Origin of the sequence: Mesorhizobium amorphae CCNWGS0123 (assembly GCF_001686985.1) — a bacterium.
Taxonomy (GTDB): domain Bacteria; phylum Pseudomonadota; class Alphaproteobacteria; order Rhizobiales; family Rhizobiaceae; genus Mesorhizobium; species Mesorhizobium amorphae.
Window position 1 is genome coordinate 787,616 of record NZ_CP015318.1, and the last position, 111,121, is coordinate 898,736.

General features: G+C 64.2%; 111 protein-coding genes, 1 tRNA gene and 2 pseudogenes (2 of these 114 cut by a window edge). 42 read left to right on the forward strand and 72 right to left on the reverse strand.

Features of this window, described 5'->3' with window-relative positions; genetic code table 11:
* Both A6B35_RS03755 and A6B35_RS03760 read right to left on the reverse strand, forming a co-directional pair.
* A protein-coding gene (locus A6B35_RS03755) for a phytanoyl-CoA dioxygenase family protein (RefSeq protein WP_006203512.1) crosses the window boundary here: on the reverse strand, positions 1–155 show its 5' end (the start). The gene continues 760 nt to the left of window position 1, outside the view; only the first 155 of its 915 coding nucleotides appear in the window; the start codon lies at positions 153–155; the stop codon falls past the left edge of the window.
* Positions 155–1,039, reverse strand: coding sequence for a helix-turn-helix domain-containing protein (locus tag A6B35_RS03760; protein ID WP_006203513.1), 885 nt, complete (start codon positions 1,037–1,039; stop codon positions 155–157). The genes A6B35_RS03755 and A6B35_RS03760 overlap by 1 nt, the downstream gene beginning before the upstream one ends.
* A gap of 106 nt (positions 1,040–1,145) precedes the next feature.
* On the opposite strand from A6B35_RS03760, the gene A6B35_RS03765 reads away from it, so the two are divergent.
* The 6 genes from A6B35_RS03765 to A6B35_RS03790 all read left to right on the forward strand — a co-directional run bounded on the left by A6B35_RS03765 (position 1,146) and on the right by A6B35_RS03790 (position 8,595).
* Positions 1,146–2,417 (forward strand): ABC transporter substrate-binding protein, encoded by a 1,272-nt coding sequence (locus A6B35_RS03765; RefSeq protein WP_006203514.1) that lies wholly within the window; start codon positions 1,146–1,148, stop codon positions 2,415–2,417.
* A 331-nt stretch (positions 2,418–2,748) separates the two neighbouring features.
* Positions 2,749–3,609: a carbohydrate ABC transporter permease gene (locus A6B35_RS03770; RefSeq protein ID WP_006203515.1), complete on the forward strand. Its 861-nt coding sequence runs from the start codon at positions 2,749–2,751 to the stop codon at positions 3,607–3,609.
* Positions 3,606–4,442, forward strand: coding sequence for a carbohydrate ABC transporter permease (locus tag A6B35_RS03775; RefSeq protein WP_006203516.1), 837 nt, complete (start codon positions 3,606–3,608; stop codon positions 4,440–4,442). Before A6B35_RS03770 ends, A6B35_RS03775 begins: the two co-directional genes overlap by 4 nt.
* 11 nt (positions 4,443–4,453) lie before the next feature.
* Positions 4,454–5,539 carry an ABC transporter ATP-binding protein gene (locus tag A6B35_RS03780; protein ID WP_006203517.1) on the forward strand — a complete coding sequence of 362 codons (1,086 nt, stop codon included), beginning with the start codon at positions 4,454–4,456 and terminating at the stop codon, positions 5,537–5,539.
* Positions 5,540–5,597: 58 nt separating this feature from the next.
* A complete protein-coding gene (locus tag A6B35_RS03785; RefSeq protein ID WP_006203518.1) occupies positions 5,598–7,643 on the forward strand; it encodes an aldo/keto reductase in 2,046 nt (681 codons plus the stop codon).
* 142 nt (positions 7,644–7,785) lie between these two features.
* Positions 7,786–8,595, forward strand: a complete 810-nt coding sequence (locus A6B35_RS03790; RefSeq protein ID WP_006203519.1) for a class I SAM-dependent methyltransferase — start codon at positions 7,786–7,788, stop codon at positions 8,593–8,595.
* 9 nt (positions 8,596–8,604) lie between these two features.
* On the opposite strand, the gene A6B35_RS03795 is transcribed toward A6B35_RS03790, so the two are convergent.
* Complete coding sequence (locus A6B35_RS03795) at positions 8,605–9,033, reverse strand: Lrp/AsnC family transcriptional regulator (protein WP_065518305.1); 429 nt, start codon at positions 9,031–9,033, stop codon at positions 8,605–8,607.
* Positions 9,034–9,158: 125 nt separating this feature from the next.
* Here A6B35_RS03795 and A6B35_RS03800 point away from each other — a divergent pair, with 125 nt between their 5' ends.
* A complete protein-coding gene (locus A6B35_RS03800) occupies positions 9,159–10,262 on the forward strand; it encodes a saccharopine dehydrogenase family protein (RefSeq protein WP_006205297.1) in 1,104 nt (367 codons plus the stop codon).
* Between the two features lie 374 nt (positions 10,263–10,636).
* Here A6B35_RS03800 and A6B35_RS03805 read toward each other — a convergent pair whose 3' ends face one another.
* The 5 genes from A6B35_RS03805 to A6B35_RS03825 all read right to left on the reverse strand — a co-directional run bounded on the left by A6B35_RS03805 (position 10,637) and on the right by A6B35_RS03825 (position 16,530).
* Positions 10,637–11,503 carry a glycosyltransferase gene (locus tag A6B35_RS03805; RefSeq protein WP_006205298.1) on the reverse strand — a complete coding sequence of 289 codons (867 nt, stop codon included), beginning with the start codon at positions 11,501–11,503 and terminating at the stop codon, positions 10,637–10,639.
* Positions 11,504–11,567: 64 nt separating this feature from the next.
* Complete coding sequence (lpdA, locus tag A6B35_RS03810) at positions 11,568–12,965, reverse strand: dihydrolipoyl dehydrogenase (protein WP_006205300.1); 1,398 nt, start codon at positions 12,963–12,965, stop codon at positions 11,568–11,570.
* Positions 12,966–12,969: 4 nt separating this feature from the next.
* Positions 12,970–14,280 (reverse strand): dihydrolipoamide acetyltransferase family protein, encoded by a 1,311-nt coding sequence (locus tag A6B35_RS03815; protein ID WP_006205301.1) that lies wholly within the window; start codon positions 14,278–14,280, stop codon positions 12,970–12,972.
* A gap of 1 nt (position 14,281) precedes the next feature.
* On the reverse strand, positions 14,282–15,295 hold the full coding sequence (locus tag A6B35_RS03820; RefSeq protein WP_006205302.1) for an alpha-ketoacid dehydrogenase subunit beta: 1,014 nt from the start codon (positions 15,293–15,295) through the stop codon (positions 14,282–14,284).
* 2 nt (positions 15,296–15,297) lie between these two features.
* Entirely contained in the window at positions 15,298–16,530 is a 1,233-nt protein-coding gene (locus tag A6B35_RS03825; protein ID WP_006205303.1) for a 3-methyl-2-oxobutanoate dehydrogenase (2-methylpropanoyl-transferring) subunit alpha, read from the reverse strand.
* 647 nt (positions 16,531–17,177) lie between these two features.
* On the opposite strand from A6B35_RS03825, the gene holA reads away from it, so the two are divergent.
* Positions 17,178–18,221, forward strand: a complete 1,044-nt coding sequence (gene holA / locus A6B35_RS03830; RefSeq protein WP_006205304.1) for a DNA polymerase III subunit delta — start codon at positions 17,178–17,180, stop codon at positions 18,219–18,221.
* Positions 18,222–18,520: 299 nt separating this feature from the next.
* Here the strand turns inward: holA and A6B35_RS03835 are convergent, their stop codons facing one another.
* The 5 genes from A6B35_RS03835 to mnmE form a co-directional block, all read right to left on the reverse strand.
* A complete protein-coding gene (locus A6B35_RS03835) occupies positions 18,521–19,408 on the reverse strand; it encodes a ParB/RepB/Spo0J family partition protein (protein WP_006205306.1) in 888 nt (295 codons plus the stop codon).
* 51 nt (positions 19,409–19,459) lie between these two features.
* Positions 19,460–20,257, reverse strand: a complete 798-nt coding sequence (locus A6B35_RS03840; RefSeq protein WP_006205308.1) for a ParA family protein — start codon at positions 20,255–20,257, stop codon at positions 19,460–19,462.
* A 4-nt stretch (positions 20,258–20,261) separates the two neighbouring features.
* A complete protein-coding gene (gene rsmG / locus A6B35_RS03845) occupies positions 20,262–20,915 on the reverse strand; it encodes a 16S rRNA (guanine(527)-N(7))-methyltransferase RsmG (protein WP_006205309.1) in 654 nt (217 codons plus the stop codon).
* Entirely contained in the window at positions 20,912–22,786 is a 1,875-nt protein-coding gene (gene mnmG / locus A6B35_RS03850; RefSeq protein ID WP_006205310.1) for a tRNA uridine-5-carboxymethylaminomethyl(34) synthesis enzyme MnmG, read from the reverse strand. Before mnmG ends, rsmG begins: the two co-directional genes overlap by 4 nt.
* Positions 22,787–23,065: 279 nt before the next feature.
* Positions 23,066–24,388, reverse strand: coding sequence for a tRNA uridine-5-carboxymethylaminomethyl(34) synthesis GTPase MnmE (mnmE, locus tag A6B35_RS03855; RefSeq protein ID WP_006205311.1), 1,323 nt, complete (start codon positions 24,386–24,388; stop codon positions 23,066–23,068).
* A 70-nt stretch (positions 24,389–24,458) separates the two neighbouring features.
* On the opposite strand from mnmE, the gene A6B35_RS03860 reads away from it, so the two are divergent.
* Complete coding sequence (locus tag A6B35_RS03860; RefSeq protein WP_006205312.1) at positions 24,459–26,477, forward strand: thioredoxin domain-containing protein; 2,019 nt, start codon at positions 24,459–24,461, stop codon at positions 26,475–26,477.
* A 97-nt stretch (positions 26,478–26,574) separates the two neighbouring features.
* On the opposite strand, the gene rho is transcribed toward A6B35_RS03860, so the two are convergent.
* The 3 genes from rho to hemE form a co-directional block, all read right to left on the reverse strand.
* Positions 26,575–27,840 (reverse strand): transcription termination factor Rho, encoded by a 1,266-nt coding sequence (rho, locus tag A6B35_RS03865; RefSeq protein ID WP_081482260.1) that lies wholly within the window; start codon positions 27,838–27,840, stop codon positions 26,575–26,577.
* A gap of 165 nt (positions 27,841–28,005) precedes the next feature.
* Positions 28,006–28,536: a protoporphyrinogen oxidase HemJ gene (hemJ, locus tag A6B35_RS03870; RefSeq protein WP_006205314.1), complete on the reverse strand. Its 531-nt coding sequence runs from the start codon at positions 28,534–28,536 to the stop codon at positions 28,006–28,008.
* Complete coding sequence (gene hemE, locus A6B35_RS03875; RefSeq protein ID WP_006205315.1) at positions 28,536–29,561, reverse strand: uroporphyrinogen decarboxylase; 1,026 nt, start codon at positions 29,559–29,561, stop codon at positions 28,536–28,538. The genes hemJ and hemE overlap by 1 nt, the downstream gene beginning before the upstream one ends.
* Positions 29,562–29,966: 405 nt before the next feature.
* Here hemE and A6B35_RS03880 point away from each other — a divergent pair, with 405 nt between their 5' ends.
* From A6B35_RS03880 to dnaQ, 5 genes are all read left to right on the forward strand, one after another.
* Positions 29,967–30,788, forward strand: a complete 822-nt coding sequence (locus tag A6B35_RS03880; RefSeq protein WP_006205316.1) for a pyruvate, water dikinase regulatory protein — start codon at positions 29,967–29,969, stop codon at positions 30,786–30,788.
* A gap of 42 nt (positions 30,789–30,830) precedes the next feature.
* Positions 30,831–31,424 carry a Maf-like protein gene (locus A6B35_RS03885; RefSeq protein WP_006205317.1) on the forward strand — a complete coding sequence of 198 codons (594 nt, stop codon included), beginning with the start codon at positions 30,831–30,833 and terminating at the stop codon, positions 31,422–31,424.
* Positions 31,417–32,253: a shikimate dehydrogenase gene (locus A6B35_RS03890; RefSeq protein WP_006205318.1), complete on the forward strand. Its 837-nt coding sequence runs from the start codon at positions 31,417–31,419 to the stop codon at positions 32,251–32,253. The genes A6B35_RS03885 and A6B35_RS03890 overlap by 8 nt, the downstream gene beginning before the upstream one ends.
* Positions 32,250–32,855, forward strand: a complete 606-nt coding sequence (coaE, locus tag A6B35_RS03895) for a dephospho-CoA kinase (protein ID WP_006205319.1) — start codon at positions 32,250–32,252, stop codon at positions 32,853–32,855. The genes A6B35_RS03890 and coaE overlap by 4 nt, the downstream gene beginning before the upstream one ends.
* Positions 32,856–32,930: 75 nt before the next feature.
* Entirely contained in the window at positions 32,931–33,632 is a 702-nt protein-coding gene (gene dnaQ, locus A6B35_RS03900; RefSeq protein ID WP_006205320.1) for a DNA polymerase III subunit epsilon, read from the forward strand.
* Between the two features lie 156 nt (positions 33,633–33,788).
* Here the strand turns inward: dnaQ and A6B35_RS03905 are convergent.
* The 3 genes and pseudogenes from A6B35_RS03905 to A6B35_RS03915 all read right to left on the reverse strand — a co-directional run bounded on the left by A6B35_RS03905 (position 33,789) and on the right by A6B35_RS03915 (position 35,447).
* Positions 33,789–34,076 (reverse strand): annotated as a pseudogene (locus tag A6B35_RS03905) (GIY-YIG nuclease family protein).
* 243 nt (positions 34,077–34,319) lie between these two features.
* Positions 34,320–34,820, reverse strand: a complete 501-nt coding sequence (gene secB / locus A6B35_RS03910) for a protein-export chaperone SecB (protein WP_006205322.1) — start codon at positions 34,818–34,820, stop codon at positions 34,320–34,322.
* Positions 34,821–34,946: 126 nt separating this feature from the next.
* Positions 34,947–35,447 (reverse strand): FxsA family protein, encoded by a 501-nt coding sequence (locus A6B35_RS03915; RefSeq protein ID WP_081482262.1) that lies wholly within the window; start codon positions 35,445–35,447, stop codon positions 34,947–34,949.
* Positions 35,448–35,646: 199 nt separating this feature from the next.
* Here A6B35_RS03915 and A6B35_RS03920 point away from each other — a divergent pair, with 199 nt between their 5' ends.
* From A6B35_RS03920 to A6B35_RS03935, 4 genes are all read left to right on the forward strand, one after another.
* On the forward strand, positions 35,647–36,351 hold the full coding sequence (locus A6B35_RS03920) for a Tim44/TimA family putative adaptor protein (protein ID WP_006205324.1): 705 nt from the start codon (positions 35,647–35,649) through the stop codon (positions 36,349–36,351).
* Positions 36,352–36,476: 125 nt separating this feature from the next.
* A complete protein-coding gene (gene mltA, locus A6B35_RS03925) occupies positions 36,477–37,583 on the forward strand; it encodes a murein transglycosylase A (RefSeq protein WP_006205325.1) in 1,107 nt (368 codons plus the stop codon).
* Complete coding sequence (locus tag A6B35_RS03930; protein WP_006205326.1) at positions 37,580–38,101, forward strand: Smr/MutS family protein; 522 nt, start codon at positions 37,580–37,582, stop codon at positions 38,099–38,101. Before mltA ends, A6B35_RS03930 begins: the two co-directional genes overlap by 4 nt.
* A gap of 24 nt (positions 38,102–38,125) precedes the next feature.
* Entirely contained in the window at positions 38,126–38,494 is a 369-nt protein-coding gene (locus tag A6B35_RS03935; protein ID WP_006205327.1) for a helix-turn-helix domain-containing protein, read from the forward strand.
* A 108-nt stretch (positions 38,495–38,602) separates the two neighbouring features.
* Here A6B35_RS03935 and A6B35_RS03940 read toward each other — a convergent pair whose 3' ends face one another.
* The 4 genes from A6B35_RS03940 to A6B35_RS03955 all read right to left on the reverse strand — a co-directional run bounded on the left by A6B35_RS03940 (position 38,603) and on the right by A6B35_RS03955 (position 41,856).
* Complete coding sequence (locus A6B35_RS03940) at positions 38,603–38,842, reverse strand: hypothetical protein (RefSeq protein ID WP_006205328.1); 240 nt, start codon at positions 38,840–38,842, stop codon at positions 38,603–38,605.
* 342 nt (positions 38,843–39,184) lie between these two features.
* On the reverse strand, positions 39,185–39,802 hold the full coding sequence (locus A6B35_RS03945) for a transglutaminase-like cysteine peptidase (RefSeq protein WP_006205329.1): 618 nt from the start codon (positions 39,800–39,802) through the stop codon (positions 39,185–39,187).
* Positions 39,803–39,982: 180 nt separating this feature from the next.
* Positions 39,983–41,260 carry a polyhydroxyalkanoate depolymerase gene (locus A6B35_RS03950; protein ID WP_006205330.1) on the reverse strand — a complete coding sequence of 426 codons (1,278 nt, stop codon included), beginning with the start codon at positions 41,258–41,260 and terminating at the stop codon, positions 39,983–39,985.
* A gap of 236 nt (positions 41,261–41,496) precedes the next feature.
* Complete coding sequence (locus A6B35_RS03955; protein ID WP_006205331.1) at positions 41,497–41,856, reverse strand: septal ring lytic transglycosylase RlpA family protein; 360 nt, start codon at positions 41,854–41,856, stop codon at positions 41,497–41,499.
* 307 nt (positions 41,857–42,163) lie between these two features.
* Between A6B35_RS03955 and A6B35_RS36120 the strand changes: the two genes are divergently transcribed.
* Positions 42,164–42,349 (forward strand): hypothetical protein, encoded by a 186-nt coding sequence (locus tag A6B35_RS36120; RefSeq protein ID WP_006205332.1) that lies wholly within the window; start codon positions 42,164–42,166, stop codon positions 42,347–42,349.
* Positions 42,350–42,472: 123 nt separating this feature from the next.
* Here A6B35_RS36120 and A6B35_RS03965 read toward each other — a convergent pair whose 3' ends face one another.
* The 5 genes from A6B35_RS03965 to tauA form a co-directional block, all read right to left on the reverse strand.
* Positions 42,473–43,402, reverse strand: coding sequence for a TauD/TfdA dioxygenase family protein (locus A6B35_RS03965; RefSeq protein WP_006205333.1), 930 nt, complete (start codon positions 43,400–43,402; stop codon positions 42,473–42,475).
* 51 nt (positions 43,403–43,453) lie between these two features.
* Positions 43,454–43,630 carry a hypothetical protein gene (locus A6B35_RS03970; RefSeq protein ID WP_081482263.1) on the reverse strand — a complete coding sequence of 59 codons (177 nt, stop codon included), beginning with the start codon at positions 43,628–43,630 and terminating at the stop codon, positions 43,454–43,456.
* Between the two features lie 15 nt (positions 43,631–43,645).
* Positions 43,646–44,506 (reverse strand): ABC transporter permease subunit, encoded by an 861-nt coding sequence (locus A6B35_RS03975; RefSeq protein WP_006205335.1) that lies wholly within the window; start codon positions 44,504–44,506, stop codon positions 43,646–43,648.
* Complete coding sequence (locus A6B35_RS03980; RefSeq protein WP_006205336.1) at positions 44,503–45,270, reverse strand: taurine ABC transporter ATP-binding protein; 768 nt, start codon at positions 45,268–45,270, stop codon at positions 44,503–44,505. The genes A6B35_RS03975 and A6B35_RS03980 overlap by 4 nt, the downstream gene beginning before the upstream one ends.
* Before the next feature lie 83 nt (positions 45,271–45,353).
* Positions 45,354–46,367: a taurine ABC transporter substrate-binding protein gene (gene tauA, locus A6B35_RS03985; protein ID WP_040583747.1), complete on the reverse strand. Its 1,014-nt coding sequence runs from the start codon at positions 46,365–46,367 to the stop codon at positions 45,354–45,356.
* Positions 46,368–46,720: 353 nt separating this feature from the next.
* Here tauA and A6B35_RS03990 point away from each other — a divergent pair.
* From A6B35_RS03990 to A6B35_RS04020, 7 genes and pseudogenes are all read left to right on the forward strand, one after another.
* Positions 46,721–46,993 (forward strand): annotated as a pseudogene (locus A6B35_RS03990) (Rrf2 family transcriptional regulator); the annotation flags it as partial.
* A gap of 25 nt (positions 46,994–47,018) precedes the next feature.
* Complete coding sequence (locus tag A6B35_RS03995) at positions 47,019–48,362, forward strand: FAD/NAD(P)-binding protein (protein WP_006205339.1); 1,344 nt, start codon at positions 47,019–47,021, stop codon at positions 48,360–48,362.
* A 264-nt stretch (positions 48,363–48,626) separates the two neighbouring features.
* Positions 48,627–50,066 (forward strand): pyridoxal-phosphate dependent enzyme, encoded by a 1,440-nt coding sequence (locus A6B35_RS04000; protein WP_081482261.1) that lies wholly within the window; start codon positions 48,627–48,629, stop codon positions 50,064–50,066.
* Positions 50,063–51,244, forward strand: coding sequence for a cystathionine gamma-synthase (locus tag A6B35_RS04005; protein WP_006205341.1), 1,182 nt, complete (start codon positions 50,063–50,065; stop codon positions 51,242–51,244). The genes A6B35_RS04000 and A6B35_RS04005 overlap by 4 nt, the downstream gene beginning before the upstream one ends.
* Positions 51,245–51,346: 102 nt before the next feature.
* On the forward strand, positions 51,347–52,588 hold the full coding sequence (locus A6B35_RS04010) for a D-amino acid dehydrogenase (protein ID WP_006205342.1): 1,242 nt from the start codon (positions 51,347–51,349) through the stop codon (positions 52,586–52,588).
* Between the two features lie 36 nt (positions 52,589–52,624).
* On the forward strand, positions 52,625–53,443 hold the full coding sequence (locus A6B35_RS04015; protein WP_006205343.1) for a maleate cis-trans isomerase family protein: 819 nt from the start codon (positions 52,625–52,627) through the stop codon (positions 53,441–53,443).
* 99 nt (positions 53,444–53,542) lie between these two features.
* The gene (locus A6B35_RS04020) at positions 53,543–53,722 is read left to right on the forward strand and encodes a hypothetical protein (protein WP_006205344.1); all 180 of its coding nucleotides are present in this window, start codon (positions 53,543–53,545) and stop codon (positions 53,720–53,722) included.
* A 50-nt stretch (positions 53,723–53,772) separates the two neighbouring features.
* Here A6B35_RS04020 and A6B35_RS04025 read toward each other — a convergent pair whose 3' ends face one another.
* From A6B35_RS04025 to A6B35_RS04075, 11 genes are all read right to left on the reverse strand, one after another.
* Positions 53,773–54,078 carry a UBP-type zinc finger domain-containing protein gene (locus A6B35_RS04025; RefSeq protein WP_006205345.1) on the reverse strand — a complete coding sequence of 102 codons (306 nt, stop codon included), beginning with the start codon at positions 54,076–54,078 and terminating at the stop codon, positions 53,773–53,775.
* Positions 54,078–55,772 carry an FAD-dependent oxidoreductase gene (locus A6B35_RS04030; protein WP_006205346.1) on the reverse strand — a complete coding sequence of 565 codons (1,695 nt, stop codon included), beginning with the start codon at positions 55,770–55,772 and terminating at the stop codon, positions 54,078–54,080. The genes A6B35_RS04025 and A6B35_RS04030 overlap by 1 nt, the downstream gene beginning before the upstream one ends.
* A gap of 151 nt (positions 55,773–55,923) precedes the next feature.
* Positions 55,924–56,008: transfer RNA gene (locus A6B35_RS04035), tRNA-Leu, on the reverse strand.
* 75 nt (positions 56,009–56,083) lie between these two features.
* On the reverse strand, positions 56,084–56,704 hold the full coding sequence (locus A6B35_RS04040) for a 2,3-bisphosphoglycerate-dependent phosphoglycerate mutase (protein ID WP_006205347.1): 621 nt from the start codon (positions 56,702–56,704) through the stop codon (positions 56,084–56,086).
* Between the two features lie 32 nt (positions 56,705–56,736).
* Positions 56,737–57,549, reverse strand: coding sequence for a 4-hydroxy-tetrahydrodipicolinate reductase (dapB, locus tag A6B35_RS04045; RefSeq protein ID WP_006205348.1), 813 nt, complete (start codon positions 57,547–57,549; stop codon positions 56,737–56,739).
* Positions 57,546–59,357, reverse strand: coding sequence for an ABC transporter ATP-binding protein (locus tag A6B35_RS04050; protein WP_006205349.1), 1,812 nt, complete (start codon positions 59,355–59,357; stop codon positions 57,546–57,548). The genes dapB and A6B35_RS04050 overlap by 4 nt, the downstream gene beginning before the upstream one ends.
* 170 nt (positions 59,358–59,527) lie before the next feature.
* Complete coding sequence (locus tag A6B35_RS04055) at positions 59,528–60,547, reverse strand: glucokinase (RefSeq protein ID WP_006205350.1); 1,020 nt, start codon at positions 60,545–60,547, stop codon at positions 59,528–59,530.
* An 85-nt stretch (positions 60,548–60,632) separates the two neighbouring features.
* Complete coding sequence (gene mepA, locus A6B35_RS04060; protein WP_006205351.1) at positions 60,633–61,724, reverse strand: penicillin-insensitive murein endopeptidase; 1,092 nt, start codon at positions 61,722–61,724, stop codon at positions 60,633–60,635.
* Positions 61,725–61,791: 67 nt separating this feature from the next.
* A complete protein-coding gene (locus A6B35_RS04065) occupies positions 61,792–62,694 on the reverse strand; it encodes an SDR family oxidoreductase (RefSeq protein WP_006205352.1) in 903 nt (300 codons plus the stop codon).
* Positions 62,691–63,851 carry a tRNA epoxyqueuosine(34) reductase QueG gene (gene queG / locus A6B35_RS04070; protein ID WP_006205353.1) on the reverse strand — a complete coding sequence of 387 codons (1,161 nt, stop codon included), beginning with the start codon at positions 63,849–63,851 and terminating at the stop codon, positions 62,691–62,693. The genes A6B35_RS04065 and queG overlap by 4 nt, the downstream gene beginning before the upstream one ends.
* Positions 63,832–64,524 carry a glutathione S-transferase family protein gene (locus A6B35_RS04075; RefSeq protein ID WP_006205354.1) on the reverse strand — a complete coding sequence of 231 codons (693 nt, stop codon included), beginning with the start codon at positions 64,522–64,524 and terminating at the stop codon, positions 63,832–63,834. Before A6B35_RS04075 ends, queG begins: the two co-directional genes overlap by 20 nt.
* A 161-nt stretch (positions 64,525–64,685) precedes the next feature.
* Between A6B35_RS04075 and A6B35_RS04080 the strand changes: the two genes are divergently transcribed.
* Positions 64,686–65,492: an undecaprenyl-diphosphate phosphatase gene (locus A6B35_RS04080; protein WP_006205355.1), complete on the forward strand. Its 807-nt coding sequence runs from the start codon at positions 64,686–64,688 to the stop codon at positions 65,490–65,492.
* A 52-nt stretch (positions 65,493–65,544) separates the two neighbouring features.
* On the opposite strand, the gene A6B35_RS04085 is transcribed toward A6B35_RS04080, so the two are convergent.
* The 3 genes from A6B35_RS04085 to rsmI all read right to left on the reverse strand — a co-directional run bounded on the left by A6B35_RS04085 (position 65,545) and on the right by rsmI (position 67,265).
* Positions 65,545–65,919 carry a hypothetical protein gene (locus A6B35_RS04085; RefSeq protein WP_006205356.1) on the reverse strand — a complete coding sequence of 125 codons (375 nt, stop codon included), beginning with the start codon at positions 65,917–65,919 and terminating at the stop codon, positions 65,545–65,547.
* 67 nt (positions 65,920–65,986) lie between these two features.
* Positions 65,987–66,385: a YraN family protein gene (locus A6B35_RS04090; protein WP_040583743.1), complete on the reverse strand. Its 399-nt coding sequence runs from the start codon at positions 66,383–66,385 to the stop codon at positions 65,987–65,989.
* Entirely contained in the window at positions 66,357–67,265 is a 909-nt protein-coding gene (rsmI, locus tag A6B35_RS04095) for a 16S rRNA (cytidine(1402)-2'-O)-methyltransferase (RefSeq protein ID WP_006205358.1), read from the reverse strand. Before rsmI ends, A6B35_RS04090 begins: the two co-directional genes overlap by 29 nt.
* A 152-nt stretch (positions 67,266–67,417) precedes the next feature.
* On the opposite strand from rsmI, the gene A6B35_RS04100 reads away from it, so the two are divergent.
* Positions 67,418–67,633 (forward strand): hypothetical protein, encoded by a 216-nt coding sequence (locus tag A6B35_RS04100; protein WP_006205359.1) that lies wholly within the window; start codon positions 67,418–67,420, stop codon positions 67,631–67,633.
* 73 nt (positions 67,634–67,706) lie between these two features.
* Here the strand turns inward: A6B35_RS04100 and A6B35_RS04105 are convergent, their stop codons facing one another.
* The 6 genes from A6B35_RS04105 to rph form a co-directional block, all read right to left on the reverse strand.
* Positions 67,707–68,123 carry an EamA family transporter gene (locus A6B35_RS04105; RefSeq protein WP_006205360.1) on the reverse strand — a complete coding sequence of 139 codons (417 nt, stop codon included), beginning with the start codon at positions 68,121–68,123 and terminating at the stop codon, positions 67,707–67,709.
* Entirely contained in the window at positions 68,120–68,443 is a 324-nt protein-coding gene (locus A6B35_RS04110; RefSeq protein ID WP_040583755.1) for a low molecular weight protein tyrosine phosphatase family protein, read from the reverse strand. The genes A6B35_RS04105 and A6B35_RS04110 overlap by 4 nt, the downstream gene beginning before the upstream one ends.
* Before the next feature lie 77 nt (positions 68,444–68,520).
* Positions 68,521–69,699, reverse strand: coding sequence for a radical SAM family heme chaperone HemW (hemW, locus tag A6B35_RS04115; protein WP_006205362.1), 1,179 nt, complete (start codon positions 69,697–69,699; stop codon positions 68,521–68,523).
* Between the two features lie 10 nt (positions 69,700–69,709).
* Entirely contained in the window at positions 69,710–70,372 is a 663-nt protein-coding gene (rdgB, locus tag A6B35_RS04120; protein ID WP_006205363.1) for an RdgB/HAM1 family non-canonical purine NTP pyrophosphatase, read from the reverse strand.
* Positions 70,372–70,782 (reverse strand): VOC family protein, encoded by a 411-nt coding sequence (locus A6B35_RS04125; RefSeq protein ID WP_006205364.1) that lies wholly within the window; start codon positions 70,780–70,782, stop codon positions 70,372–70,374. The genes rdgB and A6B35_RS04125 overlap by 1 nt, the downstream gene beginning before the upstream one ends.
* A gap of 7 nt (positions 70,783–70,789) precedes the next feature.
* Complete coding sequence (gene rph / locus A6B35_RS04130; protein WP_006205365.1) at positions 70,790–71,506, reverse strand: ribonuclease PH; 717 nt, start codon at positions 71,504–71,506, stop codon at positions 70,790–70,792.
* A gap of 134 nt (positions 71,507–71,640) precedes the next feature.
* Here rph and hrcA point away from each other — a divergent pair, with 134 nt between their 5' ends.
* The 6 genes from hrcA to A6B35_RS04160 all read left to right on the forward strand — a co-directional run bounded on the left by hrcA (position 71,641) and on the right by A6B35_RS04160 (position 77,145).
* Complete coding sequence (gene hrcA / locus A6B35_RS04135; RefSeq protein ID WP_006205366.1) at positions 71,641–72,723, forward strand: heat-inducible transcriptional repressor HrcA; 1,083 nt, start codon at positions 71,641–71,643, stop codon at positions 72,721–72,723.
* A gap of 141 nt (positions 72,724–72,864) precedes the next feature.
* Entirely contained in the window at positions 72,865–73,062 is a 198-nt protein-coding gene (locus A6B35_RS04140) for a hypothetical protein (protein WP_006205367.1), read from the forward strand.
* Between the two features lie 95 nt (positions 73,063–73,157).
* The gene (locus A6B35_RS04145) at positions 73,158–74,513 is read left to right on the forward strand and encodes a PQQ-dependent sugar dehydrogenase (protein WP_006205368.1); all 1,356 of its coding nucleotides are present in this window, start codon (positions 73,158–73,160) and stop codon (positions 74,511–74,513) included.
* Between the two features lie 85 nt (positions 74,514–74,598).
* Complete coding sequence (locus tag A6B35_RS04150; protein WP_006205369.1) at positions 74,599–75,216, forward strand: LysE family translocator; 618 nt, start codon at positions 74,599–74,601, stop codon at positions 75,214–75,216.
* Between the two features lie 191 nt (positions 75,217–75,407).
* On the forward strand, positions 75,408–76,388 hold the full coding sequence (cysK, locus tag A6B35_RS04155) for a cysteine synthase A (protein WP_006205370.1): 981 nt from the start codon (positions 75,408–75,410) through the stop codon (positions 76,386–76,388).
* A gap of 130 nt (positions 76,389–76,518) precedes the next feature.
* Positions 76,519–77,145, forward strand: coding sequence for a glutathione S-transferase family protein (locus tag A6B35_RS04160; RefSeq protein ID WP_006205371.1), 627 nt, complete (start codon positions 76,519–76,521; stop codon positions 77,143–77,145).
* A gap of 16 nt (positions 77,146–77,161) precedes the next feature.
* On the opposite strand, the gene A6B35_RS04165 is transcribed toward A6B35_RS04160, so the two are convergent.
* The 11 genes from A6B35_RS04165 to A6B35_RS04215 form a co-directional block, all read right to left on the reverse strand.
* A complete protein-coding gene (locus tag A6B35_RS04165) occupies positions 77,162–78,421 on the reverse strand; it encodes an RNA polymerase sigma factor (protein ID WP_006205372.1) in 1,260 nt (419 codons plus the stop codon).
* The gene (locus A6B35_RS04170) at positions 78,421–78,774 is read right to left on the reverse strand and encodes a YciI family protein (RefSeq protein ID WP_040583745.1); all 354 of its coding nucleotides are present in this window, start codon (positions 78,772–78,774) and stop codon (positions 78,421–78,423) included. The genes A6B35_RS04165 and A6B35_RS04170 overlap by 1 nt, the downstream gene beginning before the upstream one ends.
* Positions 78,775–78,891: 117 nt before the next feature.
* On the reverse strand, positions 78,892–79,260 hold the full coding sequence (locus A6B35_RS04175; RefSeq protein WP_040583746.1) for a YciI family protein: 369 nt from the start codon (positions 79,258–79,260) through the stop codon (positions 78,892–78,894).
* A gap of 275 nt (positions 79,261–79,535) precedes the next feature.
* Positions 79,536–80,792 (reverse strand): low temperature requirement protein A, encoded by a 1,257-nt coding sequence (locus A6B35_RS04180; RefSeq protein ID WP_006205375.1) that lies wholly within the window; start codon positions 80,790–80,792, stop codon positions 79,536–79,538.
* Positions 80,793–80,905: 113 nt separating this feature from the next.
* Positions 80,906–81,973, reverse strand: coding sequence for a D-alanine--D-alanine ligase family protein (locus tag A6B35_RS04185; protein ID WP_006205376.1), 1,068 nt, complete (start codon positions 81,971–81,973; stop codon positions 80,906–80,908).
* A 108-nt stretch (positions 81,974–82,081) separates the two neighbouring features.
* On the reverse strand, positions 82,082–82,960 hold the full coding sequence (locus tag A6B35_RS04190) for an SMP-30/gluconolactonase/LRE family protein (RefSeq protein WP_006205377.1): 879 nt from the start codon (positions 82,958–82,960) through the stop codon (positions 82,082–82,084).
* The gene (locus tag A6B35_RS04195) at positions 82,960–83,601 is read right to left on the reverse strand and encodes a 2-dehydro-3-deoxy-6-phosphogalactonate aldolase (protein ID WP_006205378.1); all 642 of its coding nucleotides are present in this window, start codon (positions 83,599–83,601) and stop codon (positions 82,960–82,962) included. Before A6B35_RS04195 ends, A6B35_RS04190 begins: the two co-directional genes overlap by 1 nt.
* Positions 83,598–84,494: a 2-dehydro-3-deoxygalactonokinase gene (locus tag A6B35_RS04200; protein ID WP_244426055.1), complete on the reverse strand. Its 897-nt coding sequence runs from the start codon at positions 84,492–84,494 to the stop codon at positions 83,598–83,600. The genes A6B35_RS04195 and A6B35_RS04200 overlap by 4 nt, the downstream gene beginning before the upstream one ends.
* Positions 84,495–84,538: 44 nt before the next feature.
* Positions 84,539–85,306, reverse strand: a complete 768-nt coding sequence (locus A6B35_RS04205) for an SDR family NAD(P)-dependent oxidoreductase (protein ID WP_006205380.1) — start codon at positions 85,304–85,306, stop codon at positions 84,539–84,541.
* Between the two features lie 154 nt (positions 85,307–85,460).
* Positions 85,461–86,810, reverse strand: coding sequence for a putative bifunctional diguanylate cyclase/phosphodiesterase (locus A6B35_RS04210; protein WP_006205381.1), 1,350 nt, complete (start codon positions 86,808–86,810; stop codon positions 85,461–85,463).
* A 138-nt stretch (positions 86,811–86,948) separates the two neighbouring features.
* Positions 86,949–88,748 carry a hypothetical protein gene (locus tag A6B35_RS04215; protein ID WP_006205382.1) on the reverse strand — a complete coding sequence of 600 codons (1,800 nt, stop codon included), beginning with the start codon at positions 88,746–88,748 and terminating at the stop codon, positions 86,949–86,951.
* 130 nt (positions 88,749–88,878) lie between these two features.
* Between A6B35_RS04215 and A6B35_RS04220 the strand changes: the two genes are divergently transcribed.
* From A6B35_RS04220 to gshB, 3 genes are all read left to right on the forward strand, one after another.
* Positions 88,879–89,889 carry a glycosyltransferase gene (locus A6B35_RS04220; protein WP_006205383.1) on the forward strand — a complete coding sequence of 337 codons (1,011 nt, stop codon included), beginning with the start codon at positions 88,879–88,881 and terminating at the stop codon, positions 89,887–89,889.
* A 4-nt stretch (positions 89,890–89,893) separates the two neighbouring features.
* Positions 89,894–90,268 carry a GtrA family protein gene (locus A6B35_RS04225; RefSeq protein ID WP_006205384.1) on the forward strand — a complete coding sequence of 125 codons (375 nt, stop codon included), beginning with the start codon at positions 89,894–89,896 and terminating at the stop codon, positions 90,266–90,268.
* A 69-nt stretch (positions 90,269–90,337) separates the two neighbouring features.
* A complete protein-coding gene (gene gshB / locus A6B35_RS04230; protein WP_006205385.1) occupies positions 90,338–91,279 on the forward strand; it encodes a glutathione synthase in 942 nt (313 codons plus the stop codon).
* Between the two features lie 72 nt (positions 91,280–91,351).
* Here the strand turns inward: gshB and A6B35_RS04235 are convergent, their stop codons facing one another.
* Positions 91,352–92,857, reverse strand: coding sequence for an Ig-like domain-containing protein (locus A6B35_RS04235; protein ID WP_006205386.1), 1,506 nt, complete (start codon positions 92,855–92,857; stop codon positions 91,352–91,354).
* A 305-nt stretch (positions 92,858–93,162) separates the two neighbouring features.
* On the opposite strand from A6B35_RS04235, the gene A6B35_RS04240 reads away from it, so the two are divergent.
* Positions 93,163–94,695 carry a YifB family Mg chelatase-like AAA ATPase gene (locus tag A6B35_RS04240; protein WP_006205387.1) on the forward strand — a complete coding sequence of 511 codons (1,533 nt, stop codon included), beginning with the start codon at positions 93,163–93,165 and terminating at the stop codon, positions 94,693–94,695.
* Positions 94,696–94,867: 172 nt separating this feature from the next.
* Here the strand turns inward: A6B35_RS04240 and A6B35_RS35410 are convergent, their stop codons facing one another.
* From A6B35_RS35410 to lepA, 12 genes are all read right to left on the reverse strand, one after another.
* Positions 94,868–95,296, reverse strand: coding sequence for a hypothetical protein (locus A6B35_RS35410; RefSeq protein WP_139032254.1), 429 nt, complete (start codon positions 95,294–95,296; stop codon positions 94,868–94,870).
* 205 nt (positions 95,297–95,501) lie between these two features.
* The gene (locus A6B35_RS04245; protein ID WP_065518150.1) at positions 95,502–97,676 is read right to left on the reverse strand and encodes a malate synthase G; all 2,175 of its coding nucleotides are present in this window, start codon (positions 97,674–97,676) and stop codon (positions 95,502–95,504) included.
* 295 nt (positions 97,677–97,971) lie between these two features.
* Positions 97,972–99,999, reverse strand: a complete 2,028-nt coding sequence (locus A6B35_RS04250; protein WP_006204297.1) for a hydantoinase/oxoprolinase family protein — start codon at positions 99,997–99,999, stop codon at positions 97,972–97,974.
* 176 nt (positions 100,000–100,175) lie between these two features.
* Positions 100,176–100,547: an endonuclease domain-containing protein gene (locus tag A6B35_RS34240; protein ID WP_006204296.1), complete on the reverse strand. Its 372-nt coding sequence runs from the start codon at positions 100,545–100,547 to the stop codon at positions 100,176–100,178.
* Between the two features lie 92 nt (positions 100,548–100,639).
* Positions 100,640–101,011 (reverse strand): hypothetical protein, encoded by a 372-nt coding sequence (locus A6B35_RS04260; RefSeq protein WP_006204295.1) that lies wholly within the window; start codon positions 101,009–101,011, stop codon positions 100,640–100,642.
* 324 nt (positions 101,012–101,335) lie between these two features.
* Positions 101,336–101,683 carry a hypothetical protein gene (locus A6B35_RS04265; RefSeq protein WP_006201105.1) on the reverse strand — a complete coding sequence of 116 codons (348 nt, stop codon included), beginning with the start codon at positions 101,681–101,683 and terminating at the stop codon, positions 101,336–101,338.
* 62 nt (positions 101,684–101,745) lie between these two features.
* Positions 101,746–102,255, reverse strand: coding sequence for a hypothetical protein (locus A6B35_RS04270; protein ID WP_006201104.1), 510 nt, complete (start codon positions 102,253–102,255; stop codon positions 101,746–101,748).
* Positions 102,256–102,265: 10 nt separating this feature from the next.
* Positions 102,266–102,778 carry a hypothetical protein gene (locus tag A6B35_RS36125; RefSeq protein WP_006201103.1) on the reverse strand — a complete coding sequence of 171 codons (513 nt, stop codon included), beginning with the start codon at positions 102,776–102,778 and terminating at the stop codon, positions 102,266–102,268.
* A 173-nt stretch (positions 102,779–102,951) separates the two neighbouring features.
* On the reverse strand, positions 102,952–103,584 hold the full coding sequence (gene dcd, locus A6B35_RS37480) for a dCTP deaminase (protein ID WP_006201102.1): 633 nt from the start codon (positions 103,582–103,584) through the stop codon (positions 102,952–102,954).
* The gene (locus A6B35_RS35415) at positions 103,559–104,806 is read right to left on the reverse strand and encodes a hypothetical protein (RefSeq protein ID WP_139032191.1); all 1,248 of its coding nucleotides are present in this window, start codon (positions 104,804–104,806) and stop codon (positions 103,559–103,561) included. Before A6B35_RS35415 ends, dcd begins: the two co-directional genes overlap by 26 nt.
* Positions 104,806–105,243: a hypothetical protein gene (locus tag A6B35_RS35420; protein ID WP_006201100.1), complete on the reverse strand. Its 438-nt coding sequence runs from the start codon at positions 105,241–105,243 to the stop codon at positions 104,806–104,808. Before A6B35_RS35420 ends, A6B35_RS35415 begins: the two co-directional genes overlap by 1 nt.
* 270 nt (positions 105,244–105,513) lie before the next feature.
* On the reverse strand, positions 105,514–107,319 hold the full coding sequence (lepA, locus tag A6B35_RS04290) for a translation elongation factor 4 (RefSeq protein WP_006201099.1): 1,806 nt from the start codon (positions 107,317–107,319) through the stop codon (positions 105,514–105,516).
* A gap of 495 nt (positions 107,320–107,814) precedes the next feature.
* On the opposite strand from lepA, the gene A6B35_RS04295 reads away from it, so the two are divergent.
* The 4 genes from A6B35_RS04295 to msrA form a co-directional block, all read left to right on the forward strand.
* Entirely contained in the window at positions 107,815–108,891 is a 1,077-nt protein-coding gene (locus A6B35_RS04295; RefSeq protein ID WP_006201098.1) for a TadE/TadG family type IV pilus assembly protein, read from the forward strand.
* Between the two features lie 390 nt (positions 108,892–109,281).
* Complete coding sequence (locus A6B35_RS04300; protein ID WP_006206186.1) at positions 109,282–109,986, forward strand: DUF1223 domain-containing protein; 705 nt, start codon at positions 109,282–109,284, stop codon at positions 109,984–109,986.
* Between the two features lie 74 nt (positions 109,987–110,060).
* Positions 110,061–110,405, forward strand: a complete 345-nt coding sequence (locus A6B35_RS04305) for a hypothetical protein (protein ID WP_006206185.1) — start codon at positions 110,061–110,063, stop codon at positions 110,403–110,405.
* 156 nt (positions 110,406–110,561) lie between these two features.
* On the forward strand, positions 110,562–111,121 hold the 5' portion of the coding sequence (gene msrA / locus A6B35_RS04310) for a peptide-methionine (S)-S-oxide reductase MsrA (RefSeq protein ID WP_006206184.1). 181 nt of this gene lie beyond the right edge of the window; the window shows 560 of its 741 coding nt (coding positions 1–560); the start codon lies at positions 110,562–110,564; its stop codon lies off the right edge, out of view.

Below are 111,121 nucleotides of genomic sequence, written 5' to 3' on the forward strand. Positions count from 1 at the left end.
CAGACATAGCCGTTTGCCTCGAAGAGCGCGCGGATTGCCGCGACGCCGACAGCCGGATCGGTTGGCACGAGATGGCCGAGCCGATCGGGCGTGTTCGACAGCGTCTTGCCATTGGCGACGAGATTGGCCGGCGCGACGGCCCGAGATCCGAACATCAGAGGACGGAATAGCCGGCGCTCGCACGCTCGCGCCGAAAATCCGACGGCGACATGCCGGCGAGCTTGCGGAACGACTTGTTGAAGGCGCTCAGCGAACCGAAGCCCGAGTCCATGGCAACGCGCAGCACATTGGCGTCTTCATGCATCAGCAGCGCCTGGGCGTAGCTCAGCCGCAGCAGGTTGACATACTCGTTGAGCGTCATGCCGGTCGACTTCTTGAAGATGTTCATGGCGTATTTCGGGTGGATGTCCGCCGCCCCGGCGATGTTGACGCAGTCGATCTCGTAGAGGAAGTTTTCGGCGATGAAGTCGCACATGCGCCCGACATTGCGCGAGGATTGCTGGTCGAAGGGGCTGCCGGCGGCCTGCCCGACCGGGTTTTCCGGCACCAGCCGGTAAGGCTCGAACCGCATCCGCTCCAGCCTGAGCAGCAGCTCGTTGACGGCATGCTCGGCCTTTGCCGAATCGCCCGAGCGGACATAGCGGTTCCAGCGCTCGAAATTGTCGTCATCCGACCGGTCGGTCGCATCGCTCACCAGGGTAGCACCCGTCATCAGCCGGTGCCGGACGTCGGTCGGCAGATGCAGCCGGAAGAAATGCACCAGCGGCAGATGCGCGCCGGCATAGATGGCGTCGTCCGAGAGATCGTCCATCTGGTGCGGCAGGCCGCCCCAGAACAGGCACATCTCGCCGGCCGACAGCGAAATCTCATGGTCGTTCATGCGGTAGTGCACGCTGCCGCGGACGATGAAATTCACCTCGACCTGGGCATGCCAATGCGGTTTGAGCATCACCAGGGGCTGCGTGTGGAACATCTGCAGCATCAGCGGCAGGCCCTCCACGCTGCTGGCGCCAGGCTGATAAAATGGCCTTTCCGGCATCTTACTTTCCGCCAATTTCTTATTCCCTTTGTCGGGGACAAGCCTTCCGCGCTGCCTAATGTAGCCACGCTCACCAAAAGAGAGCAAATGAAATGGGAGGATTTCAATGCGCACCATACTGACATGCGCCGCGCTCGCGCTTGCCCTGGGCTCCGGCCCGGCCATGGCGCAATCCGGCGAAATCACGATCTGGAGCTGGAACATCGCGGCTTCGTCGCTGAAAGCCACCGTCGCCGGCTTCAACAAGCAATTCCCCGATATCAAGGTGACCGTCGAGGATCTCGGCAACCAGCCGACCTATGACAAGTCGATCGCCGGCTGCGCGGCCGGCGGTGTCGGCCTGCCGGATATCGTCTCGGTCGAGAATGGCGAGGCCGAGAACTACTGGAGCCAGTTCCCCGACTGCTTCGTCGACCTGCACACGCTCGGCTACACCGCCGAGGACCAGAAGAAATTCCCCGATTTCAAGCGCACCGAACTGGAAGTGGGCGACAAGGCCTATGCGATGCCCTGGGATTCCGGCCCGGTTGCCGCCTTCTACCGCCGCGACTTCTATGAGAAGGCCGGCGTCGACCCCGCCTCGATCAAGACCTGGGACGATTTCATCGCCGCCGGCAAGAAAATCCAGGCCGCCAATCCGGGCGTGACCATGACCAACGCCGATTTCAACGGCGACACCGAATTCTTCCGCATGATCGCCAACGAACAGGGCTGCGCCTATTTCGCCGCCGACGGGCAGTCGATCACGGTCAACCAGCCCAAATGCGTCGATACGCTGGCCAAGATCAAGGAAATGAAGGACGCCGGCATCATGGCGTCGGCCGACTGGGGCACCAAGATCACCAACAACACCGCCGGCACTGTCGCCACCCAGGTCTATGGCGGCTGGTATGAGGGCACCATCCGCACCGAATCGGCCGGCGAGAACGGCAAATGGGGCGTCTATCTGATGCCGAGCCTGACCGCCGACGGCCCGCGCGCCGCCAATCTCGGCGGCTCTTCGCTGGCCATCACGTCAGCCAGCAAGAACAAGGAAGCCGCCTACGCCTACCTGAAATACACGCTGGCGACCAATGAGGGCCAGATCACCATGCTCAAGGATTTCGGCCTGGTGCCGTCGCTGATCTCGGCGCTCGACGACCCCTACGTCTCGCAAGGCCTGCCTTACTGGGGCGGCCAGGCGGTGTGGAAGGACATCCTCTCCACTCTGCCCAAGGTCGTGCCGAGCCGCGGCACGCCGTTCCAGAGCGACGCCGAGATCATCATGCGCGCCGTGCAGACCAAATATCTGGGCGGCGGCTATCCCGACGCCAAGGCGGCGCTGGACGATGCCGCGAACCAGATCGCCTCGGCGACCGGCCTGCCGATCAAGGAGTAGGCGCTGCTTTACCTTCTCCCCTTGTGAGGTGAGCGGCTGGTTCGCCGAAGGCGAATTCATCGTGCCAGTGGCACGATGAAAGGCCGGCGAACGCCGGGACGCTGCGAAGCAGCGGGGACCCGGCAGGGTGGATCGGCTACCACGCCCGGCCCTTCGCAAGGCTCAGGGCGTTCGAACCTCGAAAAGCCAAGCAATTGGCTTTTCGTTCGCTGCGCGAACCGCTTCTCACCCCACAAGGGGAGAACGCAAGACAGGGCGGCGTCGATCTAATTGACGCCGGCTAACAGCAGGCCGGATATCAACCTGGGAAAGCACGAAGGGAGGAGGAACCATGCGCCATCAGAACGCCACCGCCTATCGTTTCCTGGCCCCCTATCTGCTGATCTTCTCGGTCTTCTGGGTGTGGCCGATCATCAGCTCGTTCCTGATCTCCTTCCAGGCGACCCGCACCGTGCCGTGGCGCTGGGCGCCGACCTTCAACTGGGGCCGGCTCATCGGCGACCCGGCCTTCTTCAATGCGCTGAAGAACACGCTGCTCATCCTCGTCATCCAGGTGCCGGTAATGATCTCGCTGGCGATCGTGATGGCGGTGCTGCTGAATTCGCCGCTGCTCAAGGCGCGCGGCCTCTACCGCTTTGCCTTCTTCGCCCCGGTCGTGGTCGGCGAGGTCGCGTATTCGGCGGTGTTCCGGCTGATGTTCAACCTCAATTTCGGCATCATCAACAAGCTGCTGAACAGCGTCGGCCTGCCCAGCATCGACTGGTTCTCCAACGTGACGCCGGCGATGGCGCTGATCATGATCGCCGTGACCTGGCGCTGGGCCGGCTACAACGCCATCATCCTGCTCGCCGGCCTGCAATCGATCCCGGATGACGTCTATGAGGCGGCGACGCTGGATCGCGTCAGCAAGGTCAAGCAGTTCTTCTACATCACCCTGCCGCTCTTGAAGCCGATCATTGTCTTTTGCGCCGTGCTGTCGATCATCGGCACCATGCAGCTGTTCACCGAGCCCTTCCTGATCACCGAACGCGGCGGCCCGGGCGGCGGCACCGAGACGCTCGGCCTGCTGCTCTACCGCCAGGGTTTTCGTTCGCTCAATTTCGGCTATGCCTCGGCCGTCGCCTACACCATGGCCGGGTTGGCGATCGCCATCACGCTGGTACAGCTCTGGCTGACGAAGGAGCCGAAATGAGCTCGCGTTCGCAAGCAAGGCTCGGCCGCAGCATCGCGCTGCATCTCTTCCTGACGCCGCTGGCCCTGATCTGGCTGTTTCCGCTGTGGATGATGGTGGTGTTCTCGACCATGCCCGACAACGGCATCTTCAGCCCCGGCATCGAGCTTCTGCCGCACGACAATTTCATCGACAATGTCAACAATCTGCAGCGCGACACCAACTTCGTCGGCGCCATCGGCATCTCAGTCTCGGTGGCGGTGACCTACACCTTCCTGTCGGTGCTGCTTACCTCGATGGCCGGCTGGGCACTCGCCCGCTACAATTTCGTCGGCAAGGGCGTGGTCGTCGCCATCATCCTCGGCACCATCACGCTGCCTTATGCGGTGGTGCTGATCCCGCAATTCATCATGGTGGCGCGCGACTTCCAGCTCGCCAACACCTGGGTGGCGCTGATCGTGCCGCCGCTGTTCAACTCGCTCGGCGTGTTGTTCATGCGGCAAGCCTTCTCGATGATGCCGGGCGATCTGTTCGACGCCGCCAGAGTCGAGGGCGTCAAGGAATGGCGCATCTTCCTGTTCGTCGCGCTGCCTTTGGCGCGGCCGATGCTTGCGGCGCTCGCCATCATTCTCTTCCTTGCCTCGTGGAATAACTATCTCTGGCCGCTTTTGATCAACAGCCAGCCCGGCGCGATGACCGCGCCGGTGGCGCTCGGCACGCTGATCGGCCTCACCAAAGTGTCATGGGGCGGCATCATGGCTGGCGCCGTCATGCTGACCGTGCCGATGCTCGTCGTCTTCGTTCTGCTGCAGCGTCATTTCATCGCCGGCATCGCCGCCGGCGCCATCAAATAGGATAGGACGAGATGGCCGCCGTCACCCTCAGCAATGTCGTCAAGCGCTTCGGCGTCTATGAGATCATTCATGGCGCCAACATCGACATCGCCGACGGCGAGTTCGTCGTCTTCGTCGGCCCTTCCGGCTGCGGCAAGTCCACGCTGCTTCGGATGGTCGCCGGGCTGGAGGACATCAGCGGCGGCGAGATCGCCATCGGCGGCAAGGTGATGAACGACGTCGAAGCGGCCGAGCGCGGCATCGCCATGGTTTTCCAGTCCTACGCGCTCTATCCGCACATGACCGTCGAGCAGAATCTGAGCTTCGGGCTGAGAATGAACGGCAACCCCAAGGCCGACACCGAACGGCGGGTGAAGCGGGCCGCCGAGATCCTGTGCATCGACGAACTGATGCAGCGGCGGCCGAAGCAATTGTCGGGCGGCCAGCGCCAGCGTGTCGCCATCGGCCGCGCCATCGTGCGCGAGCCGCAGGTGTTCCTGTTCGACGAACCGCTGAGCAATCTCGACGCCGAACTCAGGGTGCAGATGCGGGTCGAGATCTCCAGGCTGCACAAGGAGCTCGGCGTCACCATGATCTATGTGACGCACGACCAGACCGAAGCGATGACGCTGGCCGACCGGATCGTCGTGCTGAAGGCCGGCAATGTCGAGCAGATCGGCGCGCCGCTCGACCTCTATGACGACCCGGCCAACCGCTTTGTCGCCGGCTTCATCGGCTCGCCAAAGATGAATTTCCTGGCCGCCAAGGTGGTTGAGGCGGACAATGGTTCGGCGACCGTCGAGCTCGTCAACCATGCCGGTGCGCGGCTCAAGAAGCCGCTCCAGACCACACCGCCCGCCGTCGGCGCCGATGTCGTGCTCGGCGTCCGGCCGGAGCATTTCTTCGATGCCGGGCAAGGCGATTGCGACATCGCCGTCAAGGCCGATGTCGCCGAGCACCTGGGATCGGTGAGCTACGTCTACGCCGATGCCGGGGGCACGGAACTGATCATCGAGCGCGAGGCATCGCGGCATCGGGCGAGCGGCGACGACTTGGTCGTGTCGATCAAGGCCGGCAAGGCGCTGCTCTTCGACACCAAGGGCGCACGCATTCGCTAGGCGCCAGAACCCTTCTTTGCCTGACCCGACGCGTCGAGGCGACCCCAAGGAGATTGAAATGAGTTCCGAAGCCAGAAAAATTCGTTGGGGCATTCTTGGGCCCGGCAGCATCGCAAAATCCTTTGCCGGCGGCGTGGCGCAGTCGCGCACCGGTACGGTTGTTGCGCTCGGCGCCCGCAACCCCGGCAAAGCAGGCCTTGCCGAGACCTTCCCCGGCGCCCGCATCCTCGACGGCTATGATGCGCTGCTCAATGACGCGGAGGTCGACGCCGTCTACATTTCGATACCGCACCCCGGTCATGCCGAATGGGCGATCAAGGCCGCCGAAGCCGGCAAACATGTGCTGTGCGAAAAGCCGCTGGCGCTGACCGCCTTCGAGGCCGACGCGATGATCCATGCGGCGCGCAAGGCCGGCACGTTCCTCGGCGAAGCCTTCATGTACCGGCTGCATCCGCAGACGCTGCAGCTGGTGGACCTGATCAAGTCGGGTGCCATCGGCGAAGTCCGCATGATCAAGTCTAGCTTCGGCTTCGCCATGCCGGGCTTCATGCCGGAGCACCGGCTCTACAGCAACGACCTTGCCGGCGGCGGCATACTGGATGTTGGCGGCTATCCGGCATCCATGGCAAGGCTGATTGCCGGCGCGGCATCCGGAAAACCCTTCGCCGAACCCGACAAGGTGACGGGTGCCGCGCATCTCGGCCAGTCCGGCGTCGACGAATGGGCCTCGGCGCTGCTGCATTTCCCCGGCGGCATCGTCGCCGAGATTTCTTGCAGCATCTCGCTGGCGCAGGACAATGTGCTGCGTATCTTCGGCACCAAAGGCCATATCGAGGTGCCGGATTTCTGGTTCGCCGGTGGCAACCGCGACGTCGGGCCGGGCAGGATCGACCTGATCCGGCCCGACGGCACCCGCGAAACCATCAGCGTCAACGAAACCCGCCATGTCTACTCCTTCGAGGTCGATGGCGCCGGCGACGCGATCCTGGCCGGCAACCAGGAATTCGCCTGGCCGGGCATGGGCTGGGCCGACAGCCTCGGCACGCTGCGCGTGCTCGACAGATGGCGGGCGGCGGTCGGCCTCGAATACGACATCGAAAAGCCGGCAAGCCGCATCAACACGATTTCGGGCCGGCAGCTCCGCACCGATGGCACCAGCATCCCGAAGCGCCGGATCCCCGGTCTGCCGCGACCGGCGTCGTGCCTGGCGCTCGGCTTCGAGGATTTCCGTACGTTTTCTTCGGGCTCGATCCTGCTCGATGCCTTCTTCGAGGCCGGCGGCAATCTGTTCGACACCGGCTATGTCTATGGCGGCGGCTACACCGAGGCGCTGCTCGGCCAGTGGCTGAGGAACCGCGGCGTGCGCGAACAGTCGGTCGTCATCGGCAAGGGCGCGCATTCGCCGCTCTGCTATCCCGATGTCATCGGCAAGCAGCTTGCCCAGACGCTCGACCGGCTGCAGACCGATCATGTCGACATCTATTTCATGCACCGCGACAATCCGGACGTGCCGGTCGGCGAGTTCGTCGACGCCATGGACGCCGAGGTCAAGGCCGGCCGTATACGCGGCCCGTTCGGCGGTTCGAACTGGACGATGGCGCGCATGGACGAGGCGATTGCCTATGCCGAAAGGACCGGCAAGCAGAAGCCCGGCGCGCTCTCCAACAATTTCTCGCTGGCCGAGATGCTGGAGCCGATCTGGGCCGGCTGCGTCACCTCCTCGACAGACCAGTGGAAGGCCTGGCTGACCGCCCGCCAGATGCCGAATTTCGCCTGGTCGAGCCAGGGCCGCGGCTTCTTCACCGACCGTGCCGGCCGCGACAAGCGCGACAATGAGGAACTGGTGCGCGTCTGGTACTCGGACCGGAATTTTGGCCGCCGCGACCGCGCCATCGAGCTGGCGAACCGGTTGGGCAAGAGCCCGATCCATGTCGCGCTCGCCTATGTCCTGGCGCAGCCCTTCCCCTCCGTGCCGCTGATCGGGCCGCGCACACTGGACGAGCTGGAGGACAGTCTGCAGGCGCTTGATATTGCGCTTTCGCCGGACGATGTGGCGTGGCTGGACAGCGGGTTGCAGGAGCGCCGGGCGCGAAGCGGGGGCTGAAGCAATTCCAGGAACGTGTGTAGCGGTTTTCCGTCCAGAATTGTGGAGAAGAATACCAGAGCGGTTCCGCTTGCCCGCACAGACAACGTGAACTGCTCGGGTGAGGACTTCGTGATATCCTGCCGCCTAAAGGGAGGATATCATGAGCAGCGATTCCGCGCGTTTCACCGGCTCCATCCCCGAGCACTATGATCGGATTCTGGGGCCAATCATCTTCGCCGACTATGCCGCCGACATCGCCCGGCGAGCGGCCGCTTTCGTGCCGCCGCGGGTGCTGGAGACAGCGGCGGGAACCGGCATCGTCACCCGCCGGCTGCGCGATGCCTTGCCGGCCGGCACGCGCCTGACCGCGACCGACCTCAACCCGCCGATGCTCGACTTCGCGCGGCAAAAATTCAAGCCGGGCGAGCAGGTCGAATTCCAGCCCGCCGATGCTACCGAATTGCCTTTCGCAGACGCCAGCTTCGATGCCGTTGTCTGCCAGTTCGGCGTGATGTTTTATCCCGACAAGGCCAAGTCCTACAGGGAGGTCCATCGCGTTCTGGCGCCCGGCGGTCGCTATTTTTTCAACGTCTGGGATTCGCATCGCTACAATCCGTTCGCCCATATCGCGGACGGGGTTGTGCAGCGCCTTTTCCCCGTCGATCCGCCGCAGTTCTACAAGGTACCGTTCTCCTGCCATCAGATCGATCCGATCAAGGAAGCCGTCATCGAAGCCGGCTTTGCCGATATCGACGTTTCAATTATCAGGCTGGAAAGGGAGATCCCGGACATGGACCAGTTCGCCCACGGCATTGTCTACGGCAACCCGCTGGCGGATCAGGTTCGGGCGCGGGGCGGCGAACCTGAGTTGGTGGTGCAAACTGTCGTCGAGGAGCTTCGCCGCGCATTCGGCAGCAATCCCGGACGGATGCCGCTGCAGGCGATCGTCTATTCGGCCGGCAAGCCATAGCGACCTCGCTCAGCGGTCGATGCGGGTCGACAGGATGATCGACGACGATGTCCGCTCCACCCCGTCCATGGCGCCGATCTGGTCGAGTAGCGAATCCAGATCCCGGATCGACGGGGCGTCGACGATCACGATCATGTCGAAATTGCCGCTCACCGAATGCAGCGTCCTGACCGGCGGCAAAGCCTGCAGGCTGCGCACCACCTTGTCGGCAAGCTTGGGGGTGACGGTGAGCAGCACATGCGCCCGCACCAGCCCTTGCTCATAATCCGGTGACAGCCGCACACCATAGCCGGCGATGATGCCGCGCTGCTCCAGCCGCTCGATCCGGCTCTGCACGGTGGTGCGCGATACGCCAAGCTGCCGCGCCAGTTCGGCGGTCGAGGCGCGCGCATTGGCACGCAGCAGGGAAAGCAGGGCCTGTTCGGCATCGCTGATCATTTCGACGATTTCCTTCGGCATATCGTTCAAAAAGCAGTTTCGTTCCGAACAATTCCACGCTTCCTTTCGACAGGCAAGCTGCGATTCTACGCCTCGTAATTGACATTCGGGCGAGGGAACCGGTCATGAAGAAAATTGTTGTCGTCGGCGCCGGAAAGATCGGCTCGACCATTGCCGAAATGCTCGCCGCCACCGGCGACTACCACGTCACGCTCGTCGACCGCGCGGCAGCACAGCTCGCCGGGGCCGAACTGCCGGCCACGGTTGCGACGCTGGAGCTCGACATCGCCGCCCCGGGCGCACTCGAAGCGGCCCTGGCCGGCTCCTTCGCGGTGCTGAGCGCTGCCCCCTTCCACCTGACGACGCGCATCGCCGAGGCGGCGGCCAGCGCCGGCGTGCACTATCTCGACCTCACCGAGGATGTCGTCAGCACCAGGCGGGTCAAGGAACTGGCGCGCTCCGGCAAGAGCGCCTTCATCCCGCAATGCGGCCTGGCACCGGGCTTCATCTCGATCGTCGCCAACGACCTCGCCAGCCGGTTCGACACGCTGGAAAGCGTGCGCATGCGGGTCGGCGCGCTGCCGCAATATCCGTCGAACGCGCTGAACTACAATCTGACCTGGAGCACCGACGGCGTCATCAATGAATATTGCGAGCCCTGCGAGGCCATCGTCGAGGGCGAGCTGATCGAAGTGCCGCCGCTGGAAGAGCGCGAGGAATTCTCGCTCGACGGCGTCACCTATGAGGCATTCAACACCTCGGGCGGGCTGGGCACCTTGGCCGAGACCCTGAAGGGCAAGGTGCGCACGCTGAACTATCGCACCATCCGCTATCCCGGCCACGCCGCCATCATGAAGGCGCTGCTCAACGATCTTGGCCTGCGCCACCGCCGCGACGTGTTGAAGGACATCTTTGAAAGCGCCCTGCCGGCGACGCTGCAGGACGTGGTCATCGTCTTCGTCACTGTCAGCGGGCTCAAGAATGGCCGCCTGCTGCAGGAGACCTACGCCAACAAGATCTACAGCCAACGCGTCGGCCAGACGGTGCGCAGCGCCATCCAGATCACCACGGCGTCCGGCATCTGCGCCGTGCTCGACATGCTGGCCGACGGCAGCCTGCCGGCGACAGGTTTCGTCAAGCAGGAGGACATCGCCCTCGACGCTTTCCTCGCCAACCGTTTTGGCCGCGCCTATGCGCAGCATGAAATGGTTAGCCGACTGGCGAGCTGAGCTTTTTTGGGTGGTCGCGCCCTTCCTCTCCCCCGTCGACCGGGGGAGAGGTGTCGAGCGCAGCTCGACGGAGTGGGGGGCGACCTGCCTCGGGCGTTGTTATCTCAAGCCGGGGCGATGTCTCGCCTTGACTGAGGCCCTGTGGTGCGTTGTCAGCGCCGCCGCATTTGAGGACCGGCTTCCCCCGCTCCGTCGCTGCTTCGCAGCGCCACCTCTCCCCCCTCCGGAGGGAGAGGAAAGGAGAGCTTGGTGGAATAGGTTCGCACCGTTCCTTTCCCCTTGCGTCCAACAAGGGGGAGCCGCCGCTCTAAACATGCAGCGCCTGCCCGGCGCCTTCAACGGAGGTGGCCGACGCCCGCGGCACCTCCACCTGCCTATTTGCGCAGGATCATCGGCCGCCCGAGCAGAAACCGGACAAAATTGCCCACTGTTCGCGAGGCCTTGGCTGAAGTGTGAGACAGTTGCGGCGTCCTCTCCTTTCGCACCGGCTCCCGCCTTTCGATCTCGACCCCAGGTCGGCCGACGGTGAAGGACGGCTCCGCGACCGGCTTGCCCCTGAGCACATTGGCGGCATTGTTGTCGTGAATGACGATGCACCATTGCGCGCCCTTCGATGCCGCCACGACGGTGTTGAAGCGCGTCGCCATCTTGGCGTGATGATCGCTATAGACACCTTTCATTTCGGCTGACCGCTTCTCGACCAGGGTGCCGAACGCCGACGTGACATATTCGTGGTGCGTATAGCGGCCGGTTGCCGTGTCGAAATTCTGGCCGTCCGGAAAGGCGATGTAGAGCGGCTGCTGGCTGACCGCGCCTTTGTCGATCTCGCGGCGCGCGTAATGGTCGATCCGCTCCATGAAGCCCGGCGCCAGTGCGTCATCGCTGTCGAGCCGCGTCAGTGAAACGAACTCGGCATCCGTATCGCCCTGGACGAACGCGTTGAAGCGAAGACTGTAGGTCTCATGCGCTTCGACGAGGACTGGCCTGACGTCGATGCCGGCCACGCAATTGCAGACTGTCCTGACGTAGTTCTCGTGCGTTTCGGCATCGAAGGCGATCAGGACGGTAAAGTCCTTCAGCGACTGTGCCTCGAGAGAAGGCGCGCAATATCCGTCAAACAACGCCAGCCGCTCGACCAACCAAACAGGATCGAGATTGGCGCGTCCCTCTCCGTTCCACTGGCTCGGTTTGAAACCGGTGGGGGCGTTGTAACGAATCGCGATGTATTTCTTCAGTTCCATGGCCGCGGAAAGACACCAGTCTGTCCCGTTACGCAATCCGTGAGCGCGGCACGACCGCCACGGCCTAGATATGCAGCGCGTGGCCGAGTGCCTTCAGCGCCGCTTCCTGGAATCCTTCGCCCTGCGTCGGATGGGCGTGGATGGTGCCGGCAATGTCTTCCAGCCGCGCGCCCATTTCGAGCGCCAGGCCGAATGCGGCCGACAGTTCCGACACGCCTTGCCCGACCGCCTGGATGCCGAGCACCAGATGGTTGTCCGCGCGCGCCACGACGCGAACGAAGCCATCCTCGCCGAGCTTGGTCATGGCGCGGCCATTGGCGGCGAAGGGAAACAGGCCGATCTTGATTTCACCGCCGACGGCCTTCGCCTCCTCCGGCGACAGACCGGCTGTCAGCAGCTCCGGATCGGTGAAACAGATCGCCGGGATCGCCCGCTTGTCCCAGCTGCGTTTGTGGCCGGCGACGATCTCGGCGACCATTTCGCCCTGCGCCATCGCCCGGTGCGCCAGCATCGGCTCGCCGGTGACGTCGCCGATGGCGAAGATGCCGCGCATCGAGCTGCGGCACTGGTCGTCGATGCGGATGAACTTGCCTGACATATCGAGATCGATCTGCTCGAGGCCCCAGCCTTCGGTCACCGGCTTGCGGCCGACCGTGACCAGGATCTTGTCGGCGCCTATCTTGGCATTCTTGCCGTCTGATGTCTCGACCAGCAACGCATCGCCCTTGGTCGACAGCCCCTTGGCCTTGGCGCCCGTCATCACCTCGATGCCGAGTTCGGCCAGCCGCTTCACCACCGGCCGGGTCAGCTCGGCATCATACTGCGCCAGCACGCGCGGCAAGGCCTCGACCACGGTCACCTCGGCACCCATCTTGGCGAAGGCGATGCCGAGCTCCAGCCCGATATAGCCGCCGCCGACCACGGCGAGCTTTTTCGGCACCTCGCCCAGTGCCAGCGCTTCCGTGGAAGAAATCACCGGCCCGCCGAACGGCAGAAACGGCAGCTCGACCGGCGCCGAACCGGTGGCGATCACCACCGCCTCGGCCCGGATCACCTGTGTCCCCGTCTCGGTTTCGACCTCGACGGTCTTGCCATCGCGGAACGTCGCCCAGCCATGCACGGTCTTGACCTTGGCCTTCTTGAGCAGGCCGGCGACGCCGCTGTTCAGCCGGCTAACGATACCGTCCTTCCAGGCGACCGTCCTTGTCAGATCGAGCTTCGGCGCGCCAACCGAAATGCCGAGCGGGCTCTTGCCGCCGGCCATATGCGCGACCTTCTCGAACGCTTCGGCCGCATGGATCAGCGCCTTGGACGGGATGCAGCCGACATTGAGGCAGGTACCGCCCGGCTTGCCGGCTTCGACGATCACCGTATCGACGCCGAGCTGGCCGGCACGGATGGCGCACACATAGCCGCCCGGACCGGCGCCGATGACGAGCAGCTTGCAGGAGATTTCTTTCATCTCATTAATCCACGAAAATCAGCGCCGGCGTCTCCAGCAGCGTCTTGATGCGCTGGACGAACACGGCGGCGTCCCAGCCGTCGATGACGCGGTGGTCGAAGCTGGACGACAGGTTCATCATCTTGCGCGGCATGAACTGCGTGCCATCCCACACCGGCCGCACCATCATCTTGTTGACGCCGATGATCGCCACTTCCGGATGGTTGATGACCGGCGTCGTCGCCACGCCGCCCATGGCGCCGAGCGAGGTGATGGTGATGGTCGAGCCGGACAGCTCGTCGCGTGTCGCCGTGCCCGACTTCGCCGCTTCGGCAAGCCGGTTGACCTCGGCGGCGCACTCCCAGAGGTCGCGCGCCTCGGCATGCTTGACCACCGGCACCACCAGCCCCGACGGCGTCTGCGCGGCGATGCCGATATGGACGCCGCCATGCTGGTGGATGATGCCCGCCTCGTCGTCGAACAGCGCGTTGAGGTTGGGCTGGTCGGCGATCGCCTTGACCATCGCCCGCATCAGGAACGGCAGCAGCGTGAGTTTCGGCCGATCAGCACGCTTTTCCTTGTTGAGCGCGGCGCGCAGGTCCTCGAGCGCGGTGACGTCGATCTCCTCGACATAGGTGATATGCGGGATGCGTGATTTGGCGATCGTCATCTTCTCGGCGATCTTGCGCCGAAGCCCGATGACCTTGATGTCTTCGATGCTGTCGTTGCGGGCAAGGCCGGATATCTTCGCGACCTGCGGTCCGCGCGCCAGGAAGGCATCGATGTCCTCGTGGCTTATGCGGCCGGCCGGACCACTGCCGGCGACTTGGCGCAGATCGATGCCGGCCTCTCTTGCCCTGAGCCGTATGGCGGGCGAGGCCAGCGGCTTTTCGCCTTCAGCGCGCGGCGCTCCGGAGACCGACAACCGTCCCGTTGCTTTCGGACTGGCCGGCGACGGCGCCGGTTTCGCTTTCGCCTCGTCAGCCTTCGGGCTGGGCGGCGCAGCCTCGGGTTTCGGTGTTGCGAGCTTGGCCGGAGGTTCGGCGTTGATGGTTTCTGCTGGCGGGCTGCTCTCCGGCTTCACATTGCCCTCGCCGGCCACTTTCAGCCGCACGATCGGCGAGCCGATCGCCACCGTGTCGCCGATCTCGGCGCCGAGCCACAGGATCTCGCCATCGACCGGCGACGGGATTTCGACCGTCGCCTTGTCGGTCATGACGGCGGCGAGCACCGTGTCCTCGCGCACCAGATCGCCGACCTTCACATGCCACTCGACCAGTTCGGCCTCGGCGACGCCTTCGCCGACATCGGGCAGCTTGATGATATGTTCGCCCATCTCAAGCTCCCATGGTTTCAATCAGGGCGCGGCCGACCCGTGCAGGACCGGGGAAATAGTCCCACTCCTGCGCATGCGGATAAGGCGTGTCCCAGCCGGCGACGCGCGCCACCGGCGCTTCGAGGTGATAGAAGCAATTCTCCTGCACCAGCGCCGAGAGTTCGGCGCCAAAGCCGGAGGTCAGCGTCGCTTCGTGCACGACCACGCAGCGCCCTGTCTTCTTCACCGAGGCGACGATTGTGTCGAGATCGAGCGGCAACAGTGTCCTCAGATCGATGATCTCCGCGTCGATGCCGGTTTCCTCGGCGGCGGCCTGCGCGACATAGACCATGGTGCCGTAAGCCAGCACGGTAACGGCGGAGCCCGGCCGGCGGATGACCGCCTTGCCGAGCGGGACGGTATAGTGGCCGTCGGCGACCTCGCCGAGTTCATGCTTTGACCACGGCGTCACCGGACGGTCGTGATGACCATCGAACGGGCCGTTGTAGAGCCGCTTCGGCTCGAGGAAGATCACCGGATCGGGATCCTCGATCGCCGCGATCAAAAGCCCCTTGGCGTCATGCGGATTGGACGGCACCACCGTCTTCAGCCCGGACACATGCGTGAACAGCGCTTCCGGGCTCTGGCTGTGGGTTTGGCCGCCAAAAATACCGCCGCCGGTCGGCATGCGCACCACGATCGGACAGGTGAAATCGCCGTTCGAGCGGTAGCGCAGCCGCGCCGCTTCCTGCGTCAGCTGGTCGTAGGCCGGGTACATGTAGTCGGCAAACTGGATCTCGACGCATGGCTTCAGCCCGTAGGCCGCCATGCCGATGGCCGAGCCGACAATGCCGGACTCGTTGATCGGCGCGTCGAAGCAGCGGCTTTTGCCGTATTTGGCCTGCAGGCCTTGCGTGCAGCGGAAGACGCCGCCGAAGAAGCCGACATCCTCGCCGAACACGATGACGCGTTCGTCGCGCGCCATCGACACGTCCATGGCATCGCGAATTGCCTCGATCATCGTCCGTCTGGGCATGGTCAGACCCCCGCCTGCTGGCGCTGGCGCCTGAGATGCGGCGGCATCTCGGCATAGAGCCCTTCGAACATGTCGCGCGTCGACGGCTTGCCGCCGGCATGCAGCGTGCCGTGGCTCTCGGCTTCCTTCTGTGCCGCAATCACCGTTTCGAGGATTTCGGCTTCGGCCTGGGCATGGCGCTCGTTCGACCAGACGCCCTTTTGGATCAGATGGTTCTTCAGCCGGATGACCGGGTCGCCGAGCGGCCAGGCGTCGGATTCGGCCTTCGGCCGGTAGGCCGAGGGATCATCGGAACTCGAATGCGCGCCGGCCCGGTAGGTGACATATTCGATCAGCGTCGGCCCGAGATTGGCGCGCGCCCGCTCGGCCGCCCACTTGGCGACAGCGTGCACCGCGAGATAGTCATTGCCGTCGACGCGCAGCGCCGGGATGCCGAAACCAAGGCCGCGGGCGGCGAACGTGCCCGAACCGCCGCGCGCGATGCCCTGGAAGGTCGAGATCGCCCACTGGTTGTTGACGACGTTGAGAATGACCGGCGCCTTGTAGGTCGAGGCGAACACCAGCGCCGAGTGGAAATCGGATTCTGCGGTCGAGCCATCGCCGATCCAGGCGGCGGCGATCTTTGAATCATTGGAGATTGCCGAGGCCATCGCCCAGCCGACCGCCTGGATATACTGCGTCGCCAGATTGCCGGAGATCGAGAAAAAGCCGTGCTCCTTCGACGAGTACATGATCGGCAGCTGCCGCCCCTTCAGCGGATCGGCTTCGTTGGAATAGATCTGGTTCATCATCGTGACCATCGAGTAGCCGTCGGCGATGAGCAGGCCGGCTTGCCGGTAGGTCGGGAAATTCATGTCGCCGGCGGCGAGCGCCTTGCGGAAGGCGCAGCTCACCGCCTCTTCGCCGAGATGCTGCATGTAGAACGAGGTCTTGCCCTGGCGCTGCGCCATCTGCATGCGCGCATCGAAGCTGCGCAATGTCATCATGTGGCGCAGGCCCTCGAGCAACTCCTCATCGGAAAGCAGGCCGGCCCACGGACCGACCGCCTCGCCATCGCGGTTCAGCACGCGGATGATCGAAAACGCCATGTCGCGGATCGTGCGCGGATCGACATCGATCTCAGGGCGCGGCGCCGAACCCGCCTTGGGGATGGGCACATTGGAGAAGTCGGGCGTTCCGCCCGGCCGCACCTCCGGTTCGGGAACATGGAAGCGCAACATTCCAGCATCGGCCATGACCTTCGTCCTCCAATGTTGCCGGTGCAATACTTGCATATCTGCGCCGCCAGACCAGTGCCAATTCGTCGGGCGGGTTTGAACAGGATGCCGCTAAACTGCGTCGGCCTGGCGAGCCCGCTTCGCCGCCCGCACAAAATGACGACAAGCGGCAGAAATTTCCTGTCTAACTTCGGCTGCAGCGCGCAACTTGGGACAAGGACGCGCCGGCTTTGCCGCCAGATAAGGTGTTTGGGCGGCAATAGTTGGATCCCTCTCCCTCACTTTAACGCCTGCGGAGGAAGGGCGCCAAGGTCGGCTAGTTCGCGCCTTTCCTCTCCCCGGTCGATCGGGGGAGAGGTGTCGAGCGAAGCTCGACGGAGTGGGGGTCGACCTGGCTCGGCCGTTGTTACTTCAAGCCGGGGCGATGCCTCGCCTTGATTAAGGCCTGTGGTGAGTTGTTAGCGGCGACGCATTTGAGGACCGCCTTCCCCCACTCCGTCGCTGCTTCGCAGCGCCACCTCTCCCCCCTCCGGAGGGAGAGGAAGGGCGCCAGGGGTGGCGAACCCCCGCGCCTCTCCTCTCGCGTCGATCGGACACCCTCGTGGGGCGAGGAACCCAAGCTGGAGGCCGTTCACGCCGACCCCACACCATGCTAACCAAACCCCATGGCACAGAAGAAAGCATACGAGGTCGATTCCTGGCTGGCGCGCCCCGACGCCCGTATCTCGATCGTCCTGCTCTACGGTCCCGACCGCGGTCTGGTCTCCGAGCGCGCGAAAGCCTTTGCCGTCAAGACCGGCCTGCCGCTCGACGATCCGTTCTCGGTGGTCCGGCTTGACGGTTCCGAGGTCGACCGCGACGAAGGCCGGCTGCTCGATGAGGCCCGCACCGTGCCGATGTTTTCCGACCGGCGCCTGCTCTGGGTGCGCAACGCCAGCGGCCAGAAGGCACTGGCCGACGACGTCAAGGCGCTGACATCGGAGCCGGCGCCGGATGCCATCATTCTCATCGAGGCAGGCGACCTCAAGAAGGGCGTCGGCCTGCGCGCCGTGGTCGAGGCGGCGGACAATGCCATGGCCCTGCCCTGCTACGCCGACGAGGCCAGGGACATCGATACCGTCATCGACGACGAATTGCGCAAGGCCGGCATGTCGATGACGATGGAGGCCAGACAGGCGCTGCGCCGCAACCTCGGCGGCGACCGGCTGGCCTCGCGCGGCGAGATCGAGAAGCTCTTGCTCTACGCCCACGGCCAGAAGGAGATCGGCCTCGACGACGTCCGGGCGACGTCCGGCGATGTCTCCGGCGCCTCCTTCGACGATGCCGTCGATGCTTTACTTGAGGGCAAGGTCGGCGACTTCGACACCGCCTTCACCCGCCACTGCCAGGCCGGCGGCCAGCCCTTTCTGGTGTTGTCCTCGGCGATGCGGCAATTGCAGGCAATGCAGTCCATGCGCGGTCAGATGGAGGCAGGCGGCCGCAACGCCGCCGCCGTGGTTGCCGCCGCCCGCCCGCCGGTTTTTTTCTCACGGCGCAAGCTGGTGGAAAAAGCGCTCGAGCGTTGGAACGTTGAAGCGCTGGGTCGTGCGTTGAATCGACTGCAGGCCGCCGTGCTGCAGACGCGGCGTCGGCCGGACCTGTCGGTAGCGCTGGCAAGGCAGGCGCTGCTTGGCATTGCGGTGGAGAGCGCGAGGCTGGGACAACGGTAGGTACATCTTTCCTTCTCCCCTTGTGGGAGAAGGTGGATCGGCGCGCAGCGCCGAGACGGATGAGGGGTGTTGGACGGAATGAGGCGTGGGCAGTCAGGCGCCCTGCACCCGTCCGGAATTGCGTAAAAACAAATACTTAGAGCGAGGCGTTCCTGTCACGAGCTGAACCGATTGGGACGAAGGTTTATGCCAAGCTGGAACACCCCTCATCCGTCGCCTTCGGCGACACCTTCTCCCACAAGGGGAGAAGGAAGGCCCGCGCCGGGCTTACAGCGAAATATAATTCGCCGGCTAACCGACTACCGCTCCTGCTTCAGCCGCCGGCACAACTCATCGAGCTGATCCAGCGTCCGATAATTCACCCGGAGCACACCGCCGCGCTCCTTGTGCTCGATCGACACGATCATGCCGATCGTATCGGTCATCAGCTTTTCCAGCGCCAGCGTGTCGGGATCCTTTTCCGGCGCGCTCGGTGCCGACTTGGCCTTGGGCGGCGTAGGCCCGGCCGGCATCTGCGCCAATGCCTCCGCCTGGCGCACCGACAGCCCTCCGTCAACGATGCGCTTGGCGAGCCCGGCCGGATCCTCCGCGGTCACCAGCGTGCGGGCGTGGCCCGCCGACAGTTCGCCATCGACCAGCATGTCGCGGATGACGTCGGGCAGCTTCAACAGCCTCAGCGTGTTGGCGACATGGCTGCGGCTCTTGCCGATCACCTGGCCGAGATCGGCCTGGGTATAGCCGTGCTCGTCGATCAATTGCTGATAGCCCTGCGCCTCTTCGACCGGGTTCAAGTCGGCACGCTGGACGTTTTCGATGATCGCCAGCTCCAGCGCCGTACGGTCGTTGACGTCGCGGACGATGATCGGGATCTCGGTCAGGCCGGCGCGCTGCGCCGCCCGCCAGCGCCGCTCGCCGGCGATGATCTCATAGCGGCCGGCTTGCGTCGGCGACGGTCGCGCCACCACCGGCTGCACCACGCCGTGCTCGCGGATCGACTGGGCGAGATCGGTGAGTTCCGCCTCGCCGAAATGGCGGCGCGGATTCTTCGGGTTGGGGCTGACGAATTCGATCGGCACCTTGCCGTCGGCCGCCGCGCTCTGCTTTTCCGGCATCGCCGGACGATCGATTTCGCCGATCAGCGCCGCCAGTCCGCGGCCCAGTCTTTTTCTCGAAAGGTCTTCAGTCATAAGCTGTCCAGATCGTTACGGTATCGAATCGGCGTCAAAATGGGATCGGTGTCAGGCGGCGCGCAGTTTGCGCTCGCGGCGGATCACTTCGGAAGCAAGCTGCAGATAGGCTTGGCTGCCCGAGCATTTGAGGTCGTAGAGGATCGCCGGCTTGCCGTAGGACGGCGCCTCGGAAACGCGGACATTGCGCGGAATGATCGTCTCGTAGACCTTGTCGCCCATATGCTGCCGCACATCCTGCACCACCTGGTTGGCGAGGTTGTTGCGGCCGTCATACATGGTCAGCACGATGCCCTGGATGGTAAGATCCGGATTGATCGAGCGGCGCACCTGCTCGACCGTTTCGAGCAGCTGGCTCAAGCCTTCGAGCGCGAAGAATTCGCATTGCAGCGGCACCAGCACCGAATCGGCTGCAGCCATCGAGTTCAGCGTCAAAAGGTTGAGCGACGGCGGGCAATCGATCAGCACATAGCCGAAAGGCGCCGCGCGCTCGGCAGCGGCGCGCAGCGCGTTGCGCAGCCTGAGCACCCGGTCCGGCGCCGAGGCGATCTCCATCTCGATGCCGAGCAGGTCGAGCGTCGACGGCACGATCGACAGGCCTGGCACCGCAGTCGGTATCGCCGCCGCTTCCAGCTCGAGCTCGCCGGTCAGCACATCATAGGACGAGACGGTGCGGTCCTTGCGATCTATGCCGAGGCCGGTGCTGGCATTGCCTTGCGGGTCGAGGTCGACGATCAGCACCTGTTCGCCGATAGCTGCCAGTGCCGTGGCCAGATTGATGGCGGTGGTGGTCTTGCCGACGCCGCCCTTCTGGTTGGCGACGGTGATGATACGCGGTCCAGTTTTCATGGGTCTATGCCAGTAATTCATTGCGGATCGCCGGGCGCAGATTTGACAGTTCGAGGACGACCCCTTGCGGGTCGGTCATGCTCGGATGTTCTACCAGATCGAATGCCCATCGGTGAGTGCTTTCTTCCACCTCGGCCCGGTAATCCCGGCCTTTGTGGAACAATGCGCAAGCCCCCTTGGTCAGCCAGTGTGCCGACAGATCAAGCAGGTCCGGCAACGAGGCCAGCGCCCGTGCCGTCACGATTTCCGGAGTGGAAACAAGCGGATAGCTGTCATCGATGCGCCGCGCGATGACCCGCGCGGGCAAACCGAACTGGCCGATGACCGCTTGCAGGAACGACGCTTTCTTGCGATTGCTTTCGACCAGGTCGATCGAAGCCCCTTCGCGCTCGACAAGCAGAAACGCCAGCACCAGGCCGGGAAACCCCCCTCCTGAACCGAGGTCGACCCAGCGCTTCGCCTGGGGTGCGATTCGGCCTAGCTGCGCGCTGTCGAGGATGTGGCGACCCCAGACGTCGTCCAGCGTCGAGGGTGCGGCGAGGTTGATGCTGCGGTTCCATTTCAGGAAGAGCTGTTCGAACGCCACCAGGCGTTCGAATGTTTCACGTGAAACCGGACCAGCGGCTTCTTGCAGGCTCGTCCATGAGGCAGCGCTCACGCGACATCTCTCTGCGCGGCGGCCTCGGCATTGCGGACATGCGCAACGATGATCGCCAGCGCCGCCGGCGTCATGCCCTCCATCCGCTGGGCATCCGCAATCGAGCGTGGCTGACGCACCAGCATCTTCTGCTTCAACTCATTGGAGAGACCGGGCACATTGGCGAAATCGACAGAAGCCGGGATCAGCCGGCTCTCTTCGTGTCGTATCTGGGCGACATCCGCTTGCTGGCGATCGAGATAGACCGAATATTTCGCCTCGGTTTCAAGACGCTCCGCAGTCTTGGCGTCGATGTCACCAAAGCTGGGCTCGATCCGCGCCAGCCAGGCGACGTCGACGCCGGGATAGGCGAGCAACTCATAGGCGGTGCGGCGGACGCCGTCCCTGTTGATCTCAAGTCCGTGGCGCGCCGCTTCGTTGGGCGTGAAGCTAACGCCTAGCGCCAGCTCGCGGGCCTTCTTAAGGTCCAGCATGATGTCGTTAAAGCGATGCATCCGCTCTGGCGACGCAATCCCCAGCCTCTCGGCGAGCGGCGTCAGCCGCTCATCGGCATTGTCTGCCCGCAGCGACAAGCGGAACTCGGCCCGCGAAGTGAACATGCGATAGGGCTCGGCGATGCCGCGGCTGGTCAAATCGTCGACCATCACGCCGATATAGGCCTCGGTGCGGCTCAGCACGACCGGGTCGCCGGCGGACGCATTGCGCGCCGCGTTGAGGCCGGCGAGCAGCCCCTGCGCGCCGGCTTCCTCATAGCCAGTGGTGCCGTTGATCTGCCCGGCAAGGAACAGGCGGCCGATGCGCTTGGTTTCCAGCGTCGGCTGCAATTCGCGTGGATCGACATGGTCGTATTCGATGGCATAGCCGGGCTGCAGCATGGTCGCCCGTTCCAGCCCGGGAATCGTTTTGAGAATATCGAGTTGCACGTCTTCCGGCAGCGAGGTCGAGATGCCGTTCGGATAGACGGTGTCGTCGTCGAGGCCCTCGGGCTCGAGGAATATCTGGTGTCCCTCGCGATCGCCGAACTTGACGATTTTGTCCTCGATCGAAGGGCAGTAGCGCGGTCCAACACCTTCAATCGAGCCTGAATACATCGCGGAGCGGCCTAGATTGAGGCGAATCAACTCATGTGTCGCAGGTGTCGTGCGCGTGATACCGCAATGGATCTGCGGATTCTGGATGGCGTCGGTCATCAGCGAGAACGGCACCGGATCCTCATCCGCGGCCTGGCTTTCTAGCGACGCCCAGTCGATGGTCCGACCATCCAGGCGCGGCGGCGTCCCGGTCTTCAGCCGCCCCAACTGGAAGCCCGCCCGGCTCATTGTCGCCGACAGGCCGATGCTTGCCTGCTCGTTCATGCGCCCGGCAACGATCTTCTTCTCGCCGATATGGATCAGCCCACGCAAGAAGGTTCCCGTGGTCAGCACCCCCGCGCCGCAACCCAGCCTGCTTCCATCGGCCAACAGGACGGCCGATACAGCTTCATTGGCAATCTCGAAATCCAGGACCTCGCCTTCGATCACCTCGAGATTGGCTTGCTCGCGGATCGCCGCCTGCATGGCCAGCCGATAGAGCTTGCGGTCGGCCTGCGTGCGCGGGCCGCGTACAGCGGGGCCTTTGCGACGGTTGAGCAAGCGGAACTGGATGCCGGCAGCATCGGCGATGCGGCCCATCAACCCGTCCATGGCATCGATCTCGCGCACCAGATGCCCCTTGCCGAGACCGCCGATGGCCGGGTTGCAGGACATGACGCCGATCGTGTCGAAGCGCAGCGTCACCAGCGCCGTCCGGGCGCCGGCGCGCGCGGCCGCACTGGCCGCCTCGCAACCAGCATGGCCGCCGCCCACCACAACCACATCATAGTGATCGTTCATTTTATGGTTCCAGATTCTGAAGTTGCCGGAGACATGTCCCCGAGAGCCTCCGGTGTCAAGGTTGCCAGGCGACTTCGTTTCACGTGAAACAATGGAAGCTGGATGGTAGCCCTCCGCAACTTCGTCATTCTGGGGCGGAGCAGGGAGCTAAGCGACGCAGCGCAGACACAACCGTGACATCCGAGCCGCCCAAACCGGTGAACAGGTGGATGCCACCCACGCGCGCCGTGTTTCACGTGAATCACCCGCCGTCGCCGGCGGCCCAATGTTTCACGTGAGTCATTTACCGATACAGAACTGCGAGAAGATGACATCGAGCAAATCCTCGACATCCACAGCGCCGACGATCCGGCCGAGCCGATCCGCAGCCAGGCGCAGCTCTTCGGCTCGCAACTCCTGTCCGTGCCCTGACAGGGCTGAGGTCAAGAACCCCCTTGTCTCAATGAGCAGTTCCACGTGCCTCAATCGCGACGGCAGGATATCGCCGGCGTTGCCGATTTCCGCAGCCGCGCGACGGCCGATCTCGTCCAGCAGATCCGCCAACCCGGTCCCGTCCGTGGTCGAAATGGCCGCATCGTAGTCCTTCGAGCGACTCGCCCGATGCTGGCCAACCAAATCGGCCTTCGTTCCGATCCGCAGCATCGGAGCGTCGGATGGCACCGTCCCCGCATCGACTGGATCGACCATATCCTCGAGCAACAGCAACAAATCCGCACCGCGCGCCTTCGCACGGGCCTTCTCGATGCCGATCGCCTCTACCTTGCCGGGCGCCGCGCGCAATCCTGCCGTGTCCGTGATCCTGACCCGCATTCCCTTCAGGTCCAGAACGACCTCGAGCAGATCACGCGTCGTACCGGGTTCGTCCGTCACGATCGCCGCTTCGCGACGCGCCAGCGCGTTGAACAGGCTGGATTTGCCGGCATTCGGTGCGCCAAGGATGACGACCTCGAACCCGTCGCGGATGATTTCGGCGGCGCGAAAACCGTCGATGTGGTGACCGATCTCGCCGATCATCGCGCGGACATCCGACCAAACCGCATCCGAAACAGAGCCGGGCACATCGTCCTCGTCGGCAAAGTCGATCTCGGCCTCGATCATGGCGCGCGCATGGATCAGCCGCCGGCGCCAGCCTGAGTAGAGCGCGCTCTGCGTGCCCTCGGCGTTCTGCACGGCAAAGCGCCGCTGCGCTTCGGTCTCGGCATTGACAAGATCGGCGAGCGCCTCCGTCTCGACCAGATCGAGCTTGCCGTTGAGAAAGGCGCGGCGTGTGAACTCGCCGGGTTCGGCATGCCGGACGCCGTTGAAGCCGGCAATCGTCTCCAGCATTTTCATGGCTACGGCGCGACCGCCATGAACATGGAATTCGGCGACATCTTCACCGGTGAAGCTTCCAGGGCCCGGGAAAAGCAGAACCAAGCCGTTGTCGATCACCGTTCCGTCCGTCGCCCGGAATTTGCGCAAGGTCGCAACGCGGTCCTTAACCATACCGCCGGCAATTGTTTCGACAACGAATCGAGTCTGTGGACCGGAAATGCGGATAACGGCGATGCCGGCGGGCAGGCGTCCGCTGGAAAGCGCGACAATGGACTGAGCTGAAATCATTTGCCCGCTCTGCTGAACCGCCCTAGCTTTCGATGAACCGCCCCGGCTTCCCAGCAACCGAGCTTGCCCGTTGACCTTACCTGCCAAAAACCTGCTGGCCGAAGAGGCCAGCCCCTATCTGCAGCAGCATAGCGGCAATCCGGTGCATTGGCGGGCCTGGTCGCCTGCAGCACTCGCCGAAGCAAAGGCCCTCGAGCGGCCGATCCTGCTGTCGATCGGCTACGCCGCCTGCCACTGGTGCCATGTCATGGCGCATGAAAGCTTCGAGAACGACACTGTGGCCGCCGTCATGAACCGCCTGTTCGTCAATATCAAGGTCGATCGCGAAGAGCGGCCCGACATCGACCAGATCTATATGGCGGCACTGCATGCGATGGGCGAGCAGGGCGGCTGGCCGCTGACCATGTTCCTGACGCCCGACGGCAAGCCGTTCTGGGGCGGCACCTATTTTCCGCGCGATGCCCGTTACGGCCGCCCGGGCTTCATCCAGGTGATGGAGGCAGTCGACAAGGCCTGGCGGGAAAAGCGAGAGAGCCTCGCGCAAAGCGCCGACGGCCTGACCAGTCATGTCGAGACCCGGCTGGCAGGCGCCCACACCAAGGCAGTGCTCGACCGCGACACGCTCGGTGACCTCGCCGGCCGCATCGACGGCATGATCGACAGGGAATTGGGCGGGCTGCGCGGTGCGCCGAAATTCCCCAACGCTCCGTTCATGCATACGCTCTGGCTGTCCTGGCTTCGCGACGGCACCGCGTCGCACCGCGATGCCGTGCTGCTTAGCCTCGAAATGATGCTGGCCGGCGGCATTTACGACCATGTCGGCGGCGGCTTGAGCCGCTATTCGACCGATGCCGAGTGGCTGGTGCCGCATTTCGAAAAGATGCTCTACGACAATGCCCAGCTGATCCGCATGTGCAACTGGGCCTATGCCGCAACCGGAAGCGATTTGTTCCGGCTACGAATCGAAGACACGGTCGAATGGCTTCTGCGCGAAATGCGCGTCGATGGCGGCGCCTTTGCCGCCAGCCTCGATGCCGACAGCGATGGCGAGGAGGGGCTTTTCTACACCTGGAGCAGGGACGACATCAATTCCGTGCTCGGTGACGATTCTGCTTTGTTTTTCAACTACTTCATACTTTCCACCCCGCATGGCTGGGAAGGCAAACCGATCATCCACCAGACACAGGCCCAGCAAAGCCTAGGCATCGCCGATCGCGACCAGCTCGCCCCGCTGAAAGCAAAGCTGTTAGCCGCCAGGGAGCAGCGCATCAGGCCCGGTCGCGACGGCAAGGCGCTGACCGACTGGAACGGCCTGATGATCGCGGCATTGGCCGAGGCAGGCCGCACCCTGACCCGCAGCGACTGGATCGATGCGGCGGCGCAGGCCTTCTCCCATATAGCCGGAGCGAGCCACGAAGGCCGTCTGCCGCATTCCATGCTTGGCGCCAAGAAACTATTCCCTGCGCTGTCCAGCGACTATGCCGCGATGACCAATGCGGCGATTTCGCTGTTCGAGGCCACGGGCGATCCGAACTATGTCGAGCAAGCCAGGCATTTCGTCGCCCAGCTCGACCTTTGGCACCGGGACAGCGAAAGCACCGGCTATTATCTGACCGCTTCGGACAGCGGCGACGTGCCGATCCGCATCCGCGGCGATGTCGACGAGGCGATCCCGTCAGCCTCCAGCCAGATCATCGAAGCCCTGGTGCGGCTGTCGTCGGCCACTGGCGACCTCGACCTTGGCGAAAAAGCCTGGACGACTGCCGAGCATGCCATGGGGAGAACCGCGCAACAGGCCTATGGCCAGGCCGGCATCGTCAACGCCTGCGCCCTGGCGCTCGAACCGCTGAAGCTGGTGGTGGTGGACAGTCCGGAGAACCCGAGCCTCGTTCCGGTCGCGAATCGAAACCCCGATCCGAGGCGGGTCGACATAGTTGTCCAGGTCGGCACGGAAGCGAATCGACCTACATTGCCGGGTGGGGTTCTGCCGCCAACCGACAAGCCTGGCGCCTGGCTTTGCACTGGCCAGGTTTGTTTGCCGGTGGTTACGGATCCGGAGGAGTTGGAGGAGCTGTTGCGGCGGCCATAGGGAACTTCGTCACTATGGCGGAGCTGAGGCTTTGGCATGGATCCTCGGGTCAAGCCCGAGGATGACGAAAGGCGAGGGCAGGGTGCCCGCCCACCAATCACGTATTCATCGAATCGAAGAAATCCGCATTGGTCTTGGTCTGCTTGAGCTTGTCGATGAGGAATTCGATCGCGTCGGTGGTTCCCATCGGTGCCAGGATGCGGCGCAGCACGAAGATCTTCTGCAGGTCGGCGCGCGGGATCAGCAGGTCTTCCTTGCGGGTGCCGGACTTCAGGATGTCCATGGCCGGATAGATGCGCTTGTCGGCCACCTTACGGTCGAGCTGGATTTCGCAGTTGCCGGTGCCCTTGAATTCTTCGAAGATGACCTCGTCCATGCGGCTGCCGGTATCGATCAGCGCGGTCGCGATGATGGTCAGCGAGCCGCCTTCCTCGATGTTGCGGGCCGCGCCAAAGAAGCGCTTCGGCCGCTGCAGCGCATTGGCGTCGACACCGCCGGTCAGCACCTTGCCGGAGGACGGCACCACAGTGTTGTAGGCGCGGCCGAGACGGGTGATGGAATCGAGCAGGATCACGACGTCGCGACCGTGCTCGACCAGGCGCTTGGCCTTTTCGATGACCATTTCGGCGACCTGAACATGGCGCACCGCCGGCTCATCGAAGGTCGAGGAGATTACCTCGCCCTTCACCGAGCGCTGCATGTCGGTCACTTCCTCCGGCCGCTCGTCGATCAGAAGCACGATCAGATAGCATTCCGGATGGTTGGCAGTGATCGAGTGGGCGATGTTCTGCATCAGAACCGTCTTGCCGGTACGCGGCTGCGCGTTGATCAACGCGCGCTGTCCCTTGCCGATCGGCGCCACCAGGTCGATCACGCGGGGCGAGATGTCCTTGCTGGTCGGATTGTCGATCTCCATCTTCAGCCGCTTGGTCGGATAGAGCGGCGTCAGATTGTCGAAGTGGATCTTGTGACGGATCTTTTCGGGATCGTCGAAATTGATGGTGTTGACCTTGAGCAGCGCGAAATAGCGCTCGCCCTCTTTCGGGCTGCGGATCGGCCCTTCGACGGTATCGCCGGTCTTCAGCGAAAAGCGCCGGATCTGCGACGGCGAAATATAGATGTCGTCCGGACCGGGCAGATAGTTGGCATTGGCCGAGCGCAGGAAGCCGAAACCGTCCTGCAGCACCTCGACCACGCCATCGCCGATGATCTCGATGTCCTGTGCGGCCAGCTTCTTCAGGATCGCGAACATCAGCTCCTGCTTGCGCATGACGCTGGCGTTCTCGACCTCGAGCGATTCGGCATAAGCGATCAGCTCTGGCGGTTTCTTGTTCTTGAACTCGGTGAGTTTCATTTCTTGCATTAGATGGACTCTGGGTAGGCTTTGGGAAGGAAAAATCGGCGGGATGCGACAAATGCCGGGCGCGGCCGAAAGCGAAAAATGGGCGGCGCATGACGGGAAGGAAGACCCGTCTTGTATCGTCGGTCGGTTGAAAGAGCAAGCCGCCTTTTGCGGGTCGGCGTGATGTCAGAAAGGCTTCACGACGACCAGGACGACGATGACGATCATCAGCAATGTGGGGATCTCATTGACGATCCGCCAGTGCCTCGCCGGTTTTTCGTTCTTGTCCTCGGCGAATTTTCGCACCGCGCCGGCGAGATAGCCGTGCAGGCCCGACAACAAAAGCACAGCGGCGATCTTGGCGTGCAGCCAGCCGCCCTGAAAACCAAACCCTTTCCAGGCGAGCCAGAGGCCGAACACCCAGGTGACGATCATTGCCGGATTGATGATCGCCCTGAGCAGCCGGCGCTCCATCACCTTGAAGGTCTCGGACTGGACAGAACCCTTCGCGGCATCGACGTGATAGACGAAGAGCCGCGGCAGATAGAGCATGCCGGCCATCCAGGAGATGACGGCGATAACGTGGATCGCCTTGGCCCACGGATAGAAGCTGTCGGGGGCCACGAAATAGAGCAGCGCGGTCAGCACCACCAGAGCGACAATGCCGATCGCCATGCGTTTCATCGCCTCACCGGTGCTGTTGCTCGTGTCGGCCATCAGCGGTTCCTCACCAGTTTCACCATCGCCTCGACATGCGCCACCGGCGTCTCCGGCGTGATGCCATGGCCGAGATTGAAGATCAGCGGGCCATCGCCCAGCGCCTTCAGGATAGAATCGACGCCGTCGGCCAGAGCCTTGCCGCCGGCGACCAGCCGCAACGGGTCGAGATTGCCCTGCACGGCACCACCGGCTTGCAACTGCTTCGCCAGGCCCAGCGGCACGGTCCAGTCGAGACCGAGACCGGTTATCCCTGTCTTCTGCCGATAATCGCGATAGCGCTCTCCCGCACCTTTGGGAAAACCGATGACCGGAACATCGGGATAGACCGCCTTCACCTGCCGAACGATCTGCGCAACCGGCTCGACGCAAAAGGCTTCGAAAGAAACATCGTCGAGAACGCCGGACCAAGAGTCGAATATCTGCACCACATCGGCGCCGGCTTCGATCTGGCGGATGAGATAGGCGGCCGAATGATCGGCAAGCACTTTCAAAAGCCGCGCAAAGGCCTCCGGCTCGCGATAGGCGAAGAGCCGCGCCGGCGCCTGGTCGGGCGTGCCATGGCCGGCGATCATGTAGGTCGCCACCGTCCACGGCGCGCCGCAGAAGCCGATCAGTGTCGTCTCACCCGGCAGTTTCGCCCGCAGACGCCGCACCGTCTCGTAGACCGGTTCGAGATTCACGTGAAACGTTTCGCTCTCCAGAGCCAAAATCTCCGCCGCCGTGATCGGCGTCAGCAGAGGCCCGCGGCCCTCCTCGAAGCGCACGTCACGCCCCAGCGCATTGGGCACCACCAGGATGTCGGAGAACAGGATCGAGGCATCGAAGCCGAAGCGTTCGATCGGCTGCAGCGTGACCTCGACGGCGAGATCCGGATTGTAGCAAAGATCGAGGAAGGATCCGGCCCGCTTTCTGGTCTCGCGATATTCCGGCAGATAGCGCCCGGCCTGACGCATCATCCAGAGCGGTGGCGGAGACACCGCCTCGCCCTTCAATACGTCCAGCATGATCCGCTTGTGCCGCATGCAGCGTTCGCCTCTCCCGGGCCTCTTTCTAAATCAAATATCTTACTTCTAAGAATCTTCTGATTCTAAGAGTCTGTTGGTTGTGGTGGTTGGCACCTGTCCAGCCTGGCCGCCCAAAAGGCCAGTCAGCATATTGTCGCGTGCTTCTCCATCGGGATTGCAGGACTTTGTGGAAGATCTGGAATCCATCACTGGAGTCAATGGCTTGACGCCAGCGCAAGGAAAATGGCTCTGTGGATGGAGCAAGGGTGAAAAAGCCAGTCCCCAGACTTGTCCCCAGCCGCCCGACGAAGCCTACAGCACATCGAATTGTGGACAAACTGCCATCTGATACAGTCCCTCTCCGCTGGCCGTTTTCTCGACCCCGGTTTATCCACATCCGCCCACAGCCTGGAACCAAACCCTGTGAACAAACCCCAGAGCTTCTTTCACCTTCACCTGATTTCGGATGCCACCGGCGAGACGCTGCTGGCCGCCGGCCGCGCGGCTTCGGCGCAATACAAGGATGCGCGCGCCATCGAGCATATCTATCCGCTGATCCGCACCGAAAAGCAGGTGGCCAAGGTGTTCGAGGACATCGAGGAGGAGCCGGGCATCATCCTCTACACCGTCGTCGACCAGAAGCTGGCGCGCGGCATCGACGAACGCTGCGCGGCCATGGGCCTGCCTTGTGTCTCGGTGCTGGAGCCGGTGCTTGCCGTTTTCCAGTCCTATCTCGGCACACCGGCCGGCCGCCGCGTCGGCGCGCAGCACGTGCTCGATGCCGAATATTTCCGCCGCATCGACGCACTCAACTTCACCATGGAGCATGATGACGGCCAGCTGCCGGCCAATATGGACGACGCCGACATCGTGCTGATCGGCATCTCACGCACCTCGAAGACGCCGACCAGCATCTATCTCGCCAACCGGGGCATCAAGACCGCCAACATCCCTATCGTGCTCGGCGTGCCGGTACCGGAGAGCCTGGTCAATGCCAAGACGCCCTTGATCGTTGGCCTGATCGCCACCGCCGAGCGCATCTCGCATGTCCGCCAGAACCGCATCCTCGGCAACAGCAGTTCTTATGAGGCGACCGACTATGTCGACCGCGCCGCCATCACCGAGGAGCTCGCCTATGCCCGCCAGATCTGCACCCGCCACGGCTGGCCGATGATCGACGTCAGCCGCCGCTCGATCGAGGAGACGGCTGCGGCGATCGTTGCCCTGCGGGGCAAGAACAGATAACCCCTTGCCCCATTAAACCGGGACACGGCTGGCGCGAAAATCATGACCGAAAAAATCATCCTCGCTTCGGGCAGCCCATTCCGCAAGGCGATGCTCGCCCATGCCGGTCTCGATATCGAGGCGGTTCCGGCCGATGTCGACGAGCGGGCGCTCGAGGCTCCGCTGGAAGGCGTCTCGCCGGAAGATGTCGCTTCGATCCTCGCCGAAGCCAAGGCGACCGAAGTCAGCGAACGCAGGCCCGGCGCGCTGGTGCTCGGCTGCGATCAGACGCTGTCGCTCGGCGACGAGGTGTTCCACAAGCCGGCTGACATGGAAAGTGCGCGCCGCCATCTGCTGGCGCTGTCGGGCAAGACGCATCAGCTCAACAGCGCTGCTGTGCTCTGCCGCAACGGTGAGGTGCTGTGGCGCCATGTCGGCGTCGCCAGCCTGACCATGCGCCAGCTCGATCCGGCCTTCATCGGCCGCCATCTAGCGCGAGTCGGCGCCAAGGCGCTTTCCAGCGTCGGCGCCTACCAGATCGAGGGCGAAGGCATCCAGCTCTTCGAAAAGATCGAGGGCGACTATTTTACCATTGTCGGGCTGCCGCTGCTGCCCGTCCTGGCGAAATTGCGCGAGCTCGGAGCCATCGATGGCTGAGAAAAAGGCTTTCGTCACCGGACATCCGATCGCCCATTCGCGGTCGCCGAAGATCCATGGCCACTGGCTGAAAAAATACGGCATCGACGGCAGCTACCAGGCGATCGACGTCGAACCGGAGGATTTCGCCGCCTTTCTGAGCACGCTGCGCGACAATGGCTACAGCGGCGGCAACGTCACCATCCCGCACAAGGAGACCGCCTTCGCGCTGGTCGGCCGCCGCGACGAGGCGGCCGAGGCGATCGGTGCCGTCAACACGCTGTGGTTCGAGGATGGCGCCTTGTGGGGCGGCAACACCGACGCTCATGGCTTCGCCGCCAATCTCGATGAACACGCGCCGGGTTGGGCAAGAAATGGTCCGGCCGTGGTGCTCGGTGCCGGCGGCGCTTCCCGCGCCGTCATCCACGCGCTGGTCGAGCGCGGCGTGAGCGACATCCGCATCGTCAACCGGACGGTTGCGAGAGCGCAGGAGTTGGCTCGCCGCTTCGGCGCCGGCGTCTCCGCCCACGGCGTGGAAGCGACCGGCGAATTGCTCATGGATGCCGGCCTGCTCATCAACACCACCGCGCTCGGCATGCATGGCAACGAGGCCATCGCCGCCGACCCGGTCGGCCTGCCCGACCACGCCATAGTCACCGATATTGTCTATGTGCCGCTGGAGACGCCGCTGCTTGCCGCGGCGCGCGCGAGACATCTGAGGACGGTCGACGGGCTCGGCATGCTCTTGCATCAGGCGGTGCCCGGTTTCGAGCGCTGGTTCGGCATCAGGCCGGACGTAACGGCAGAGCTCCGGCAAATGATCGTCACTGACATTGGCGCCAAACAATGATCGTGCTCGGCCTTACCGGATCGATTGGCATGGGCAAGTCGACGACCGCAAAAATGTTCGCCGACGCCGGCGTGCCGGTGCATGATTCCGACGAGACGGTGCATCGTCTCTATGCCGGCAAGGCCGCCCCACTGGTCGAGGCGGCCTTTCCCGGCATCACGGTCACCGGGGTGGTCGACCGCACCAGGCTCGCCGGACGCGTGCTTGGCGACGCCGCAGCGCTGAAGACGCTGGAAGCGATCGTCCATCCGCTCGTGCGCGCCGACGCCGACGCCTTCCTGGCCAGGCATCGCGCCGCCGGCGCACCGATTGCGGTGCTCGACATTCCGCTCTTGTTCGAAACCGGCGGGCGAAACCGCGTCGACAAGGTCGTGGTCGTCACCGCGCCGCCAGAAATCCAGCGCGCCCGCGTGCTGGCGCGGCCCGGCATGAACGAAGAAAAGCTGGCGGCGATCCTGGCCAAGCAGGTTCCCGATGCCGAAAAACGCCGGCAGGCCGATTTCGTCATCGACACCGGTGAGGGTTTTGATGCCGCGCGTGCGTCGGTCAAGGCGATCATTGCCGAACTCTCGGGGGATAAGTCCGGCCGGGCAGGCTCCTGACGGCAGGCTGTCGGCATTCTCGATTGCCATTTTGTTCCGTTGGATGATTCTGCTCCCTTAGAGCGGACTGATTCGATGCGCGAGATCATCTTCGATACGGAAACCACCGGCCTCGACACGCGCGAGGACCGCGTCATCGAGCTTGGCGGCGTCGAGCTGGTCAACCGCTTCCCGACCGGCCGCACCTTCCACAAATTCATCAACCCGCAAGGCCGGGCGATCCACCACGAAGCGCAGGCCGTCCACGGCATCAGCGCCGCCGACCTGGTCGGCAAGCCGACTTTTTCCGAAATCGCCGACGAGTGGCTGGCCTTCACCGACGGCGCCAAGCTCGTCGCCCACAACGCCAATTTCGATATCGGCTTCCTCAATCTCGAATTCGGCCGGCTCGACCACCCCGCCATCGATCCCGGCCGCGTCGTCGACACGCTGGCGCTGGCGCGCCGCAAGCATCCGATGGGACCCAATTCGCTCGATGCGCTGTGCCGGCGCTATGGCATCGACAACGGCCACCGCACCAAGCACGGCGCCCTGCTCGATTCGGAACTGCTGGCCGAAGTCTATATCGAGCTCATCGGCGGCAAGCAGGCGGCGCTCATCCTCGACACGGTGGCGGTGCAGGTCAACGGCTCCGGCGATGTAGCCGACATCGACATCACCATCGCCGCCAGACCAATCGCCCTGCCGCCGCGCCTGACCGAGGCCGATCGGACGGCGCACGCCGGCCTGGTCGCCACGCTCGGCGAAAAGGCGCTGTGGTTGCGAGTGGGCGGCTGAATCGAGGCCCGGCTCGATTCGCAAACCGTTGCGATTGGCCGAAGCCTTCGCGACTTCGTCATCCTAGGGCGGAGCAAGGAGCGAAGCGACGCGGCGCAGACCCTAGGATCCATGCCGTGACAGCTGTGACATACGAAAACGGCCCGGAACTGAGCACTACCATCCCGTCCCACGAAAAAGCTCAAACCACTCGGGATTGGTCTTCTCGATCAGCTCGATCTTCCATTGGCGGGGCCAGCGCTTCAGCGACTTCTCGCGCTGGATCGCGTCAGTGATGTCGAAAAACTCCTCGTATCAGACCAGTCGTTGTACGCCGTAGCGGCTGGTAAAACCTGCGCCCGTGCCGGATTTGTGCTCCGGCATGCGGCGGCCAAGGTCGTTGGTGACGCCGATATAGATCGTGCCGCGTTTCTGACTCGCCGTCATGTAGACATAGCCGGTCATGGTTTCAGGGTAGCCAGCATTAGTGCGCGTACAAGCGCCTTTCTCATCCGTTGCATTCTAGGGCAAATGTCACGGCATGGATCCTAGGGTCTGCGCCGCGTCGCTTCGCTCCTTGCTCCGCCCTAGGATGACGAAGACGCGAGAGCCTTCGTCCAACCTCGAAGAGGCGCTGTCCCGCCGGCATTTCCAAACAAAAAACCCGGCACGAGGCCGGGTCTTCTATAAATCGCAGAGCAGACTAGCTCAGCTAACCTTCACCTTGGACGCCGCCTGGTCCTCGGCCAGCTTCTGCTGGAACATCTGCGCGAAGTCGATCGGGTCGAGCATCAGCGGCGGGAAGCCGCCATTGCGGGTCGCCTCGGCTATGATCTGCCGGGCGAACGGGAACAGCAGCCGCGGGCACTCGATGAACAGGATCGGCAGCATATGCTCCTGCGGGAAGCCGCTGATGGCGAACACGCCGCCATAGACCAGCTCGACGTTGAACAGCACCTCCTGGTCGAAGGACGCCTTGGCGTTCAATGTCAGGTTGACGTCGAACTGCTTGTCCGACAACGGATTGGCGTTGACGTTGACATTGATGGCGATGCCGGGCGCCTTGTCGCGGCCGCGCAGCGAATTCGGCGCGCCGGGGCTTTCGAAGGACAGGTCCTTCACATACTGGGCCAGCACGTTGAGCGCCGGCTGCGCTGCATTGCTGTTGCCGTTGGCGGCGCCGACCGGCGCGTCTTCATTGCTGGCCATGAGCCTTGTCCTTTTGCCTGGGCAGCAGTGCTACCGGATTGAAACCGGGGGTTCGCTACCATGGTCGGCATGACAAGACAAGGTTTGCCGCCTTCGCCTCGTCCCCGGATCTGGATCGTGCCGGCTCTAATCGTCCTTGAGGCGGCGCCAGGGCGAATTGTGGTCCGGGCCGCGGCTGTAATCGTCGGCGCGCGAGTAATCGCCGTCGTCGAGATCGATGACCTTGTCACGTGGCTTCGTCCGGAAACCGCTGCCGCTGAAGCTGGTCGCCAGCACGATGCGGCCTTTCAGCATCCGCCAGGCCAGGTCGCGCACCGGCGGCAGCAGCAACAGAATGGCGAAGATGTCGGTGATGAAACCGGGAATGATCAGAAGGATCGCCGCCAGCACGATCATGGCGCCATGCGCGAGCTGGCGGCTCGGATCGCGCCCGGCATCCATTTCGGCACGCACGCGTCTCATGACGCCGAAACCCTGGTGGCGCAGCAGCAGGCTGCCGGCAATGGTCGAGGCCAGCACCAGGCCGACCGTCGCCAGCGCGCCGATCTGGCTGCCGACAATGACGAAACCGGCGATTTCCAGCAGGGGAAGCGCGAGCACGAACAGGGGAAGCAACGAAATACGCAAATCTTGGCCGATCATGTCCATGTTTTGCCGGCCAGCACGCAATCGCCGCTGGCACCGGAGCTGTTAGATAGGTATGCCTGCCTTTGATTTGAATGATTGCGCCTTGCGTTCTATATGCTTTGAATGTTGAACGCTATGCGACTGTGGCCTTCTGTTGGCCGGCGGTCCGGCCTGGACAGGGATCGAATTGGCGGAAGATATGGGATTCTTCGACTTCGGCACGATTTTCTTTCTGATTGCGGCGGTTGTGATCTTTTTCCAGCTGCGCAACGTGCTCGGCCGCCGCACGGGTAGCGAACGCCCGCCCTTCGACCCCTATTCCGCCAGCCGCACCCGCGAGGACGCGGCGCAGAAATCCGAGAATGTGGTTTCGCTGCCGCGCAAGCGCATGCCCGGAGAGCCGGCCGCCGACACCTATGCCGCGATCGACGCCTTCGCCAAGCCCGACAGCGACCTCAACAAGGGCCTGCGGACGATCAAGGACAACGATCCGTCCTTCGATCCGAAGACCTTCGTCGACGGCGCCAAGATGGCCTATGAGATGATCGTCATGGCCTATGCCGACGGCGATCGCAAAACGCTGAAGAACCTGTTGTCGCGCGAGGTCTATGACGGCTTCGTCGCCGCGATCGGCGACCGCGAGGCGAAGTCGGAAAAGATCCAGTCCTCCTTCGTCGGCATCGATAAGGCCGATATCGTCGCCGCCGAGATGAAGGGCGGCGAGGCGCATATCACGCTGCGCATCGTCAGCGAGCTGATTTCGGCGACACGCGACAAGGCCGGCACCGTCATCGACGGCGATCCTGAAACCGTCGCCGAGGTCAAGGACGTCTGGACCTTTGCCCGCGACACGCGCTCGCGCGATCCGAACTGGAAGCTCGTCGCCACCGAAGAAGAAGACTGAACCGGACGCATGTCGCCCAAGTGCGAAGCGGTTTTGGGACAGCGACATGCATGAAAACAAAGACTGGAAGCGCGTCGCATGACTCTCTTCAAGCGCGACGCGCTTTAACCAGCGGCGGGCCTGTCGTGTCGCTATCTCCGGCTTTCAGCGAAACATCCTTTGAGCGGCTGCCCGGCTGGGCCGACGACGACCACCCGGCTGCCTTTGCCGCCTTTCGACGTTCGGCTTTCCATGTGCTGACAAAGCCCTATCGCACCGGCGCGCTCGGTGTCGATTTCGGCGCGTTCGCCGCGGCCTATGCGGAAGCGCGCGCTGTTTCGCAGCCGAATCGATCCGAATCCCGAAGCTTCTTTGAACGTCACTTCGCCCCGGCGTGCATCGGCGCTGAACATGGCGGCGCCGGCCTCGTCACCGGTTTCTACGAGCCGGAGGTCGAGGCCTCGCCGGTACGGACCGAGCGGTTTTCGGTGCCGCTTCTGTCGCGCCCCGCCGATCTCGTCGATATCGATGACGCCAACCGGCCGGCGGGCGTGGACCCCTATCTTGCTTTTGCCCGCGATACGCCGCACGGGCCGGTCGAGTATTTCGATCGCGGCGCCATCGAGCGCGGCGCGCTTGATGGCAAGGGACTGGAGATCGCGTGGGTCGCCGACAAGGTCGATGCCTTCTTCGTCCATGTCCAGGGCGCGGCGCGGCTGAAGATGACCGATGCAAGGCTTTGCCGCGTCACCTATGCCGCCAAGTCCGGCCAGCGCTTCACCGGGCCCGGCAAGATCCTGAGCGAAAGCGGCGAAATCCCGCTGGAAAAGGTGACGATGCAGTCGATCCGCGCCTGGTTCAAGGCGCATCCGGATCGCGTCGACGAGATCCTCTGGCAGAACCGCTCCTATATCTTCTTCCGCGAGGCGGCGGTCGACGATGCCGGGCTCGGCCCGATCGCCGCCGCCAAGGTGCCGCTGACGGCGGGCCGCTCGATCGCCGTCGACCGGCTGCTCCACACATTCGGCACGCCCTTCTATATCGACGCGCCGTCGCTGACCGCTTTCGACGCAAAACCGTTCCGGCGGCTGATGATCGCGCAGGACACCGGCTCGGCCATCACCGGTCCGGCCCGGGGCGATCTGTTCGCCGGCTCTGGCGACGCCGCCGGCGAGATCGCCGGCGTCGTGCGCAATGCCGCCGAGTTTTTTGCGCTGCTCCCGCGTGGGCTTGTTTCGGGTGGGGTGCCATGACCCGCCGCATCGACAGGCTGAGCGAGGACGACCGCGTCCTGTGGAACCTGGTGGCGCGCACGGCCAAGCCGCTGAAGGGTAAGGCCGCCATTGTCATTCCGGACATCGTTGTCGACCCAAAGCCAACGCCGGTGCCTGCTGTCGGCAGTCCGGTCGTCGCCGCGAAGCCGAAGACGCAGCATGTTTCGCATGCGCTCGACGAACCGACGCTGGACAAGCTGAAGAAGGGCCGGCTGCCGATCGAAGGCCGCGTCGATCTGCATGGCATGACCCAGGACGAAGCCTATTCGCTGTTGTTTGCGTTCCTGCACCGGGCGCATGCCGGCGGCATCCGTTATGTGCTGGTCATCACCGGCAAGGGCTCCTCGTCGGGCGGCGACGGCGTGCTGCGACGCTCGGTGCCGGCCTGGCTGTCGACGCCCGCCTTCCGGCCGCTGGTTTCCAGCCACGATCACGCCGCCCGCAACCATGGCGGTTCGGGCGCGCTCTATGTGCGCTTGCGGCGGGTGCGCGCGTGAGGGCGCGGCCATGAAGATGGTGCCATGACGCCGTTTGGTGAAAAGCTGCGCGCGCTGCGCAATGAGCGCGGCCTCAGCCAGAAGGCGATGGCCGAGGCCATCGGGGTCAGCGCCGCCTATCTGTCGGCGCTGGAGCATGGCCGCCGCGGCGCGCCGACCTGGACGCTGATCCAGAAGATCATCGGTTATTTCAACGTCATCTGGGACGATGCCGAGGAGCTTGCCCGCCTTGCCGAGGCCTCGCATCCGCGCGTCAGGATCGACACGTCGGGTCTTTCGCCGGCCGCCACCGAGCTGGCCAATCTTCTGGCCGAAAACATCGAGAAGCTGGACGAAGCCGAGCTTCGCCGCATCACCGCCTCGATCCGCGCAGCACTTGGTCGGCGGGTGTAGTAGGCAATTTACGCCAAGCGGACGCGCGTTCACCCGCGCCGGGGCCGACTTTCGCTTCACCTGAACAGATGCCCGCCGGCGGACAGCCAGCGGGCAGCTGTGGTGAGATCATTTTTTGCCGGCCTGGCCGCCATTGTTCCCTCGGCCATTATCGCCACGGTCATGGTCGTGGCCATTTTTTCCGCCGCCCAGGCAGTTCGAGTCGCCGGCACCGCAACAGCGGCCGCTCCACAGATCGTTGGTCGACGTGTTGGCGCAGCTGGTGACGGTCTGATCGGCCAGAGCAGGCCCGGCCAGCGCCGACATCGCGACGGCGGCGAGAAAGGCATTACGCAGAAAGGCAGTCATTTGAAATCTCCACGGTTGGTTTACGGCTGTGTGTCGCCGGCCAAGAGGAAATGGTTCACGCAGACTGCGGAATTTATCGGAGGTGGTGCGGGAGGTCCCCACTTTCGTCATCCACGGGCGGAGCGGAAGCGAAGCGGACGCGCAGACCCGAGGATCCATGCCGCGAACTACGAGCGCCGCGGCGGTGCAAAAAGATTTAGCGGTGCCAGCATGAAGATCACGGGGCGCGCCTGTTCCTGCGCCGCTGCGGTCTTGGTTGATGTCACGGCATGGATCCCAGGGTCTCCGCGACGGAGCTTCGCCCAGGGATGACGAAGCCAGGTTAGTCGTCCGCGGGAAAACCTACTGAACCGCGCCGACCAGCACTTGCTGGCCATCGCGGATCGAGACCCAGCGGCCGGTGTTGTCGATCGCCTGGCGCTTGAGGAAGCGGTAGCCGGTCTCATCCCAGGAGCGGACCTTGTCGGTCAGATTGTCGAGGACGTAGTCGCCCTTGTCGGTGCGCACCGTCAGCACCGCATGGCCCTCGCCGTCCGGCTTGCGCACGACGGTCATCAAGAGATCGGCGAGCGATATGCCCATGCGATAGAGGTCGCGGCGCTTCTCCAGGACATAATCCTCGCAGTCGCCGAGGCCGCTGTCCGGATAGGCCCAGACTTCATCCTTGCCGTAGATGTCGTAGTCGCTCAGAGGCTTGACGGCGGCATTCACCTTGGCGGTGACGCTGGTCAGCTTGCGCCAGAGCGCATCGGTCATCCTGGCTGGCGCGAGGCTGCGCGGCCGGATCGAGCATTCGCCGGGATTGGACTTGCAGAAATCGTAGTGTCCGATCGGTTGAGACGTCATCCCGCCGGTTGCCATCGCCCCCGCGGCCGACGCCGGTCCCGCCCAGCATCCCGAAATCGCCAGCCCTGCGACCGCGCACAAGCGCAGCGTCCGTGCCATCGGTGAGGAAATCATTGTCCCCGTTCGCCCTTGTTGTTAACGAAACGTTAAGAGCGATTTACAGTCCGTGTCAATTATGACTGTGGTCCGATTGATGGCATGGTTACTTTCACCATCCTGACCGCGGCCATTGTGCAACAGGGCCATCCGGGCAGCGCCGCGCGCTGCCGTTGCGCGTCTCACCTTCTGGTTGCGTCAGCTCTTGGCCGAGCGCACCAGCCTCGGCTTTGCGGCAACCCGGTTCTGGCGGCCATAGCTGGTGATGAAGTCGGCGATGCGCGGCACGATCTCGGAGCGGAAGCGCGAACCGTTGAAGACGCCGTAATGGCCGACCGCCGGCTGCATATAATGGGCGTGCCTGTCGGCCGGGATGTTGACGCACAGATCGTGCGCGGCCTGGGTCTGGCCGAGGCCGGAGATGTCGTCATTCTCGCCCTCGACGGTGAACAGCGCGACATTGCGGATCGCCGAGGTGTCGACCAGCTCGCCGCGATGCATCATCTCGCCCTTGGGCAGAGCGTGGCGCACGAACACGGTGTCGACGGTCTGCAGGTAGAATTCCGCCGTCAGGTCCATCACCGCCAGATACTCGTCGTAGAAATCGCGGTGCTTCTCGGCATTGTCGCCGTCATGCTTGACCAGATGCATGAAGAAGTCCTTGTGGGCGATGATGTGGCGGTCGAGGTTCATGCTCATGAAGCCCGACAGCTGCAGGAAGCCCGGATAGACCTCGCGGCCGAAGCCCGGCACCGGCCAGGGCGCCCGCATGATGACGTTGTCGCGGAACCAGCCGATCCCCTTCTCCTCGGCCAGCAGATTGACCGCGGTCGGATTGCGGCGCGTGTCGATCGGACCGCCCATCAGCGTCATGGTCGAGGGCACGAAGGGGTCGCCGCGCTTTTCCATCAGCGCCACCGCCGCCAGCACCGGCACCGACGGCTGGCAGACCGCCATGACATGGGTGTCTGGGCCGAGCGCATGGAACATGTCGATGATGTAGTCGATATAGTCGTCGAGGTCGAAGCTGCCGTCGGCCATCGGCACCATGCGGGCGTCGACCCAGTCGGTGATGTGCACGTCGGCATGCGGCAGCATCGCTTCGACGGTGCCGCGCAGCAGCGTCGCGTAATGGCCCGACATCGGCGCCACGATCAGAAGCTTCGGATCGGGCTTGCGCCCAGTGGGCACGGCGCGCTCGAAACGGACCAGGTTGCAGAACGGCTTCGACCAGACGGTCTTTTCGGTGACCTCGACGCTTTTCCAGTCAACGACGGTCTTGGCCAGCTCGAACTTTGGCTTGCCGTAGCGGCGCGTGGTGCGCTCGAACAATTCGGCGGTCGCCGCGACCGAGCGGCCAAAGGACGTGTGCGAGATCGGGTTGAGCGGATTGGTGTAGAACATCCGCACCGCATCGGCATAGAAGCGGGCGGGCTGCAGCGCCGCATGGTTCATTTCGTAGAGCTGGTAGAACATCAAGAACCCCGCTGCTGCATGCGACCGAAGGGACGACGGGCAGCGCCGAGCCTTGAATCTCTCGCGGCGAGGTTAACAACATATTGTTGCGATGCAATACGTCAATTCGTCTGACAAATGGTTCTTTTGTCAAAAAGCCTTGGAAATCAGCCTTGAGCGGTAGAGCCGGCTCAATGTGCGGTGCCGCAATATGTAGGAAATGTGTCCGGCCCCTCTAGCCGGACGTATCGGACATTTCAGACGCGGGCCATGCAGACGGAAGTGTGGCCCGAGCCGATGAAGCCGAGCTGGCTGGCGGCGCCCTTCGACAGGTCGAGCACACGGCCCTTGATGAACGGACCGCGATCGTTGATGCGCACGACGACGCTGCGGCCATTGTTCTTGTTGGTCACCTTTAGCTTGGTGCCGAAGGGCAAGGTGCGGTGCGCGGCGGTCATCGCCGACGGGTTCATGCGCTCGCCGGAGGCCGTGCGCGAGTGCAGCGCGTACCAGGATGCACGGCCGCACTGGGCGGCTGCGGAGGAGGTGGAGGCGCCGACCATCAGGCCAGCCGCTACCGTTACCGCGACAAGCGCGGTTTGCTTGGGTTTCATCATGTTGGGGGAATGGCTCCGTTTAGACAGACCCCAGCCGTTAAGGAACGATTAAGGCACGAAATGCGGCAATCATCTGTCGGTTCCGTGGCGGAAGCACACGTTTGGAGTCGGTGGGAAACAGTTTGTCATGAGTCTTGCCGTGTCGGGCAGCGTATCTGTGATGAACATCACGCCGGTTCCGAGCCAGTTCTGGCAAGATCGAGCGTTAACAAGCAAGTAGAGACGGACGCGATCGGATCGCTTCCTTTGGCTCTTTCATTGCCGTAGTGACGCTGTTGACGATCGACTTGGAAAGGGAATTCCGCCGATGCGGTTGATGAGGAATTTGCTGGCGCTGATCGTGCTCGCCATCGGCCTGCTGTGGTCGCTGCAAGGCATCGGTCTTGTGCCGGGAAGCTTCATGACCGGCCAGTCGCAATGGCTCTGTATCGGTCTCCTCACCATGCTGGTCGGCTTGCTCGGTCTGGGCTGGGCAAACCGCTCGCGCATCTGACTGGGCCGCCTGCGGCTTCGCCCACTGGCACGACATCAAACGCGACCTTGCCGCCGCTGACGACCATGACCGTCGGCAAGGGCGGCGCCGCGCGTCCGGTTGGACGAACGGCGCCCGATAGAGTCAGGCAGCCTTTGCCGCCGGCTTGGCCGCCTTGACATGGGTCACGCTGCGGCGTCCGTCGACGCTGACCGGCACATCGCCGTCGACGGTGGCACGGCGCACGATCCGGTGCTGGCTGCCATAGTCGTTCACCGCATAGTGCTGGGTGGCGCGATTGTCCCAGATCGCGACGTCGCCGGCCTGCCACCGCCACCGGACGGTATTTTCGGGGGTGGCCACATAGGCCTGGAACAGTTCGTAGAGTTTTGCGGAGTCGCTCTTCGACAGGCCGACAAAGCGCTGGACGAAGTTGCCGAGCAGCAGCGAGCGCTCCCCGGTTTCCGGATGCACGCGCACGACAGGGTGCTCGGTCTCGTAGACGGTCGAGGTGAAGACCTCCTCGAAATGCTTCCTTTCCTCGGCGGAGGCGCGAGGACGCACGGCTGCGTAGTCATAGGCGTTGCTGTGAATGGCCCAGAGATTGTCCGCCAGCAGTTTGAGCGGCGCCGGCAGGCTTTCATAGGCGGCATGGGTGTTCGACCAGATCGTATCGCCTCCGGCCGGAGGAATGACGACGCCGCGAAGCACGGAGAACTTCGGATAGGCGTCCACGAAGGTCACGTCCGTGTGCCATTGGTCCGCGCGACCGCCGCCGCGGCTCGAATCCAGATTGAGGATCGAAGCGGTGCCCGCAATCGGCCCTTGCGTCGGATGAGGCACAAGATCCCCCAGGCGCCGCGCGAACAGTTCATGCTCGGAATCATCGAGATGCTGCTGACCGCGGAAGAAGACGACCTTGTGCTGCAAAAGAAGCTGGTTGATCGATGCTATGGTGGCATCCGACAGGTTTCCACCAAGGCGAATGCCGCGGATTTCCGCGCCCACGCGGGCGGTCAGTGGAACAACGTCGGTCGCGGGAATGATCAGGTCGACGGGGGCAGGGTTGCTCATGGGAATCTCCTCGGTTTCTGGTTGGGGAAAAGGCAGGTCGACTGAGGTTGATCACTGGGACCAATACTGCCAGGCCCAGTAGAAGCTCTCGTCGCGCGGCGGCAGGCGGTCGCGCTCGGCATCGAGCTGCACGGGTGCCGGCGATCTGGGTTGGCGTTCAGGCTCCCTCGTCCAGGCGAGCAGCCAGTTGCCGAAATGGGCAAACAGCATGGCGGTGGAATGGGTCATCGTCATTTTCTCCGGTCATTCCCGCCCCGCCCACGGAACGAGTTGGCGCTCGATCCGGCGGATGATGAATTCCAGCACGAAGGCGATTGCAGCGATCACCAGAATCCCCATCACCACGACGTCGGTGACCAGGAACTGGGCGGCCGACTGGATCATGAAGCCGAGGCCGCGCGTCGCTGCCACCAGCTCCGCGGCGACCAGCGTCGACCAGCCGGCGCCGAGCGCGATACGCAGCCCGGTCAGGATCGAGGGCAGCGCGCTGGGCAGGATCACATGCCGGACAAGCTGGAAGCGGCTGGCGCCGAGCGAGCGCGCCGCATTGATGCGCTCCTGCGAGACCCCGCGAACCCCGGATGCGGTCGAAAGTGCTACCGGTGCCAGCATGGCAATGGTGATCACCAGGATCTTCGACGGTTCGCCGATGCCGAACCAGATAATGACCAGCGGCAGATAGGCGAGTGGCGGGATCGGCCGCAGGACTTCCAGCAGCGGATCGAAAATGCCGCGCCCGATGGTGCTGATGCCGATGGCGAGCCCGACGGCAACGCCGACGAGAAGCGCGGCGATCAGCGCCGCGAACACGCGGCCCAGGCTGGCGACGACGTGTTGGGCGAGCGTCGCGTCGACGAAGCCGTCACGGGCGACGACGACGAACTTGTTCCATACGGCGAAAGGCGATGGAAGAAAGACCGGCGACACCAGCTGCAGGCGGGCCGACAGCGCCCATGCCGCGAGCACCGCCAGGATGGTGATGGCGCTGACCGCGCGTGCCGAAATCCCGCGCCGTTTCGGGCGTGGCCGCGACCACGGCACCGACAGCGCGCTGCTTTCGTCGGCCCTTGCGGTCGGTCGTTCGCTGTAGGAGGTAACGCTCACGCCGCCTCTCCTTCGAAGATCGCGTCGGTCAGTTCGCCACGCGCCGCCGCGAAGGCGGGATCGGCCTTGATGCTGCGAATGGCCTCGCCGGTGGCGTAGCGCCGACTGAAGCCGGTCTCGAAAATCCGCACCACGCGGCCCGGCCCGGGCGCCAGCACGACGATGCGGGTGGCCAGCACCAGCGCCTCCTCGATGCCGTGAGTGACCATCAGCACGCCGACTTGGCTTGCGGTCCACAGATCGAGCAGCGTCGTCTGCATGCGTTCGCGCGTCAGCGCGTCGAGCGCACCGAGCGGCTCGTCGAGCAGCAGGAATTCGGGTTCGGCGGCCAGCGCGCGGGCCAGGCCGACGCGCTGGCGCATGCCGCCGGAAAGCTCCCAGATGCGCTTGTCGCCGGCGCCGTCGAGCTTGACCAACTTGAGCAGCTCGTCCGCCCGCCGTGCCCGCTCGCCCGGCGGCACGCCGCGCAGCCTGAGCGCGAAGGCGACGTTCTCTCGCGCGGTCAGCCACGGGAACAGCGCATCGTTCTGGAACACCACGGCGCGGTCCGGGCCAGGTGCCGTGATCGGCCGGCCCGCGATGCTGGCGCTGCCGCGCACCGGCTCGACCAGGCCTGCGGCGACGTTGAGCAGCGAGGTCTTGCCGCAGCCGGAGCGGCCGACCAGCACGACGAAATCGCCCTTGGCGACGTTGATCGAGACACGCTCGACGGCTGCCTGGCCTTCGTAGTGCACCGAGACATTATCAAGCACGAGTTGAGGCATGGTCCCTCGCAGTAGGTTCTACAAATCCACCTGCCCGAAACCGCTCCTCGTCAGCGGTCCGGGCAGGCAGCACGCGTCGCGCGTCAGTTCGAGGCCAGTGCCTCGCTGACATATTTCGACGACACGTATTTCGAGTAGTCGGGCAGCACGGCGTCGATCTTGCCCTGCTCCTTGAGGAAGGCCGATGCCGCCTCGATCGCCTTGACCGTGCCGCCGCCGAGGAATTTGGCGGAGGCCTGCTCCTCAAGCGTCGGGAAGACGTAACCCTTGAGCAGTTGCGGCACCTCTTCCAGCTTGGCGCCGGTGATCTTGGCGATCTTGGCTGCCTGCGGCGACGAAACCGACCAGGCGTCGGGCTTGGCCAGGAACTCGGCATAGGCGGCGCCCGTCACCTTGACGAAGTCGCGCACCGCTTCCGGGTGCTTTTCGGCAAAGTCGGTGCGCACGATCCAGGCATCGAAGGTCGGCGCGCCCCAGGCGGCGACCTGCGAGGAATCCAGCACCACCTTGCCGGTGGTCTTGATCTGGCCGAGCGCCGGATCCCAGACATAGGCCGCGTCGATGTCGCCGCGCGCGAAGGCGGCGGCGATCTCCGGCGGCCTGAGATTGAGGACCTCGACCGACTTCGGATCGACGCCCTCATGCTTCAGCGCGGCGAGCAGGCTGTAATGCGTGGTCGACACGAACGGCACCGCCACCTTCTTGCCGGCAAGGTCGGCGATCTTCTCGATGCCGGCGCCGTTGCGGGCGACCAACGCTTCGGATTCGCCGATCAGGCCGACGACGAAGATGGTCTGGATCGGCAGCTCGCGGCTCGCCGCCGCCGCCAGCGGGCTCGATCCGACATAGCCGATATCGACCGAGCCGGAGGCGACAGCTGCTAAGACATCGGCGCCGGAGTCGAATTTGCGCCAGTCGATCGCCGCCTTGGTGGCCTTCTCATAGGCGCCGTCGGCCTGCGGCACTTTCGAGGGTTCGACCACGGTCTGGTAGCCGATGGTGATTTTGAGGTCGTCGGCCTGTGCCGGGCCGAGGAAGGCGGCGCCGGCAAGTGCCGCCGACGAGAGCAGGATGATGCGTCGTGAAATGATCGACATGATGGGCTCCATGAAAAAGCGAAAACCGGATTGCCTTTTCATAGTCCGCTAATTCTATCGTTCTTGTAGAGTTAAATCCTTCCAACCAGGACGGGTTGCGTGGAAAAAAGCCACTGGTGACAGGCTGGCGAAGCGCAAAGCGCGGCTGCTACGGGCGCGACCGCACTGGACCGTCAAGGCTGGCCGAAGCGTCCGAGTTCGTCATCCCAGGGTCTCCGCGACGCCGCTTCGCTCCTGCTCCGCCCTGGATGACGAAGCGAATGTGACAACCGCCTGCCAAGAACCGCGATTTCGGGAGAAGGCCTCATTCGAAAAATCCATGCTTCAAAATCACGCCGAATTGAAACCCCATTCCCTGCGAAGAGATCAAGGTCGGCCATGTCGTGCGCGTGCTCGACGGGCCGCTTGCGCCGATCCCTTGCGCCAGCCGCACCCAGTACCAGCGCTGCGAAGACTGCAACGAGGCGACATGCCAAGTCAGACATCTGATGCTGGAGGTCCGGCAGGCGATTGCCGAGGTGCTGGACCAGCGCAGCCTCGCCGAGATGCGCGATATCGGCCTCGACGACCTTGCGGTCGCGAGGGGCATCGACGGCCTTCCGGTTGCGGCGAAGATCCAGGCCTGAGCACGCCAAGGCAGGCGGTGCGCGCATGACCATCGGGCGCGCAAACTCGATCATCATCGTCGGCGGCGGCGCCAGCGGCGTCGTGCTCGCCGCGCATCTCCTGAAATCGCCCAATCCCGATCTGCGCGTCACGCTGATCGAGAAGCGTCCGCATTTCGGCCAGGGCATGGCCTATTCGACGCTGCTGTCGGCGCATGTGCTCAATGTCAGCGCCGCCGGAATGAGCGCCTATGCCGACGATCCAGGCAATTTCGCGCACTGGCTGCTGGAGCGCGGCCTGGCCAATCCGGACCAGGGGCCGTTCTATGCGCCGCGCAGCCTCTATGCCCGCTACCTGAAGGAATTGCTTGATGAGCTTGAGGCCCGCGAACGCGAGACCGGCCGCCTGCGCCTGATCCGCGAGGAGAGCCTGTCGATCTCGCCCACTGCCTCCGGCGTCGAGGTGGCTTTGGCCAACGGCACCAGTGTGGTTGCCCATCTCGCCGTGCTCGCCACCGGCCATGACGAGCAGCCCGGCGCCGGCCAGGGCCACGCGATCAGGATGGGGACGGAAGCCGACACCGCGCTCGATGCGGACGCCCGAGTCCTTGTGCTGGGAACCGGCCTCAGCATGGTCGATGCCTTTCTCTCGCTCGAGCAACGCGGTCACAAGGGCGAGATCGTCGCCGTGTCCCGGCGCGGCCTGCTGCCGTCGCCGCACCGCAAGGGCAATCCGATCAAGCTCGATGTCGCCGACATCCCGCTCGGCACCCAGCTTTCCTATTTCGTCGGCTGGTTCCGCGATCTGATCCGCGAAAACCAAAGGGCGGGCATAGACTGGCGCGACGTGGTCGACGGTCTGCGGCCCTTCAACCAGAAGATCTGGCAGAACTGGCCGTCCTCCGCCAAGCGCCGCTTCGTCGAGCACACCAAGGCCTGGTGGGACATCCACCGGCATCGCCTGGCGCCGCAGGTGCATGCCCGCGTCACCGAGGCGGTGCAGTCGGGCCGCATCCGTCCCGTCGCCGGCCGTGTCGTCGGCATCAAGGCCGGCGATCAATTCAAGGTGCAGGTCCAGTCCCGCCATACGCAGGCGCTCGAAACGCTGGAAGTCGCCCGCCTCTATGATTGCACCGGCATCGCCAGGGACATCTCGACCACCTCGAACAGCGTCGTGCGCTCGCTGGTCGAGCGCGGGCTGGCGCGGCCGGACCCGCTGCGCCTAGGCCTCGACGTATCGGCCAATTGCGAGATCATCGGCAGTGACGGGAGTGTATCGGCCAAGATCCTCGCCGTCGGGCCGCTGACCAGGGGCACCTTCTTCGAGATCGACGCCATCCCGGATATCCGCGTCCAGTGCGCGAGGCTCAGCAAGCAGCTGCTGGGATAGGGTGCGCCGATATTCAGGTGATGCCGGTCTGCGAATGGTGGTTTCCTGCGCTTCCGGTGCTCACGTACTTCAAGTACGCTCCGCTCCGGTTCTCGGAAACCACCTTTCTCGGCTCGGCCTGACCTGAATCTCAGCACACCCTGGCGCCGCTGCGAGAGTCGTGGAATTTCATTCCCCGTCTGGCCGTCGGATTGGCACGGTCTATCTTCTTTCCAACGGCAATCGGCTGGAAAAGACGCTAGATTGACCCATGGAGCCTCTGACATGAGCGCGCATAGAACCGCCGCACCCGGCAGTGCCCCCTCGGACAGCGCAATGTCCCGCCTGCGCCCGCCCTATGCCTCGGTGCTCGACCTGATCGGGCAGACGCCCATCGTCGAACTGACCAAGTTCGACACCGGCAAGTGCCGGCTGTTCATCAAGCTCGAAAGCCAGAACCCCGGCGGCTCGATCAAGGACCGCATCGCGCTGTCGATGATCGCCGCGGCCGAAAAGCAGGGCAAGCTCAAGCGCGGCGGCACCATCGTCGAGGCGACTGCCGGCAATACCGGACTCGGCCTTGCCCAGGTCGGCATACCCAAGGGCTACCGCATCATCCTCGTCGTGCCCGACAAGATGTCGCGCGAAAAAATCCAGCATCTGCGCGCGCTCGGCGCCGAGGTGCGTATGACGCGTTCCGATGTCGGCAAGGGCCACCCGGAATATTATCAGGACATGGCCGAGAAGATCGCATCGGAAGTACCCGGCGCCTTCTACGCCAACCAGTTCGCCAATCCGGCCAACCCGCTGGCGCATGAGACCACCACCGGCCCCGAGATTTTCGCCCAGCTCGAAGGCGACATCGACGCCGTGGTCGTCGGCGTCGGCTCCGGCGGCACGCTGACCGGGCTTGGCCGCTATTTCGCGAAAGTGTCGCCGAAGACCGAGATGGTGCTGGCCGATCCGGTCGGCTCGGTGCTGGCGCCGCTGATCAAGACCGGCAAGATGGAAGAGGCCGGCAGCTGGACCGTGGAAGGCATCGGCGAGGATTTCGTGCCGCCCAATGCCGACCTGTCGCTGGTCAAGAAGGCCTACTCCATCCCCGACAAGCAGAGCATGCTGGCGGTGCGCGACCTCCTGTCCCGGGAAGGCATTTTGGCCGGCTCGTCCTCAGGCACGCTGCTGTCGGCGGCGCTTCGCTATTGCCGCGAGCAGACGACGCCCAAGCGCGTCGTCACTTTCGTCTGCGACAGCGGCAACAAATATCTATCAAAGGTGTTCGACGATTTCTGGCTGGCCGAGCAGGGCCTTGCCGAGCACGAGCAACATGGCGATTTGCGCGACCTCGTCATGCGCTCGCACCGCACCGGCGACACCGTCTCTATCGGCCCGGACGAAAGCCTGCTCAACGCCTATGGCCGCATGCGCCGCTCCGATGTCTCGCAGCTGCCGGTGCTGGACGGCGGCAAGCTGGTCGGCATCGTCGACGAAAGCGACATCCTGGCCAAGGTCGACGGCCCCTATGATGGCCGCTGGGACCGTTTCAACGCCCCGGTCCGCACCGCCATGACGTCAAATCTGCACACGCTGCAGGCCAGCCAGACGCTGGATGCGCTGCTCCCGGTCTTCGACCGCAACGAGGTCGCCATCATCTTCGACGGCGACGAGTTCGTCGGCCTGATAACCCGCATCGACCTGATCAACCATTTGAGGCGCGCACGATGACCATCAACGCACCAATATCCGGCAAGAACCGCCTGGCCTTTTCGACGCGCACCATCCATGGCGGCCAGAGCCACGATCCGCTGACCGGCGCGGTGATGGTACCGATCTATGCCACCTCGACCTATGGCCAGCAGTCGCCCGGTGTGCACAAGGGTTTTGAGTACGCCCGCAGCCAGAACCCGACCCGCTTCGCCTTCGAGCGCGCCGTTGCCGATCTCGAAAGCGGCTCGGCGGCCTTCGCCTTCGCCTCGGGCCTGGCCTCGATCTCGACCGTGCTGGAACTGCTCGATGCCGGCGCCCACATCGTCGCCACCGACGACATCTATGGTGGCACCTTCCGGCTGCTGGAGCGGGTGCGCAAGCGCTCGGCCGGCCTGCAAGTCAGCTTCGCCGATTTCACCGACCTCGCTGCGGTCGAAGCCGCGATCCGCCCGCAGACAAAACTGCTCTGGGTCGAGACGCCGACCAACCCGCTGCTGCGCGTCGTCGACCTCGAAGCGGTCGCGGCCTTGGCGAAACGCAAGGGTCTGCTCACCGTCGCCGACAACACCTTCTGCAGCCCCTATCTGCAGCGGCCGCTGGAACTCGGCATCGACATCGTCGTCCACTCGACGACGAAATATCTCAACGGCCATTCCGACATGGTCGGCGGCGTGGCGGTCGTCGGCGACAACAAGGATCTGGCCGCCCAGCTGAAATTCCTGCAGAACGCCATCGGCGCCATCTCCGGCCCGTTCGACAGCTTTCTCGCACTGCGCGGCATCAAGACACTGGCGCTCAGGATGGAACGCCATTCCTCGAACGGCCTGAAGATCGCGCAATGGCTGGAAAGCCGGAAAGATGTGCGCCGCGTCATCTATCCCGGGCTGCCCAGCCATCCGCAGCATGACATCGCCAGGCGCCAGATGCACGCCTTCGGCGGCATGATCTCAGTCGAGCTCGATCGCGACCTGGCGGCGACAAAGCGCTTCCTCGAACGCACCCAGTTGTTCACGCTGGCCGAAAGCCTCGGCGGCGTCGAAAGCCTGATCGAGCACCCGGCGCTGATGACGCACGGCTCGATTCCCGCCGAAAAGCGCGGCGCCATCGGTATTTCCGATTCACTGGTGCGGCTTTCGGCCGGCATCGAGGATGGCGATGATCTGATCGCGGATCTGGAGCAGGCGCTGAAGGGCTGAGCATCCGGCCTCCCGGTTCCCTCGCCCTGGCCCATAAGTCCGGACTTTGCAATTTCGGATTCCCCTCTACAGTGAGCCGACTTTGCGATCTCCGGAGGCGTGATGCGCGTGATCGTGCTGGGTGGCGGCGTTGTCGGCGTCACCACCGCCTATCAGTTGCAGAAGGACGGGCACGAGGTCGTGCTCCTCGAGCGCCAGGCACAAGTCGCCACTGAGACCAGCTGGGGCAATGCCGGCATGATCGCGCCGGGACATTCCTTCGTCTGGTCGTCGCCCAGGGCGCCGATGATCCTTTTGAAATCGCTGGTGCTGAAGGACCAGGCGCTGCGCTTCAAACTCTCGGCCGATCCCAGGCTCTACAGCTGGTCATGGCTGTTCCTCCTGGAATGCACGGCAGAAAAGGCGCGGCGCAACACGCTGCTCAAGCACCGGCTTGCCGCTTATTCGCAATCCGTGCTGCATGAGGTCGTCGCCGACGAGGCCATCGACTACGACCGCAATGATCGCGGCATCCTCTATTTCCATCGCAGCCAGCAGGCGCTCGACAAGGGTGTCGAGCATATGAAGCTTCTGGAGTCCGACGGACAGGTGATAAAACTGCTCGACCGCGACGGCGTCGTCGCACTCGATCCGTCGCTTGCCTCCGCCAAGGAGAAGATCGCCGGCGGCATCTATTGCCCGACCGACGAGACCGGCGACCCGGCCAAGTTCACCAGGGCGCTGGCGGCCAAGGTCGTCGAGCGTGGCGGCGCCATCCACACCGGCACGACCATCACCGGCATCGAGACATCGGGCGATGGAGTCACCCAGGTGCTGACCGACAAGGGTAGCTTCAAGGGTGACGCCTATGTGCTGGCGCTCGGCTCCTACAGCCCGATCCTTGCCAGGACGATCGGCATCAGCCTACCGATCTATCCGATCAAGGGCTATTCGCTGACCATCCCAATCGGCAACCGGCCGCAGCCGCCGACCATCGCGTCCGTCGACGAGCACAATCTGGTCGCCATCTCGCGCTTCGGCGACCGCATCCGCGTCACCGCGACCGCCGAGTTCGCCGGCTACGACACCAGCCACAAGCCGGCCGATTTCGCTTTCATGAAGGGGGTGACCGAAGAACTCTATCCCGAAGGCGCCGATTACGACCGCGCCGAGATGTGGGCGGGTCTGAGGCCCATGACGCCGAACAATCTGCCCGAGTTCGGCCAACGGCGTCTGCGCAACCTCTATTTCAACACCGGCCACGGCCATATCGGCTGGACCATGTCGCACGGCTCGGCCCGCATCACCGCCGATCTGATCGCCGGCCGCCGGCCTGCCATTTCCATGGACGGACTTTTGAACTGAGAGCATGATCCAGAAGAGAAGATGAAGAGGTACGCCATGTCCGCCAACCTTGCCGCCGCCCGCCTTGCCTCTTCCGGACCGATCGATCTCGGCGTGCTGCCGTCGGAACTCGACGGCGGCCTCGCCTCACGCGCCGCGATCGGCCTTGCGATCCTCGCCACCGACCAGACGCTGGAGCATGAATTCCGCGCCCTGGTGCGCATTCCCGGTGTCGCCTTCTACGAAGCCCGCGTCTTCAACGACAACGACGTCACGCCGAACACGCTGCGCGCCATCGGACCGAGGATCGCACCATGCGTCGACCTCATCCTGCCCAGCATCCCGCTCGACGTCGTCGGCTTCGGCTGCACCTCGGCGACGATGATGCTCGGCGAGGAGGCGGTGTTCGCCGAGATCCGCAAAGCGCGGCCCGGTGTCGCCTGCACCACGCCGGTCACCGGGGCACTTGCCGCGTTCAAGGCGCTCGGCGTCAAAGGCATCGGCCTGCTGACGCCCTATTCGCCGAAGATCAACGAAGGCCTCGTCGCCTATTTCACCGGCCGTGGCCTCGACATAGCGGCCGTCGCCACCTTCGACCGGCGGGACGACCGCGAAGCCGCCCGTATCTCGCTCGCCTCGATCGAGGCTGCGGCGGAAAAAATGGCCGCGGTACCGGGCGTGGAGGCGATCTTCATCTCCTGCACCAGCCTTCGTGTCGCCGAAGCGGTGGCCGGCCTCGAACAGCGCATCGGGATCCCCGTCACCTCCAGCAACCACGCCATGGCCTGGCATTGTTTGCGGCTTGCCGGGATTGACGATGTCGTGCCCGCGGGCGGCAGACTGTTCGGGTTGCCGGCGAGCAGAACGCCAGCTTGATAATCTCCAGGTTCGAAATCCTCGGATTAACGAATCGGAAGTCTTTGCTTAACCGTTCGCCTCTATGTCACGCCCGGGGGGCATGACAGAGTGAGCACGATGAGCGACAGCCCCCAAAAGCGCCACGAATGGCGCGCCATTTTTTACGTGCAAGCCCGCGTCGCCATCCTGTTCGTTCCGGTCGTTGCCAGCCTGCTGATCATAGCGGCACTTGCCGGCAACGAACGCAAATCCGTTCCCGATGCCATCGACCGGACCGTCACAGGCGCCGTGCGATAAACCGCGCCGTCGGCGGGCTCCGAATGCCCGTAGGCACAAACCGCTGCAGCTCAATAAAAGCGCGGGATCGGCCCGTTCTGCGGCGTCACATGATCGCCGAGGTCGATGAACACCTCGTCGACAAAGCACCAGCCCCAGCCTTCCGGCGGGTCGTAGCCCTCGATGACCGGATGCTTGGTCGCATGAAAATGCTTGGTGGCGTGGCGGTTGGGCGAGTCGTCGCAGCAGCCGACATGGCCGCAGGTTCGGCAGAGCCTGAGATGCACCCACATCGATCCGCTCTTCAGGCATTCCTCGCAGCCAAGCGCGCTTGGCGTGACATGCTTGATGCCTTCCGTATGCCTGCATTCGTCCATCACGGTCTCCTCGCCTGTTGAGGCTCTGCGTTCTCGACGGCGCCGCCGCCGTTTCGCGCAAGATAAGCATGCAGCGCAGCCACCACCTGGGCGCCTTCGCCGACAGCGGCGGCCACGCGTTTGACCGAGCCGGAGCGCACGTCGCCGATGGCGAACACGCCGCTGCGGCTCGTTTCCATCAGGCCATGCGCCGGTGCAAGGTCCGGCCCGGTGCGCACGAAGCCCCTGGCGTCAAGCGCGACATTGCATTGCGCCAGCCAGTCCGTGTTCGGGTCGGCGCCGATGAACAGGAAGAGATGGCGGATGGGGCGCGTCGTTTCCGTGCCGGTTGCGCGATTGCGCCAGCGCACCGCGTCGAGATTGCCCTCGTGGCCTTCCAGCGCCACGACCTCGGTCTCGGCCAGTATTTCGATGTTCGGCTGCGCCTCGATGCGCTCGACCAGATAGCGCGACATGGTCGCGTTGAGACTGCCGCGGCGCACCAAAATTGTTACCTTGCGCACCTGGCTGGCCAGATAGACTGCCGCCTGGCCCGCCGAATTGCCGGCGCCGACCAGCGCCACCTCCTGGCCGCTGCACAGTCGCGCCTCGATCGGCGAAGCCCAATAATGCACGGATGTGCCCTCGAATTGCGCCAGGTTGGCGACATCGAGGCGTCGGTAGCGCGCCCCGCTGGCGATCACCACCGTGCGCGCCCGCACGGTCTCGCCGTCGCCGACATCGAGCGCGTAACCGCCGCCGGCACTGCTGAGCAGTTTCGCTTCGTCGGGGATGACCATTTCGACGCCGAACTTCTGCGCCTGGTTGTAGGCGCGCGCCATCAGCGCCATTCCCGAAATGCCGGTCGGGAAACCGAGATAGTTCTCGATGCGCGAGGAGGCGCCCGCCTGGCCGCCGAAGGCGCGGCAGTCGAGCACGATCGTCGACAGGCCTTCGGAAGCGGCATAGACCGCGGCCGCCAGCCCCGCCGGCCCTGCGCCGACAATGGCCACGTCGTAGACTTTGCTGGTGTCGATCGGCCGCAGCAGGCCGATGCAGCGGGCGAGCTCGCCCTCGCCGGGATTGTGCAGCAGCTTGCCGTTCGGACAGAGCACGATCGGCAGATGGTGCGGGTCGACGTGGAAGCGTTCGATCAGGGTTTTGGCGCAAGGGTCGGTATTGGAATCGAGCGCGCGATGCGGCTGGCCGCTGCGGGCCAGAAAACCCTGCAGCCGCAATGTGTCGCCATTGCCGGCGGGTCCGATGATGACCGGCCCGCTCGTGCCGCTTTCCAGGAGCCCGACACGGCGCAGGATCAACGCCCGCATGATGCGCTCGCCGAGACTGGCCTCCTGCACCATCAGGTCGCGCAGCCGCTGCGAGGGGATGACGAAGGCCTCGACCGGCTGGGTGGCCTCGGCATTGACCAGCGACGGGCGGCTCGAAAGCTGCGCCAGTTCGCCGATGAAGTTGCCCGCACCGTGGGTGACGATCGTCTCGCGTCGGCCGGGCCCGGCATCCTGGGTGATATCGACCGTCCCCGACAGGACGACGATCAGGCCGGGCGCCACTTCGCCGGCGGTGACGATATGCTCGCCGGCGGCGTAGACACTGGCATCGCCGAACCGGCGCATGCGCTCGATGTCCGCCTCGGCCAGGATGGGGAACATCTGGTCGCGACGTGCGGCGATGGTCGGGCTGACGGTTGGGGCCATGGCTTCGACCGTAGCGCCGCGGTCGCCGGGTTTGAAGCGGATTGTTCGGCGCCTGGCCAGGAGGGCAGGTTGGCGCCAACAAAAAAGCCCGGACGAACCGGGCTTTTTGTCTAGGCGTCTGAACCATATAGAGCGGTTCGAAACGGGAATTTGGTGCCCAGAAGAGGACTCGAACCTCCACTCCTTGCGGAACACGGACCTGAACCGTGCGCGTCTACCAATTCCGCCATCTGGGCTGGTGCGGGCTCATGTAAGCGGGCAAGCGACGGGTGTCAACGCGCTTTTTTCAAGCGGCCCAACCTGTTGCCGGCTCAGCCTTCCAGCACTTCCTTCGACGCCACGGTGGAATCGGCGTTGAGCTTGTAGATCACCGGCACGCCGGTGCCGAGCTCCAGCTTGACGATCTCTTCGCCCGACTTGCCGTCCAGCGCCATGATCAGGGCGCGCAGCGAATTGCCGTGCGCGGCCACCAGCACGGTTTCGCCGCGCAGCACATGCGGCTGCAGATCGTGCAGATAGTAGGGCCAGACGCGGGCGCCGGTGTCCTTCAGGCTTTCGCCGCCGGGCGGCGAGACGTCATAGGAACGGCGCCAGATATGCACCTGCTCCTCGCCCCACTTCTTGCGCGCGTCGTCCTTGTTGAGGCCGGAGAGGTCGCCATAGTCGCGCTCGTTCAGCGCCTGGTCGCGGATCGTCTTCAGCTCGCTCTGGCCGACCGCGTCGAGGATGTGCTGGCATGTTTTTTGGGCCCGGATCAGCGCCGAGGTGAAGGCGATGTCGAACTTCAGGCCGCGCGCCTTGAGCTTCGCACCTGCTTCCTTGGCCTCCTTGTGGCCCTGTTCGGTCAGGTCGACGTCGCGCCAGCCGGTGAACAGGTTCTTCAGGTTCCATTCGCTCTGGCCATGGCGCACGAGCACGAGAGTTCCCGACATATTTGCTCCTTCAGGTTTGGGGTCAGGCCGTCTCAGGCAAGTCCGAGCACGTCCCGCATCGAATACAGTCCGGGCTTCTTGCCGCGCGCCCAGAGTGCGGCCTTCACCGCGCCGCGGGCGAAGATCGCCCGGTCCTCGGCATGGTGGGCAAGCGTGATGCGCTCGCCGGTGCCGGCCAGCACCACGGAGTGATCACCGACCACCGAGCCGCCGCGCAGCGTGGCGAAGCCGATCGTGCCCGTCTTGCGCACACCGGTATGGCCGTCGCGGACGCGAACATCGTTGCCGGTAAGCTCAATACCGCGTCCCGCGGCGGCGGCTTCGCCGAGCAGCAGTGCGGTACCGGACGGCGCGTCGACCTTGTGGCGGTGGTGCATTTCCAGGATCTCGATGTCGAAATCCTCGGCATCGAGCGCCTTCGCCGCCTGCTCCACCAGCACCGCCAGCAGGTTGACGCCGAGGCTCATATTGCCGGATTTGACGATCGTCGCATGGCGCGCCGCCGCCGCGATCGCGGCATTGTCGTCGGCCGAGCAGCCGGTGGTGCCGATGACATGGGCGATGCGTGCCTGCGCCGCGTAGCCGGCGAATTCGACGGTTGCGGCCGGTGCGGTGAAATCGAGCACGCCGTCGGCCTTGGCGAAGGCGGGCAACGGATCGTCTGATATCGGCACGTTGACGATGCCGATGCCGGCAAGCTCTCCGGCATCCTTGCCGAGATAGGGTGATCCCGGCCGCTCGACCGCACCGGCGACGCGCGCGCCCGGCATCGTATGGATGGCACGGATCAGCGTCTGGCCCATGCGGCCGGCCGCGCCCACCACCACCAGGCCCATATCGCTCATGCTGTTCTCCTGACCGCCTTCTTCGCACGGCTGCGCGGCAACGGAGTTTGGATTGGCTTGGCGTCGTCGACAAGCCCCAGACCCTTCTTGCCCTGCACGCGGTGGAAGCGGGCATAGACGCTGTGCGGATCGGCCATCAGCGCGGCATGCGAGCCTTCCTCGACCAGCCTGCCCTCTTCCAGCACGATGATGTGGTCGGCATTGACCACCGTCGACAGCCGGTGCGCGATGACGATGGTGGTGCGCCCTTCCATGACATGGGTCAGGGCCTCCTGGACGCGCGCTTCCGCCTCGTTGTCGAGCGCCGAGGTCGCCTCGTCGAGCAGAAGGATCGGCGCATTGCGCACGATGGCGCGTGCGATCGACACGCGCTGGCGCTGGCCGCCGGACAGCGTCACGCCGTTTTCGCCGACGGGGGTGTCATAGCCCTCCGGCTGCTGGCGGATGAACTCGTCTGCCGCGGCCTGCTTTGCAGCCTGCTCGATCTCGGCATCGGTGGCGGAGAGCCGCCCATAGCGGATGTTGTCGCGGATGGTGCCCTCGAACAGATAGGGCGCCTGCGAGACATAGGCGATCGAACCGCGCAGCGATTTCTTGGTCACCTTTGAGATGTCCTGGCCGTCGATCGTGATGCTGCCTTGGCCGACATCGTAGAAGCGCTGCAAGAGCGCCACCAGCGTCGATTTGCCGGCACCCGAGGCGCCGACGATGGCCGTCATCTTGCCGGCCTGGGCGACGAAGCTCAGCTCCTGCAGCACCGGCGTTTCCGGCACATAGCCGAACGAAACGTTGTTGAAGCGGACCTCGCCGGTGGTGATCCTGGCTTCGGCCGCGCCCGACGTATCGCCCTGCTGCGGCTGGAGGTCGAGAAGCTCATAGATCATGCGCGCATTGACCAGAGCGCGTTCCATGCCGACCTGCATGCGCGCCAGCCGCCGTGCCGGATCATAGGCAAGCGTCAGCGCGGTGATGAAGGAAAAGACCGCGCCTGGGGGCTGGCCGAGAACGGTCGCCCGATAGCCGGAATAGGCAATCACGCTGGCGAAGGCCAAACCTGCCAGCAGTTCGGAGATCGGCGTGAGGCGTTCCGAAACGCGGGCGATCTTGTTTGACCGCTGTTCGGCATCGTCGGCGAGCTTGCTGATGCGACGCGACAGCTCGTCCTCCATGGTGAAGGCCTTGACGATGACGATGCCTTGCGTGGCTTCCTGCATAGCGCCGATCAGCCGCGAATTGATCTGCACCGATTCGCGGGTGATGCGCCGAACCCGGCGCATCAGATAGGTCACGGTGTAGATCAGCGGCGGTCCGATCAGCAGGGAGCTGAGCGAGAGCACCGGATCCTGGTAGATCATGACGCCGACCAGGGCGACCAGCGAGACGGCGTCGCGTGCGGTCGAAGTTATCGTCATCGACAGCAGATCGCGAATGCCGTTGACGTTCTCGTTGACCTGCGCCGCCAGCCGGCCGGAACGGGTGTCGTTGAAGAAGCTGACGCCGAGCTTCATCAGATGGTTGAAGATGCGCTGCTGGTAGCGCGCCACCAGATTGTTGCCGATCCTGGCCATCGTCACCGCCTGGCCGTAGCCGGCAAGCCCGCGCAGGATGAAAGCCCCGAGCAGTGCGGCGCAGATCCACGGGATCAGGTCGCCGCGCCGTTCATAGAAGATCTGGTTGACGACCGGACTCATGATCCAGGCGGAGAGGGCCGTCGTCGCCGACACGGTCAGCAGGCACAGGATCGTGAAAACGTACGACCACCGATAGTCGCGGCCGTTTTCTTCGAGAATGCGGCGAATGACCGCCACGACCTCGCCCGGCCGAGCTCTGGCATGGTGTTGGGATGATTGGTTCAAGTCGCTGGCGTTCCGTGGGTCCGTCGTCTGGTCATGCCGCAAGGGCTGGAATTCGGCACCCCTCTTAGCGCCCTGTCTGCGGCTTGCCTATGGCGAAACTTCGTCGCGGGGCGGCGCGATCCTTACGCGCGCCAGCGCCGCCCCGCCGTCTGGACGCCGAACAGCGAGGGGTTTCGGGCATAGGCGGCAAGGCCAAGAAGCGCCGCCAGAGGGTGCGTAATGACATAGACCGGCATGGCACGCATCAGCTCGCTGTGCGGCGCCTTGTCCTCGAAGGCGGCGCGGAAATTGCCGGCTTTCAGCGCCGGCACGATCTTTTGCGCGATGCCGCCGGTGAGGAACACGCCGCCACGGCTCATGAACACCAGCGCCAGGTCACCGGCGGTGCGCCCGAGGCAGGTGACGAACATCGACAGCGCTTCCTCGGCCACCGGATCCGTCTTCGCCAGGGCCGCGGCGGTGATTTCGGCCGGCGTGGTGAAGGGCGCCGGCCTGCCGTCGGCCTTGGCCACGGCGCGATAGAGGTTGACCAGGCCGCGACCGCACAGGATCTGCTCGCCCGAGATGCGGCCTTCCAGTCTCTCGATATGCGGGAAAACCTGGAAATCGCGGGCTGAGCGCGGCCCAATGTCCATGTGGCCGCCTTCGCCCGGCACCGGAATCCAGTGGTTCAGCGCATGGATCAGCCCGGCGACGCCAAGCCCGGTGCCGGGACCGAGCACGACGCGGCCGGCATTGGCTTCCGGCGTGCCGCCGCCGATCTTTTCCATATGCTCTTCGCCGAGCGCGACCACGGCCAGCGCCTGCGCCTCGAAATCGTTGAGCACGACGATGTCGCTGAGGCCAAGATTGGCGAACATTTTCCGTGGCTTGACCACCCAGGGACAGTTGGTCAGCTCGATCTCGTCGCCATCGACCGGACCGGCCACCGCCAGCACCGCCGAATTGGGCCGGATCGAGGAGCGGTCGAGCACCGCCGCCTGGATCGCGTCGTCTATCGTGTTGAAATTGGCTGTCTGGACGATCTGCGGCTCGGTCGCTTCCGAATTCGCGTCGAGCACGATCGAAAAGCGCGCATTGGTGCCGCCGATGTCGCCGATCAGGACCGGAAACCGCAGCGCTGTGTCGTCGTCACCTTGCATGGCTCTTGGTCGTCCCCATTCCGGCAGTCTGCCGCTGTTTCTCGTGACTAGCGCATGACTTCGGAAAGGGAAAGCCGCTTCCGCGTCAGTTTCCCGGCCGCGGTCGCGGCAGCGGGATGCCGATCTCAGGTGTCGGCGCGAACGCGCTTGCCGAGGCCGGCAGCGCCGCCGCGCCACTTGGCACTTCCGGTGCCGTCGGCAGCGCCTCCACCGGCTCGGCGGCGACAGCGATCGGCACGCCGCCGCCATGATAGGTGGCGGCTTCCGCCGAGGCCGGTGCCGGCGCGTCGAGCACGGTCTGGCATTGCCTGGGCAGGTTCGCCATCGTCATCAGGTCGCGTGCCTTCGGCGCATCCGGGTTCTTGTTCGGCCGCCACGGCTCCTCGGTGAACCACCAGGCCAGCGGCTTGCCGCAGCCGTCGTCAGCCGGGGTCGCTGCCTGCCCCTTGCAGTTGGGCGAACCCGGCTGGCAGCCGATGCGTATGTGGAAATGATAGTCATGGCCCCAGAACGGCCGGATCTTGCGCAGCCAGGAGCGGTCGCCGGTGACGGTGTCGCAGAGCTTCTTCTTGATACCGGGATTGACCAGGATGCGCTCGACCTCTGGGTAGCTGGCCGCGCGCTTGAGGAGCCGCGTATGCATCGGCTTCCACAGCCCGTCCTTCACCAGGTGGGTCTTCTCATCGACCATCAGGGTGGCGCTCATTTCTTCGCGCTGGCGGGTCGAAAGCGGGCGACTGGGCATCGGCGTCAGCCAGATGTCGGCGTCGAGGCCGATCTGGTGCGAGGCATGGCCGGTCAGCATCGGTCCGCCGCGCGGCTGCGAGATATCGCCGATCAGAAGCCCCGGCCAGCCGTCGGCGTGAGCGTCACGCGAGAGCTTCTCGACCAACGCGATCATCGCCGGATGGCCCCAGCGTCGGTTGCGCGACGGCCGCATCACTTCCCAGGTCGGCCCGTCCATGGGGATGGCGACGCCGCCGGCAAAGCAGCCCTTGGAATAGAAGCCGAAGGATTGCGCCGCCGCCACGGCCGGCAGCTTCTTGGCGCCGAACAGGTCTTTTGCCCGCGGCTCGGCCGTCAGCGCGCCTGCGACAAGTCCGGTGAGGGCAAGGATGGACATCATCGCCGTCAGGAACGGCCTTCTGCCGGGCAATGATCGCATCGACGTCGTCATGAAACCGGATCCCCTCCGCAACAGGCCGCGAACCATGGCGAATCATACCACGACCAGTGCGCTTCGATCATGTCTGCTTCATCGAGCTGCGCGCCTCGCCCTCGCGCCAGTTGCCGTTGGCCCACATATGGTCGAACGCCGCTCGGTAGTCGGGAAAGCGGAAGTTGTAGCCGGCCGCCTTGATCGCCGCGTTGGCGACGCGCTTGTTCTCGCCATAGAAGGAGCGCGCCATAGGCGAAAGTTGGGCGGTTTCGAACGGAATTTCCGGCGGCGGGGTGACGCCCATCAGCGAGGCGGCGTAGGCAACGACGTCCTGCGGCGGCGCCGGCAGATCGTCGGTGACGTTGAAGATGCCGCCGCGATTGGCACCGGCCAGATGCCAGAGCGCGCCGGCAATGTCGTCGCAATGGATGCGGTTGAACACCTGGCCCGGCTTGACCAGCCGCCGCGCGGTGCCGTCGGCCAGGTTGACCAGCGCGTTGCGGCCAGGCCCGTAGATGCCGGAGAGCCGCAGGATCGCCGCCGGCCGGCCGATCTCCTGGCCCAGTTCCAGCCAATCCTGCTCGGCAGAGACCCGCATCACCGAACGTTTGGAGACGGGCCGGCATTCGGCGGTCTCATCCACCCAGCCGCCGCCATGGTCGCCATAGACACCGACGGTGGAGAGATAGGCGATCCATTGGAGCGCCGGCATGCTCGCGATCGCGTCGCGTGCGGCGCTCAGCACCGGATCGCCGACCTCTTCCGGCGCCACCGAGACGATCAGGTGGGTGGTTGCCCTCAAGGCCTCGCCGATCTCCGGTGTCAGCGCGCCGTCGAAGCGCAACGGCGTGACGCCGGCCTGCCGGAGTGCTTCAAACTTCTCCGGCGAGCGGGTGGTGCCGAAAATCGGTGCCGCATCGCTGTTGGCCCGCGCAAAGGCCTTGCCGGAATAGCCGGCGCCGAAGATGAGGATACGCTTTCCGGTCATGCATGCATCTCGATTGGATTTGACTGCGCCACAAGCCATTCACGGCGCACGCCTTCGTCGCGTTCCGTTTGCGCCGCGGCTGCTGCACGTTCGGCGAACTCGGCCTCGGGCACAAGCCGTGACAGCGCCCAGATAGCCGCACCCCGCACCAGCGGCGAGGCATCGCCGAGCAGGTCACGCACGCTGGCGGTAAGCCAAAAATCACCGGAATTGCCGGCGGCGATCAGCACGTTGCGGACAAAGCGGTCGCGGCCGATGCGTTTTATCGGCGAGCCGGTGAAGAATGAGCGAAAAGCAGCGTCGTCGAGCAGCAAGAGCTCCGCAAGCGGCGGCTCGCGCAGATCCGCGCGGGCGACAAGCTTCGCCTCGGAGGCGGTGCGGGCGAACTTGTTCCACGGACAGGCGGCGAGACAATCGTCGCAGCCATAGATGCGGTTGCCGATCTTTTCGCGAAATTCATGCGGGATCGGGCCCTTGTTCTCGATGGTGAGGTAAGAAATGCAGCGCCGCGCATCGAGCCGGTAGGGTGCCGGGAAGGCGTCGGTCGGGCAGGCATCCAGGCAGGCGCGGCAGGAGCCGCAATGGTCGTCCTCCGCCGTGTCGGGCACAAGCTCGGCGGTGGTGAAGATGGTGCCGAGAAACAGCCAGGAGCCGTGCTCGCGGCTGACCAGATTGGTGTGCTTGCCTTGCCAGCCGAGCCCGGCGGCCTCCGCCAGCGGCTTTTCCATCACCGGCGCGGTGTCGACGAAGACTTTCACGTCGCCGCCGGCGCGGGCGACGATCTTGCCGGCAATCTCCTTCAGCCGGCCCTTCATCACCTCGTGATAGTCGCGGTTCTGTGCATAGGCGGAGATCGCGCCACGGTCGCACTTGGCCTGCAACTTGCGCGGATCGTGCTCCGGGCCGTAATTCATCGCCAGCACGACGATCGAGCGCACCTCGGGCCACAGCGCCGCCGGTTCGCTCCGGCGCTCCAGCGTCTCGGCGATCCAGCCCATCGAACCGTGAAAACCGTCGGCGACGAACTCGGCGAGCCGGGTCGGGGCCAGAGGGATCGCGTCGGGCGTGGTGACCGCGACGGCATCGAAACCGGCGCGCTGCGCCTCGCGGTCGATCAGCGCGCGCAGTTTTGCGGCGTCAGAAGTCGAGGTCCGCATAATGCGACACCGGCGACAGGCCGCGCACCCGGTCGGACAGAAGCGGCCGGAACGATGGCCGCGATTTCAACCGCGTGTACCATTCGCGCGCCGCGGCGTGTTCGCGCCAGTCGATCTCACCGAGATAGTCGAGCACCGACAGCGCCGCCGCCGCCGCGAGGTCGGCATAGGTCACCTTGTTGCCGGCCAGCCAGTGCCGTGTGCCGGCCAGCCAGTTGGTGTATTTCATGTGCTGGCGGATGTTGGCGCGCGCCGCCCGGATCGCGCCCGAATCGGGCGAACCGCCGCCCGCGGTCTCCGGCATGATCGGCTTCAGCACGCGCTCGCGCACCAGGTGTCTTGTGACCTCGCCGTCGGTCTTGCTGAGATACCAGTCGGTCAGCCGGCGGATTTCGGCCCGTTCCATCGGGTCTTCGGCAAACAGCCTCTTGTCGCGCTTCAGCACGCCGCGCGTCTCGTCGAGATATTCGGCGATCACCATGGCGCCGACGATCGGTACGTCGCCTTCGGCAAGCAGGATCGGCAAGGTTCCGGCCGGGTTCAGCGCCAGAAACTCCTTGCGCCGCGTCCACGGCTTTTCCTCGATCAGCGCCAGCTCCTCGCCATATTCGCCAAAGGCGAGGCGGACGAACCGGCAGGTGGCGAACATCGGATGGTGGAAGAGCGTCAGCATGGTCCCGCGATAATAAGGCGCACTGGCGAATCGCCGGCCGCGCCGGTAAGTCTTGGCCGCCCGCAAAGCGGACCGTCAGGGTGCTGCGACCTATAGGTGGACTTCCGCGCCATGACAAGCAAGCCCTTCTCCCAAGCCCGCCCGCAAATCCCGAGGTTGCCATGGAAAGCCAGACCATCGTCGAAGCCCTGCTGCTCGGTCTTCTGGAGGGCCTGACCGAGTTCATACCGGTCTCCTCGACCGGCCATATCCTGCTCGCCGGCCATTTTCTCGGCTTCCATTCGACCGGCAAGGCCTTCGAGATCCTGATCCAGCTCGGCGCCATCCTGGCGATCCTCAGCGTCTATTTCCGCCGTCTGTGGCAAATGCTGCTTGACCTGCCGCATGACCGGCTGACGCGGCATTTCGTCATCGGCATCCTCATCGCCTTCCTGCCGGCGGCGATCCTCGGCGCGCTGGCGCATGATTTCATCAAGACCATCCTGTTCGAATCGCCACGGCTGATCTGCATCATGCTGATCATCGGCGGCGTCGTGCTGCTGACGGTCGACCGGATGAACCTCAAGCCCGTCTACCGGGACGTCGAGCGCTTTCCGACCCGGCTCTATCTGCAGATCGGCCTGTTCCAGTGCCTGTCGCTGATTCCCGGCACCTCGCGCTCGGGCTCGACCATCGTCGGCGCACTGCTGCTCGGCGTCGACAAGCGGGCGGCGGCGGAATTCTCCTTCTTCCTCGCCATCCCGACCATGGTCGGCGCCTTCGCCTTCGACCTGTTCAAGAACCGCAACGTGTTAAGCAGCGCCGACCTGCCGATCATCGCCGTCGGCTTCATCGCCGCCTTCGTCACCGCGCTGCTCGTCGTCCGCTTCCTGCTCGGTTACGTCTCGCGCAACGGCTATTCGCTGTTCGGCTGGTGGCGGCTGGTGGTTGGCGGCGTCGGGCTGGTGGCGTTGTTTATTTGGGGATGAGTGTCAAACGAAGTCCCGCTGACCGAAGGCCGGCGCACGCCAGTCGCTTCAGTCAGACTATTCTGCCTTTGTTTTGGATATTGACCAGCGTGAGCTTTTCGTCTCGAAACCAAAAAGCAACCTGCACGAAACCTGTCACCTTGGGGTAACTCATCATGCAAGTGAGAACCTCATCCGCACAGGTATGATTCACAAAATCAATGTCAAATACAGGTCCGGCCGGAATGATCTGGTCATGCTGTGGGTTTGAGATAACCATCTCCAGGTATGGCCTCTCTATTCCCGGATACAGCTGAGATTCGAGGTAAAAACATACCTCGCTCTTGCTGGAACCAATCGGTAAATCCCGAGCGATAATGTCCTTGGCTTTTTCTGCGCTCCAGCCTTTTCGCACCAGTGCGGAAATATGATCTCGGGCCGTCTTCATCGGTATTTCCTGACAATTCTAGAGTGAGCAGCAAAGACGCGCTTGCAGGCTCGCCATCGGCAGATACTCAGTTCCTTCCATAAAACGCATTCTCGACATGCACCGGCCAGCGCCAGGGCAGCACCGCCACCATGTCGAAGCGCACCGACAGTTTGCCATAGTCGGGCTGCCGCGACAGCCAGAGATCGGCCGCACCCTCGATGCGGCGTTCCGAACCGCGTGCGATCGCCTCCATCGCTTCCATCAGCGTGCGGCGCGCCTTGACCTCGACGAACAGCACCAGGTCGCCGCGCCGGGCGATCAGGTCGATCTCGCCGAGTTTGGTGCGATGGCGGCGCGCGAGGATCCGGTAGCCTTTGACCATCAGCGCCAGCGCCGCCAGCCATTCGCTGCGATGGCCGCGCCGATAGGCCTGCCGGCGGTGAAGGGCCTGACGCTTAGTCGCCACCCTCGCCTCCACCGGCATCCCTGAGCTCAAGCAGCCGCCGGTAAAGCGCCTGCTTCTGGCCGCCGGTCATTTTCGCCGCTTCAGCCGCCGCCTTGGAGGCCGGCATTTCGGCGGCGAGGGACAAAAGCAGCCGGTCGATGTCTTCAGGCTGGTCGGCCCTGGCCTCGGCCGGTCCGACGCAGATGACGATCTCGCCCTTCGGCGTGTCGGCCGCCGCGTAGTGGTCGGCGAGAACCTGCAGCGTGCCGGTCCGCATCTCCTCGAAAGTCTTGGTCAGTTCGCGTCCGATCGCCGCCTTGCGGGCGCCGCCCAAGGCCTCGACCATGGCGGCAAGCGTCTCGGCCAGCCGGCGCGGCGATTCGAAGAAGATCAGCGTCGCCGGAACGGCTTTCAGCGCCTCCAGCCGCGTCAGCCGCTGCCCGGTCTTCACCGGCAAGAAGCCAGCGAACAGGAAGGCGTCGGAAGGCAGGCCGGATGCCGTCAGCGCGGCGAGTGCCGCCGACGGCCCGGGGATCGGCACGACGCGAAGGCCGTGGTCCAGCGCCTCGCCGACCAGCCGGTAGCCGGGGTCGGAGATCAGCGGCGTGCCGGCGTCCGAGATCAGCGCTACGCTCTGCCCGGCTTCGAGCGCCGCGATCAGCTTCGGTCCGGCTTCGCCGGCATTGTGCTCGTGATAGGCGGTGGTGCGGCGGCGGATGCCGTAGCGATCGAGCAGCACGCGCGAGACGCGTGTGTCCTCGCAGGCGACAATGTCGGCGGCGGCCAGCGTCTCCAGCGCGCGCAGCGTGATGTCGGCAAGATTGCCGATCGGCGTCGCCACCAGATAGAGTGCCGGCTCGAGCGGCCGCGCCGGTATCTCGGTCTGCCCGATCACATAGCTGCGTTTGTCGCCGGTCACCGGTGCCCTCTCGCGTGCATTTCGTCCTGTTTGGCACGGCGCACGCCCGGTTGCAAAACGTGACCCAGATGTAATGCGGCCGCCATGCCTTTGCCACAGTGCGGAACGAAACCAAGCCCGGCGAATTACCCTGAGTCTCGGAGGAGGACAGGATGGACAGCCTGAAGATACAGGACGTTTTCGAGCCCTATTATGCCGGGCGCAAGCGTTTTGCCGCGCGGCGCGACAAAAGCCGGCCGGTCGAAGCTCAAAACGATGCCGATAGCGCGGCCGATAGCGCGGAAGTCAGGCAGCGGCTTTTGCGCCGCCTGCTGGCTGAGCCGAGAACCAAGATCGAGACCGAAACCGACAGCACGACGGAGCACTGACCGGACGATGCCCAATCGCTTCGATATCTTCATCACCCGTCTTGAAACGAAAAGCGCCAGAGAAGGCGTTCCATCACACCCGATAGGCGACCAGCACCGCGCCCGCCGCGATAAGAGCGACGCCAAGCCAGTTCGCTCCGGAGAGGCGCTCGCCGAGAAAGACCGCGCCAAACACCGCCACAAGCACGACGCTTAGCTTGTCGATCGGCGCCACCTGCGCCGCATTGCCGAGTTTCAGGGCGCGGAAGTAGCACAGCCACGATGCGCCGGTGGCCAGGCCGGACAGGCCGAGGAAAAGCCAGGTCTTTCCGGAGATCGAGCCCAGCGGCTGGAACTGGCCGCTGGCGGCGAGAATGGCCGCGAGCACGACCAGAATAATGACCGTCCGGATGAAGGTCGCGAAGTCGGAATTGATGTTCTCGATGCCGACCTTGGCGAAGATCGCCGTCAGCGCCGCGAACGGGGGTGGCCTTGCCAGTGGCGGTCTCAACCGAGATAGCGCGAAACGCGTGCCTTCAGAAGGTCAATCAGCTCCAGATCCATGAATTCATAGTTGTCAGGTATGTCGAGGCAGATGACCCGGGCCTGCTTCAGGCTCGCCTTGAACTTCTTCTGCAGTTTGGTGCGGTGCGCCTTTTCCATGACGAAGATGATGTCGGCCCACGCCACCAGTTCATGCGTCAGCGGCGTGTCCGCATCATGGTTTGTTCCAGCCGATGCGACCTCGATATCCCGGCGCGTTGAAAACACCTGCTCCGCCGTCGGGCTCCGCAAGCGGTTCTGGCTGCAGACGAAGAGGACGTTCTTCAAGTGCATTGTTCGAGCATGATCTTATCCGAAAACCGGCACCCACTTTTGCGTTCGCCCCTTCGGTTCGGGATCATGCTCTACCGCGCCAGGTCCGCCACCACCGCGTCGAGCACGATCATGCCGGCCGGCGTAGCGCGCAGGCGGGAATTGCCGATCGGCGCCACCAGTCCTTCGCCCTGCAGCACCGACAGCCGCGCGCTCGACAGGCCACGGCCGGAGAATGCCTCGTAGCGGGACAGGTCGATGCCCTCGGCCAGCCGCAGCCCCATCAGCAGGAACTCGTCGGCCTCTTCCGAGCGCGTCAGGATCTCGCCGCCGGTAACGCCATGGCCCTTGGCTTCGACCAGATTGGCCCAGGTCTCCGGCATCCGCTCGGCGATCGTCACCACGCGGTGGCCGTGCTCGACGAAGCGGCCATGCGCGCCGGGGCCGACGCCGACATATTCGCCATAGCGCCAGTAGGTCAGGTTGTGCCGGCTTTCGGCGCCCGGCCTGGCGTGGTTGGAAATCTCGTAGGCCGGCAAGCCATGCGCCGATGTCACCTCTTGCGTCAGCGCGTACAGGTCGGCGGCGTGGTCGTTGTCCGGAATGGCGAATTTCTTCGCTGCATGCAGCGCATGGAACGGCGTGCCTTCCTCGATGGTCAGCTGGTAGAGCGACAGATGGTCGGCGGCATGGCTGATTGCCTGTTCAAGCTCCGCCTGCCACGCGTCCGGCGTTTGGCCCGGCCGCGCATAGATCAGGTCGAACGAGAGGCGGGGAAATATTTCGCGCGCGAGCCCGATGGCGTGCAGCGCCTCGTCGACATTGTGCAACCGGCCAAGGAAACGCAGATCCTTGTCGTTCAGCGCCTGCACGCCGAGCGACACCCGGTTGACACCGGCCGCGCGATAGCCGCGAAAGCGCTCCGCCTCGACCGATGATGGATTGGCTTCCAGCGTCACCTCGATGCCTTCAGGCACCGTCCAGTTCTTCGCCACCGCGTCGAGCACCGTCGCCACGGTTTCCGGCCTCATCAGCGACGGTGTGCCGCCGCCGAGAAAAATGCTGGTCACCTCGCGCGGTCCGGTGCGGGCACGCATCGTCGCGAGCTCGGCCTCGAAGGCGCGCGCGAAACGCTCCTGGTCGACCGGCTGGTGGCGGACATGGCTGTTGAAGTCGCAATAGGGGCACTTGGCCGCGCAGAACGGCCAATGGATGTAGACACCGAAGCCGGGGCTGCGGTCGAGCTGCATGGTCGTGCCGTGCCCAATCATGCCGTGCCCATCATTCCGAACCAAGCCTGGCGCGCGCAAACTTCTGGAAGGCGCGGGCGCGGTGCGACAGCGCCATCGGCTGGCCGGGCTTCCAGCCATGTTTCTCTTGCGCCGTCATCTCGCCAAAGGTCTTTTCGAAACCGTTCGGCAAAAACACCGGGTCGTAGCCGAAGCCGAGCGTGCCGCGCGGCGGCCACACCAGCGTGCCTTCGGCCTCGCCGCGAAAATATTCGGCATCGCCGTCGGGAAAAGCCAGGCAGATGACGGCGACGAAGCGGCCCTTGCGCTGTACCGGATCGACCGCGCCGACTTCCTGCAGCGCCACTTCCGTGCGCTGCATGGCCATGCCGAAATCGCGCGAACCGTCCGGGGTTTCGGCCCAGTTGGCGGTGTAGACGCCGGGCGCGCCGTCGAGCGCATCGACGCAGAGGCCCGAATCATCCGACAGCGCCGGCAGTCCGGTCGCCTTGGCGGCGGCAAAGGCCTTGATGTAGGCGTTCTCTTCGAAGGTGGTGCCGGTCTCGTCCGGTTCCGGCAGGCCATACTCCTTGGCCGACTTCGCCTCGAAGCCGAACGGCGCCATCAGGTCCGAGAATTCGCGCAGCTTGCCTTCATTGTGGCTGGCGACGACGATCTTTTGTCCCTCAAGGGAATGGAAAGCTGGTTGATGCATCAGAGGCCCCAGATCCTTGGCTCGGCGAATTCGATCGAATTGCCGGAGGGGTCGCGTATGTAGATCGACCGCCCGCCTTGCGGCCATTCGAACTCGCTTTCGATGGCGATTTTTTTCGCCGCCAGATGCTCGCGCCATTGGGCAATCTCTTCGGCGCTTGCTGTAAAGCAGAGATGGCCATCGCCGACCGTGCCGTGCGGCGGCACTTTCAGTCTCGCATCGGGCGCGGGCGGTACCTTCGTCGCCTCGGCGTTGAAGAGCAGAAGCACGCCATCGCCGCAGCGGAAGAACACATGCCTGCCCTCGACCTTGCCGAGCACCTCGAGCCCGAGCACGTCGGCGTAATATGCTTCCGCGGCAGCCAGATCGGTGACGTAGAGGGCCGATTCGAGGATGGCGGAAGGTTTCATGGAAAGCCTATACGACCGCCATCTGCTGCAGGCTGACCAGGCGTTGGATGCCCTTCTTGGCCAGGCCCATCAATGCCGCGAACTGGTCCTCGGAAAAGGGCTCGCCCTCGGCCGTGCCCTGGATCTCGACGATGCCGCCCTTGCCGGTCATGACGAAATTGGCGTCGGTGCCAGCCGAGGAATCCTCGATATAGTCGAGATCGATGACCGGCTGGCCATCATGGATGCCGCAGGAAATCGCCGCGACATGGTCCTTCAGCACCTTGGCGACGCTGGCCATCTGCCGCGCTTCCATCCAGCGCAGGCAGTCGTAAAGCGCCACCCAGCCGCCGGTGATCGAGGCGGTGCGGGTGCCGCCATCGGCCTGGATCACGTCGCAGTCGACGGTGATCTGCTGCTCGCCCAGCGCCTGCAAATCGACCACGGCGCGCAAGGAACGGCCGATCAGCCGCTGGATCTCCAGCGTGCGGCCGCCTTGCTTGCCGGCGGAAGCCTCGCGGCGCATACGATCGCCGGTGGAACGCGGCAGCATGCCGTATTCCGCCGTCACCCAGCCCTTGCCGGAATTGCGCATCCAGGCCGGCACCTTTTCCTCCAGGCTCGCCGTGCACAGGACATGCGTGTCGCCGAACTTCACCAGGCACGAGCCTTCGGCATGTTTGGAGACGCCGCGCTCGAAGGAGATGGCGCGCATTTCGTCGGCTTGGCGTTTGGAGGGGCGCATTCAGGCCTCTTTCTTCTGGTTTCCGGAATCGTGGGCGGCTTGTAGACGCATGCGGCCCATGGCGCAAAGGAAAATGGACCGGGTTGCGCGGGCACGGCCTAAGTCTATATTTGAACCGGAGGTTTTTGGCCCGAATGACCAAGGCAGTCGATCCCGCGTCGCAGTCGCCGGTGCTCCAGTCACTGGATATGCGTTCGCGCGACATTTTTCGGCGCATCGTCGATTCCTATCTGAGGGATGGCGAGCCGGTCGGTTCGCGCAGCCTGTCGCGCATCCTGCCCTCGTCGCTGTCGCCGGCCACCATCCGCAACGTGATGAGCGACCTCGAGCATCTCGGCCTGATCTATGCCCCGCATATTTCGGCCGGTCGCTTGCCGACCCAGACCGGCCTGCGCTTCTTCGTCGACGCCTTCATGGAGCTCGGCGACCTTTCCGACGAGGAGCGCCGCATCATCGAGGCGCAGGTGCGCGCCTCCGGCTCGGGCGCGACGCTGGAGCATATGCTGACCGAGGCCAGCCAGATGCTGTCGGGCATGTCGCGCGGCGCCGGCCTGGTGCTCGCCGCCAAGAACGAGGTGGCGCTCAAGCACATCGAATTCATCCAGCTCGAGCCGACCAAGGCGCTGGCCGTGCTGGTGTCGCAGAACGGCGATGTCGAGAACCGCGTCGTCGACCTGCCCGCCGGCATCACCGTCTCGCAATTGCACGAGGCCTCGAACTTCCTCAACGCCCATATCCGTGGCCGCACGCTGGCCGAGGCGCGCATCGAGATCGCCCGCATCAAGGAAGAGACCAGGGCAGCCCTCGACACGCTGTCGCAGGACCTGGTCGAGAAGGGTCTGGCGGTGTGGGCCGGCGCCGACAGCGGCCTGCCGGCGCGCCTCATCGTGCGCGGCCGCGCCAATCTCCTGGAAAACGTCACCGCCCAGGCCGACATCGAGTTGCTGCGCCATCTGTTCGAGGATCTGGAGACGCAGGACGGGCTGGTCCAGCTGCTCGACCTTGCCGAGGAAGGACCGGGCGTGCGCATCTTTATCGGCTCGGAAAACAAGCTGTTTTCGCTGTCCGGCTCGTCGCTGGTCGTCGCGCCCTACCGCGACAAGGACGCCCGCGTCGTCGGTGCACTCGGCGTCATCGGCCCGACGCGCCTGAACTACGCCCGCATAGTGCCGATGGTCGACTATACGGCGCAGCTGATATCGCGCATGCTGCGCTAGGTGAATTGGTATTCAGGTGAGGCCGGCCTGCAAACGCGGGTCGAAACCACCATGTTGGTCGCTTCGCGCCCGTCTTCGACTCCGGTGCTGACCCGAATCTCAACACACCTTGGAAGAAACAGGCAGCCGAGGAGAAAAAGAATGGCGTTGGAATCGCTTAAAGCCCAGATCAGCCTGTTGCTCGAGGAAATGGTCAACCAGCCCGAGGACCAGCACGAAGTGCAGGAGCAGCTGCGCGAGAAGCTGCAGGAAATGCGCGCCATGGGCCTGCCGCTGCCGGCCGATCTCGTTGAACTGGAAAAGCGTCTAGACGACGATTTCTACGCTGCCGGGACCTGAACCGGCGATCCTTCAAATCTTGTGTGCCGAGGCCCTGCTCGGAACAAGCAGGCGGGTCTGCCCGTTTCGCTGGTCAAGATGATCCGGAGACTACAATGATCAGATTGTTCGGTCCGGCGGTCGTTGTCGCGGCTCTCTTTGTCGCCACCACCAGCTTCGCCCAGCAGGTGGACCAGCCGGTGCTGATGGGGAAAGCCGCCTTCGGCGACTGGAAGGCCGACAGGCCGGGCGTGCGCCGACTGATCAGGCCCGTCGATATGCAGGCCCCTTACCTCACCGAATCCGTATCCAACGGCGCCGGCCTGGCCGATCGTCCCGAAGGCGCCAAGCCAATTCTGCCGCCGGGCTTTTCGGTAGAGCTGATCGCCTCCGGCATCGCCAGTCCGCGTGTCGTCCGCCTGGCGCCCAATGGCGACCTCTTCGTCGCCGACAGCAGGGCTAACCAGATACGAATCTACCGTCTCACTGAGGGCAGCGCCAAGCCCGCCGAGGAAACCACCTTCGCCAAAGGCCTCAACCGGCCCTACGGCATCGCCTTCTACCCGCCGGGCAATGACCCCCAATGGGTCTATGTCGCCAACACCGACAGTGTCGTGCGCTTTGCCTATCGCAACGGCGACCTGAAGGCTGCCGACGAGCCGGAGTCGATTGTCGCCGACATCCCCTCCAGCCACCACTGGACCCGCGACATCGTTTTCTCGCCCGACGGCAAGACGCTCTATCTGTCGGTCGGCTCCGGCTCCAATGTTGCCGAGGGTATCGGCAAGGAACCGGAGGGCGGGCTCGAGCCATGGCTGAAATCGCAGCCGCTGGGTGCGGTTTGGGGTTATGAGCAAGGCCGCGCCGATGTTCTCGCCTTCGATCCCGACGGCAAGAACCGACGCAGCTTCGCCACCGGGCTGCGCAACTGTTCCGGCATGACCGTTCAGCCAGCCACAGGCGCGCTCTGGTGCGTCGTCAACGAGCGCGACGAACTCGGCGACAATGTCCCGTTCGAATACGCGACGACGGTCAAGGACGGCGGCTTCTACGGCTGGCCCTGGTATTATATCGGCAACAACGAGGATCCGCGTCACCAGGGCGAGCGTCCCGACCTCGCCGGCAAGGTGACCGTGCCCGACGTGCTGATGCAGGCGCATTCGGCGCCGCTCAACATCGCCTTCTATGACGGCAAGAGCTTCCCGGCCGAATATCAGGGGGATGCCTTCGTCGCCCTGCACGGCTCCTGGAACCGCGACATCAGGACGGGTTACAAGGTGGTGCGGCTGAAATTCAAGGACGGCAAGCCGACCGGCGAGTATGAGGATTTCATGACCGGCTTCGTCATCGCCGACGACGCGGTCTGGGGTCGCCCGGTCGGCATTGCGGTGGCTAGAGACGGTTCGCTGATCGTCACCGAAGACGGCAACGGCACCATCTGGCGCGTCACTTACAACGACGGCCCGACCTGAGGCGTTCGCCCTCTGGTGCAATCGAATCCGGTTCACAGCCCAGGCGCTTTCGTGCGAAGAGGCGCCTTCATTCAAGGCTGGACCTATGACCCTCACCGGATTCATCGCCTACAGCGCGGCCCTCGGCATCGCCGCCGCCATTCCCGGGCCTGGCGTCACCGCGCTTGTGGCGCGTGCGCTCGGTTCCGGCTTCCGCTCGTCGCTGGCAATGTCTTTCGGCCTGATGCTCGGCGACCTCATTTACCTCACCGCCGTGGTGCTCGGCCTTGCCTTCGTCGCGCAGACCTTCGGCATGGTCTTCCTGGCGATCAAATGGCTGGGCGTTGCCTATCTCGCCTTCCTCGGCTGGTGTTTCTGGACCAGCGGCATCACCCCGGAGACTGTCGAGGCGAAAAAGGGCAAGGGCGGATTGCTGGCGAGCTTCCTTGCCGGCCTCACCGTCACGATCGGCAACCCGAAGACGATGATCTTCTATCTCGCCATCACGCCGACCATCGTCGACCTGAAGACCATAACGCTGGTCGACTACGGTATTCTCGTCGCGCTCACCGTCGTCGTGCTCCTGGTGGTGCTGGTGCCCTATCTGGCGCTCGCCGCCAAGGCGCGCTGGTTCCTCAAGTCGCCAAGGGCGCTGAAGGCGTTGAACCGCACCGCCGCCGGCTTCATGGTCGGGGCGGCCGCGGCGATTGCCGCCCGCCAGTAGACTGGTTTCGGCCAATCCATTCCGCAAATCGGCCTATCCGGAAAATGCGTTTCCGGGACAGGGCAGTTTTCAGCAAGCGCCCCACTCGGATATTTTCAAGCTGCAGCCTATCTTGCGCGACCGAAAGCCCTATTCTGTCCGCCTATGTTAGTCCGACCATGTCAATTGCCTGACTTCTGGGAGCGAAACCAATGAACAAGCCCGTCTCTTCCACGCGCGTGCCCGGCCGCGGCCGCGTCTACAATTCGATCACCGAGACGATTGGCGACACGCCGCTGGTGCGGCTCGACAAATTCGCCAAGGAGAAGGGCGTTGTCGCCAATCTCCTGGCCAAGCTCGAATTCTTCAACCCGATCGCTTCGGTCAAGGACCGCATCGGCGTCGCCATGATCGAGGCTCTGGAGGCCTCGGGCCGGATCGCCCCCGGCAGGACGACGCTGATCGAGCCGACCTCCGGCAACACCGGCATCGCGCTCGCCTTCGCCGCCGCCGCCAAGGGCTACAAGCTGATCCTGACCATGCCGGAGACCATGTCGGTAGAGCGCAGGAAAATGCTGGCGCTGCTCGGCGCCGAGCTGGTGCTGACCGAAGGTCCCAAGGGCATGAAGGGCGCCATCGCCAAGGCCGACGAGCTGGCCGCGACTCTGCCCGACGCCATCATTCCGCAGCAGTTCGAGAACCCGGCCAATCCGGAGATCCACCGCCGCACCACGGCCGAGGAAATCTGGAACGACACCCAGGGCGAGGTCGATATCTTCGTCGCCGGCATCGGCACCGGCGGCACCATCACCGGCGTCGGCCAGGTGCTGAAGCAGCGCAAGCCCTCGGTGCATGTTGTGGCGGTCGAGCCGGAAGCCTCGCCGGTACTGTCCGGTGGCCAGCCCGGCCCGCACAAGATCCAGGGCATCGGCGCCGGCTTCGCACCAAAGATCCTCGATACCTCGATCTATGACGAGATCGTCAAGGTCTCGAACGAGGATTCGGTCGCCAATGCGCGCCTCGTCGCCCGCCTCGAAGGCGTGCCGGTCGGGATTTCATCCGGCGCAGCACTTCAGGCGGCGATCGTCGTCGGCTCGCGGCCGGAGAACAAGGGCAAGAACCTTGTCGTCGTCATCCCCTCCTTCGCCGAGCGCTATCTGTCCACGATCCTGTTCGACGGGCTGGGGGCCTAGCTCCGGCCGGCGCGGGCCTTTGTCGCTGGACCGCTGAAAAAACACCTGTGGCGGTCTCGGCCGGCTTGAGCCGGCCCCTGCTTCCGGCTCAAATCGCCGCCGGCCAGATTCGGGCTGGCGGAGGGACCTCATGTACAAGCTCTATACACGCCCCGGCAGCGGCGGTTTCGTTGCGGAGGCAGCACTTGCCTTGGCCGGCGCTCCGTTCGACCGGATCGACGTGCCGAAGCAGGACCCGCCCGATCCGGTCTTCCTCGACATCAGCCCTCTGAACCAGGTTCCGGTGCTGACCTTGCCGGACGGCAGCTCGATCACCGAATCGGCGGCGATCTGCATCCTGCTCGCCGAGCGCCACCCGGAGGCGGGCCTGGCGCCGGCCGCCGGTTCGCCCGCCCGCGCCGACTTCCTGCGCTGGATGGCGTTCATGTCGGCGGCGGTCTATCCGGCGATGCTGCGGCTCTACTACGCCCATCGCTACACGGTCGACGCGGAGGGGGTGAAAGCAGTGAAGCAGGCAGCGGTCGCCGAGATGGATCGCGGCTTTGCTATCCTAGACAAGGCTCTTGCTGGCCGCGACTGGCTGGTTGGCGAGCGGCTTTCGGTGGCCGATATCTATCTCATCATGCTGGTGGCCTGGCACCCCGAGGTCGAGAAGGCTCGCGCCGCCTGGCCTGATATCGAGCGGCTGTGGGCCAGATTGCGCGATCATGAGTTGATGCGGAAGCTGAACGCTGCGCACGACATGTGGCCGGCCTGAGCAACGCGCGAAGGGCTCAGCCCTTCGTCGCGCCATCGCCCAGCCCCGCGCGCCGTTGCTGCAGGAAGCGTCGCACGGCAGGGTCACGTTCCAGGCCGATCGCCCGGTCGTAGGCCTCGGCGGCCTGGCTGGTGTTGCCGAGCCTGGCCAGCAGGCCCGCGCGCGCCGCCCAATAGGGCTGGTAGTCGGCAAGCCGCTTGTCGTCACCCAGCACGTATAGTGCTGCCAGTCCCGCCGCGGCGCCCTCGGCCTCGGCAATCGCCACGGCGCGGTTGATCGCCACCACTGGCGAGCCGGCAATCGCCAGCAGGGCGTCGTAGAGCTGGCGGATCGCCGCCCAGTCGGTGCGGCCGCTCCGCCGCCGCGCCGTATGCGCCGATTGCACGGCGGCCTCGAGCTGGTAGCGGCCGATCACCGCCTTGGCCGCGGCACGCCCGAGCAGCGCTTCCGCCTCGTCGATCAGCATGTCATCCCACAGCGCGATGTCCTGTTCGGCAAGCGGCACGAAATCGCCTTCGGGGCTGCGCCGCGCCGCGCGGCGGGCCTCGGCGAACAGCATCAGCGAAAGCAGGCCCAGCGCTTCGGGTTCCTCCGGCATCAGCGAGGCCAGCAGCCGGCCGAGCCAGATGCCTTCGGTGGCGAGGTTGCGCCGCTGCGTCTCGGTGCCGGCCGGATCGGACCAGCCTTCCGCGAAGGCCGCATAGATCGCTTCCAACACCGCGTCGAGCCGCCCGCCAAGCTCGGCCCGTTCGGGCACGCGGAAGGGAATGCCGGTCTCGCGGATGCGGCTCTTGGCGCGCACCAGGCGCTGGCTCATCGTTGCCGGCGAGACCAGAAATGCCGAGGCGATCGTCGCCGCGTCGAAGCCGAGGATGGTCTGCAGGATCAGCGGCGCCCGCACGCCGGGTTCGATCGCCGGATGGGCGCAGGCAAACATCAGCCGCAGACGCTCGTCGGGCAGCTCCTCGTCATTCATGCTCGCCTCCATTTCCTCGGCGACCAGCCTGAGATGGTCGCGGGCCGCCTCGCCGGTCAGCCGCCGCCGGATCGCGTCGACCCGGCGCCGCCGTGCCACCGCAAGCAGCCAGGCTTCCGGCCGGTCTGGCACGCCGGCCTTTGGCCAGCGCTCCAGCGCCGCCGCGAAGGCATCGGCCAGCGCGTCCTCGGCGCCGGCGACATCGCGCGTGCGAGCGGCGAGCCAGGCGACCAGCTTGCCGTAGCTCTGCCGGGCGGCCGCTTCCGCCGCCGCCCGCGCGATCTCCAGGCCATTTTCCATCACATGGTCTGTTCCCAGATCGGCCGCAGCTCGACCGTGCCGGCGCTGGCGGCGGGGCAGCGCGCCGCCCAGGCGATCGCGGCGTCGGCGTCCTCGGCCTCGATCATGTAGAAGCCGGCGAGCTGCTCCTTGGTGTCGGCATAGGGACCGTCGAGCACGTTGGTCTTGCCATTGGCCATCCGCACCGAAGTGGCGGCCTGGGTCGGCTTCAGCCGGTCGCCGGCGAGCCAGGCGCCGGACTTCTTCAGCGCATCGGTATAGGCGCCGTAGGCCGCGCTGATCTCGTAGGTCGTCTCGGTCGGCGCGGCCGCCATCGCGGCTTCGTTGACGTAGATCAAAAGCATGTATCGCATGGTCTTCTCCCGTTTTCTCGAAGGCCGCTTCGTTGCTGGCCGACCCTATGTCGCGTGGTCTTGCTCGATTTCGACAGGCGCCGCGAAAATCCTTTCGGCCTCGTCACGGCGTTTCGATCATTTCTCAGACAGGTAGTCGGTCATTTCCCAGATCGGGCGCACCTCGACCGTGCCGGTGCTGGCTGCCGGACAGCGTCCAGCCCATTTCTTGGCCGTGTCGAAGTCCATCGCTTCGATCATGTAGAAGCCGGCAAGTTGCTCCTTGGTGTCGGCATAGGGGCCATCGAGCACGTTGGTCTTGCCGTCCGCCATCCGCACCGAGGCGCCCGCCTGGGTCGGGCGCAGCCGGTCGCCGGCCAGCCATGCGCCGGATGTCTTCAACGCTTCGGTATAGGCGCCATAGGCCGCGAGGATCTGCTCGGTCCTCTCGCGCGACGCATTCGCCGTCGCGGCTTCGTCATTGTAGATCAAAAGCATGTATCGCATGGTCTTCTCCCGCTTTTTCGAACGGCCCACTCCGTTGCGGACCGACCCAATGTCGTGCGGTCTCGGCCGATTTCGACAGGTTCCGGAAAAATCTTTCGGCCTTGGTCGCATCCTGCGCAAGCGGGCGCCCACCGTGGCATCACTCAACCGTTCATCCCAGACCATGATCCCAAAAAGTGGAAGCCGGTTTTGGCAAGGCGGCTGGCGACACGATCGTGCTGGAATCGTGCGCCAGACCATGATCCCGAACCTTCGACGTCCAGGTCCGAATGGCCTCAGTGCTCGTCGCTTGCGAGCGCTTCCGTCTGGTGGCGGTGTCCGAGCGCTTCGTAGCCGACGACAGTCACGGCCGGTGCTAGCATGAGAATGATAAGGCAGACCGCCATGTCGACGCCGGCAAGCGCGGCGAAAACGGCGAGCGCGACGACCGCGGCGGTCGCGAGCAGCAGCCAGATGTGAAACGGATCGAAGCGCGGAACAAGGTAGTAGTAGAGCGCATAGATCAGCCCCAGGTAGATACCCACGGGTATGGCGGCGGTAAGCAGCGTCGCAACCGGGCCGATGTGAGCCTTGTGCTCGATGAAATAGGCCGCAACGTGGAGTCCGGCGCCGGTCGCAACGATGGCGGTCACGATCAGCATCTGCCCGTAGCCCCAGACGAATGAGCGATCGCGATGGGCGTGAAGTATCCGGGCTGAAGGCAGTATGTAATAGACCCACCACATGCCGAAGGTCAGGCCGGTGCCGGCGACGCAGACCAGAGCCGCATCCATGGTCCAGCCCTGCTCCTCGACCACGGCCGACAGCGACGCGAGCGTGCCGACGACCCCCTCGCCCAGCGCGATGATGGCGAACAGGCTGTGGCGCTCGGCGATATGATGGGCATGCCAGGGCGTGCCGCCATCCCTGCGTTCGGCGATCACCGGCCCCGCCAATTCGATCAATGCGAGGATGCAGGCGAGTATGAGGCTCACGCCGACCGAGAAATCGATGAGGATCTGCACCACCCAGCCGAGCTGGGCCACCGAGATGGCTGTGGCATAGGTCAGGCAGGCGCGACGGCGGACGGGATCCTGCCTGGCCGCGCGTAGCCACTGGAACACCATGGCGACGCGCATGATGACGTAGCCAAGCACCATGACCGAATTGTCGAGGTGCTCGCCGTGCTCGATCGAGGCGAACATGCGCGGCAGGCCGATTGCCAGCACCAGCACGCCAATCATCTGCACCATGGTGACAAGGCGGAAAATCCAGTCGTCGGTGTCGTAGGCCGAGGAGAACCACGAGAAATTGACCCAGGCCCAGCAGATGGCGAAGCTTGCGAAGCCGAAGCCCAGCAGGGCTGCCGCATAGTGGCCCTCAGCCAGTGCATGCGCGAACTGGGATGAGGCAAGGCCGAAAGCTATTACGAAAGTCAGATCGAACAGAAGTTCGAGCGGGGTCGCGACGCGATGCTCCTCATGCGGATGGCGTCCCGTCATGCGCCTGACATGATGGTGGAGCGTCTCGGAACTGACGGGCGTGGTATTCATCGCGCGCTCTTCGTTGGGCCTCGTCGACCGACACTAGAGACAAGGCAGAAAGCGTCAAGGCGCGCAGCCGGCCGCACGCTACCAAGCCCAGCGGGTCTGCAGCGCCGTGCCGTTTAAACGGTCTGGCCAGGCAATCGGCTCACTGCCGTCTCGGCCATGGCGTCAGCCAGGCTCAAGCCCCATTGCTGGCGGCAATACTCGCGGAAATCGAAGCAGGGCAAGCCAGGACAGACCTCGAACTCGATGAGATGGACGCGGTCGTCGGCCCCGATCCTGAAATCGATGGAAAACACATCGCGCAGGCCAAGCCCAACGGTCAGCCTCTCGGCGATGCGGCGGATTTTCGCGTCGGCTCCCGGCTGGCTGGCTGCGACCGGGACAAGCACCGGTTCGGCATAGCGTCCTGTCGCCTTCGCCGCCTCGCCGGTCTCGCCATAGAGCGCCAGACTGTCTTCCATGGTCTGGAAATCGCCGCCTGAATCGACAAAGGCGATGCCGAGCGCCTCGACGCCGGTTCCCGGCTTCAGGCCAAGGAAACTGGCGCGCGCATTGCGGCCGGAGACATAGGGCTGGACGACGACATCGTCGCGATAGGCGGCGAAAACACGCCGGCTAAGCTCCAGCGCGTGGCCGAGATCATGGCAGCGGGACTCCGGCCAGATGCCGATCTTGGCGCCGAGTCGGTTCGGCTTGACGAACCAGCCGGTCGCCGAGGCCGGCGGCTCGACCAGCCAGCTTCCGTCGCGCGCCAGGCCGGCCTGCGGCACCGGCAGGCCAAGCGCGGCGAGCACGGCACCGGAGCGGAACTTGTCCTGGCAGAGCGCGAACAGCGCATCGTCGGCGCCGATCGTCCCCAGGCCGTTCAGCCGCGCCAGCGCGGGGACCGCGCCGCCGCGGAAATAGGCAATGCCGTCGGTCAGCGTCCATACCAGCGTGGTGCCCGGACCGGCTCCGGCGAGCACGCCTGCCGCATCGTCGAGCGCCACCAACGCGAAGGCGAGGCCGCGTTTGTCGCAGGCGGCGGCAAGCGCATCGAATTCGCGAGCGAGATCGGTCGACTGCGCCAGATAGGACGATATCTCGGCGGCGCGCGCCGCTGCAAAGCCGTCGGCGACCAGCCGGTCAAAACAGGCCTTTTCCGGCTCGTGGACGAGGATCAGTTTCGGTTGGCGGCTCGACATCGATCAACTCCCGGCAATGCGCCCCACCTTCGCATGGCGCCTGCCATCGGCTTTCGCGAAACCGACCGCTCCGGACGGTTGCGTGACAGCGTCTTCCGATCAGGAGATTCAGGCGATCAGCACGCGCGGCTCGAAGCGGCCGTTGACGGGAACATCGATAAGGAAGGTCATGCCGGCCTGCGGGTCGAGCTTGCGCTGCTTGTCGTCCTTGCCCTTCCACGCTGAGGTCACCGCCAGCCGGTCGGCCTTCGCGCCGACAAAGGCGGGGCAAGAGGGCTGTGTCACCGGCATCGAAACCTCGCGCAGCAGCGTGCCGTCGGGCGCATAGGCCTTGACCGCCTTGCCGCCCCAGACCGCGTTCCACAGCACGCCGTCGCGGTCGACGACGGAGCCGTCGACATAGCCCTTGGCCGAGCGATGGTCGACGAAGACCTTCGGCTCGCCGGCGGGCAGACCGGTCGCCGGGTCACAGGCGACGCGCATCAGCAGCCCGGTGCCGGTGTCGGTGTAATAGGCGACCGTCCCGTCCTCTGAAAAGCAGATCGAATTCGACACGGTGATGTCGGAATACAGCCGGCGCAGCTCGCCTTTGAAGAACCAGTAGATCGAGCCTGCGCCTTTTTCTTCGCCCTTGCCCATCGTGCCGACCCAGAAGGCGCCGCAGGGATGGACGCGCGAATCGTTGGAGCGCGTGAGCGGATTGTCGGCCTCGATCGGCGTGTGCAGCGTCAACCTGCCGGTCGCGACATCGCGGATATGCAGGCCGGTTTCGGTGGCGATCAGCTGACGCTGGTCGTCGATGATGGCGATGGCGCTGGCCATCAGGCCAAGCGCATGGATCTTCTGCGCGCCGGAGGCAACGCCCTTCTCCAACAGCAGGCCATTGACGATATCGAACCAGAACAGATTGTCAGTGGTGGGGTCGTAGCTCGGGCCTTCGCCGAGCTGGCAGATGTGGTCCGAGAAAACCGAAACGCCATTGTCCATCAGGCCTCTCCCCCGAAAGCCATGTCCCATGCCACCACAGCGGCTCGGGCGCGGGTTGTCACCTCGTCGACGCGCATGCCCGGCTTGAACAGGCTGGAGCCGAGGCCGAAGACGGTGACGCCAACCGCTTTATAGCCGGCAAAATCTTTTTCCGAGACGCCGCCGACGGCACCGATCAGCGTGTCTCCCGGCAGCACCGCGCGCACGGCCGAGATGCCGCCCGCACCGAGCACGCTGGCCGGAAAGAATTTGAGAGCCGAGGCGCCGAGCCGGATGGCCTGGAAGGCTTCGGTCGGCGTGAAGACGCCAGGCATCGTCACCATGCCGTGGTGCATGGCGCGGCGCATCACATCGGCGTCGATGTTGGGGCTGACCAGCAGCCTGCCGCCGGCCCTGTGCAGGCCGTCGACATCGGCCGCTGTCAGCACCGTGCCGGCGCCGACCAGCGCGGTGGCCGGAAGCGCTCCGGCAATGCCGGCGATCGAGGAAAACGGATCCGGCGAATTGAGCGGGACCTCGATCGCCTCGATGCCCGCTTCGAAGACCGCCGTGCCGATGGCCACTGCCTCTTCGGGCTTCAACCCGCGCAGAATGGCGACCAGGCCGCGCTTGAGCTTGGGGAACGGTGCGGTCCGGGTCACGCTGTAACTCCACTTCTGGCGATCATGCCGTTTTCGCGCGCGGCCTCGATCAGGCCGGCCCGCACCGCCTCGTCGGCGTCGACAGCCCTTACGGCGAGTCCGGCAAGGCGGAGTGCTGCTCCATAGAGCGTGGCAAGCGCGCCGGAGGCGACCAGCACGATGGGTGCTGCACCCGCGCCATAGCGGCGTTTTGCCGAGGCGATCTCGCCGCCGATCAGCAGGCCGGACAGGCAGGCAGCGGCATCGTCGGGTTGCAGGTCTTGAAGCAGACCGGCGGCGCGGATCGAAAACAGTTTCGAGGTGACATCGCCGCCTTCGGCCAGCGCCCTGCGGCACCACTCCTGGAAGAACGGATTGTCCGGCACGACGGGCTTCGGCTGCTCGCCCAGCGAATGGCGCAGGATCGAGTGCCCCGCCAGCACCGAGAACAGTTCGCCGGTCGGCCAGGTGCCGAAGCCGGCAACCGCGCCGTCCTCGACCAGGACCCATTTCGAATGCGTGCCCGGCATGCAGACAAGATGGCGACCCTTTGCCGGCAAACCGGAACCGGCAAGCTGGGTCTCCTCGCCGCGCATGACGTCGGGCGCGTCAGTGAGACGCTGGGCGAGGCCAGGCACGATACGGATATCCCGCTGCTGGTCGGGAATACTGATAGCGCCGGCAAGGATGGCGCCGATCGGCGCCGGCACGGTGACATAGGGCGCCTCGAGCCAACCCTGGCGGGAGCCGGCCATGCCGCAGACGATGACCGGCAGCGCCGCCGGTGCGCCGAGAGCCGCCAGATGGCCTTCTAGGATGGTGGAAAAGCCTTTCTGCTGCGCAGTGATCAGCCCGTCGTCGCCGCGACGCTCGGCGAGGACCTTGCCTGTATCATCGATCAGCCAGACCCGCATGCGGGTCGTGCCCCAGTCGACGGCAGCGACCGCGGGTAGCGCGCTCACAGGAAACCTCCATCGACGATCAGCATCTGGGCGGTCAGCATGCGCGAGGCGTCGGACGCCAGGAACAGCACCGTGCCGACGATGTCGTCGGGCTGCATGACCTCCTTGATGCACTGCTTGGCGACATGGGCGGCGAGCCCCTGCTCGGTGACCCAGAGCTCCTTCTGCCGTTCGGTGATCACCCAGCCGGGCGCCAGCGCGTTGACGCGGATGCGGTCGGCGCCGAGCTTGCCGGCGAGCCCCTTGGTGAGGCCGAGGATACCGGCCTTGGCGGCCGTATAGGCCGGCATGTCCGGGTGGTTGATCAGATAGGAGGTCGAGGTGAAATTGATGATCGAGCCGCCGCCGGCTCGCTTCATGCCCGGCGCCACCGCTTGCGCGGTGAAGAAATGCGGGCGCAGATTGACCGCGTGGTTGTTGTCCCAGAACTCGACGGTCACGTCCTCGACGGCGTGGCGATCGTCGAGCGCGGCGTTGTTGATCAGCACGGTGACATCGCCATGCGCCGCGGCCGCTTTGGCGGCTGAGGCCCGCAGCGCCTCGACGTCACGCAGGTCGGTCTTGAGATAAAGCGGCCGGCGGCCAAGCTCGTTTTCGATGCGATCGGCAAGTGCCGTGCTCGGGCCATCGGCGATGTCGATGAAGGCGACCTTCGCGCCCTGCCGGGAGAAGCCTTCGGTCAGCGCGGCACCGATGCCGGAGCCGCCGCCGGTGATCAGCACCGAGGCGTCTTCAAGGTCGGCGAAACGCGCCGATGGCATCATGTTTTTTCTCTCCGCTATGGACGGCGCGCATCCTAGCCAGCGCTCTCCTGCGGGCAAGGGCGAAAAAGCAGATTCCAGCGCTTATGTCTGACAAAATGGAGGGAGTGCCCTCACCGGGGCCGCCGGATAGGCGAAGCGTCGGCGGCAAACGTCCTCAGATCGCCTTGGCGCGCAAGGCACCGCGATAGGAATCGCGCAGATAGCCGAGCGTGGCGTCGGCATCGACCGGCCTGCCGAACAGATAGCCCTGCCCACCGGCACAGCCGAACTGGACGAGGCGGTCGGCCTGCGCCTCTTCCTCGATGCCTTCGGCGACCACGTCCATGCCGAGCCCCTCGCACATGGCGAGAATGGCGCGGATGATGTGTTCCGACGGCCGGTCGTCGAGGATGGAGGAGACGAAGGCGCGGTCGATCTTGAGCTTGTCGAAATGGAACTCGCGCAGGCGTCCGAGCGAGGACTGGCCGGTGCCGAAATCGTCGAGCGAAACGCGGATGCCGACGCGGCGCAGATCCTCGACGATCTTCTCAGCCGAGGCCGGATCGTTCATCAGGCCGGTTTCGGTGATCTCGATCTCCAGTCGGCGCGGATCGAACCCGGTGCGGTCGAGGATTGCCAATATGTGCAGGCCGGTGTTCTGGTCGACAAGCTGCGACGGCGACAGGTTGAAGGACAGGAACAGATCGCTCGGCCAGCTGCGGGCGGCCTCGGTGGCCTTGCGCAGCACCAGCTGCGACAGCGGGCCGATGATGCCGCGTTCCTCGGCGATCGGGATGAAGACGCTCGGCGGCACCATGCCGAGGTCGCGATCGGTCCAGCGCGCCAGTGTCTCGAAGCCGATGGTGCGGCGAGTGGTGAGATCGACGATGGGCTGGAAATGCGGCTCCACCTCGCCGGCTGAAACGGCACGGCGCAGCGCCTGCTCGATACGGGTGACGCGCTTGGCGGCTTCCTCCATCTCGCGGGTGTAGACGACAACCCGGCCACGGCCCGAGCGCTTGGCATGGTAGAGCGCGGTTTCGGCCTTGTTGACGAGGATCTCGGTGGTCTCGTCGCCGGAGTAGAACAGCGAGCAGCCGACCGAGGCCGAAAGCCTCGCCGTGCGTTCGCCGACATCATAGGGCGCCGAAAGGATCTCGATCAGCATGCGCGACTTTTCCGCCGCCGCCTCCTCGCTGAACACCATCGGATAGAGATAGGCGAACTCGTCGGCGCCGATGCGGCAAACCGTGGAGTAGCAGTCCATCGACGCGCGCAGCCGCATTGCCACCTGGATCAGGATGTCGTCGCCGGCCTTGTGGCCGAACAAATCGTTGATCGGCTTGAAGCCGTCGAGGTCGAGGATGCCCACGGTGAAAGGCGCCGGATCCTCGGACCGATCGCTGATCAGGCGGTCGACCTTGTCGAAGAAGCGGCGATGATTGCCAAGCCCGGTCAACGCATCCGTGAAGGCCAGATCGGTGTTTTCCTTGGCTGCCTGCCCGGTGCCAAACGTCGTTTGCATCGGTGTTCCTGTTTGCACCTCTGAATTCAGGCGCAGACTGGCAGCAAACCGTTTAGGAAACGTATCGCGAAATCGATTTTTCGCCGGCTGAAAAAGGTCGATCGTATGAATTGTCCGACTTTTCAGGGGCGGATGCCCTCAGGCGCCTTGCCGGACACGATAGAGTTCGATCGGGGCTCCCTTGGTCTCCGCCACAAGCTCGAGCCAATCCGGCACGCTGCCGTGCATCAGCCCGGCGAGAAAGCCTTGCGGCGCCTTCTCGGTCAGAAGCTCGCTTTCGGTGCTGCCGCGGCAAAGCGCGACCAGGCCGACGCGATGATCCGCAACGATCTTGCGCGCATTGTCGGCAGGCCCCAGGAAGGCATCGAGCGCCAAGAGGTTGCCGGCGATGTTGCGATGATAGGGCCCGGCGAACACGCGATGTCCCGAATAGGCCAGGATCGGCGCGCCGAGATTGGAGATCGCCAGCACAGTGGTATCAGGCATGTGGCCGAGCGGCGCAAAGGTCGCCATGCGGTAGCACAGCTTGTCGGTCTCGCTGTCGTCCGCCACAGTGTTCTTGGATTCGAGCGCCACCGAGGTTGCCGCCGCGGCACCGGTCCAGACGGCGTTCACCGAGATCAGCCAGGCTGCGGCCATGCGCAGCACAACGCCGCGTGACGGGCTGACCTCGGCACGCTGGCGCCATTTGGCGATCCAGGCCGAGAGCGGGATGACGGCGAAGGCGATCGAGAATGTCGAGCCACGCACCTGCCAGGCGCTGACGACGAAAGCAACGACCAGCAGCGCGGCCACGAGGCTTTCCTGCCGCCGCCAGTTGCCGCGGCTAAAGCTGATCGCCATCAGCACGATGGCCACCAGCGGCGTGGCGTAGCGGGCCGCGACGCGGGCCGGCGCATGGGCGAGAAGCGTGAACAGCGACTGGGCCTCGTCGATGTGATCGAGCCACAATTCCTTGAGGCGCGGATCGAGATTGGCATAGGGAGCCGCCAGGCATTGCGGGAACAGCGACACGACGACCGCGGCGATGACGGCAGCAAGCAGGGCGAGCGACACGAGACGCCGTTGCCAGCTGCGACCGGCGGCATCGATCGAGGCGATGACTGCCAGGCCGGTTCCGGCAAGTGCCGCCACGACGAACTGCACGGTCGAGAAGGCATCGCATTGCGCCTGGCCCCATGCCGAGAAAGGGATGGTGGCAATGAAGACCAAGGCCGAGACACCGGCAAAACCGAGGCCGAAATCCCGGGCGATCCGGCTCTCGCCCGACCTGTCGACGGCAAAAAGCAATGCAACCGAGACGCCGATAGTGGCGACATAAGGGACGGTTTCCATGCCGACGGCGAGCGTCAGCGCGGCGCAAAGTCCGGAAAAAAGCGCCGCCATCCGCCGCACCGGCGCCTCCAGCAGCAGGCAGAGGCTTGCCATGGTCAGCATCAGCTGGACGTTGTGATGATCGAGCGCCCCCGTCGAATAGATGCCGATGAAATGATACGCCGCCGCGCCGACGACGACGGACGGCAAAACAGCACTCTCGCCGGCGACATTGCGTGCCGCGCGAGTGGTGAAGAACACGGTCAGAAAGAACAGCAGCGACGGCCAGGCAATCTGCGCGACATCCTCGGCAAGAGCGGTGCTGCCGGTCAAAGCCTGCACGGCAAGGATTATGGCGGCGATTGGCGTGTCGACCAGCCGCGACCAATGCATGACGAAGCCGCCTTCCAGCCCCATCCGGTACTGGTGCAGGTCGAACCAGCCCTGGCCGCCCAGCAGGTCGCGGACCTCGACCAGGCGCAGCAGATTGTCATTGTCGCCGCCGGCATCGGTCAGTTCGCGAAAGCCGGTGCCGGCATTGACGGCCAGCGCCACCAGCATGGCAAGCAGCGCCAGCATCAAATCGGACTTCCAGGAGGAAGCGCCGGCCTTGCCTGAGCTCATCGTTATGACCTTTGTCGGAAGGAATGCGGCTTAAACCTAGCCTTAACGGCTTCAATAAATAGTAAAGCCGCCTGAGCGAGGCCGGCGTTTTGCGCGCGGCCGGGGCCTCAGATGGCATCCGGAGACGAAAATGCCGCATGAAGTCCGCCACGAGCCCGATATTGCCGTGCTCCTGCCTTGCTACAATGAGGAGCCGACGATCGCCGAGGTGGTGCGGCGGTTTCGCGAGGCGCTGCCTTCGGCCGCGATCTATGTCTACGACAACAATTCGCGCGATCTGACGGCGCTGCGAGCCCGCGCGGCCGGCGCCACCGTCATCCGCGAGCCGCGCCAGGGCAAGGGCAATGTCGTGCGGCGCATGTTCGCCGACATCGAGGCCGACATCTATCTGATGGCCGACGGCGACGGCACCTACGCGCCGGAGGACGCGCCGCAGCTGATCAACACGCTCTTGACCGAGCGCTGCGACATGGTGGTGGGCACCAGGCGCGGCGTCACCGACGACGCCGGCCGCTCCGGCCATGCCTTTGGCAACCGCATCTTCAACAGCCTCTACAAGCGGTTGTTCGGTTCGGATTTCACCGACATCTTCTCCGGCTACCGCGTCTTCACCCGGCGTTTCGTCAAGAGCTTCCCTGCCGTGTCCGGCGGCTTCGAGATCGAGACCGAAATGTCGGTGCATGCCTCGCAGCTCAAGCTGCCGGTCAGCGAGATCGCGCTTGATTATGGCCGCCGGCCGGAGGGCTCGTCGTCGAAACTGTCGACCTATCGCGACGGCGCCAGGATCCTGTGGATGTTCGCCATGCTGATGAAGGAGACGCAGCCGCTGCGCTTCTTCGGCGCCTTTGCCGTGTTCTTCCTGGGCGCGAGCCTGTTTCTGATGACGCCGGTGCTGATCGAATTCGCCGAAACCGGCCTGGTGCCGCGCATGCCGACCTGGGTGCTGTCCGTCGGACTGCTGCTTCTGTCGATGCTTTCGGTTGTGACCGGGCTGATCCTCGATTCGGTATCGCGCGGCCGCGCCGAACAAAAGCGCATCTTCTATCTGTCGATGCCGTCCGGCCGCGTCGAACGGCGTGAACGGGTCGCTGAGCAGACTGCCCTGAAACCCTCACCGGGCAAGACTCCCCGGGCGGCGTAGAAGCGTGAGCCGTCTCTTCCGCTTCATTCTGGCCGGCGGCGTCGGTTTCGTCGCCGACGCGGCGGCATTATGGCTGCTGCTGGCCGTTACGCCGCTTGGGCCGCTTGTCGCCCGCGTTCTTTCGATCGGCTTTGCGCTGATCATCACCTGGCAGTTCAACCGCCATTTGACCTTCTCGCCGTCGAGCCGCGGCATCGCGACAGAGGGCGCGCGCTATGGCGGCGTCGGCATCGCCACCAGCATCATCAACTATGTCGTCTATTGCGCGATCCTGTTTGCCCTGCCGGCGATGCCACCGCTGGCGGCGCTCTCTATCGCCTCGCTGGTCGCCATGGCGCTTTCCTTCCTCGGCTATTCCCGCCTGGTCTTCGACCGATAGGCTCTGGCTGATTGGCAGAAGCCGCCGAGTTCCTTATATCGGCGACAAGGATCGCGCCGGAGACCCAAGATGCCCTTGAAAATCGCCGTCCAGATGGACCATGTCTCGACGGTGTCAATCGCCGGCGACACGTCGTTTGCGCTGTCGCTGGAGGCGCAGCGGCGCGGCCACCAGCTGTTCCACTACACGCCCGACCGGCTGTCGATGCGCGACGGCAAGGTGTTTGCCCGCGTCGAGGAAATGCAGCTCCGCGACGAAAAGGGCAACCACTATTCGCTGGGCGAGAAGGTGCGCACCGACCTGTCGGAGATGGACGTCATCCTGCTGCGCCAGGATCCGCCCTTCGACATGAATTACATCACCACCACGCACATCCTCGAGCGCATCCACCCGAAGACGCTGGTCGTCAACGACCCGGCCTGGGTGCGCAACAGCCCGGAAAAGATCTTCGTCACCGAATTCCCGGACCTGATGCCGGAAACGCTGATCACCAAGGATCCCATGGAGGTTGCCGCCTTCCGCAAGGAGTTCGGCGACATCATCGTCAAGCCGCTCTACGGCAATGGCGGTGCCGGCATCTTCCATTTGCACGAGGCCGACCGCAACCTCGCCTCGCTGCTCGAGATGTTCGGCCAGATGTTCCGCGAGCCCTATATCGTGCAGCGCTATTTGAAGGACGTGCGCAAGGGCGACAAGCGCATCATCCTGATCGACGGCGAACCGGTGGGCGCCATCAACCGCGTGCCGGCCGAGCACGATTCGCGTTCCAACATGCATGTCGGCGGCCGCGCCGAGAAGACCGAGCTGACCGAGCGCGAGCGCGAGATCTGCGCCCGCATCGGCCCGTCGCTGAAGGAGCGCGGCTTCATCCTCGTCGGCATCGACGTCATCGGCGATTACATGACCGAGATCAACGTGACCTCGCCGACCGGCGTGCGCGAGGTGCAGCGCTTCGGCGGCGCGGATATTGCCGGCCTGTTCTGGGATTGCGTCGAGGACAAGAGGCGATAGTTCCACGTAACTGCGCCTCGGCGATCCGCTAACTCCTTGTTTTTACGCAAGTCCTGACGGAAATCCGCTACTCTAGACCACGAAGAAGTCGTCCGCGGTGAGCGAGATGCCTGGGCGCACGGTGGCGAACTGGACGGCCGCCGCTCCGCCCACCCCGTCCACATCGAACAGCAGAGCGCCTGTCGCGTTGTCGTAAAGGATGTGGTCGCTGGCATCGGTGGCTTTGTCGCCGAGCGCGAAGACCGCGGCGAAAAGCGGGCCGGCAGACAGGCCGACGAATACGGAACTGTCCAGCCGGAACATATCGTCGAGCGGATTGAAGTCGTCGATAGTGTCGTGGTTCGCCGGCCCAAGCGCGTCGAACACGAAGACATCCCTGCCCGCATCGCCGGCCAGCCGGTCGCGGCCGGCACCGCCATTGAGGATGTCGTCGCCAGCGCCGCCCCGCAGGTCGTCGGTGCCGGCGCCGCCGTCGAGGGCATCGTCGCCCGTGTCGCCGCGGATGCCGTCCGTACCGGCACCGCCGCTCATCTCGTCATTGCCGGCACCCCCCTTCAGCCAGTCGCTGCCCGCACCGCCGATGATCGTGTCGGTGCCTTCGCCGCCGAACAGCTGGTCGTGGCCTGCGCCGCCGTCGAGCGTATCGTTGAACGGGGTGCCGCTGACGCGGTCGTCGCCGCCCAGTGCGGCGACGAGCACGGCATGATCGTAGCTTCCATAGCTCCCGATGTTCGTGGCGTCGGTCAGTGTGATGGATTCGGCCGGGGGTGTGACCGTGATCGCAATCGTCGCCACATTGCTGTTGCCCTGGCCATCGGTGGCGTAAACCGTAAAGCTGTCGGTGCCGACGAAGCCGGCCTCGGGCGTGTAGTCGAACAGATTGTCGCTCAGAAAGCCCGCATGATAATGCAGGCTGGTGCCGACGTGACCTTGGTGAAACGGATAGTAATTGCCGTCGAAATGCGTGCTCGGCTCAAGGGTGCCGTGGTCTGGCCCGTCCAGGACGACAAAGTTCAGGAGATCGTAGTCGGCATCCGCCGCGCTGAACTTGATGTCGTCGAGAAATTGCCCCTGCGAAACCGACACATTCAGATCGGCCACCGTGGGCGCGTGGTTGACGAAGGTGTCGGGCTGAACCGCGCCGCCTTCCAGGATGATCTGATGCTGGCCGTACTGTGTGTTTTCGCCACCGAAATATTCGTTCGCACTGATCCATGTCACCGTGATGGTGTCGGGGCTGTCGGCGTTGACCGAGACGATCCGGGCCGACAGGTAGGCCGCCTGGTCGGACAGGGTGCGGATGAAATTGCCTTCATTGTCGAACACCTGCGTTTCCACCGTCGTCCAGGTCTCGGTCCTGCCCTCGTGGGTGAAGCTGGTGATGGTGAAGAAGCCGTCGAAGACATCGACTGAAGCCAGGTCGATCCCGCCGAATGGGAAATCCGCCTTTGCCCCTATCGGTCCGATCACGTCGCCGTCGGTTTCCGTGATGCTGAAAAGCACCGCGTCAGGGCTCGGATTGGGATTCTCGGGTTCTTCCCATACGGTGAGCTCACTGCCATTGCTTAAGGTCGGCATCCTGTCGTCCTCGCTTTTGCGCCTGGCGCGCTGCGGATGTCCCCCGACGTCCAACCATAACATCGTATGCGAGTCGGATCGGTGACAAACCCAACCGCCTTTCCATGTTGGTTAATTCTGTCTCGGGCGGAGGCAGTCCGATGGCGTTCTGCGCGTTGCGTCGACATTTCGTCGGAAGACGGCAGCGACTGTATGTTCCCGTAATGTTCTTGATTAACTCAGAAATCTGTGCTTGTCTTGCCTGGTCTCGCTCACGGCCTGATTGCACCGGCTTCGAGCGAGCCAGGTCCGGGGGTGTTGAAAATATGGTGGCGCGGGTTCGCACGGTTGCTTTCCAGGGCATCGAGGCCGTGCCGGTCGATGTCCAGGTGATGATCGCGCCGGGCAAGGTCAACATGCATATTGTTGGCCTGGCCGACAAGGCGGTGGCCGAAAGCCGCGAACGGGTGCAGGCGGCACTCCATGCCTCCGGCCTGTCGATGCCGTCGAAGAAGGTGACGGTCAATCTGGCGCCTGCCGACCTGCCCAAGGAAGGCAGCCATTACGACCTCCCCATCGCACTCGGCCTGATGGCCGCACTTGGCGCCATTCCGGGCGACATGCTGGCCGGCTATGTCGTGCTCGGCGAATTGTCGCTCGACGGCACCATTGCCGCTGTGGCCGGCGCGCTGCCGGCGGCGATCGGCGCCAATGCCGAAGGCAAAGGCCTGATCTGCCCCCACGCCTGCGGGCCGGAAGCGGCCTGGGCCGGCAAGGATTTCGACATATTGGCACCGCGCAGCCTGATTGCGATCGCCAATCATTTTCGCGGCACGCAAGTGCTGTCGCGGCCGGAAGCCGGCATCCACGTTTCGGCGCGCGACCTGCCCGACCTCGCCGACATCAAGGGCCAGGAGAGCGCCAAGCGGGCGCTGGAGGTGGCGGCCGCCGGCGGACACAACCTCTTGATGGTCGGACCGCCAGGTTCGGGCAAATCGATGCTGGCGCAAAGGCTGCCGTCGATCCTGCCGCCGCTGGCGCCGAAGGAACTTCTGGAAGTCTCGATGATCGCCTCGGTGGCCGGCGAGCTCGGCGAAGGCAAGCTGACCGACCGGCGGCCGTTCCGCGCCCCGCACCATTCGGCCTCGATGGCGGCGATGGTTGGCGGCGGCTTGCGGGCGCGGCCGGGTGAGGTTTCGCTTGCCCATCACGGCGTGCTGTTCCTCGACGAGTTTCCCGAATTCACGCCGCAGACTCTCGACGCACTGCGCCAGCCGCTGGAGACCGGCGACTGCATGATCGCGCGCGCCAACCATCGCGTCACCTATCCGGCGCGCATCCAGCTGGTCGCGGCGATGAACCCGTGCCGCTGCGGCATGGCCGGCGAGCCCGGCTATCGCTGCCTGCGCGGCGAGCGCTGCCGCACCGACTACCAGGCGCGCATTTCCGGCCCGTTGCTCGACCGCATCGATCTCCGCATCGAAGTCCCGGCGGTTTCGGCCAGCGATCTGATCCGGCCCGACAAGGCGGAGAACAGTGCGGCCGTGGCACTGCGCGTGGCGCGCGCCCGCACCATCCAGCGCGAGCGTTTCGAGCGGCTAGGCGTCACCAGCGCCACCACGAACGCGCATTGCTCGCCCTCGATCATCGAGGAGATCGCCGTGCCGGATGCTGCCGGCCTGACGCTGCTGAAGGACGCCAGCGAAAAGCTCGGCTTTTCCGCGCGTGCGTACCACCGGGTGCTGAAAGTGGCGCGGACACTGGCCGACCTCGACGCCAGCGAAACGGTCGGCCGCATCCATCTGGCCGAGGCGATTTCCTACCGCATGATGTCGGAGCGGATGGCGCAGGCGGCTTAGCTTTTGACATTGCCTCGTGCGCTGCGCCGATAGGCTTGGCGTCAGGTCGGGTCTGCGGCGCATGCAAATCTCCTCGGGAGACAGGCAGCGGCGGATTCGGCTGATGTTTCAGGACAAGGGTTGATTGGAAAGCTGTCCGTCCTGTCACGTCCGCAACGAAACCTCGGAGATCCTATCTGACGGTCAGATATATCGTCGTGTATCTTGTGTTGCCGGCCGGATCAATCGCTGAGAAAACCGCTTTGTCTTTGCCCTGATATCCAGCCGTGGATTGATAATATCCCTTGATCCCCCTTGAAACCTTGCGGGGGCATTTCGATTGCGGCAGCAACTTGCTGTAGGTGTTTTCAACCGCCCCCTCGGAAAGCACCAGGGTACCGTGCTCCGGGTAAGAGCTTACCTTTGCCTTCAGGTGTGAAATAGTGCAATCCTGATATATCTCGTCATTTTTGTATATATAAGTATTTATCCCTGATTTTACATTTTTATAATACATACCGTAAAACGTGTGACCCGCTTGGGCAGGCGTGTAAAAACACGCTGCCAGTATCAAGATGACAATACGACGATGCATGTTTCCAGACGCAAGGAACCTTCCCATTTGTCGCTCCCTCAAGCCAAATATTGGCTCGCAGAACTATCACGGACTTCCCTTGTGTCATACTGCTTTTACATGCAATCCGACCGACGAGGCCAGGATCCTGATCAAAACCCCGTGAAATAGGCCAAGCACATCCACAACGGAGCCTGTATTGATTGGCATCCTCGAAGTGGCGCGTCCGAAAAGCGCGGCCGTTTCCGCGTTCTCAACTTTCTTGCGCGCGCGCCTTCAACTCCAGCCGCCGCCTGTGCAGCACCGGCTCGGTGTAACCGTTGGGCTGGACGCTGCCCTTGAAGACCAGGTCGCAGGCGGCCTGGAAGGCGATGGAGCTGTCGAAGTCGGGCGCCATCGGCTGATAGAGCGGGTCGCCGACATTCTGGCGGTCGACGATGGCCGCCATGCGCTGCAAGGCATCCATGACCTGGATCTTCGAGCAGACATCGTGGCGCAGCCAGTTGGCGATGTGCTGCGAGGAAATGCGCAGCGTGGCGCGATCCTCCATCAGCCCGACATCGTTGATATCTGGCACTTTTGAGCAGCCGACGCCCTGGTCGACCCAGCGCACGACATAGCCCAGAATGCCCTGCGCGTTGTTGTCGAGTTCGCGCTGGACCTCGTCCGGCGTCCAGTTGGGTCGCACCGCCACCGGCACCGACAATATATCGTCGAGCTTGGCCTTGGGCCGGCTCTTCAGCGCCGCCTGCACTTCATGCACATCGACCTTGTGGTAGTGAGTGGCGTGCAGCGTCGCAGCCGTCGGTGACGGCACCCAGGCGGTGTTGGCGCCGGCCTTCGGGTGGGCGATCTTCTCGACCAGCATCGCCGCCATCAGGTCGGGCATCGCCCACATGCCCTTGCCGATCTGGGCGTGGCCGGCCAGGCCGCATTCGAGCCCGGTGTCGACATTCCAGGCCTCGTAGGCGGAAATCCAGGCGGCCTGCTTCATGTCGCCCTTGCGGATCATCGGGCCGGCTTCCATCGAGGTGTGGATCTCGTCGCCGGTGCGGTCGAGGAAACCGGTGTTGATGAACACCACGCGCTCTCTTGCCGAGCGGATCGCCTCCTTGAGGTTGACGGTTGTGCGCCGCTCCTCGTCCATGATGCCCATCTTGATGGTGTTTTTGGCCATGCCGAGCAGCGCTTCGACGCGATCGAAAATCTCGACGGCGAAGGCGACCTCCTCCGGCCCGTGCATCTTCGGCTTCACCACATACATCGAGCCGGCGCGGGAATTCATCCGCCGTCCGCCCGGCCCGACATCGTGCAGCGCGATCAGCGCCGTCATCGCCGCGTCCATGATGCCTTCCGGCACCTCGTTGCCGTCGCGGTCCGATATCGCCGGGTTGGTCATCAGGTGGCCGACATTGCGCACCAGCATCAGCGAACGGCCGGGCAGCGCAAGCTGGCCGCCGGACGGCGCAGTGTAGCCGCGATCGGGATTGAGCTTGCGGACAAACGTCTTGCCGCCCTTGCTGATCTCTTCGGCCAAATCGCCCTTCATCAGGCCGAGCCAGTTGCGGTAGACGATGACCTTGTCCTCGGCGTCCACCGCCGCGACCGAATCCTCGCAATCCTGGATGGTGGTCAGCGCCGATTCCAGGATGATGTCGGCGATCCCCGCCGGGTCGGTGCGGCCGATCTGGTTGGCGCGGTCGATGGTGATCTCGATATGCAGGCCATTCTTGACCAGCAGCACGGCCTCGGGCGTGGCGGCATCGCCGCGATAGCCGGCAAACTGTTTCGGATCGGCCAGCGTGGTGCCGCCGGCGCCGGCGCTGAGCTTCAGCGCGCCATTCGCCACCGACAGGCCGTTGACCCCGGCCCATTTGCCCGAGGTAAGCGGCACCGACTGGTCGAGGAAGTCCTTGGCCCAGGCAACCACCTTGGCGCCGCGCACGGGGTTGAACCCCTTGCCTTTTTCCGCGCCGCCCGTTTCAGGGATGGCATCGGTGCCGTAGAGCGCGTCATAGAGCGAACCCCAGCGGGCATTGGCGGCGTTCAGCGCATAGCGCGCATTCATCACCGGCACCACCAGCTGCGGCCCGGCGACGACCGCGATCTCCGGATCGACATTTTCGGTGGAGACGCTGAAGGCCGGGCCCTCAGGGACGAGATAGCCGATCTCCTTCAGGAAAGTCTTGTAGGCCTCCATGTCGAGCGGCGCGCCATTGTCGCGGTACCAGCCGTCGAGTTGCTCCTGCATGGCGTCGCGTTTTGCCAGCAGCGCCCGGTTCCTAGGTGCGAGATCATGGATGATTGCGGAAAAACCGTTCCAGAACGCATCGGCGGCGATGCCGGTGCCGGGCAGCGCTTCGTTCACGACGAAGTCATGCAGCTCGCGGGCAGTCCGCAATCCAGCGATCTCAACGCGATCGGTCATCAGGGCGTCTCCAGATGAAAGGCTAGGCCGGGCCTTTGGCATGTCGGGGGTGAAGGGTCAATTCGGCTTAGGGTGAAGGTGGGCAAATCGCGTCCATTTCGGATGCCCGAGCGCCGGCGCTGGTTGGCGTGGCTCCCCCTTCTCCCCTTGTGGGAGAAGGTGGCCTCGCGAAGCGAGGTCGGATGAGGGGTGCTCCAGCTTGGCACCGACGCTGATCCTTCGCGCACCCCTCATCCGTCTCGGCGCTGCGCGCCGATCCACCTTCTCCCACAAGGGGAGAAGGAAAAGGGCGCCCTCAAACCGCAATCCTTGGCCGTCCCGACGCCACCGCCACCACATGCGCTTCGATGAACATGCGCTGGCTTTCGACGGTGGAGACGCTGAATTCGGTGGCGACTTCGATCTCGGCGCTGTCGGTGCCGGCGTCTTTCGCCCGTTTGGCGGCGATGGCCCGCACATCGGCCTCGGCTGCCGCCACAGCGGAAGCCTCGTCGGTGAAATCGCGCACGCTTTCACCCGATGCGAGGCGGAACAGGCCCTCCACGGGCTGGCTGACGCGGGCCTCGGCCGAGACGCGGACCTGGCCGACGACGGCGCCGAGCGCGTTGGCGACGTCGGTATCGTCGGGCACCACGCAGCCATTGCCGACCAGCGGCGGCAGCCCGGCATAGTGCAGCGGCGCCGAGGCGCCGAGGCCGATGACCGGACGGTCGAGCGCGACGCTGAGGCGGGCGATGCCGGGATGGGAATCGACGGCGCGCTGCACCAGCGCGTGCGCCACGGTGGCGGCGCCATCCAGCCCATCCTCGGCGAAGGCGGTTTCGAGGATGTATTCGGCCGACCAGCGGGTCAGCGTCAGCAGCACGCGCTCGGAAATCGCCTCCGGCGTGGCGGCGATCGCCTGTCCCCTGCCGTCGCGCTTGCGGGCGAACAGCTCGGCGCCGAGACGGGCCGGGGCGGCGTGCCAATTGGCCTGCTTGCCCAGCACATGGGCGGCATCCGACGGGGTGAAGCCCGAAATATGCACCAGCCCGCGCGACACCAGCCGGTTCAGCGTGGCGTTCTGGGCGTTGGAGGTGAGCAGCCTGTCGAGCGGCAGCGGGGTGGCGCCAATCAATTCGTAGAGCTTGGCCTCGGCGCCGGTCAGGCCTGCCGCCAGCCGCTCCGGCACACCGGTGCGCACCGCGAAGCGGCCATCCATGCGGCCGGGGTTGGGCGCGCGCAGCTGGCGTTCCAGTTCGACGGTCACCGCCTCGCCATGCACCATGCCGGCCAGCGCCAGCGGCACCAGGCGGCGCGGCCCGAGCAGGATCTTTGGGTTGAGCGCGCCGTCCTCCAGCGCCACTTCGGAATCGCCGCCGAGGCCGAAGGTGCGCATGGCCACCGCCTCGACCATGGTGCGGAAGCCGCCCACGGTGGCGCCTTCCGGGTCGAGCCGGGGGCGGCCGCCGTCGAGCACGGCGACGTCGGTGGTGGTGCCGCCAATGTCGGAGACGACGGCGTCGTCGAGCCCGGTCATGTGGCGGGCGCCGACCAGGCTGGCGGCCGGGCCCGACAATATGGTCTCGATCGGCCGCTGGCGGGCGAAAGCCGCCGACACCAAGGCGCCGTCGCCGCGCACCACCATCAGGGGTGCCGCGATCTTGCGCGCTTCCAAAAAGCCTTCGGTCGCCGCCACCAGCCGGTCGATCATCGAGATCAGCCTGGCGTTGAGCAGCGTCGTCAGCGCCCGGCGCGGGCCGCCGAGTTTTGCCGACAGTTCGTGGCTGGCGGTGACCGGCAGGCCGGTCTTCTCGCGGATCAGCTCGCGGGCGGCGATCTCATGCGCCGGGTTGCGGGTGGCGAAGTAGGCGCAGACGGCAAAGCCCGACACCGAGCCGCCGAGCTCGGGGAGCGCGGCTTCCAGCCCGGACAAATCGAGCTTGGCCGCATTGCCGTGGACATCGTGGCCGCCGGGGCAGAACACCACGGGGTCGGTGCCCAAAGCCGTCTTCAGCCCGTCGCGGGCAAGGTCGGTCTCGGAAAAGCCGATCATGACCAGCGCCACGCGGCCGCCCTGGCCCTCGACCAGCGCGTTGGTGGCCAATGTAGTCGACATCGACACCAGCTTTATCGCCGTGGGATCGGTGCGGGATTTTTCCAGCACCGCATCGACCGCGCCGGAAATGCCGACCGCCAGATCATGCCGCGTCGTCAGCGCCTTGGCCTTGGCCAGCACCTTGCCACGCGGGCTGCCGCTTTCCGACCACAGCACGGCATCGGTATAGGTGCCGCCGGTGTCGATGCCGAGGAACAGAGGCAGGGGTTTTGGCTTGGCGGTCATTTTTTGGCGGCGGTCCGGGCAGCGAGGGTTCTTGCTGCGAAGCCCTTAGCCGATACGGCCCGGTCGATAAAGCGGCGAGCGCTGGGCCAAGGAAGGAGAGCATAATCTCCCCCCTCGTGGGGGAGATGGCCGGCAGGCCAGAGGGGGGCGCGAAGGATCGCCCACTTCGCCGCGACCTAAGGCGCCCCAGTGAGCCCGGCCGCAATCACAATATGCTGGCAGACATTGTCGATGTCACGAAGGATGTCGTCGTTCCAAAAGCGCAGGACGGTCCAACCATCCTGTTCCAGACGCGCTGTCCTCGCTTCGTCGGCGACAACGGCATCAGCTTCCGCATGCTGGCTGCCGTCGACTTCGACGACGAGTTTCTTCTCTGGACACGCGAAGTCGACGATGTAGTCGGCGATCGGAACTTGCCTCCGGAAGCCAAGCCCCATCAGCCGATGCGCGCGAAGCTCGTTCCAGAGCTTCAATTCGGCTGATGTCATGACCTTGCGCATCGACCTGGCGTTTGCGCGGTGTTTTGGAGGCAAGGGCGTATGAGGCATTGTTGATGCTCGGTGGCTGTTGAGGTTGACGCCCTACGGCGCCCCCCTCTGTCCTGCCGGACATCTACCCCACGAGGGGGGAGATCGGCAGATCACTCCACCAGGTCGATTTCCTCGGTCTCGCCGCCGCTGCAGGTGTAGCAGCAGTCTTCGCACTTTTCCTTGTTGTTGGGGCCGACGCCCCAATAGGTCGCCTCGTCGCCGTCGACCCAGGCGCCGTAGCAGATCGATTCGCCTTCCTCGCAGGAGATCGGCAGTTGCTTGGTCTCGCCGTCGTCGAGATAGAAATCCTTGCCATCGCCCGGCCAGACATAGTCGCGGTCCTGGCTGTAGAGCTCGACGCGCATGGCGTTGGGATGGCTGTTCTTGATCTCGAAGGTGACGTCGCCGGCATGAGCGGCGGGCGCGAACAGGGCCGCGAGCGAGAGCGCGACGACGATACGGCGCGGAAAGGCGAAAGACATAAAACCCCCAGGGATTGAGAATCGACCCCCACGGCCGAGGGGTGAATCATCGCATGATGTTGGCGGATGCCAAGGGAATAATGGCGATAATCCCTGACTGATTTTGGGGTATTGGCGAAAGCGACGCTACAGCCAATCTCCCCCCTTGTGGGGGAGATGTCCGGCAGGACAGAGGGGGGCGCGAAGGATCGCAAACGTCTGCGGTTCAACAGCCGAAAAATTAGCATACGGCATAGCTGCATTGACCGACAGGTCGGCGGGACAGCACCCCCCTCTGCCCTGCCGGCATCTCCCCCACAAGGGGAGAAGGGAGAAGCGCCCCCGCTACGGCACCAGGTCAATCGTCTCCGTCGTCTTCTCCACGCAGATGAAGCAGCAATTGTCGCAAGGCTGGTCGTTGTCGGGGCCGACACCGGCATTGATCTGGTCGTTGCCGTTGACCCAGGCGCCGTAGCAGATGCTTTCGCCCGGATTGCAGGAGATCGGCACCGATTTCTGCGAACCCGGCTGGATCAGGAACACGCTGTCGCCGCCCGGCCAGACGGTCTCGCGGTTGCGGCTGAACAGCTCGACCGCCACCGCTTGGCTACGCAGGTTCTTGACGAAGAATGCCATCTCGGCGGCATGCGCCGGGGTGGCGAGGAGCAGGGTGGCGAGGGCGAGGCGAAGCATGGCGGTGTCCCGAATCGGAGACGCAAGCTCGCATGATCAGCGGCCGACCGCCATCATCCCCTTCAGCGCGCCACCACCACATGCGGCGCGAACTGCCGGATCGCGTCGATCATGTCCTCGCCGCGGACATCGAGCGAGGAGACCTCCATGTGCACGATGGTCTTGCCGAAGGGCAGGATCCGGCTCAGCGCATTGGCCGGCGCATATTTGATCGCGTCGGGCGGCTCCCCGGTGAGCTCGAAATTGAGCATCGCCGAGCCCTTGCCGGAGGTGAGACGCACGCTGCGCACCTCGTGCCACGGCACCAGCACATCGCCGGCGCGAGCATCGCGGAAGCCGCGCTGATCCAAGACGACCTTGACCGAAGTGTCGAAGGCGCCGCGCGCGATTGATGCGCCGAGCGCCAGGCACGGCACCGCCAGCACCGCGATGACCAGCACATGCCCGCCATCGGCGCCCGACGCCAGCCCCTGCAGCGCGCCGAAGCCGAACATCGCGCCGATGATGAACGGCCCGAGGGCCGGGAAGATTTTTCCCGTGACGCTGTTGCGGAGTTCGAGCGGGGTGGACATTTTTTGCCGCTCACCGTTCGGGCTTCATCAGCGTCCAGATCCAGCCGATGAAGGTCAGCACCAGGAACGGATAGCCGGCGGCAGGCAAGGGCGACGAGGTCGGCAGCAAGGGCGCGCCCCAGAGGACCATGCCCACCGACACGGCAAACAGCACGGCGGCGATGAAGCCTGTGAGCCGCATCCACAGGGCAAAGGTGTTCGGCGCGCTGATCAGGACAAGGGCCGCCGCCCAGAGCGAGATGCCGCCGACATAGGAGGGAACACTAGCCTCCAGACCCGCCGCATTGCCTGACAGCAGCAGGCTCTCGCCGGCGACGAAGGTGAGGAACCCGGCCGCGACGCAGTCATTGCCCAGCCGCTGGTATTTCATCGTCAGCAGGGCGGTTGCCACCACAAGCGCCACGCCGTCGAACGCCCAGAGCGTTTCGCGCAGCTCCGCGCTCGCCACAAAGGTGCCAGCGAGGCCGAAAGCGCCGCCGATGGCGAGGCCGATCGCGGCGACGGTGTCGAGAATGGAGCGCATGTGATGTCTCCCCAAGCCGGGAGAGGATAGCGCAGCATGGCACGTTTCTCAAAGGCACCTGAAAGCACATCGGGCCAATAGCTCAATGTTCAGAACAGCCGATGGTTCGCGCAAAGCGAGATCCAACTAAATCGCCGTTCCACTCGCGAGCACCGCATCTGCCGTTGCGCAAACTACGTTGATGACTTGGTCAGTGGCGAATATCGGCCCTTTATCAGACGTTGCTGTATCGGATCTGTCGAGACTGAACCCAAGGTCGGGCGTCGGTAGCCCTTAAATCTACCTGTATCCTGTCCCTCACCTTCAGCGCGCATTACTTGCAATTGGGCAATTTCCATCCCAGGTCTCAGCGCAATCGGTACCTCGCCGACGTTTGCCAATTCCAAGGTTAAGCTACCTGAAAATGCAGGATGGACGACCGGTGCTGTTTCTATGATAAGGCCGTGCCGACCCAATGACGACTTTCCTACAATCGATCCAGCACAGCTTGTCGGCATTCTTATCCATTCGAGAGTCGATCCCAACACAAACCGCCCTGGGTGCAACACATAGTATGAATCAAATCGGATAAAGTCATTTCTACCTAGCGATTTCTCTTGATTCTTCTTTGGCTCAAAAAAATCTAACTGAGTTCTACTCGATTGCTGCAAGGTCAAAAACCAACGACCAAGCCGAAGATCTACAGACGCGTTGCCTAAATTTTTGTCCGAAATCGCAGATAGTAGTGGGATTATAAATAAGCGATCGTCCTTAAATTCGCCGACACCCTGAAGAGCGTCTTTAAGTACGCTTCGCTTTAGGATCACGCTTGGTCATCCTTTCTATCTCGAATACTTCAATGCTCTTTAGCACAAGCTCATTTATCGCCGCAATACGATCTGCGTCGTTGTTTTTTGGCATGAAACTCGCGTTCTTGAAAGCCGACCATCCAGCATTCAGAATTGCGCCGAATCCAGCGGTCTGCTCGGCTGGCACGCCCAAGAGAAACATCTCGAGAATTGCGTTCGTCTCATCGCCAGATGGCGGCAGAATTCCCCTACCTCTGCATGTGTTGAATACGTGATCTGCAATCGAGGACACCAATGCGGACGAGGCCTCGTCGGCAAGATCCATTTGGAGTTGGTCATTGCTGTCACTGCGAAACGGGTTTGTCTGGTTTTCGAACCTAGAGTGAAAATCAGATTCTACAGCAACACCTATTTTGTTCGCGTAGTTCCGTAGGTGCTCGGCCCGGAGCGAAACGGGTGGATAATCAGGGGTGCGCTCAGGGGAAAGTGCCGGACTTAATAAATATTCAAAAGAATCTAGATAGCTTCCACCAAATATGAACAGGCCTGTAAAATCCGAAAATATTTCTTCAACTTGACTAAAAGCGTATTCTGCGGCGTCACTCCATGTTCCAATATTTTGATATTCATCGCACCTGTCTGCCGAAATCCCAAATCTCCTAAAGATCGCCTCATATTGACTCTTATATGAACCCTTGATACTAGCGATTATCGATCGATTTATTTCAGCCTCAAACTGACTTTTAAACTTTCCCGATCGCCAGAGTGAATGACCAAGCTCATGCCCAATCACTGGTAAAACTAGCGCGTTTGACGCCTCAGATGCGGGGAGCCCTATTATGACGAAAGAAGGGAGACACGGATGTGTTTGGGGGTAGGTGTACGGGATATAGTTCCATTCAAAAGAGACTATAAATTTAGCTCGTTCGTCTCCAAGTAACCGTGAAATAAGGTCATGAACTGGTCCATGTATCTCAAACGAATTTCGAACGTTAGCTGAGTTCGAAATCACTCCAAGAAGTTCCAGTATTTCAGAAATTAGTGTAGTCGCCTCCATTTCTGTTTGAGTGGTTAAAACAGAAGCAGCGTTGGCACCTATCTGCTTACTTGTTTCCTTAAGAAGCGCCTTAAGCTCCTCCACCGCTTTGGTAGAATCTGTATGAGGAAAGGAAGCTCCTTCAAACTCAGCAAGAAGCTGAAGGGCGGCCTCGATTTTTTGCCGCGAATACCTTAGTGTCATTATACACGGTAACGGCTTGTGCTTCGATTTGCGTAAGTTCTTTGCTTTTGAGCGAGCAGCTGACGATGCAGAGCCGACACAAACGCCAACAAAGGAGTCAAATTGCCAATAGCGCCGCGATCTTTTGCCCTCTCGGATACCCGCCTAAGCTCCTCTAAGAGATTGGTGATCTCCGCCCTCAAAGCGGCAAAGTCCCCCGGGTCAGCTTGGATAGCTGCATGAACAGCTTGGCGGTACAACTGCACTGTATTAGGGGCAATATTTCTAATGTCGGCACGCGACGGCCCAGAGATTTGCTCCTCCAACCGATCTCGCAATTCTGCCAGATACCGACCATCAGACGGCTCTTCCCGCTGAAGTCGCTCAATTTCATGCGCAGCTAGAAGCGATAGAAGAGAAAGATCGCTTACCTCAGCCTTATGTCCGAACTCGGCCATCAGCTTCTCCCCTTGAGTGACCTACGAATTTGAACTCGTTCTGCGCTACTCCCAGATTCCTGGTCACCTCCGCGAGGCCGCGACCAGGTTCCCATTGAATCACGTACGCTGATGCTAGGGAATCCCCAGCTTTCCATTAGGCGGGATTTTTTTTGGGGTGTGGATAGTATCAGTTTGTGGTAGCAAATCAAGAACAAAGAGGGAACATGCGCAACGACGAAGCCACACTTCCGTCCAACCCTCGTTATTCGCGTTCGCTTGGGCGTCCGCTCAATCGCCCATCTTCAGCGCCTGGATAAACGCCTCCTGCGGAATATCCACCTTGCCGAACTGGCGCATCCGCTTCTTGCCCTCTTTCTGCTTGTCGAGCAGCTTGCGTTTGCGCGAGACGTCGCCGCCGTAGCATTTGGCGGTGACGTCCTTGCGCAGCGCCGAGATGGTCTCGCGGGCGATGACCTTGCCGCCGATGGCGGCCTGGATCGGGATCTTGAACAGATGGTGCGGGATCAGCTCCTTCAGCTTCTCGCACATCTGGCGGCCGCGCTTTTCCGCCGCCGTGCGGTGGACCAGCATCGACAGCGCGTCGACCGGCTCCTCATTGACCAGGATCGACATCTTGACCAGGTCGCCTTCCTTGTAGTCGGTCAAATGGTAGTCGAAGGAGGCGTAGCCCTTGGAGATCGACTTCAGCCGATCGTAGAAATCGAAGACGACCTCGTTGAGCGGCAGGTCGTAGGTCAGCATGGCGCGCTTGCCGACATAGGACAGGTCGGCCTGGATTCCGCGCCTGTCCTGGCAGAGCTTCAGGATGCCGCCGAGATAGTCGTCGGGGGTCAAAATGGTGGCGCGGATCCACGGCTCCTCGATGGCCGAGATTTTCACCACGTCGGGCATGTCGGCCGGGTTGTGCAGTTCCTTGACCGTGCCGTCATTGAGGGCCAGGCGGTAGACGACGCTCGGTGCAGTGGCGATAAGGTCGAGGTTGAACTCGCGCTCCAGCCGCTCCTGGATGATTTCGAGGTGCAGCAGGCCAAGGAAGCCGCAGCGATAGCCGAAGCCGAGCGCCGCACTGGTTTCCATTTCATAGGAGAAGGAAGCGTCGTTGAGGCGCAGCTTGCCGACCGCGGCGCGCAGATCCTCGAAATCGGCGGCGTCGACCGGGAACAGGCCGCAGAACACCACCGGCTGCGCCGGCTTGAAGCCGGGCAGGGCATGCGCCGTCTGGCGCCTGTCCTCGGTGATGGTGTCGCCGACGCGGGTGTCGGCCACTTCCTTGATCGAGCCGGTGAAGAAGCCGAACTCGCCGGGGCCGAGCTCGTCGACATTGATGCGGGCAGGGGTGAAGACGCCGGTGCGCTCGACCAGGTACTTGGCGCCGGTGCCCATCATGCGGATGGTCTGGCCCTTCTTCAGCACGCCGTCGATGATGCGCACCAGCACGATGACGCCGAGATAGGCGTCGTACCAGCTGTCGACCAGCATCGCCTTCAGGGGGGCGGCGACATCGCCTTCGCGCGGCGGCGGCAATTGATGGACGATCGCTTCCAGCACGTCTGGAATGCCGAGGCCGGTCTTGGCCGAGATCAGCACGGCGTTGGAGGCGTCGATGCCGATGACTTCCTCGACCTGCTCGCGGATGCGCTCGGGCTCGGCGGCCGGCAGGTCGACCTTGTTCAGCACCACGACGATCTCGTGGTTGTTGTCGATGGCCTGGTAGACATTGGCCAGCGTCTGCGCCTCAACGCCCTGGCTGGCGTCGACGACCAGCAGCGAGCCCTCGCAGGCGGCCAGCGAACGCGACACTTCATAGGCGAAGTCGACATGGCCGGGCGTGTCGATGAGGTTGAGGATATAGTCCTCGCCATTGTTGGCGCGGTATTTCAGCCGCACCGTCTGCGCCTTGATGGTGATGCCGCGCTCGCGCTCGATGTCCATCGAGTCCAGCACCTGCTCCTTCATGTCGCGCAGCTCCAGCCCGCCGGTGGACTGGATCAGCCGGTCGGCAAGCGTGGATTTGCCATGGTCGATATGGGCGACGATGGAGAAATTGCGGATGTGGTCGAGCGGGGTGGTCATGCGGCGGCCTTTAGCAGGGGCGGGTTGCAGGGGCAAGCGGGGGTTGGTCCGCGCAGCGGACGGAAAGCCAACCGCCTGGCTTTCCGAACAACGAACGCCCGAAGCGACAGCGAAGGGCTACGCGGCATGCCGCTTCCGGCGCATGGTCCCGGGAGGTCTGTGCCGCCCCTCATCGCCCTGCTGGGCACTTCTCCCCGTATAGTGACGGGGAGAAGGGGCTGGCCGCGACCTCGGCACCTTTCCTGCGACGCTGATGATTGGCGAAATCGTCGATGAGAGCACCCCTCTCCCCGTCACTATACGGGGAGAGGATGCCGGCAGGCAGGTGAGGGGCGGCGCCCCTCGCTCACCACCTGATGCCCTTGCCGGGACTACCCGCGCAGGCGTCGGCAGAGGTGTATCGGAACATTAGACTCCCTTAATCTTTAATCCACGGGTTTGGGGCATAGTTCGCGGCCACACAACCGGCCAACCTCAGCCTTCGAAAGCGCAAAGATGCCCAGGTTTGCAAGACAGTTCCTCCGCTCGACCAGCGGCTCGCTCGTGCCCGTCTTCATCATCGCCCTGGTCCCGCTGGCGCTCGCCGTCGGCTTTTCGGTTGACTACACTTCGGCCGTCCAGACGCGCGGCAACATGCAGAACGCGCTGGATGCGGCGATCCTGTCGATCACCACGATGCCGACCGGCACGGCGCTTGCCGCCCGCCAGACGGCACTGGAGCAGTCCTTCGCCGCCAATGGCGGGCAAGGCACCGCCAAGCTCGACAGCTTCGACGTCGCTGCCGACGGCACCGCCACCGCCAGGGCCTCGGCGAGCTATCCGATGCCGACCAATTTCATGCAGATCGCCAGGATCGACACGGTGCAGGTCGCCGTCGGCTCGGCGGTGCGCAAGCGGCCGGCGCTGGTGCAGACCACGTTCAAGGTGACGAAGGTGTCGGGCTACTGGGGCAAGACCATGACGCTCTACGGCACGAAGTTCGGTGCCACCACAGCCAAACCACTGATGACGATCACCTATACCTATGGCAACACCGGCGATCCGAAGGGCTACGGCACGGCCATCGTCAACACCATCACCAATTCGGGCGGCGCCGACGTCACCACGACGGTCCAGAAGCAGGTCTGCGTGGTCGGCAAGACCAAGGACCTTCAGAAGAGTCTGCCCGCCGGAACGCCCATCCAGACCGACTCGAGCGGCACCAAATATGGTTGTGTCGATACGATGTATCCCGCCAATGGCGCCGGCGCCGTGGTCGACGTCAGCCTGATGAGCAGCCTCTATCTGCAGATGGACGTGCCCTCCGGCTCGCCGAAGATCCTGAAGTCGAACGATCCGGCCACCTCCAACCGGCTCTATATCGGCACAAGCCCGACCGTCATGCCCGAGATCGCAACCGGCCAGACCGTCGACATCTTCACCGCCGTGCCCTGCGGCGAGCCGGGCTACCAGGCCTGGGAGGACGGCGGCAACACGGTACCGGCACCGGTCAGCAACGCCGACTTCTTCTACACCGTGACCGGGAAGTGCGACTTCAACCAGCGACCTTCGGATACGGTGCTGACGCAATAGGGGGCGGGGCACCTGAACTGCCGATCTCCCCCCTCGTGGGGGAGATGGCCGGCAGGCCAGAGGGGGGCGCTGTCCCGCCGGCTTTGCCAAGGTCCATGATCTCCGCCTTCGATATCAGGAGGCCCAAAGTTTCGCTGAATATCTGACCAACGTTCCACGCTTGCACGACGACGCTCGTGGAGCGTGCCTCTGTTGATGCTCTACGGCGCCCCCTCTGTCCTGCCGGACATCTCCCCCACGAGGGGGGAGATCTGATGTTGCCTCGGCTTTCGCCAACCTCCAGCGTCGTGCGCGCGAGCGCACCCGATCACGAAGCGGTGAACGATGTAACGAAGCGCCGCGCGCCGGCGAAACCGTTGTCATGGCCCCAGCTTGCAACGGAGACCCAAGATGACTGGATCAAAGGCGAAAAGCGGCGCGATGCGGCTAGGCGCCGGTGCGGTGCTGCTGGCGCTTGCGGCGACCGGCACTGCCTCTGCCCAGCCGCTGACCGTGGTCGAGCTGTTCACCAGCCAGGGCTGCTCGTCCTGCCCGCCGGCCAATGCCAATCTGATCAAGGTCAAGGACCGGTCCGGCGTGCTGGCGCTGTCGTTCAACGTCACCTACTGGGACTATCTCGGCTGGAAGGACATTTTCGGCCGCGAAGAATTCACGCAGCGCCAGGTGAATTATGAGCCGGCGCTCGGCCGCTCGGGTCCGTTTACGCCGCAGGTTGTGGTCAATGGCGATGCCGACGCGGTCGGCGCCCGTCCCGGCGAGATCGAGGGGCTGATTGCCAGCAGCGGCCGCATAAAGGGCCCGTCTCTGTCGCTCGCCAACGGCAAGATCGCCATCGGCGCCGGCAAGGCGCCCGCCGGGCGCGCCGATGTCTGGCTGGTACGCTACCGCCAGGGCGTCATCGAGGTGCCGGTGGCGCGAGGCGAAAACACCGGCCGCACCTTGCCGCATGCCAATGTCGTCCATGCGCTGACGAAGCTCGGCAGCTGGAGCGGCGAGGCGATCACGCTGCCGCTGCCCGCCGATTCCGGCGGCCTCAGCACCGCGGTGCTGGTGCAGTCGCCCGGCGGGCCGATCCTGGCCGCCGCCACCAACTAGCATTTCGCGACGCCGCATGGAGCGGCGGCGCACTTCCCGGCCCTCGTGCCATCAACCCTCCAGAGGAGACCATAATGACCCATTTCTCTCGCCTGACGCTGCCGGCACTCGCCTTGGCGCTCTGCTCGACGGCACTGTTTGCCGGCGGCATCGCTCGCGCCGAGGATGCAATGAAGCCGGCTAACGCGATGGCCACGGACGCGATGAAGCCGGCAACGGACGCCATGAAACCGGCGACCGACGCCATGAAACCGGCCGGCGCCATGGCGACCGACGCAATGAGCACAAATGCGATGAAACCGGCGATGGCGACCGATGCGATGAAGAAGGACTGCATGGACAAGGCCGCCATGGAAACCGACGCCATGAAGAAGGACGAGGCGAGCAAGGCCTGCGACGCGATGGGGGCGGCCAACTAGCTTCGGCTCGCCTCCGGCCGTCCCTGGCCATGGCCGTTCCCTGTCCAGGTCAGGGACGGTCCTTTGGCCCGAACCGGAGCGCGCGCCGCGCACGGCAATGTGAGACAAGGCGGCGCGATCCGCCATATAATAGGACACCATCATGGGAGATCAGACATGACCGGCATTCACGACAAAGCCGTGCGGCGATCGGCCAATTTCGCCAGGGGCGCGCTGGCCGCCCTCATCCTGGCGGCGGCGGGCGCCGCGCTGTGGCAAAGCCCGGCCGTCTCGGCCGAGGACGCGGTGGTGATCCCGCCGCCGGCAATGGACGAGAAGGCCAGCAGCGGCACCGAGAAGGCAGTCTTCGCCGGCGGCTGTTTCTGGGGCGTGCAAGGCGTGTTCCAGCACGTCAAGGGCGTCAGCAGCGCCGTTTCAGGCTATGCCGGCGGCAGCCAGGAAAACGCCGTCTACGAGACGGTCGGCACTGGCCGCACCGGCCACGCCGAATCGGTCGAGATCACCTACGACCCGTCCAAGGTGACCTACGGCCAGCTGCTGCAGGTGTATTTCTCGGTGGCGCACAATCCGACGCAGCTGAACTATCAGGGTCCGGACAGCGGCACCCAATACCGCTCGACCATCTTTGCCGAGAACGACGCGCAGAAGAAGATCGCCGAGAGCTACATCGCCCAGCTCGACAAGGCCAAGGTGTTTTCGAAACCGATCGTCACCAC

Excerpts from the sequence above, each read along its gene's own strand:
- A6B35_RS03760 (WP_006203513.1), bottom strand. The coding sequence starts at position 1,039 with ATGCCGGAAAGGCCATTTTATCAGCCTGGCGCCAGCAGCGTGGAGGGC.
- A6B35_RS03765 (WP_006203514.1), top strand. The coding sequence starts at position 1,146 with ATGCGCACCATACTGACATGCGCCGCGCTCGCGCTTGCCCTGGGCTCC.
- A6B35_RS03770 (WP_006203515.1), top strand. The coding sequence starts at position 2,749 with ATGCGCCATCAGAACGCCACCGCCTATCGTTTCCTGGCCCCCTATCTG.
- A6B35_RS03775 (WP_006203516.1), top strand. The coding sequence starts at position 3,606 with ATGAGCTCGCGTTCGCAAGCAAGGCTCGGCCGCAGCATCGCGCTGCAT.
- A6B35_RS03780 (WP_006203517.1), top strand. The coding sequence starts at position 4,454 with ATGGCCGCCGTCACCCTCAGCAATGTCGTCAAGCGCTTCGGCGTCTAT.
- A6B35_RS03785 (WP_006203518.1), top strand. The coding sequence starts at position 5,598 with ATGAGTTCCGAAGCCAGAAAAATTCGTTGGGGCATTCTTGGGCCCGGC.
- A6B35_RS03790 (WP_006203519.1), top strand. The coding sequence starts at position 7,786 with ATGAGCAGCGATTCCGCGCGTTTCACCGGCTCCATCCCCGAGCACTAT.
- A6B35_RS03795 (WP_065518305.1), bottom strand. The coding sequence starts at position 9,033 with ATGATCAGCGATGCCGAACAGGCCCTGCTTTCCCTGCTGCGTGCCAAT.
- A6B35_RS03800 (WP_006205297.1), top strand. The coding sequence starts at position 9,159 with ATGAAGAAAATTGTTGTCGTCGGCGCCGGAAAGATCGGCTCGACCATT.
- A6B35_RS03805 (WP_006205298.1), bottom strand. The coding sequence starts at position 11,503 with ATGGAACTGAAGAAATACATCGCGATTCGTTACAACGCCCCCACCGGT.
- lpdA (WP_006205300.1), bottom strand. The coding sequence starts at position 12,965 with ATGAAAGAAATCTCCTGCAAGCTGCTCGTCATCGGCGCCGGTCCGGGC.
- A6B35_RS03815 (WP_006205301.1), bottom strand. The coding sequence starts at position 14,280 with ATGGGCGAACATATCATCAAGCTGCCCGATGTCGGCGAAGGCGTCGCC.
- A6B35_RS03820 (WP_006205302.1), bottom strand. The coding sequence starts at position 15,295 with ATGCCCAGACGGACGATGATCGAGGCAATTCGCGATGCCATGGACGTG.
- A6B35_RS03825 (WP_006205303.1), bottom strand. The coding sequence starts at position 16,530 with ATGGCCGATGCTGGAATGTTGCGCTTCCATGTTCCCGAACCGGAGGTG.
- holA (WP_006205304.1), top strand. The coding sequence starts at position 17,178 with ATGGCACAGAAGAAAGCATACGAGGTCGATTCCTGGCTGGCGCGCCCC.
- A6B35_RS03835 (WP_006205306.1), bottom strand. The coding sequence starts at position 19,408 with ATGACTGAAGACCTTTCGAGAAAAAGACTGGGCCGCGGACTGGCGGCG.
- A6B35_RS03840 (WP_006205308.1), bottom strand. The coding sequence starts at position 20,257 with ATGAAAACTGGACCGCGTATCATCACCGTCGCCAACCAGAAGGGCGGC.
- mnmG (WP_006205310.1), bottom strand. The coding sequence starts at position 22,786 with ATGAACGATCACTATGATGTGGTTGTGGTGGGCGGCGGCCATGCTGGT.
- mnmE (WP_006205311.1), bottom strand. The coding sequence starts at position 24,388 with ATGATTTCAGCTCAGTCCATTGTCGCGCTTTCCAGCGGACGCCTGCCC.
- rho (WP_081482260.1), bottom strand. The coding sequence starts at position 27,840 with ATGCAAGAAATGAAACTCACCGAGTTCAAGAACAAGAAACCGCCAGAG.
- hemJ (WP_006205314.1), bottom strand. The coding sequence starts at position 28,536 with ATGGCCGACACGAGCAACAGCACCGGTGAGGCGATGAAACGCATGGCG.
- hemE (WP_006205315.1), bottom strand. The coding sequence starts at position 29,561 with ATGCGGCACAAGCGGATCATGCTGGACGTATTGAAGGGCGAGGCGGTG.
- A6B35_RS03885 (WP_006205317.1), top strand. The coding sequence starts at position 30,831 with ATGACCGAAAAAATCATCCTCGCTTCGGGCAGCCCATTCCGCAAGGCG.
- A6B35_RS03890 (WP_006205318.1), top strand. The coding sequence starts at position 31,417 with ATGGCTGAGAAAAAGGCTTTCGTCACCGGACATCCGATCGCCCATTCG.
- coaE (WP_006205319.1), top strand. The coding sequence starts at position 32,250 with ATGATCGTGCTCGGCCTTACCGGATCGATTGGCATGGGCAAGTCGACG.
- dnaQ (WP_006205320.1), top strand. The coding sequence starts at position 32,931 with ATGCGCGAGATCATCTTCGATACGGAAACCACCGGCCTCGACACGCGC.
- secB (WP_006205322.1), bottom strand. The coding sequence starts at position 34,820 with ATGGCCAGCAATGAAGACGCGCCGGTCGGCGCCGCCAACGGCAACAGC.
- A6B35_RS03920 (WP_006205324.1), top strand. The coding sequence starts at position 35,647 with ATGGGATTCTTCGACTTCGGCACGATTTTCTTTCTGATTGCGGCGGTT.
- A6B35_RS03930 (WP_006205326.1), top strand. The coding sequence starts at position 37,580 with ATGACCCGCCGCATCGACAGGCTGAGCGAGGACGACCGCGTCCTGTGG.
- A6B35_RS03935 (WP_006205327.1), top strand. The coding sequence starts at position 38,126 with ATGACGCCGTTTGGTGAAAAGCTGCGCGCGCTGCGCAATGAGCGCGGC.
- A6B35_RS03940 (WP_006205328.1), bottom strand. The coding sequence starts at position 38,842 with ATGACTGCCTTTCTGCGTAATGCCTTTCTCGCCGCCGTCGCGATGTCG.
- A6B35_RS03945 (WP_006205329.1), bottom strand. The coding sequence starts at position 39,802 with ATGATTTCCTCACCGATGGCACGGACGCTGCGCTTGTGCGCGGTCGCA.
- A6B35_RS03950 (WP_006205330.1), bottom strand. The coding sequence starts at position 41,260 with ATGTTCTACCAGCTCTACGAAATGAACCATGCGGCGCTGCAGCCCGCC.
- A6B35_RS03955 (WP_006205331.1), bottom strand. The coding sequence starts at position 41,856 with ATGATGAAACCCAAGCAAACCGCGCTTGTCGCGGTAACGGTAGCGGCT.
- A6B35_RS36120 (WP_006205332.1), top strand. The coding sequence starts at position 42,164 with ATGCGGTTGATGAGGAATTTGCTGGCGCTGATCGTGCTCGCCATCGGC.
- A6B35_RS03965 (WP_006205333.1), bottom strand. The coding sequence starts at position 43,402 with ATGAGCAACCCTGCCCCCGTCGACCTGATCATTCCCGCGACCGACGTT.
- A6B35_RS03970 (WP_081482263.1), bottom strand. The coding sequence starts at position 43,630 with ATGACCCATTCCACCGCCATGCTGTTTGCCCATTTCGGCAACTGGCTG.
- A6B35_RS03980 (WP_006205336.1), bottom strand. The coding sequence starts at position 45,270 with ATGCCTCAACTCGTGCTTGATAATGTCTCGGTGCACTACGAAGGCCAG.
- tauA (WP_040583747.1), bottom strand. The coding sequence starts at position 46,367 with ATGTCGATCATTTCACGACGCATCATCCTGCTCTCGTCGGCGGCACTT.
- A6B35_RS03995 (WP_006205339.1), top strand. The coding sequence starts at position 47,019 with ATGACCATCGGGCGCGCAAACTCGATCATCATCGTCGGCGGCGGCGCC.
- A6B35_RS04000 (WP_081482261.1), top strand. The coding sequence starts at position 48,627 with ATGAGCGCGCATAGAACCGCCGCACCCGGCAGTGCCCCCTCGGACAGC.
- A6B35_RS04005 (WP_006205341.1), top strand. The coding sequence starts at position 50,063 with ATGACCATCAACGCACCAATATCCGGCAAGAACCGCCTGGCCTTTTCG.
- A6B35_RS04010 (WP_006205342.1), top strand. The coding sequence starts at position 51,347 with ATGCGCGTGATCGTGCTGGGTGGCGGCGTTGTCGGCGTCACCACCGCC.
- A6B35_RS04015 (WP_006205343.1), top strand. The coding sequence starts at position 52,625 with ATGTCCGCCAACCTTGCCGCCGCCCGCCTTGCCTCTTCCGGACCGATC.
- A6B35_RS04020 (WP_006205344.1), top strand. The coding sequence starts at position 53,543 with ATGAGCGACAGCCCCCAAAAGCGCCACGAATGGCGCGCCATTTTTTAC.
- A6B35_RS04025 (WP_006205345.1), bottom strand. The coding sequence starts at position 54,078 with ATGGACGAATGCAGGCATACGGAAGGCATCAAGCATGTCACGCCAAGC.
- A6B35_RS04030 (WP_006205346.1), bottom strand. The coding sequence starts at position 55,772 with ATGGCCCCAACCGTCAGCCCGACCATCGCCGCACGTCGCGACCAGATG.
- A6B35_RS04040 (WP_006205347.1), bottom strand. The coding sequence starts at position 56,704 with ATGTCGGGAACTCTCGTGCTCGTGCGCCATGGCCAGAGCGAATGGAAC.
- dapB (WP_006205348.1), bottom strand. The coding sequence starts at position 57,549 with ATGAGCGATATGGGCCTGGTGGTGGTGGGCGCGGCCGGCCGCATGGGC.
- A6B35_RS04055 (WP_006205350.1), bottom strand. The coding sequence starts at position 60,547 with ATGCAAGGTGACGACGACACAGCGCTGCGGTTTCCGGTCCTGATCGGC.
- mepA (WP_006205351.1), bottom strand. The coding sequence starts at position 61,724 with ATGACGACGTCGATGCGATCATTGCCCGGCAGAAGGCCGTTCCTGACG.
- A6B35_RS04065 (WP_006205352.1), bottom strand. The coding sequence starts at position 62,694 with ATGACCGGAAAGCGTATCCTCATCTTCGGCGCCGGCTATTCCGGCAAG.
- queG (WP_006205353.1), bottom strand. The coding sequence starts at position 63,851 with ATGCGGACCTCGACTTCTGACGCCGCAAAACTGCGCGCGCTGATCGAC.
- A6B35_RS04075 (WP_006205354.1), bottom strand. The coding sequence starts at position 64,524 with ATGCTGACGCTCTTCCACCATCCGATGTTCGCCACCTGCCGGTTCGTC.
- A6B35_RS04080 (WP_006205355.1), top strand. The coding sequence starts at position 64,686 with ATGGAAAGCCAGACCATCGTCGAAGCCCTGCTGCTCGGTCTTCTGGAG.
- A6B35_RS04085 (WP_006205356.1), bottom strand. The coding sequence starts at position 65,919 with ATGAAGACGGCCCGAGATCATATTTCCGCACTGGTGCGAAAAGGCTGG.
- A6B35_RS04090 (WP_040583743.1), bottom strand. The coding sequence starts at position 66,385 with ATGCCGGTGGAGGCGAGGGTGGCGACTAAGCGTCAGGCCCTTCACCGC.
- A6B35_RS04100 (WP_006205359.1), top strand. The coding sequence starts at position 67,418 with ATGGACAGCCTGAAGATACAGGACGTTTTCGAGCCCTATTATGCCGGG.
- hemW (WP_006205362.1), bottom strand. The coding sequence starts at position 69,699 with ATGATTGGGCACGGCACGACCATGCAGCTCGACCGCAGCCCCGGCTTC.
- rdgB (WP_006205363.1), bottom strand. The coding sequence starts at position 70,372 with ATGCATCAACCAGCTTTCCATTCCCTTGAGGGACAAAAGATCGTCGTC.
- A6B35_RS04125 (WP_006205364.1), bottom strand. The coding sequence starts at position 70,782 with ATGAAACCTTCCGCCATCCTCGAATCGGCCCTCTACGTCACCGATCTG.
- rph (WP_006205365.1), bottom strand. The coding sequence starts at position 71,506 with ATGCGCCCCTCCAAACGCCAAGCCGACGAAATGCGCGCCATCTCCTTC.
- hrcA (WP_006205366.1), top strand. The coding sequence starts at position 71,641 with ATGACCAAGGCAGTCGATCCCGCGTCGCAGTCGCCGGTGCTCCAGTCA.
- A6B35_RS04140 (WP_006205367.1), top strand. The coding sequence starts at position 72,865 with ATGGCGTTGGAATCGCTTAAAGCCCAGATCAGCCTGTTGCTCGAGGAA.
- A6B35_RS04145 (WP_006205368.1), top strand. The coding sequence starts at position 73,158 with ATGATCAGATTGTTCGGTCCGGCGGTCGTTGTCGCGGCTCTCTTTGTC.
- A6B35_RS04150 (WP_006205369.1), top strand. The coding sequence starts at position 74,599 with ATGACCCTCACCGGATTCATCGCCTACAGCGCGGCCCTCGGCATCGCC.
- cysK (WP_006205370.1), top strand. The coding sequence starts at position 75,408 with ATGAACAAGCCCGTCTCTTCCACGCGCGTGCCCGGCCGCGGCCGCGTC.
- A6B35_RS04160 (WP_006205371.1), top strand. The coding sequence starts at position 76,519 with ATGTACAAGCTCTATACACGCCCCGGCAGCGGCGGTTTCGTTGCGGAG.
- A6B35_RS04165 (WP_006205372.1), bottom strand. The coding sequence starts at position 78,421 with ATGGAAAATGGCCTGGAGATCGCGCGGGCGGCGGCGGAAGCGGCCGCC.
- A6B35_RS04170 (WP_040583745.1), bottom strand. The coding sequence starts at position 78,774 with ATGCGATACATGCTTTTGATCTACGTCAACGAAGCCGCGATGGCGGCC.
- A6B35_RS04175 (WP_040583746.1), bottom strand. The coding sequence starts at position 79,260 with ATGCGATACATGCTTTTGATCTACAATGACGAAGCCGCGACGGCGAAT.
- A6B35_RS04180 (WP_006205375.1), bottom strand. The coding sequence starts at position 80,792 with ATGAATACCACGCCCGTCAGTTCCGAGACGCTCCACCATCATGTCAGG.
- A6B35_RS04185 (WP_006205376.1), bottom strand. The coding sequence starts at position 81,973 with ATGTCGAGCCGCCAACCGAAACTGATCCTCGTCCACGAGCCGGAAAAG.
- A6B35_RS04190 (WP_006205377.1), bottom strand. The coding sequence starts at position 82,960 with ATGGACAATGGCGTTTCGGTTTTCTCGGACCACATCTGCCAGCTCGGC.
- A6B35_RS04200 (WP_244426055.1), bottom strand. The coding sequence starts at position 84,494 with ATGCGGGTCTGGCTGATCGATGATACAGGCAAGGTCCTCGCCGAGCGT.
- A6B35_RS04205 (WP_006205380.1), bottom strand. The coding sequence starts at position 85,306 with ATGATGCCATCGGCGCGTTTCGCCGACCTTGAAGACGCCTCGGTGCTG.
- A6B35_RS04210 (WP_006205381.1), bottom strand. The coding sequence starts at position 86,810 with ATGCAAACGACGTTTGGCACCGGGCAGGCAGCCAAGGAAAACACCGAT.
- A6B35_RS04215 (WP_006205382.1), bottom strand. The coding sequence starts at position 88,748 with ATGAGCTCAGGCAAGGCCGGCGCTTCCTCCTGGAAGTCCGATTTGATG.
- A6B35_RS04220 (WP_006205383.1), top strand. The coding sequence starts at position 88,879 with ATGCCGCATGAAGTCCGCCACGAGCCCGATATTGCCGTGCTCCTGCCT.
- gshB (WP_006205385.1), top strand. The coding sequence starts at position 90,338 with ATGCCCTTGAAAATCGCCGTCCAGATGGACCATGTCTCGACGGTGTCA.
- A6B35_RS04235 (WP_006205386.1), bottom strand. The coding sequence starts at position 92,857 with ATGCCGACCTTAAGCAATGGCAGTGAGCTCACCGTATGGGAAGAACCC.
- A6B35_RS04240 (WP_006205387.1), top strand. The coding sequence starts at position 93,163 with ATGGTGGCGCGGGTTCGCACGGTTGCTTTCCAGGGCATCGAGGCCGTG.
- A6B35_RS35410 (WP_139032254.1), bottom strand. The coding sequence starts at position 95,296 with ATGGGAAGGTTCCTTGCGTCTGGAAACATGCATCGTCGTATTGTCATC.
- A6B35_RS04245 (WP_065518150.1), bottom strand. The coding sequence starts at position 97,676 with ATGACCGATCGCGTTGAGATCGCTGGATTGCGGACTGCCCGCGAGCTG.
- A6B35_RS04250 (WP_006204297.1), bottom strand. The coding sequence starts at position 99,999 with ATGACCGCCAAGCCAAAACCCCTGCCTCTGTTCCTCGGCATCGACACC.
- A6B35_RS34240 (WP_006204296.1), bottom strand. The coding sequence starts at position 100,547 with ATGCCTCATACGCCCTTGCCTCCAAAACACCGCGCAAACGCCAGGTCG.
- A6B35_RS04260 (WP_006204295.1), bottom strand. The coding sequence starts at position 101,011 with ATGTCTTTCGCCTTTCCGCGCCGTATCGTCGTCGCGCTCTCGCTCGCG.
- A6B35_RS04265 (WP_006201105.1), bottom strand. The coding sequence starts at position 101,683 with ATGCTTCGCCTCGCCCTCGCCACCCTGCTCCTCGCCACCCCGGCGCAT.
- A6B35_RS04270 (WP_006201104.1), bottom strand. The coding sequence starts at position 102,255 with ATGTCCACCCCGCTCGAACTCCGCAACAGCGTCACGGGAAAAATCTTC.
- A6B35_RS36125 (WP_006201103.1), bottom strand. The coding sequence starts at position 102,778 with ATGCGCTCCATTCTCGACACCGTCGCCGCGATCGGCCTCGCCATCGGC.
- A6B35_RS35415 (WP_139032191.1), bottom strand. The coding sequence starts at position 104,806 with ATGACACTAAGGTATTCGCGGCAAAAAATCGAGGCCGCCCTTCAGCTT.
- A6B35_RS35420 (WP_006201100.1), bottom strand. The coding sequence starts at position 105,243 with ATGGCCGAGTTCGGACATAAGGCTGAGGTAAGCGATCTTTCTCTTCTA.
- lepA (WP_006201099.1), bottom strand. The coding sequence starts at position 107,319 with ATGACCACCCCGCTCGACCACATCCGCAATTTCTCCATCGTCGCCCAT.
- A6B35_RS04295 (WP_006201098.1), top strand. The coding sequence starts at position 107,815 with ATGCCCAGGTTTGCAAGACAGTTCCTCCGCTCGACCAGCGGCTCGCTC.
- A6B35_RS04300 (WP_006206186.1), top strand. The coding sequence starts at position 109,282 with ATGACTGGATCAAAGGCGAAAAGCGGCGCGATGCGGCTAGGCGCCGGT.
- A6B35_RS04305 (WP_006206185.1), top strand. The coding sequence starts at position 110,061 with ATGACCCATTTCTCTCGCCTGACGCTGCCGGCACTCGCCTTGGCGCTC.